Origin of the sequence: Pseudomonas sp. ML2-2023-3, assembly GCF_037055275.1 — a bacterium.
In the GTDB taxonomy this organism is placed as follows: Bacteria; Pseudomonadota; Gammaproteobacteria; order Pseudomonadales; family Pseudomonadaceae; genus Aquipseudomonas.
In genome coordinates this window covers 10,001-125,343 of record NZ_CP146343.1, presented here as the reverse complement: position 1 = coordinate 125,343, position 115,343 = coordinate 10,001, and the positions used below count along the sequence as shown (strand labels likewise).

Genomic DNA, 115,343 nt, shown 5'->3' with positions numbered 1-115,343 from the left:
AGCGGCTGTATTGAAAGGTGACGCATCTTAACGCCAAAAGCAGCTTTTCAATACAACCGCCAATCCCCTGCAAACGCAGGGCATCAGAACAGAAAGTAGCGCTGTGCCATCGGCAACACATCAGCCGGTTCACACCACAGCAACACACCGTCGGCCTTGACCTGATAGGTCTGGGGGTCGACTTCGATCCTGGGCAAATAACCGTTGTGAATCAGGTCGGTTTTTTGCACATCACGGCAGCCCTTGACCACCGCGATTTGCTTTTGCAAACCCAGCGCTGCGGGTACGCCTGCGTCGAAAGCGGCCTGGCTGATAAAGGTCAGGCAGGTGGCATGGCGCGAGCCACCGTAGCTGGCGAACATCGGGCGGTAATGCACGGGTTGCGGGGTGGGGATGGAGGCGTTGGGATCACCCATCAGGCTTGCGGCAATGGCGCCACCCTTGAGGATCAGCGTGGGCTTGACCCCAAAAAACGCCGGGCGCCACAGCACCAGATCGGCCCACTTGCCCACCTCGATCGACCCCACTTCATGGCTCACGCCGTGGGTGATGGCCGGGTTGATGGTGTACTTGGCGATGTAGCGTTTGGCGCGGAAGTTATCGTTGCCCACGGCATCTTCGGGCAATGGGCCGCGCTGCTTCTTCATTTTGTCGGCGGTCTGCCAGGTGCGGGTGATCACTTCGCCCACCCGGCCCATGGCCTGGCTGTCGGAGCTGATCATCGAGAACGCGCCCAGGTCATGGAGGATGTCTTCGGCGGCAATGGTTTCACGGCGGATACGGCTTTCGGCGAAGGCCACGTCCTCGGCGATGCTCGGGTCGAGGTGATGGCACACCATCAACATGTCGAGGTGTTCGTCGATGGTGTTGCGGGTAAAAGGCCGGGTCGGGTTGGTGGAGCTGGGCAGCACATTGACCAGGCCGCAGGCCTTGATGATGTCCGGCGCATGGCCTCCACCGGCCCCTTCGGTGTGATAGGTGTGGATGGTGCGGCCCTTGAAGGCGGCGAGGGTGGTTTCGACAAAGCCCGACTCGTTCAGGGTGTCGCTGTGAATCGCCACTTGCACGTCATACAGGTCGGCGACATTCAGGCAGTTGTCGATGGACGCGGGGGTGGTGCCCCAGTCTTCGTGCAGCTTGAGGCCGATGGCCCCGGCCTCGACCTGTTCGATCAGCGGTTGCGGCAGGCTGGCGTTGCCCTTGCCGGTAAAGCCCATGTTCATCGGGAACGAATCGGCGGCCTGGAGCATGCGCGCCATATGCCAGGGGCCTGGGGTGCAGGTGGTGGCATTGGTGCCGGTGGCCGGGCCGGTGCCGCCGCCGATCATGGTGGTGACGCCGCTGTTGAGCGCTTCTTCGATCTGCTGCGGGCAGATGAAGTGGATATGGGTGTCGATACCGCCTGCGGTGAGGATCATGCCTTCGCCCGCGATCACTTCGGTGCTGGCGCCGATGGCAATGGTCACATTGGGCTGGATATCCGGGTTGCCGGCTTTGCCGATGGCGTGGATGCGACCGTTCTTGAGGCCCACATCGGCCTTGACGATGCCCCAGTGATCGATGATCAGTGCGTTGGTGATCAGGGTGTCGACCACCTCGCTGGCGAGCAACTGGCTTTGGCCCATACCGTCGCGAATCACTTTGCCGCCGCCAAACTTCACTTCTTCTCCGTAGGTGGTGAAGTCCTGCTCGACCTCGACCCACAGCTCGGTATCGGCCAAACGAACCTTGTCACCTACGGTGGGGCCGAACATGTCGGCGTAGGCCTGACGGGATATTTTCATGGTCGGTTCCTGTGTGTGATTCACTTTGTAGTCGCTGCCGAAGGCTGCGAGCAGATGTGTAAGGGGTAGGGGAAACGGGTTGCGGTGCAACCCTTCGCAGCCTGCGGCAGCGACTACAGCGTGGCGTTGTCCAGATTGCCCATCACCCGCCCGGCAAAGCCGAACACCCGGCGCAACCCGGCCAGTTCCACCAGTTCCACTTCACGGGTTTGCCCCGGCTCGAATCGCACCGCCGTGCCCGCCGGGATGTTCAGGCGCATGCCGCGGCTGTCACCCCGGTCAAAGATCAGGGCGTCGTTGGTTTCGAAAAAGTGATAGTGCGAGCCCACCTGGATCGGCCGGTCTCCACGGTTTGACACGCTCAGGCTCAGGGTGCGCCGGCCCACGTTCAGTTCGATCTCGCCCGCCTCGATGTGGTATTGGCCCGGAATCATTGCGGCTCACTCAAGGTTTTGAAGTAGATGGCCGTCGGGCTGTAATGGCCGCTGGGGCTTTGGCAGTAGTTGGGCAGTTCGCCGACGCGGGTGTAACCCAGGGCACTGTAGAAGTTTTCGGCCGGTGAGCCCGCTTCGGTGTCCAGGTGCAGCAAGCCACGCTTGAGTTCCCGTGCACCTTGTTCCAGCGCGTGGATCAGCACCTGGCCCAGCCCGCGGCGCCGCACTTCGTTGAGCACCAGCAACTTTTGGACTTCGGCGCGGTTCAGGCCGTTGGCCTTTTGGCACAGGATCAGTTGCACGCTGGCCAGCACGCGCTGGTCTTCAACCAGTACCCACAACAGCAGATTGCCTTGCTCCAGTTGGGCGTGAACTTCATTGAAGTAGCGGCTGGCCTGGGGCAGGTCGAGGTCGTTCATGAACCCCACCGATGCGCCGTGTTTGACGGCGTCGAGCAGCAGCACAATCAAGTCTTCGCGGTAGTGGGCAAAATTCTGCGCCGTGACGCGCACCAGTTGTTCGGTCTTCATTGTGCGGGTTCCTTGGGGGGCAGTGCGCCGGGGTTGAGCATCAGTTGCATAAACGTCAGGTCGAGCCAGCGGCCGAACTTTATCCCCACCTGCGGCATGCGCCCGCTGGTGACAAAACCCAGTTGTTTGTGCACGTGGATCGAAGCCGCATTGGCGCTTTCGATGGCCGCCACCATGACGTGCTTGTCGCAGGCCCGGGCACGTTTGATCAATTCGGCCAGCAATTGCGGGCCCAGGCGTTTGCCCCGTTGCTCGGGATGGACATACACCGAATGCTCCACCGTGTGGCGGAACCCTTCAAACGGACGCCAGTCGCCAAACGAGGCATAGCCCAGGGCGATGTTGGCGTCGTCGACAATCACCAGAACCGGATAGCCCTGGGCCTGGCGAGCGTTGAACCATTGCTGGCGGTTGTCCAGATCGACCGTCTGCTCATTCCAGATGGCGAGCGTGTTGAGCACCGCATCGTTGTAGATCTCGCGAATCGCCGGCAGGTCTGCCGCGACAGCATCACGAATGACGTAAGACATGGCGCGGCCTCAGGCGATGGGTTGATGGACAGTGACCAGTTTTGTGCCGTCCGGGAAGGTGGCCTCGACCTGGATGTCGGGGATCATTTCCGGGATGCCTTCCATCACCTGATCGCGGGTCAGCAGGGTGGTGCCGTAGTGCATCAGTTCGGCCACGGTGCGGCCATCGCGGGCGCCTTCGAGCAGGGCGGCCGAGATATAGGCGATGGTTTCCGGGTAATTGAGCATCACGCCGCGGGCCAGTCGACGTTCCGCCAGCAGGCCGGCGGTGAAGATCAGCATCTTGTCTTTTTCGCGAGGGGTCAGGTCCATGATCGGGTCCGTGTTCGGCAGTTTAAAAATGTTGAGTGTGGGAGCGGGCGGCTCAAGTACTCCAGATCCTGGGGGCCAGCGCTTCTCGCCCCAGCAGCGCCGGACGCAACAGACGCCATAAATCAATCAGCCAGGCCCGTGCCTGCAAGGCTTCACCCGCCAGGCAGCGGGCTACCAGCAAACCCGGTAACTGGGTCAAGTCGCCGCGCACCGGATTGGGCAGCGAGCGACAGGTTTCCAGTAATTGGGCGCTGATCTCGCCCGTCACCAGCAACGTGGCAAACACCGGGTTGCCGTCCAGGCCAATGGGCGAATCCAGCAGCCCGTCGCCGCCCACAATGCGCTGGCGCTCATGCCAGAGCAGTTGGCCGTCGCGGCGCAGATCCAGCCGCGACTGGAAGTGCCCGTGCTCGAAACGCTCGCCACTGGCCAGTCGACCCAGCGCCACCATGTCCCAGTAAAACAACCGGGCATCGCCCTCAAGTTCGATACGGGTCGCGAGTTCGGCCTGGGCCGCGCTGAAGACGATGGTTTCTTGTGGCAGCCATTCCAGAGTCGCGCCGGGTGCGACCTTCAATGTCAGGTTCTGACAGGCTGGCCCGGCAGCGCGATACCATTTGGCCGCACCGGGGCTGGTCAGTTGTGCCCAGGCATCCGGGCCGACGCTGGCACTGATGTTGAGTTGATCGCCACCGGCAATCCCGCCCGGTGGATGGACGATGATGTGCTGGCAAACCTGCGGCCCTTCGGCGTACAGGTGCTTTTGCACCCGCAACGGGCCGACATGACGACGCAGGGTAGGGCGCGTGCTGTCGCCAAAACGGCCATAGCCCAGCTCCAGCTCGGCGTGCCAGCTGGGGGTGAACAATGGAGCGTTGGCAGGCAGGTTCATATGTAGGACTTTTCACTAAATAGAGACGCAGATTAAATCGTTACCAGCCCGCGTACACCTTCTGTTTGCATATTTTCGCCACGGCCTTGCTGCACGATTTCGCCCCGTGACATCACCAGATACTGGTCAGCCAGTTCCTCGGCAAAATCATAAAACTGCTCCACCAGCAAAATCGCCATATCCCCCCGTGCGGCGAGCATTTTGATCACGGCCCCGATCTCCTTGATCACCGAAGGCTGGATGCCTTCAGTCGGCTCATCGAGGATCAGCAAGCGCGGACGGCTGGCCAGCGCGCGGCCAATGGCCAATTGTTGCTGCTGGCCACCGGACAAATCGCCGCCGCGTCGATGCTTCATTTGCAGCAATACCGGGAACAGCTCGTAGATAAACGCCGGAACTTCCCTGGCCTCGGAACCGGGGAAACGCGAGAGGCCCATGAGCAGGTTTTCCTCCACCGTCAGGCGCCCGAAAATCTCCCGGCCCTGGGGCACGTAAGCGATACCGGAGTGGACCCGCTGGTGGGGTTTGAGCGTGGTGATGGTTTTACCTTCCCACTGCACATCGCCTTCCTTGACCGGCAGCAAGCCCATCAGGCATTTGAGCAATGTGGTTTTGCCCACGCCATTGCGGCCCAGCAGGCAAGTGACCTCGCCGACTTTCACTTCAAACGACAGACCGCGCAGGATGTGGCTGCCGCCGTAGTACTGATGCAGTTTCTGGACGTTTAGCATGTTGATTTCCTTTTTGAACTGCGCCGCTTCTGTAGCCGCTGCCGGAGGCTGCGATCGAGCGCGTAGCGGTCGCGCTCTTGAAATGGTTGAAGCCCCTTCGGGCCTTATCGCAGCCTTCGGCAGCGACTACAGGTAATCATTCAGCGGCCCAGATACACCTCGATGACCCGCTCATTCGCCTGAACCTGTTCCAGCGAGCCCTCGGCCAACACGCTGCCTTGGTGCAGCACGGTCACATGGTCGGCAATCGAGCCGACAAACCCCATGTCGTGTTCCACCACCATCAGCGAATGCTTGCCCGCCAGGCTCTTGAACAGTTCGGCGGTGAACTCGGTTTCGGCGTCGGTCATGCCCGCCACCGGTTCGTCGAGCAGCAACAGTTGCGGGTCTTGCATCAACAGCATGCCGATTTCCAGAAACTGCTTCTGGCCGTGGGACAACAACCCGGCAGGTCGATGGGCCGAGCCGCTCAGGCGGATGGTGTGCAGCACTTCGCCGATGCGGTCCTTTTGCTCGCCGCTCAGCGTTGCCCGCAGGCTGGCCCACACCGACTTGTCGGTCTTTTGCGCCAGCTCCAGGTTTTCAAACACGCTCAAGGCTTCGAACACCGTGGGCTTCTGGAACTTGCGCCCGATCCCGGCCTGGGCAATCTGCACTTCACTCATCTGGCGCAGGTCCAGGGTTTCGCCGAACCAGGCCTGCCCTTCGCTGGGCCGGGTCTTGCCGGTGATCACGTCCATCATGGTGGTCTTGCCCGCGCCATTGGGGCCGATGATGCAGCGCAATTCGCCAACGCCGATGTACAGGTTGAGGTTGTTCAGCGCTTTGAAGCCATCGAAGCTGACGCTGATGTCTTCCAGGGTCAGGATGGTGCCGTGGCGGGTGTTCAGGCCCGGTTCAACGCGCTGGCCAAAGCTGATGGCGTCACGGCTGCTGCCCGCGTCTTTGTTGGGGTCGAGGATAGGTTCGAACATGACATTCCTCATTGGTCGGCCTTTTTCTTCAACAGGCCGATCACGCCTTTGGGCAGGTACAGGGTCACGATGATGAACAGCGCCCCCAGGAAGAACAGCCAGTATTCGGGGAAGGCCACGGTGAACCAGCTTTTCATGCCGTTGACCACGCCTGCACCCAGCAGCGGGCCGATCAGGGTGCCGCGTCCACCCAGGGCTACCCACACGGCGGCTTCGATGGAGTTGGTCGGCGACATTTCGCCGGGGTTGATGATGCCGACTTGCGGCACATACAAGGCACCGGCCAGGCCGCACAGCACAGCGCTCAACACCCACACAAACAGCTTGAAGCCACGGGGGTCGTAGCCGCAGAACATCAGGCGGTTTTCCGCATCGCGCAGCGCGGTCAGTACGCGGCCAAACTTGCTGCGCGCCAGCCGCCAGCCGAGAAACAGACTGACCACCAGCAACAGCACCGTGGCGAAGAACAGCGCGGCACGGGTGCCGGGTTCGGTGATGCCAAAGCCCAGGATGCTGCGAAAGTTGGTGAAGCCGTTGTTGCCGCCAAACCCGGTTTCGTTGCGGAAAAACAGCAGCATCCCGGCGAAGGTCAGGGCCTGGGTCATGATCGAGAAATACACGCCCTTGATTCGCGAGCGGAAGGCGAAAAAGCCGAACACCAGTGCCAGCAAGCCGGGAGCCAGTACGACCAGGCACATGGCCCACCAGAAGTGTTCGGTGCCGACCCAGTACCAGGGCAGCTCAGTCCACGACAAAAAGGTCATGAAGGCGGGCAATTCATCGCCCGAGGCCTGGCGCATCAGGTACATGCCCATCGCGTAGCCACCCAGGGCGAAGAACAGGCCGTGCCCCAGGGACAGCAGCCCGGCGTAGCCCCAGACCAGATCCAGCGCCAGCGCGACAATGGCGTAGCAGAGGATCTTGCCCACCAGCGTGAGGGTGTAGGCCGAGACCTGAAACGGGCTGTCGGCAGGCAACAGGGAGAGCAGCGGCAAGGCCAGCAATACCAGCAGGACCAGGCCACCCACCAGGGTTGTAACGGTGGGCCCGGCTTTTTGTGCCGCAGTGACCATCAGAGGCTGATTCATCAGTCGATCACCCGTCCTTTTAGCGCGAAGAGCCCTTGCGGACGCTTCTGGATAAACAGAATGATCAGCCCCAGGATCAGGATTTTGCCGAGTACGGCGCCGATCTGCGGTTCAAGAATCTTGTTGGCGATGCCCAGGCCAAAGGCCGCGTAAACAGTGCCTGCCAGTTGCCCGACACCGCCCAGCACCACCACCAGGAACGAATCGATGATGTAGCCCTGGCCCAGGTCCGGGCCGACGTTGCCGACCTGGCTCAAGGCTACGCCGCCGAGCCCGGCAATCCCCGAGCCGAGGCCGAAGGCGAGCATGTCCACACGCCCGGTGGGTACGCCGCAGCAGGCGGCCATGTTGCGGTTCTGGGTGACGGCGCGAACATTGAGGCCCAGGCGGGTCTTGTTCAGCAGCAGCCAGGTCAGTACCACCACGGCCAATGCGAAGACGATGATCACCAGGCGGTTGTACGGCAGTACAAGGTTGGGCAGCACTTGCAGCCCGCCCGACAGCCATGCCGGGTTGGCCACTTCAACGTTTTGTGCACCGAACATGACGCGTACCAGCTGGATCAGGATCAGGCTGATGCCCCAGGTGGCGAGCAGGGTTTCCAGTGGACGGCCGTAGAGGTGACGAATGATCGTGCGCTCCAGCACCATGCCCACGGCAGCGGTGACAAAGAATGCGACCGGCAATGCCAGCAAGGGGTAGAACTCGATGGCGCCAGGAGCAAAGCGCTGGAACAGCAACTGCACGCAGTACGTGGAATAGGCGCCGAGCATCAGCATCTCGCCGTGGGCCATATTGATCACGCCCAGCAGGCCGAAGGTAATGGCCAGCCCGAGTGCCGCCAGCAGCAGAATCGACCCCAGGGACAAACCACTGAACGCCTGCCCCAGCAGGTCGCCGATCAGCAGTTTGCGCTTGACCTGGGACAGGCTGGTTTCGGCTGCGGTGTGTACCGTGGCATCGGTTTCGACGCCAGGTTGCAGCAGGGTTTCAAGACGGGTGCGGGCCAGCGGTTCGCCGGTTTCTCCGAGCAGGCGCACGGCGGCCAGACGCACGGCAGGGTCGGGGTCGACCAGTTGCAGATTGGCCAGCGCCAGGCTCAGGGCGGTGTGTACATCGCTGTCGGTTTCGCCAGCCAGTTGCCGGTCGAGGAATGAGAGTTGTGCAGGGCTTGCGGATTTTTGCAGGTGTTGCGCCGCACTCAGGCGCAGCTTGGGATCGCTGGCAAGCAACTGATGGCTGGCCAATGCCGTGTCGATCAGCCCGCGCAGACGGTTGTTCAGGCGCAGGGTTTTGGACTGGCCGTCTACCGTGAGCTGACCTTGTTGCAGGCTGTTGATCAGTTCGACGCGGGCAGGGACGGGGTGCGCGGCCCAGCGTTCGAGCAGTTGGGCCTGCTGTGAATTGTTGGCAGCGGCGAAGTCGCTGGCGTCATCGGCCTGTGCGGCCAGGGGCAGCAACAGCAGTAGCGCGACGATAACGCGGTAAAGGGCAGTGGGCATAGTTATGGCCTTGCACAGATAGAAGCAATTCAACACACCTGTGGGAGCGGGCTTGCTCGCGATTCAGGCAACGCGGTCTTTCAGTGAAACCGTGTTGATTGCATCGCGAGCAAGCCCGCTCCCACAAAAGCACAACGATGAGGCTGGCCTCAGTTACCCTTCACCGCGTAATCCGGCTTTTTGTCGTTGCCCGAGATGTAAGGGCTCCACGGCTGGGCGCGGATCGGGCCTTCGGTCTGCCACACCACGCTGAACTGACCGTCAGGCTGGATCTCGCCGATCATCACCGGCTTGTGCAGGTGGTGGTTGGTCTTGTCCATCGTCAGGGTGTAGCCCGACGGCGCGGCAAACGTCTGGCCGGCCAGGGCTTCGCGCACTTTATCCACGTCGGTGGACTTGGCTTTTTCGGCGGCCTGGGCCCACATGTGAATGCCCACGTAGGTGGCTTCCATCGGGTCGTTGGTCACGGCTTTGTCGGCGCCCGGCAGGTTGTGTTTCTTGGCGTAGGCTTTCCAGTCGGCGACGAACTTATCGTTGGCCGGGTTCTCTACCGACTGGAAGTAGTTCCAGGCGGCCAGGTTGCCCACCAGCGGTTTGGTGTCGATGCCGCGCAGTTCCTCTTCACCCACCGAGAACGCGATCACCGGAACGTCGGTGGCTTTCAGGCCCTGGTTGGCCAGCTCTTTATAGAACGGTACGTTGGAGTCGCCGTTGACCGTGGAGATCACCGCCGTTTTGCCGCCTGCCGAGAACTTTTTGATGTTGGACACAATGGTCTGGTAATCGCTGTGGCCAAACGGGGTGTAGACCTCTTCGATGTCCTTGTCGGCCACGCCTTTGGAGTGCAGGAACGCGCGCAGGATCTTGTTGGTGGTGCGCGGGTACACGTAGTCGGTGCCCAGCAACACAAAGCGCTTGGCACTGCCGCCGTCTTCGCTCATCAGGTATTCAACGGCCGGAATGGCCTGCTGGTTAGGGGCTGCACCGGTGTAGAACACGTTGGGCGACATCTCTTCGCCTTCGTATTGCACCGGGTAAAACAGCAGGCCGTTGAGTTCTTCAAACACCGGCAATACCGATTTGCGCGACACCGACGTCCAGCAACCGAATACCACGGCCACTTTGTCCTGGGTCAGCAACTGGCGGCCCTTTTCGGCAAACAGAGGCCAGTTGGAGGCCGGGTCCACCACCACCGCTTCGAGCATCTTGCCGTTGACGCCGCCCTTGGCATTGATCTCGTCAATGGTCATCAGCGCCATGTCTTTGAGCGAGGTTTCGGAGATCGCCATGGTTCCGGACAGGGAATGCAAAATCCCCACCTTGATGGTCTCGGCGGCTTGCACCGTCCAGGTCAGGCCCATTGCCGCGATGGAGGCGGTCAGGGTGAAAGCCTTGATCAAGCTGCGACGCTTCATGGTGCGATCTCCAGGTATCTGATTTTTAGAGGATTGATCTGAACACTGAGAAGGTCTTAGCAAGGGCTGTGCCGGAGTTGAAATAAGGCTCTGCAACGGGGCTTTGCGCGAAAATCGGGCGTCATGGCGCACCAGTTGGGGGCTTGAGTGCGCTGCCTTGGTGCCAGGCAGGCATAAATCGCCTGCCTGGGGCCGTTCGCCCCAGGAGGGGGCGGTTTCGCAGGGCAACTTAACTATTTACCGCCCGCTCAGCCCACCGCTCTTGATGATGAAAGGAGATCTGGCCTTGGCCGATCTCCCTTCTTTGATCAAGGATGCCATTGCTATGGACTACACCGAGAACCGTGAAAAGCGCAACGCACATCCCAATGTGCAAACCGTATTGCCGACGCTAAGCCCGGCCTTTATCAATGCCGATGATGCCGCCCGCTTTGCCCACCAACTGATCGCGGACTACCGCACCGTCGAGTACGGTGGCGCTATCCTTCAAGACACCCAGGGACGCTATTTCGCAACGCGCCCGGTAAGAGGAAGACAAAGCTCGTTTGATCCGACATTGGTCATTTCAACCGATGCCAAAGGTATGTTTATCACCCCCCCCGGTTATACCTGCGTGGCCTTGTACCATTCGCACCCGGCGAACTACGACAAGCTGCAAGGTGTTTTAAAATCATGGCCACCCCAGGACATTCAAACCGCCATCAACAGCTTTTCTACTGCGGACATGGTGCTCAATCGGCTCAATGCCTATTTTGCTGTCGCCCATTATTTGTCGGGGGTCAATGGCTCGCTGCTCAAATACATCGCCAGCGGATCGCCTCTGGAAGAAGCGCTCACAGAACGAATTGCCCTCGATACCAGCGAGGGGAAACTGACATTTCCCACCATCGCCCAATACATCCAGGCGGCAGCCAGGGTCGGGACGTTACGGGTGATTCAGTCCACTGAAATATGGGGCGCAAAGCCGGGGCTGTTGCGGGGGGACTTCAAGGTGTTCACACCGTCAGAGTCTCTGGATATTGCCCCGGTGATCGTGCAGCAGCCCGCGTTTGGGCCTATCAGTGAGAGCATCGAGCAGGCCGTCAAAGAGATGCGGGCGCGGGTCAATCAAACCAGTGACAGCGTGTACGGGATCATCCTCGAACACAAAGGCCAGCCCGTGTTTGTCGCTTCGGAACCGGTTTCGGGGGAGCTGGATTTCTCGCTGTCGAAGATTTTCCCCTCGACGGCCTCCACTCCGGGTCTCATACCCCCTTATTACGAGGTGGCAGGCTTGTATTGCCGCGACGGTTTTTACCGCGATCCGAGCCTGGTGCCTGTGCAAGAGCCTTCGGTATTCAAGAATTTCCTGTTTCCCCAGGCCCTGGCCAATGGGGTCAAGGCTGCCCAGGCATTGGCCGGGCCATCGGCCGCGCGCGCAGTGCCGCTGTTTATCTGCACCACCGATGGCGCTGTCCTGAAATACGTCTCGACGTTGACCCCGGCCGAGCACACCTTGCTGGCGCCGCTCACCCAGGGTGAAGGGTTGGCGATTACGCGGGAGCTGCTCAGCGGCGTGACGCTCACCAGCGCGTTTATTCGCGAGCTTTCCCGCGTGGGCGAGTTAAGCGTGCTGCACACCAGTGACTTGTGGAGCAGGGAGGGGCGGGTGACACCCGCCTGGCAACCCTATGATGGCTTTTACCGGCGGGCCATGAGCCCGTCTTTCATCTCGGCTGATGATGCCGCGCGTTACGCCCACGAACAGATTGCCGGGCGAGATGACAAGGTCTACGGCGGCCTGATCTATCAGCGGCTGGACAATCGTTTTGTCGCCACTGAGCCCCTGGCCTGCCATAACGAGAGCTTCGATCCCGCCTGCGTGCTGCCACCAGAACTCATCGCCCTCACCCCCCACGGGTGTGCCGTGGTGGCGGTTTATCACACCCACCGTGTGCATCCGTTGTGGCTGTGGCGTTCAGCCTCGCAGGAACAGGTGTGGCGCAACATGCTTGAACCCCACGAGCTCAATGCGGCCATCCGGGATCGTGAGTGGGCCAGCATCCGCTATTTTTCGGCGCGCAACGGCACCTTGCTCAAATACACCCCCAGCGACTCTCCCCTTGAACGGGCGCTGCGCACGCAGATCGCGCCGCCTGTGGAGCATCCCGAAAATGTTCGGCGCAACGCGATGCACATGACCCTGCGGGCCAACTCGATCAAACCCGTGGACTACGTTCGTCAGGTCGCTCAGGCGGGGGATTTGCAGGTTGTGGTGGGCAGTGCGTTGTGGGGGCAGCCCGGCAAGGTAGCGGCGGACTTCAAGCCGGGTGCCGTGCCAGCTGCGACAGAGGCGCTACGGCCTCTGGCTTGCAGCCCGGTATTTACTCAATTGGAGGATGCCGTGCGCTATGTGCACAACGGTCTGACGTTTGCGCAAACGTCTCAATACGGGGTGATACTCGCCAGTCTTCACGGGGACGAATACGTAGCGACCCTGCCACTGGAAGGCGGGGAATTTACCCTGGACCGATTGTTTGCCCGGGATGCAGTGACCGACCAGCACCGACTGCCGCCGGGTTTCAAGCTCCAGGCCGTCTATGTGGCAGCCCCCAGGGTGGCGGCAGGCGTGGAAGGGTTGGACACCAGGCGCATTTACGAGGCATTTGTGTCGCCGGTGGATTTCGCCCGGGCACTGGCGCTCAGTGACAGTATCAAGGCGCAAATTGGTTTGGTGCCTGCGGCTGCGGTGCTTTACCTGTCCAGCAGCGACGGTGCGCTGTTGCGCTATATCGACAGGTCATCGCAGGTGCAGTTGGCCAGCGGCGTATTCAGGGAGGGCGGTCAGGCCACGCTTGATCAACTGACAGCCCTGCGGCTCACGCCGCTGGACTATGTGCGCAAGGTGGCGATGGCGGGTGATTTACAGGTGATCAAAACCAACCCGGTCTGGACCCGTGCGGGGCGTGTCAGCGCGGGCTGGCAACCTTATGGTCTGGAATTGCCCGCTGCGACGGCCAGCAACATCCGGTTCTTTGCCTTGGGCCCCGTGTTCAGTCACCCCGACGATGCGGCGCGGTATGAGCATCAACACCTCAAGCATCCGTGCGTGGCCAATATGATGGGGGGCGTGTTGCGTCACCCCGATTACGACACTTACGTGGCCCTGCAATTGATGGAAAACGATGAGCCGGTGAATGTGGCGCAGATGATTCTGGGTACGCACTTGTCGCTGCCGAACGTGCCGGCTGCCAGAACGGTGTTGCCCGGTGGCTATGCCATCAAATCCCTGCATTTCGCCCGTGAGGTCAGCGGGCAGGTGGCGGGCACTGCGATTGAAACCAATCTGCTGAAAAACATGTTTTGGCCGGTCGACATTTGCTACGCCACCCGAACACTTCACCGGGAGTTGAGCGACGTCAGTGTTGATTTTCTGTACCTCTCGACCGATGACGGTGGGCTGTTGAGGTACTGGCGCGGTGACAAAGAGGCCAATGACCGGCTGTGTGAATATGTGAGCGGCGCCAGTGTCACCTACGAGCGCTACTTCATTGAAAACAGCAGCCCGACCCGAACCCCGGCCCTGCCCAGCGATACCCTGACCCGTGTGCTCAACTCAGGCGGTCTGCGGGTATTGGAACCGAGCAGCACCTGGCCGCGAGCCGGGGCGGTCAACACCCGCCTTACCGTGTCGACGCAACCTGTGGCGTTTGACTATGAAGGCACGACCCCCGGTATGCCGGTGGTGCAGTTGAAAGTGGGGCCGGTGCGCGATGAGCTTTAGCGTTTACGCATCAAGCCAATAAAGAACAGCCCGCCTATCGCTGCCGTGGCCACGCCGATGGGCAGGTCCTCGGGAGCGATCAGGGTGCGGGCCGCCACATCGACCCACACCAGAAACACGCTGCCCAGCAGCGCCGACACCGGCAATAAACGCCGGTGTTCGGCGCCCACCAAACGCCGCGCAATGTGCGGGATCATCAGGCCGACAAAGCCGATCGAACCGCTGATAGCCACCAGTACGCCGGTCATCAGCGAGGCGATCAAAAACACCCGCAAGCGTACGTTGCGCGCATTCAGGCCCAGGGTCACGGCGGTCTGCTCGCCAGCCATCAGGGCGTTCAACGGGCGGGCCATGCCCAGCAGCAACACCAGCCCCAGCAGCACGCTGGCGCTGGGGATGGCCAGCAGTTCCCAGCGCGCCAGGCCCAGCCCGCCGAGCATCCAGAACAGCACGGCGGAGCTGGCGCGATGGTCGCCCAAAAACAGCAGCGTGTTGGCCACAGCCATCATCACAAATGACACCGCGACCCCGCATAACAGCAGGCGGTCACTGTCCAGGCGGCCATGACGGCTGGCGATCGCCAGTACCAGCAGCATGCTCAACAAGGCCCCGATAAACGCGGCGATGGGCAGGGTCAGCAGGCCGACGATTTCGCCCACATGCAGCACCACAATCACAGCACCCAGGGTGGCGCCACTGGTGACGCCGAGCAGGTGCGGGTCAGCCAGCGGGTTGCGGGTGACCGCTTGCAGCACGGCACCGATCAATGCCAGCCCGGCGCCCACCAGCGCTCCCAGGAGCATGCGCGGCACCCGGATCAGCCACACGATGTGCTCCTGGCCCGGGCTCCAGCTCACGTCGCCAAGGCCGAACAGCTTGTTCAGCAAAATGTGCCACACCACGTCCACCGGCACCCGCGCCGGGCCAAAACCCAGCGACACCACGCACGACACCAGCAGCAGTGCGCCGAGGCCGATCAGCAACAGGGCGTAGCGACGAGCCATCATTGTGGGTGAAAGCCTTTGGCCAGAGTTTCGATGGCGAGCACGTTGTCGATACCCGGCGTGGCTTGCACATAAGGGATGACGATAAAGCGCTTGTTACGGATGGCGTCCACCGATTGCAGGGCCGGGTTGGTTTCCAGGAAACGTTGTTTCTGCTCGGCCGTGACTTCGCTGTAGTCGACAATCACGATCACCTCGGGGTTGCGCTCGACCACGGTTTCCCAGTTGATGCGGGTCCAGCTGGCGTCGATGTCGCTGAGGATGTCATTGCCGCCTGCCGCTTCGATCAGGGCGTGGGGGATGCCCAGCTTGCCCGAGGTCATGGCACGGTCTTCGCCGCTGTCATACAGAAACACCCGGGGTTTTGTGGCGGGCAAGGAGGCTTGCACCTCGGCGATTTTTTGCTGCATGTGCACGACCACCTCATGGGCGCGGTCTTGCACGTTGAAGATCCTGCCCAGGTTGAGCAAGTCGTCGTAGGTGTCTTGCAGGCTGGCAGGCGGGCGCTTCATCACGAAAGCGCAGGACTCGGTCAGCTCATACACATTGATGCCCAGCGGAGTCAGGGTTTGCGGGGTCAGGTCGCCGCCTACGCGCATGCCGTAATCCCAGCCCGCGAAGAAGAAGTCGACGTTGGCATTGAGCAGGGTTTCCACCGACGGGTATTTGCTGGCCAGTTCCGGCAGGCCGTCGAGGATCACGTTCATCTCGGGCGTCACCGCCTTCCAGCCACTGATGCCGCTGTAGCCGGCCATATGCGGCTTGAGGCCCAGGGCGAGCATCATCCGGGTCATGTTGATGTCGTGGCTGACCGCGTGCTTCGGGGCCTGGGTAAAGGTCACGTCGCGGTTGCAGCTCTTGATCGTCAGCGGGTACTGCGTGGTCTGGGCCTGGGCCAGTTGGGCACCCAATACGGCGCAAAGGCCGAGTGCGAGGCGGATCAGCTTCATGGTTGGGTTATCCAGGTAATGCGCGGGTAGCCGGACAGCGGGTGGTCGTCGATCAATGCCGCTACGCCAAAGACATCGCGCAACAGTTCGACGGTCAGCACTTCGCGCGGGGTGCCGCTGGCGATGATCTTGCCGTGGTTGATCACGTACAGCCGGTCGCAAAACGCGGCGGCCAGGTTGAGGTCATGAATGCTGGCCATGGTGCCGATCTTCAGGCGCTTGACCAGTTGCAGCAGCTCCAGCTGATAGCGCGGGTCGAGGTGATTGGTCGGCTCGTCGAGGATCAACAGTTCGGGTTGCTGGGTCAGGGCCCGGGCGAGGATCACACGCTGTTTTTCACCCCCCGAGAGGGTGGCGAAGGCGTGGTCTTCAAAGCCGTTGAGGCCGACTGACTGGAGAGCGTTTTTGGCCAGTTCACGGTCGGCTTCGGTGTCGCCGTCGAACAGGCCCTTGTGCGGGGTACGGCCCATGGCGACGACTTCATCGACGGTCAGGCCAAAGGCATCGGGAAATTCCTGCAACACCACCGCAATGCGCCGGGCGCACCAGCGGGGCGATTGCTGCCAGAGGTTGTGCGGGCCCAGATGGACCTCGCCCGACTCGGGTTTGCTGAAGCGATAAGCGCAGCGCAACAGGCTGGTCTTGCCGCTGCCGTTCGGGCCGATCAACCCCACGAACTCACCTGCCGCGACGTGCAGGTTGGCATCACGCAGCTTGAACTGGTGATGACAATGGCCGTGGCCCAAAGGGGTCCAGGCGAGTTGGGTGAGGGTGAGGCGGGTCATAAAAATCCGGGTTGGCCAATATTGAGAAAGATCCCTGTAGTCGCTGACGAGGTACGAGGCTGCGATCGAGTGCGAAGCGCTCGTAAAACCTGAGGTCTCAATGCAACTGATACCCCGAGGCGCCTGGTTTGCGACTGCTTCGCACTCGATCGCAGCCTCGTACCTCGTCAGCGACTACAGATTCGGTCAGAAGGCGTAGTCTGCGGTCACGAAGAGCGAGCGCGGCTCGCCCATGATCCATTGCTGGCCGTTATTGTATTGGGTTACGGCGTACTGGCGGTTGAACAAATTGTTCAGGCGCAGCCCCAGGGTGGTTCCCGGCAACGCTTTCCAGCTGACGGTGGCGTCTACCACGGTGTAGCTCGGCAGCTCGACGTTGTTGGCCATGTCGGCATAACGCGAGTCGACATAGCGCACGCCAGCCCCTGCGTTCACGTCATCGGTAACGGCCTTGCTCAACCACAGGTTGGCAGTGCGACGGGGTACGTCGGTGGGGCGATTGCCCTTGCGCGATACCCCTTCGTCATCGAATGTGTCGTATTGCGCCCGCGCCACCGAGGCATTGGCCTGCAACTGCCAGCGCTGCGGCAGTTGCAGGTCGAGGCTGGCTTCCAGGCCGCTGGAGGACTGCTCGCCGACTTGCTGTGATTTGCCCGGATTGTTCGGGTCGGACGTGATCAGGTCTTTCTTGACGATGTGATACGCCGCCACAGTCCATTCGCCGCGCTGGTCCCAGAACATCTGCTTGAAGCCGATTTCGGTCTGGCGGGCGCGGGCCAGGTCGAAGACCTGCTCGTCCGGGTACAGGCTGATCAGCCCGGCCACCCCATCAACGCTGGTGGCCTGCTGTGCATAGATCGACATGTCCGGCGTCAACTCATACACCAGTCCGACTTTCCAGCTGTTGGCCGACAGGCTGCGGTCGCTGCGTGTGTCTTTGACCAGATCATTGTTGTCCAGGTGCACGATGTCGCGCCTCACTCCCGTCACCAACGACAACTGATCCGTCAGTTCGGTGCGGTTTTCGGCAAACAGCGAGACCTGCTGCGTGGTGGTCTTGAACTGGTCGAGGTACGGCGAGCGGCTTTCGAACTGGCCACGATCCGGGTGGTACAGGTCGATCGGCTGGCCGTTGTTCACATCGGTGTACGGCGAGTTGCTGTGCAGGTTGAAGTGGATACGGTTGTAGTCCGCCCCCACCAGGGTTCTGCTTTTGAGGCCGAACAGGTCGTGGTTGAGGGTAAAGGTCTGGCGGTCGCCGACCTGTTCCTGCTCATGTTTGATGCTGAAGTAACCGCTGCGCAGCAAGGTCTGGCGGTCTTCATTCCAGGCATGGCGCTCGGCGTTCTGCCAGCGGCGCTGGGCCTTGAGGTAATAAAGCTCGTTGCTGGCGCTGAGGTCGTCGCTGATCTGCCATTCGGTGTTCAGGCGCGTCCACTGGTCGTTGTAATGCAGCTTGGCATCGCGCACGTTGTAGTTCTTGTCGCGCAGGCTCTTGTGATAACGGCCATTGATCAGCGGCACACCAAAGTCGTTCTGCGGCTCCTGGTCGCCGTAGTCGTGGCTCAGGGTGAATGCCAGGTCGTCGTTGGCCTGCCAGCGCAGGGCGGCACTGATAAAGGTGTTTTCGGAGTCGCCGTGGTCGATCCAGCCATTGCTCTGCGTGTGGTTGATGTTCAACCGGTAGCTCAGGGTGTCGGTGAGCGAGCCTCCACTGTCCAGCGCCTGTTGGCGGGCATCGTAGGAGCCGTAGCCCAGGCGGACATGGTTCTCGATTTCACCGCTGAAGGGTTTTTTCGGGATCACGTTGATCACCGCGCCGGTGGCACCTTCGCCATACAACACTGAGGCCGGGCCGCGGAGCACGTCGATGCGTTCCACCGACCAGTCGTCCACCGGGAACGTTACGGTGCCTGCGCCGCTGTACATGCGAATCCCGTCATACAACTGCATCACCGAACCCTGGCCCACAAAGCCCCGGGCCGAGTACGACGAGCCGCCGTTGCCCGGTGTGCCGGTGTTGCTGATGCCGGTGGTACGGGTCACGGCGTCCTGCACACTGCGGTCACCACGGGCACGGATTTGCGCACCGGTCAGGCTTTCGACGCTGGCCGGTGTCTGGAGGCTGTTGAGGTTCAGGCGCGAACCGGCGCTGGTAGCGGTCTTGAGGTCGATGCTTTCACGATCGACTTCAGGGGCGGTAATACTCGCGGCTGGCAATATCAGGGAAGGGGCACTGTCATCGGCCTGGGCGCTGTTCATCGCCAGCAGGCAGAGGCTGGAAAAAAGGTACGTGTTCATCGGGGCAGTGAGTCGCTTATTTCAAGAGGTGTCCCCGCTGCCTCCTGGCGGCGGGTAATGGAGCTTAAATTACTTTGTTATACAGTAACACTTATTTCGGGTGTGATACTGGCGTTCCATTATAGCAATGGCTCTGGAATGCGCCTCTCGGATGCCTCATGCGCATTATGAGAGGTGCTCACGTGGGCGTTTTTTGCGCATCAACAGCAGCAAACGATCAAGCACCCACACCGCAACCAGGGAAGCGGCTACCAGCGGGAACACAATTGCCAGGGCGAGCATGATGACCACGCCGGTTTTCCAGGTCGGCAAATCATGACGCAACGGCGGTACGCCCAGGCGACCCTGGGGCCTGCGCTTCCACCAGATCACCAGACCGCTGACCGAGCTGAGCAGGATCATCAGGCACACCACCAGGATTGCGATCTGGTTCAGCGAGCCGAAGAGTTTGCCCTCGTGCAGCATCACCCCCATTTCAGTGGCGCGGGCGACAGGGCCGTAGTGCTGCCAGCGCACATCCGCCAGCACCTGGCCGGTGTATTGATCAACATGCAGGGTGGCATCGTTGCGCGGGTCGTCGGCGAAGACGGCCACGGTAAAGACGCCGGTGGCGGTGGTTGGCAGCGTGATGCTGTAGCCGGGTTCGACCTTGCGTTCGATGGCAGTGTTGACCACGTCCTGCAACGTGATGCCCGGTGCCGCCGGGCCGCTTGGCATGGCGCCGTGGCCCATGTGTTCGGCATGGGCCCCGGAGACCGGCATCGGCGTATTTTCCAGCGCCCAGGGCACGGTTTGGCGAGTGACGGTGTTGAGGCTGCGGGCCTCAATATCCGACGTGGGTACGTTGTTCCACATCGCTGCCGGGAACTGGTTCCACACGTCAGCGTATTGCTTGCCCCAGAAGCCGGTCCAGGTCATGCCGCTGATCAGCATGAACAGCAGCAGGGCAGCGCCCCAGAAACCGGTCACGGCGTGAAAGTCACGCCACAGCACGCGTCCGCGACGGCTCAGGCGTGGCCACAGTATCCCGGCGGCCGATTGCCCCCTTGGCCACCACAGGTACAGGCCGGAAACCACCAGCACCACGCCCCAGCCTGCAGCCAGCTCCACCAGCCGGTCGCCGAGGGTGCCGATCATCAGCTCGCCATGCAGCGCCCGGGCCACGGCTTGCAGGTTGAGCTTGGCGTCTTGCTCGCCCCGTATGGCGCCGCTGTACGGGTTGATAAACACGTTGAGCTCACGCCCGTCGTTGTGGAGCACGAACTGAGCACTGCGTTCAGGATTGATCGGCGGCAGGTACTGGCTGATGTGGCCTTGTGGATAAGCGGCTTTCACGCGGCTGAGCTGCTCATCGGCGCTGAGGCTGTGATGGGCCGGGGTGACGTTGAGCAGATGGTCGTACATCAGGGAGTCAAGCTGGGGCTTGAACAGGTAGATAATCCCGGTCAGCGCCAGCAGGATCATGAAGGGGGCGACAAACAGGCCGGCATAGAAATGCCAGCGCCAGGCCAGGTTGTAGAAAGACGGTGTTGGTTGGCTCATGTGAGCGGCTCCGCAAGGTTGCATTGTTTATTTTTTAGTGTGGGAGCGGGCTTGCGCGCGATGCCGGCAGCGCGGTCTGTCTGGCTGACCGCGATGATGCAATCGCGAGCAAGCCCGCTCCCACAGGGGGTGGCGACTTGCGTCAGAAACTCACATCCACCTTGGTCCACAAGGTGCGGCCCGGTTCATTGATCGCCCTCGGGTCATTGGCCGGGTAGCCGTAACCGGCGTTGCCCGCCATGTTCAGGTGCTCGCTGTAGTTTTTATCCAGCAGGTTGTCGACGCCGGCGCTGACCTTGAGGTTTTTGTTGATGCGGTAGGCGCCATTGAGCGAGAACACGCCAAAACCTGCACTTTTGTCGAAATCCTTGCCCACTACGTTGCCCGCATTGCGGTCGATACGGCCCTGGGGTGCCACCACCCGCCACAAGGCGCCTGCACTCCAGTCAGCTTCGCTGTAGGTCAGGCCCAGACGGGTGTCCAGCGGCGGCATTTGAGGCAATGCCTTGCCATCGCTGGTGTTCTTGCCCCAAGCGTAGGCCAGGGTGGCGTCGGCTTTCCAGTTGGAGGTCAGCTGATAAGCCGCACCCACTTCACCGCCCATGATCCGGGCGTTGATGTTCTGCGCCTGAGAGTAGCCCTGGGCGTAGTCGAACAAGATGTAGTCCTGGACTATGCCCGCGTAGGCCGATGCCCAAGCTTCCAGATTCTGGGTTTTGTATTGCAGGCCCACGTCCAGCTGGGTGGTTTTTTCGGGCTTGATGGCATCGAACGCGTTCACCGAGCCGGCCGGGCCCGAGCTTGGGGAAAACAGTTCCCAGTAATCCGGGAAGCGTTGGGTGTGACCCAGACCTGCGTACAGCGTGGTCGGGCTGTCGGCCAGGTCGTGCTCATAGCGTACAAAGCCGCTGGGCAGGGTGTCGGCTCGGGTTTTGTCCAGGGTCGGGTTGGGTTTGCTCATCATTCCCGAGCCCAGGCGCGCGCGGTAATCCTTGGCAGAAGCTCGATCCAGGCGGGCGCCGCCGATTACCCGGTCACGCTCGGCGGCGTACCAGGTCAGTTCGCCAAATGCACCATAGTTGTGGAAGTCGGCGTCTTTGCTCCAGTTCTTATCCTTGTAGGTGTCGATGCCCATGCCAGAACGTTTGCGGTGTTCGTTGGTTTGCGCATCGATGCCGCTGATCAACTGGTAGTCAGCCCAGCGCCAGGTGGCTTTGACCCGTGCGCCAAGGGTTCGGCGGTCGACGTTGGACGCCATCGGCCCCGCCATCATGCCGGTGCCCGACGGGGTGCGCAGGGTGTAGTTGTCCATCACATGGTCGGCGTAGTTGTAGTAGACCTGAGCTTCGATCTTGTCGAGAACGTCGCCGATATTGGACTTCTCAAAGCGCAGCCCCAGGCTTTCTCGCTTGTACTGGCTGCCATCCATGCCGCGGCCTGCAGAGCGGGCTTCGCCATCGCCCTTGCCAGCGGTCAGTTCCAGCAGGGTGTCGGCGTCCGGGGTCCAGCCGAGGGCGATATCGCCGTTCCACTTGTCGTAGCGCGAGGGCACGGTGTCGCCATTGCCGTCTTTGTAGTCGTCGGCATGAGCGGTGTTGCCGATCACCCGTACATAACCCAGCGGACCACCGGCGGCGGCATCGATGGTTTTGTCGAAGCGGCCGTTGGAGCCGGCCAGCAGGCTGGCGTTGACCCGTGTGCCGAGTTCGCCGAAGTGCTCGGGCTCACGTTCGAACAGGATGGTGCCCGCGGATGCGCCAGGCCCCCAAAGCACTGTTTGCGGGCCTTTGATCACGGTGAGCTTGTCGTAGGTTTCGGGGGAGATATAGGACGTTGGCGCATCCATGCGGCCGGGGCAGGCACCGAGCATCATGCCGCCGTTGGTGAGGATGTTCAGGCGCGAACCGAACATGCCGCGCAACACCGGGTCGCCATTGGTGCCGCCGTTGCGGATCAGGGCGAAGCCGGGGATGGTTTTCAGGTAATCACCGCCATCGCTGGCGGGCACTGGCTGGCGCGGATCTTTGGGGTTGGTGACGACGGTCAGGGGCGAGCTGGGCGCGACGGCGGTGATCACCAGCGGGCTCAATTCATGGGTGTGCCCGGCCTGTTCGTCGGCCACGGCGGTGGACGCCAGAATTGCGCAGCTCAGGGTGCCAAGGGCAAAAGGTAAACGGGAGGCAGCAGTAAAACGGGACATAAGCATTCCAATATTCAAGCGAATACAACACGGCCACGCACCTGCGGCTGTCTAAGCAGCGCCTGCAGGTTGGCCGGATGAAGAGTTGTGTCGGTGCTTAAAGGAATACAGGCGGTGCGCGGGAGCGGGCGCCGGGGAAGACCGGTTGCCGGGCATGGCCCAGGCGGGGGTTGGCAGCCAGATAGCTGTTGAGTGTTGGCGCGCTGTGAAGGGCCAGGTCGGGCGTGCCGGGTAGTGCCGGGCAACTGAACAGCAACGTGCAGTAGCCGCACTTTGCCCAGATGGCATGGTGGTCGGTGGAGGGTTGTTTATGTTCGGCGTGCGCAGACATGTCCATGCCCATATCCATCGACATGGGCATTGGCATGGAGTCGTGATGATCCATCGGCATCGACTGGGAAATCAGCGGGCCGATAAAGATCATCAACATGGCAAACAGGCTCAGCCAGCTGCCGCGAATGGGCGACATGGTGTGCCTGGCGCGAGGTTCGCGCACGGGGGTCAGAAACCTTGGCCGTTAGTGGGCGTGCATGTGTTCCATGCTGTCGGCCGGGGCCTGTTTCTGCACATTGACCTCAACCGGTACGGCGCCTGCCTTTTCAAAATGCAGGGTCAGCGGGAAGTGCTTGCCGTCCTGCAGCAGGCTGCGGTCCTTGAGGCCGAACATCATCACGTGGTACGCCATGGGCGCAAACGTGACGGTGCCACCGGGCGGCACGTCGACGCTGGCGACGGGCAGCATTTTCATCAAGTCGCCCTCCATCACGTGCTGATGCAGTTCGGCTTTATCGGCAATGGGCGTGTCGACGCTGACCAGGCGGTCGGCGCTGCTGCCGGTGTTGTGAATGACGAAATAGGCAGCCACGGTCGGGGCGTTGGGCGGCAGCTCTTGCGACCAGGGGTGGGCGATTTCAAGGTCGCCGCTTTTGTATTCATGGGCGTTGGCAAAACAGGCAGGCAGCAACACAGCCGCCGCGATCACGACGTGCTTGAACAGGGAAAGGTTCAACATGGCAATTCTCCGGAACGATTCAAAACGCAAAGGGGTTGCGAGGATGAAGATCAGACCAGGGGTGAGGCGCGGGGGTTGAGGCTCGGCCATTGCTGGCGCGGGGTGGGGCGTTTGAGGTGATCGGGGACCAGGCTGTGGCCGTGCTCGATGGCTGCAAAATACAGCGAGGGAACATGCGCGGGCAACGCCACCAGCGGGGCTGCGCCTGAACAGCACCAGCAATGCTGCATGGTGGAGTGTTCGTCTTTCTGGCTGTCGCCGGCGTCAAGCTTGCCCAGGGAAACGGCGACCATCTTGGTGCCGGTGGAGGTGCAAAAGCTGCTCCACATGAATTGCTCGGTTACAGCGTTTTTGGCGTCACCCATCGCGCCGGCCGTCGACATGGCGAGCATGTTGAACAGCACTGCAAAGCAGGCGATCCAGGCAAATGCAAACCGTTGTCGGGACATGAGCAATTCCATGAGTGAAGCGATCAGGCGGCTATTTAGCCTGAATGATCGGCGTAAGTAAAAAGAGCAGGTGTGGCGAAGTGTCGCGCAAGTATAGCGGATGCGGGTTTTGTACTCCTCATCGGGCCAATCTGTGGGAGCGGGCTTGCTCGCGATGGCATCTGCTGGTTTTACCAAGCAGACCGCGTCGTTTGCATCGCAGGCAAGCCAGCTTGTGTCTTCAAGGTATCTTAAACTCAGAAGGGTGAGAGCAGTGGATGGCAGACTGAAAGCCAGCGGTGCTTAAAGCACGAGTGGGAGCCAAGTCGCCATCCACCTCTCACTCTGACAAGAAGCCCGAACAGTTGGATGAGCGGCAAACTCGAAATCACAAGCTAGGGATAGGTCAGAGTGCTCTCACTTCTTGAGTGTAAGAGGACTTGGCGATGATTTCCTACTACGTTGGTCTCGATGTTTCGAAAGCGACTGTGGATGTGGGGTTTCTTCCTGCAAATTACCCGCAGTTTCAGGTCAGTAATGACCTTGAGGGCTTCACTCGGCTGATCACATGCCTGAACGAGCTTGAGGTGGGGCGGATCTTGCTTGAAGCCACCGGCGGCTATGAAAGGGCATTGCTCAGAGCCTTGCGGTTGGAGGGTTTGAATGTCTTTCGCGTCAATCCCAAACGCGCTCGCGACTATGCGAGAGCTATGGGCAAGATAGCTAAAACCGATAAGATCGATGCTCAGATGCTGGCGAAGTTTGCGAGAGATTTCGAGGACTTGCCGCATGTTGAACCGAATAAGGATCGGGATGAGCTGGGCGAATTGCTCAAGCTGCGAGGCAGCTTGGTCAAGAGCCGGGACAGCGACAAGCGCCGGATGAAGCAAACCACATGCGCTAAAGCCATATCCACTTACACCGATCACATCGCTTACCTGGAGGGCCAGATCAAGTCATTGGGTAAGGAGATTGAAGATGCCTCGACCGTGCTGGATCAGGAGAAAGCCAGACGACTGAGGTCGGTGAAAGGGATCGGAGCCATCACCTGCGCAACGCTCTTGGCATTTCTTCCTGAGCTCGGAACCGTGTCGGGACGCAAGATTGCGGCTTTGGCAGGGTTAGCGCCCTACAACAACGATAGTGGCAAGAAGAGCGGCCCCAGATCAATCGAGGGCGGGCGCTATACAGTGCGTGGCGCAACCTATATGTCGACCTGGTCAATGGTCCAGCACGATCCGCAAGTCAAAGCCGAATATGAGGCTCTGCGAGCGCGAGGCAAGCTTGCGAAGGTCGCTGTTGTGGCATGCATGCGCAAGCTATTGATTCGTCTTAACGCAATGCTGCGAGATGGCACGGGTTGGAGGGAGAAGAAATCTCAGGCCCCGCATTTTGATAACAAATGAGGGGCACTTTACTGAAGCGAGGGCTTCGCCAGTAATACCGCTACGCGGTATCGCTGGCGAAGCCATGTCCGAAAGGATTATTTGAAAATAAATCCTCAATGACAGTTGCTCCCACAGGTTGGGGGCTGTTCACAACAGACAACGTTCCTGCGCCAACGCCTCCAGCACGTCCTTGGTCGTCAAAAACTCCCGATCCACCTGTGCCAACACCGGCCGCTTGAGGATCAACACGGGCACCCCGCGTTCACGGGCCACTTCCAGCTTGGGCTCGGTGGCGCTGCTGCCGCTGTTCTTGCTGATCAACACATCGATCCGGCGCTGCTCGAACAAGGCGCGCTCTTCGTCGATCAGGAACGGGCCCCGTGCGCCGATCACTTCGCAACGCTCATTGCCCGGATAGACGTCGAGGGCGCGCAAGGTCCAGAACTGCTGTTCGGGGATCTCATGCACATGCTCCAGCGGCTCGCGGCCCAAGGTGAACAGCGGGCGCTTGAAAGGCTTGAGGGCTTGGACCAGTTCGCTCCAGTGCGCCACTTCGCGCCAGTCATCATCCGGTTGCGCAACCCACGCGGGGCGGCGCAGGGCCCAGCACGGGATAGTGCTGGCGGCCGCGGCGAGGGCCGCGTTCTGGCTGATTTGCGCGGCGTAGGGGTGAGTGGCGTCCAGCAGCAAATCGATACCCTCGTCGCGAATGTACCGGGCCAGACCTTCAGCGCCGCCATAACCGCCCACCCGTACCTCGCAGGTCAGGTCCGTCGGCACCCGGCCTACACCGGCCAGGCTGTAGACATGTTGCGGGCCCAGGGTGCGGGCGATGGCCAGCGCTTCGGTGACGCCACCGAGCAACAGTATCCGCTTCATGCAAAGGCTCCTGCGTGGCCAACGATCCCGCCCTGACGGTCGATGGCAAATACTTCAACCTGCACCTGGGCAGGCACCACGCTGCGGGCAAAATCCAGTGCGTGCTGGCACACCGCATCGCCCAGCGCGATACCTGCCGCGCTGGCCATCGCCAAGGCTTGCTGGCTGGTGTTGGCCTGACGAATCGCCTCTTGCAGCGCCTGGTCTGCACCCATGTCGGCGGCCCACCGGGCCAGTTGTGGCAGGTCGATGCTGGAGTGACGGCTGTGCAGGTCCATATGCCCGGCAGCCAGCTTGCTGATTTTTCCGAAGCCGCCGCAAATGCTCAACTTATCCACAGGGACTTTGCGCAGGTGCTTGAGTACCGCGCCGACGAAGTCACCCATTTCGATCAGGGCGATTTCAGGCAGGTTGTACACCCGGCGCATGGTGTCTTCGCTGGCATTGCCGGTGCAGGCGGCGATATGCAGGTAGCCATTGGTTTTGGCCACGTCGATGCCTTGATGGATCGAGGCGATATAGGCTGCGCAGGAAAACGGGCGGACAATGCCGCTGGTGCCCAGGATCGACAACCCGCCGAGAATGCCCAGGCGCGGATTCATGGTTTTCAGGGCCAGGGCTTCGCCGTCCTGCACGTTGACGGTCACTTCAAAGCCGCCGTTGTAATTCAGCTCGCTGGCCAGTTGCTGCAAATGGTCGGTGATCATCTTGCGCGGCACTGGATTGATCGCCGGCTCGCCCACGTTCAGCACCAGCCCCGGACGGGTCACGGTGCCGACGCCGCGTCCGGCGACAAAACCGATACCCGGTTCCGGGCGCAGACGCACCCGCGAGTACAGCAGTGCGCCGTGGGTGACGTCCGGGTCGTCGCCCGCATCCTTGATGGTGCCCGCTTCGGCGCCGTCTTCGCTCAGGCGGCAGAACTCCAGGCGCATCTGCACCTTTTTACCCTTGGGCAAGGTGATTTCCACCGCGTCGTGGCTGGCGCCGCCCAGCAGCAAGCGGGCAGCGGCCAGGCTGGTGGCGGTGGCGCAGCTGCCGGTGGTCAGGCCACTGCGCAGCGGAGCGGGTTGTTCGCCGGTTTCGTCACGCATCGAGGGGTTTGGTCACGTCTAGAAGAGTAATGGGCAACGCCTGGCGCCAGGTGTCGAACTCGCCCAAGGGTTGTGCCTGGGCGATGTGGACCCGTGTCAGCTCACCGCCATGGCGCTCACGCCAGCTCATCAAGAGCATTTCACTTTGCAGGGTGACGGCATTGGCCACCAGTCGCCCGCCGGGCTTGAGCTGCTGCCAGCACGTGTCGAGCACACCTTCGCGGGTCACGCCGCCGCCAATAAAGATCGCGTCCGGGCGCTCCAGCCCTTCAAGGGCTTGCGGGGCCTTGCCACGAATCAGTTGCAAGCCGGGTACGCCCAGGGCATCGCGGTTGTGTTCAATCAATTGCTGGCGCCCGGTATCCGCTTCAATCGCCAGGGTGCGGCAGCTGGGCCAGGTGCGCATCCACTCGATGCCAATCGAGCCGCTGCCCGCGCCCACGTCCCAGAGCAATTGGCCGGGCAAGGGGGCTAGGCGGGCAAGGGTGATGGCGCGCACATCGCGCTTGGTCAGCTGGCCATCATGGGCAAAGGCGCTGTCCGGGAGCCCGCCGGTGCGTGACAGCGGCTGGGCGCTGTCGTCGGCCAGGCAGTCGATGGCAATCAAGTTAAGGGCGGCGATGGGCGGGTCGCTCCAGTCATTGGCACTGGCTTCTACCCGTCGTTCCGCCGGGCCGCCCACGTGTTCCAGCACATGCAGGCGGCTGGGGCCAAAGCCACGTTCGCGCAGCAGGGCGGCGATGGCGGCCGGGCTTTTACCGTCATTGCTCAAGACCAGCAGGCGTACGCCGCTGTGCAGGTGCGCGTTAAGGGCCGCCACCGGGCGGGCCACCACAGACAGCGTGACCACGTCCTGCAGTGGCCAACCCAGGCGAGCGGCCGCCAGAGAGAAGGATGACGGTGACGACAGCACTTGCATCTCATCGCTGGCAATCACTCGCGCCAGGCTGGCGCCGACCCCAAACAGCATCGGGTCGCCGCTGGCCAGAACGCAGACCGGCTGGCCGCGCAATGCCAGCACTGGCGCCAGGGAAAAGGGACTTGGCCACGCTTGGCGTTCGGCGCGAATACAGGCGGGCAGCAGGTTGAGCTGACGCTGGGCGCCGAACACCGTGGCTGCGCCGAGCAAGGTGCGACGCGCATTTTTGCCCAGCCCGCTAAAGCCGTCTTCACCGATTCCCACAATTGTTAGCCAGGGCGACATGCCAATCCTCTTGTTCAACGCCAAATGTTCCATCCGCCAGCGGGTCTGCATGGCCCGTGGAATCAGGCCGCATGATAGCGCAGCCTCGGGCTGCAGATGCCTTGTGCATTCATTCCGTCCGGCAGGCTTTTCATGAGGCTGTCCAAAGCAGGCATAATGCGCCACCTGCAATAGCGAATTGCCTGCTCTGGATAACCCTTTGATTTTGCCACCTGAACCTTCTGTCACGACGCCTGTGCGCCCTTCGGCGTGCCCGGGGCTACTGCGCATTGTCCAGGCGATGGATGGCGGTATCTGTCGGGTCAAGCTGGACGGCGGCTCTATTACGGCCGCACAGGCGCTCGCGGTGGCCGATGTTAGCCAGCGCTATGCCAGTGGTGTGATCGAGGCGACTAACCGGGGCAACCTGCAAATTCGAGGGGTTGGTCCGCAGCATGCCGCGTTGATCGGTCCCTTGCTGGACGCAGGGCTGGGGCCCGCCACGGCTGCCAGTGATGATGTGCGCAACCTGATGCTCAGCCCCACGGCAGGTATTGACCGGGATCTGTTGATCGATACCTGGCCTCTGGCCCATCAAGTCCTCGACAGCCTGCAAAACACGGCGCGTTTTGCCGAGTTGTCCGCCAAGTTCGCCGTGCAACTGGACGGCGGTGAAGCGCTGGCGATGCTTGAACATCATCACGACCTTTGGTTGTCTACCGTTGACCTAAATGGCCAGACGCTACTGGCCTTTGGTCTGGCAGGCTGCCCGGCACACGATCCTGCCCTGGCTGGCGTGCCCGTCGAGCACGGGCATGCAGTGGTGCTGGCGGTACTTACGCTGTTCCTCGACCTGGCCCGCCTCGAGCACATTCGCATGCGCCACCTGCTCAAAGAGCTGCCGGTCGAGACGTTTATGGCGCAGTTGGCACAGCGCCTGCCGGTACCGCTCATTGCGCTTTCGAGCTGGCGACGGGAGCCCGGCGCGGCGTCCTTGCACATCGGAACGTACCCACAACGCGACACGGAACGGGTCTATATCGGCGCCGCTCCGCCGCTGGGACGGCTGAGTGCGATCATGCTTGAGGGGTTGGCGCATCTGGCCCGGGAGTATGGTGATGGCACGTTGCGGTTTACCCCGTGGCAAAGTGTGCTGCTGCCCAACCTGCGGGCTGCAGATGCGCCAACCGTCACGCGCCAGTTACACGGGCTGGGGTTGAGCTGTGATGCGGCCCTGCCGCTGGCGCACCTGATCGCCTGCACCGGCTCCAGCGCCTGTGCCAAAGGCCTGGCCGACACCAAGCAGGATGCCCGCCAGTTGGCCGCGTTGTTGACTGCGCCCAAGACGATCCATTTGACCGGCTGCCTGCGTTCTTGCGCGGCAGCCCATGTTGCGCCGGTCACATTGCTGGCCGTGGCGCCCGGTCATTACGACCTTTATTTACGTGCCCCAGAGCAGCCGGGATTCGGTGTTCTGCGTGAGCGCAACCTTACTATTGAAGCGGCAGGCGCCTGGCTTGAGGCCCGCCAACGGAGCAACACCGATGATTGATTACATCCGCGATGGTCAAGAGATCTATCGCAACTCGTTCGCCATTATTCGTGCCGAGGCCAACCTGGACAGCATCCCGGCGGATCTGGAAAAACTCGCGGTGCGGGTGATTCATGCCTGCGGCATGGTCGACGCCATTGAAGACCTGCGCTTTTCTCCGGGTGCAGGCAAGGCCGGGCGCGATGCCCTGGCCGCTGGCGCTGCAATTTTGTGCGATGCGCGCATGGTCTCCGAAGGCGTCACCCGTACCCGCTTGCCGGCCAACAACCCGGTGATTTGTACCCTGCGTGAAGAAGGCGTGCCCGAACTGGCGCTGGAAAAGGGCAACACCCGCTCGGCCGTGGCCCTTGAGCTGTGGCGCCCGTATCTGGAAGGCAGTGTGGTGGTGATCGGCAACGCGCCCACCGCGCTGTTTTACCTGCTGGAAATGATCGACGCAGGCGCGCCCAAACCAGCGCTGATCCTGGGCTTCCCGGTGGGGTTTGTTGGCGCGGCTGAGTCCAAGGCCATGCTGGCGGCAGACAGTCGCGGCGTGCCGTTTGTGATCATGCAGGGCCGCCGTGGCGGCAGCGCGATGGCCGCCGCCGCGGTCAATGCACTGGCAACGGAGATCGAATAATGACGCAGCCAGGACGTTTGATCGGTCTGGGCGTTGGCCCCGGGGACCCGGAGCTGATTACCGTTAAAGCCTTGCGCCTGCTGCGTGAGTCGCCGGTGGTGGCGTACTTCGTCGCCAAGGGCAAAAAGGGCAATGCCTTCGGCATCATCGAAGCTCATCTGCAAGACGCGCAAACCCAGATGCCGCTGGTGTATCCGGTGACCACTGAAGTGTTGCCCGAGCCATTGTCGTACGAGCAGGTGATCAGCGATTTTTACGATCAGGCTGCCGTCGAAGTGGCCGTGCATCTGGACGCCGGTCGCGATGTGGCGGTGATCTGCGAAGGCGACCCGTTCTTCTATGGTTCCTACATGTACCTGCACGACCGTCTGGCCCAGCGTTTTGAAGCGCAGGTAGTGCCGGGCGTGTGCTCGATGCTGGGTGGCGCCTCGGTGCTGGGCGTGCCGCTGGTGTATCGCAATCAGAGCCTGTCGGTGCTCTCGGGCGTGCTGCCCCATGACGAACTCAAGTCGCGCCTGGCGGTTGCCGATGCGGCGGTGATCATGAAACTGGGCCGCAACTTTCATAAAGTGCGTGAAGTGCTGGGTGAACTGGGGCTGGCCGAGCGTGCGCTGTATGTCGAGCGCGCCACCATGAGCAATCAGAAAATCGTCCCGCTCAACGAAGTGGAACCGATGTCTTCGCCGTACTTCTCGCTGATCATCGTGCCCGGCGAACGGTGGCAGGGATGAGTCGTCCAGCGCCAGCCATTGTCATTCTGGGCAATGGCAGCCTGAATACCGCGCAGCGTATTCAACAGTGCTATCCCGAGGCGCTGATTTACGGTCTTGCAGGGCGGGTTGAGGACGTTGATCGCGGTTACAGCGATTTTGGCGCCACCCTGCGTGAGCTGTATCAACAGGGCACACCGATTATTGCGCTGTGCGCGGCGGGGATTGTGATCCGCACGCTGGCACCGTTGTTGCTGGAGAAGGGCGCCGAGCCGCCGGTACTGGCCGTGGCCGAAGACGCCAGCGCGGTGGTGCCGCTGCTGGGCGGGCTGGGTGGCGTGAATGATATGGCCCGCAATATCGCTGCAGGCCTGGGTATTGCCCCGGCAATTACCACCAGTGGTGAGCTGCGTTTTGGCACCTGCCTGCTCAATCCGCCAGCGGGTTATGCGCTGGGTGATCTTGAGCTGGGCAAGCGCTTTGTCTCGGACCTGCTGGCGGGCGAGTCGGTGCGGATCGAAGGGGATGCGCCATGGCTGGCCAGCGCTCAACTGCCTGAAAGTCAGCAGGCACGGCTGGCCATTCATATTGGCAGTGCCGAACGTGAACCGGCCGCCGACGAACTGCTGATCTATCCCCGTAATGTGTTGGTGAAAGTGGCTGCTGAAGTGTTGCCACAGGCCATTCGCCAGGCCTTGCATAACGCGAAGCTGGCGTGGCAATCACTGGCGTGCATCGTCGCCGACGATACCTTGATGGCCAGCGCGCAATTGCGTGAAACAGCCCTTGAACTGGCGGTGCCCCTGCGCTTTGTCAGCGCGGGTGAGCCGGTAGTGCCTGCTGTCTGGCGCGAGGTGGGCAATGACATGTCCCTGGGCGTTGCCCCCGCGCCATTGGACCCGTTGCAGCTGGGTCGGGCCCGTGGCCGTCTGGCCGTGATCGGCCTGGGCCCTGGCGCCGCCGAGTTGATGGTGCCTGCGGTCAAGGCCGAGCTGGCGCGGGCCAATGATGTGTTGGGCTATGAGACGTATGTGCGCATGGCCGGCCCGTTTCGCGACGATCAGGTGATGCATTGCACCGACAACCGCGAAGAAATGCAGCGCGCCCGCCACGCCTTCGAGCTGGCGGCTCAAGGTCGTTCGGTGGTGGTGGTGTCTTCGGGGGATCCGGGGGTGTTTGCCATGGCGGCGGCCGTGCTTGAGGCCCTGCACGAGTCCACGGACCCGCAGTGGCACAGCGTTGACCTGGAGATGTTGCCGGGGGTGTCGGCCTCGCTGGCCACGGCGGCGCAGGCGGGAGCGCCGTTGGGGCATGACTTCTGCGTGATGTCGCTGTCGGACAACCTCAAGCCGTGGAGCATCATTGAAAAGCGCCTGGACCTGGCCGCTGAGGCGGATCTGGCGCTGGCGTTCTACAACCCGATTTCCCGTTCGCGCCCGTGGCAGCTGGGTGTGGCGCTGGATATCGTCAGGCGCCATCGCACGGCGCAAACACCGGTGGTACTGGGACGCGATATCGGTCGTCCGGGGCAGACCCTGCGGGTGACTACCTTGGGCGAACTGACGCCGGATCAGGTGGATATGCGCACGATGGTGCTGGTGGGGTCGTCGACCACCTGCACATTCCCGCGGGTCGATGGCACGCAGTGGGTGTACACGCCGCGCTGGTATGGCGAGAAACCCTGACAAAAGCCTGTAGTCGCTGAGGAGCGGAGCGAGGCTGCGAGGGGTTGCGCAGCGACCCTGCTTGAAGGTCCTTCGGCCCTTATCGCAGCCTGCGGCAGCGACTACACGTGTTGTTCAGGCCTTGGAAATCAGTCATTTCGTACGACGTTTCGCTTTCATTCTCGTGAAACATCCGAGAAGATTCCGCTCGCTTGCGCCTGTCCATTTCGGGGAATAGTCTCGGCCAATCGCTGCAAAATCAGCGATCGGGTTTAGTAGCCCGGCTTTAGTGTTTGGCGCAAGGCGCCACCTTTTCGAGGCGCTTTTTTACGGCCTGCGTTTTATGGTGGCCGTGCGCAGGGTGCCCTCGGGCACGCCGGTTCCCAAACACGCCGGTCTACTAACCTGTGCACGGCTGCCACCCATTTGTTTAGTAGCGAAAAGTGGCAGCTCCCTTAACGTGTTTGGAGTTAAGCCATGAAAAAAATCACCCCCGATCCCCCTGCTTTACCCCTCGATGCTGCTGACAGTCACGACCCGTTGCTGGATCGTGCCGCCGTCGAACGTGCGCTCAATTATTACCTGCAAAACCATAAGCCTCAACGCCCCATGGGCACGGCCATGCTGGCCATCCCGCACAGTGTCAATTCAGAAGCGGCTTTGGCCCAGGCGTCAGACTTGTTGCGCTGTGCGGCTGCCTGCGCGAATGAGGCGGGGAATGGCTTGAGCGGGCCTGCGCGCGATTTGGTGTTGTCGGTCATGCACCTGGTGGAGCTGGCCAAGGGGTATGTCGACACGTCGCTGGACACGCTGGCAACGCACTAAGGCAGCACGCGCCTGATTGGCGACAGGCGCGTCATTGTCAGGGAACCATGTAGCCCCGGATCCCGGTGAAGATGATCTGGGCCGCCAGGGCGCAGACAAACAGGCCCATCAGGCGACTGACGATCTGCAGCCCCTGTTCGCCCAGTATCCGTTCGATTCGGTTGGAGAGGTAAAGCACCACGCCAACCGTCAGGCTCGCCAGCGCAATACTGGTGATCGCCATCAGCTTGTCGTCCCAATGGGGCTGACTGACCCCCATGACCAGCAACGCACCAATGGTGCCGGGGCCGACGGTCAGCGGAATGGTCAGCGGAACTATGGTCACGTCTTGCTGCACGTTGTCGGTCTGGACGGCCGATTTACCCTGGGCCATGCCCAGTGCCGAAATAAACAGCACGCTGCCGGCACCGATGCGGAAGGCGTCGACGGTAATGCCAAACACATTGAAGATCGCGCGCCCAAACAGGTACAGCAGTACGCTGGAGATCAGCGTTGCCAGCGCCACCTTCCAGGCCAGGCGACGGCGTTCCTTGTTCGAGTAACCCCGGGTCAGGCTGATAAAGCACGACAGCACGAAAAACGGGCTGTAGAGCACCAGCATCTTCAAATACACACTGAACAGCATATGAAGCATGGTCTTGGCTCATATCGAAGGGGGGGCGCCCGAAAGTCTATCAGGGGATCGGCTGTCTGTTAGGACAGTTGTGCCGTGGATTGACGCAACTCACGTTGTTCAACCCAAAACTCCACCAGTTCTCGCAGTTGCGACAGTTCTACGGGTTTGGACATGTGGCCGTCCATGCCGGCCTGACGGGCGCGCTCCTTGTGTTCGGTGAGGATGTGCGCGGTCAATGCGACCACCGGGGTGCGTATGCGCTGATGGCTGACTTCCCAGGCGCGCAATTGCTCCGTGGCTGAGAAACCGTCCAGCACGGGCATTTCACAGTCCATCAGCACCAGATCGTATTGCCGGGCTTTCATGGCTTTGAGTGCTTCTTCACCGTTGCAGGCGGTGTCCGGGTTCAGGTTGAGCTTGCCCAGCATGCCGCGAATGACCTTGGTGGAGATGTTGTTGTCTTCGGCCACCAGGATGCGAAAGTCATTGGGCACTGAAACAGGCACGGCGGCGGGGCCGTTGGCGGTGGTGTGCGCGGTGGCATGGCCCTTGTTGCGTTGGGTCAGCTCATCGGCCAGGGTGGTTTTGAGGGTGTAGCCGGCCACCGGTTTGGCGAGGATGCGTTTGATCCCGCAGTTGCGTGCAATGATCTTGCTCGGTGCGTTGCTGATCCCCGTGAGCATGACCAGCAGGATGTCGTGGTTCAGGCTCGGGTCTTCCTTGATTTTGGCGGCCAGTTGCATGCCGGTCATGCCGGGCATGTTCTGGTCCAGCAGCACGATGTCGAAGTAATCACGCAAGTGAGCCTTGGTGCGCAGCAAGGCCAGGGCTTCCTTGCCCGATGCCGCAGCACTGACATTCAAACCCCAGGCGCAACATTGCTGTACCAGCACTTTGCGGCAGGTGTCATTGTCGTCCACCACCAGCACCCGTGCGCCCTTGAGCGGGCTGTCCAGGTCGGAAGTCGGGTGCTCAAGGTGTTGCGGGTCCAGGGGCAGTGTCAGCCACAGGTTGCTGCCGGTGGTTTGTCCGGGCTTTATGCCGAATTCACCGCCCATCAACATGATCAGCTGGCGAGCGATTACCAGACCCAGATGGCCCCCCAGGCGGGTCGCGGCGAGGAAGTTCTTGCTGTGCAATTCGGCGTGCAACAGGGCATCACGCTCCTGTTCATCCATCGGTTGGCCAGAGTCCTGAATGGCAATGCGCAGTCGCGGCGGGCCACTGCGTTCCTCCAGTGCGACAACGATGAGGATCTCGCCCTCGTCAGTCTTTTTCAGGGAACTTTCGAGCAGGCTCAGCAGTGTTTGGCGCAAACGCGTAGGGTCACCGCTGATGACCCGTGGCACTTGTGGCTGGATAAAACTGATGAGTTCGACGTTCTGCTGTTCGGCCTTGGTGCGAAAAATACTCAGGCAGTCTTCGATCAGGGCATTGAGATCGAATTGCACGTCATCAAGCTCGATTTGCCCCGATTCGAGCTTGGAAATATCGAGGATTTCGTTAATCAGTGTCAGCAGTTCGTTGCCCGCGCTGTGGATGGTCTGGACGTAGTCACGTTGCTTGACCGACAGCGGCGTGCCCAACAGTAGCTCGGTCATGCCCAGCACCCCGTTCATGGGGGTGCGGATTTCATGGCTGATCTTGGCCAGAAACTCGGCCTTGGCATTCACTTCGGCATTACTGGCGGCCAGCTCGCGGCTAATACTGAATTGGGCCTGAGTAATGCTGCGGTTGCGCTCGCTCAGGGCGATGCTCATCAGCAACCCGCTGATGCAGATGATCACCATCAGGGCCAGGACCAGCTCCTGCGGCGCGATGAGGGTCAAGCCCAGCAACGCGGGGAGAATCACCAGGGTGCCGATGTTGAAAATCACCATCGCCATGACAAACATGCGCGCGGGCCGATAGCCCTTTTGCCAGTGGTAGACCGAGACGGCCAGGATGCTGACGCTTGCCAGTCCGACCAGGGCGTAGGTCATCACGTTCAGCGGCAGATTATCGATAAACAGGAGCAACAGGCCGCCGAGGCCGATGATCAGGATATCCAGCAGCAGCAGCTTGTGCAGCCGGTGCGCACCACGGGTCGAGAAAAAGCTGTAGGTAAACATCAGCCCGCAAGGGGCTGTCAGCAGCAGCGTCAGGTACGCGCCGGGGGTCTGGATGGCGTGCCAGTCAGGGAGCCAGGGGTCCAGCAGGTTCAGGAACAGCGCCGAACTGGCCATCAGCAGGATTTCACAGATGGCCAGCCACAGGCTGCTGGGCGAACGGCTGAAGGCGAAGCGAATAAGGTTGTGCAGCAACAGCATCGACATGCAGCCCAGCAGCAAGCCATAGAGCAAGGGCTTGGTCTGGTTGGCAGCCAGCATGACGGCAGTGTCGAGGGTAATGTGGGGGCGCAACTGATGGTCCGAGACCATGCGCAGGTAGACATCCAGAGGTTGTGAGCTTTGGGGCAGGGGCAGCAGGTAGTCGCTGCTGGGCACGGGCTTGCTGTTGATGGGTAATGCCGTGCCGGTGTTGGTCTGGCTGATCAGTTTTTGATCATCGAAGACATACATGTCGAGGTTTGCCAGATCGGGGGCGAATATCCGCAGGATCTGTTCATGCTTGTCGGGTTGCAGGTGTACCCGCAGCCACAGGGCTTCGCCGGGTTCTGCAGCGGCTATTCGGTCGAGTTCGACAGGGCTGAACTGGCTGGATAGCCGGGGTGAGCGCACATCACTCAGTTGCAGGGTAGCCTGAGGGTCTGGCAATACAGACCAGCTGGTACCTGATGCAGCCTGCACAGGCATCATGCCGAGCACAGAGCCCAGCAACGTGATGGTAAAAGCTATGGCGATCCTGAGCCAGCGCACGGCGAAATCCCTTCGTAAAGTGAAGCCAGATGATAACTATGCGCGGGCCTGGAATAGTTAGGCAAGGGCAGGCAGCCCCCGCCTATCTATGTGGATTGCTTATTCCTGGTCGTCACCGCGTTCGCGTGCAATGGCTCGGTAGCCAATATCGTTACGGTAGAAGCAACCTTCCCACTCGATGGCCTTGGCCAGTTCGTAGGCCTTGTGTTGTGCCGCTTCAACGGTGTCACCCATTGCGGTTGCGCACAGTACTCGGCCACCCGAGGTTACGACTTCACCGGCTTGATTAAGTGCCGTACCTGCATGGAAAACCTTGCCTTCCAGCTTGGCTGCGGCATCCAGACCGTGGATGACCGTGCCCTTGGCGTAATCGCCAGGGTAGCCACCGGCAGCCAGGACGATGCCCAGGCTTGGGCGCGGATCCCATTGCGCTTCAACCTTGTCCAGCGCCTGGGCCAGTGCGGCCTCAACCAGCAGAACCAGGCTCGATTGCAGACGCAGCATCACCGGTTGGGTTTCAGGGTCGCCGAAGCGGCAGTTGAACTCGATGACTTTCGGGTTGCCGGCTTTGTCGATCATCAGGCCTGCGTACAGGAAACCGGTGTAGACGTTGCCTTCGTCAGCCATGCCGCGCACGGTAGGCCAGATCACCAGATCCATCACGCGCTGGTGAACGTCGGCGGTCACGACCGGGGCAGGGGAGTAAGCGCCCATGCCGCCGGTGTTCGGGCCGGTGTCGCCATCGCCAACACGTTTGTGGTCCTGGCTGGTGGCCATTGGCAGAACGTTCTTGCCGTCGACCATCACGATGAAGCTGGCTTCTTCGCCGTCGAGGAACTCTTCGATCACGACCCGTGAACCGGCTTCGCCAAAGGCGTTGCCTGCGAGCATGTCGCGTACGGCGTCTTTGGCTTCGGTCAGGGTCATGGCGACGATTACGCCTTTACCTGCGGCCAGGCCGTCGGCCTTGATCACGATCGGCGCGCCGACTTTCTGCAGATAAGCCAGAGCCGGTTCGATTTCAGTGAAATTCTGGTAGTCGGCGGTCGGGATCTTGTGGCGTGCCAGGAAGTCCTTGGTGAACGCCTTGGAGCCTTCCAGCTGAGCAGCGCCGGCGGTAGGGCCGAAGCAGTCCAGGCCACGGGCGCGGAACAGATCTACCACACCGGCTACCAGAGGTACTTCCGGACCCACGATGGTCAGGGAGACATTCTTCTCGGCGAAATCTGCCAGCTGCTCAAGGGCCAGCACGTCGATGGCGACGTTCTCGCATTTGGCTTCAATGGCGGTGCCGGCGTTGCCCGGGGCAACGAATACTTTAGCGACACGTGGGTCCTGAGCTACTTTCCAGGCCAGTGCGTGTTCGCGGCCACCGCTGCCAATGATCAAAACATTCATTTCAAAAACCTCGGATGACGCTGAATTCTGGTGAGCACCGCAACCTGAGCCTGTAGTCGCTGCCGAAGGCTGCGAAGGGTTGCGAAGCAACCCGTTATCTCAGGCTCCCTGCAAATCCCATCGCAGCCTTCGGCAGCGACTACAGGGTTGCGGTGCGCTCAAAAGTGATTAGTGACGGAAGTGGCGCATGCCGGTGAACACCATGGCAATACCGGCTTCGTCTGCAGCTGCAATCACTTCGCTGTCACGCATCGAGCCGCCCGGCTGGATCACCGCAGTGATACCGGCCTTGGCCGCGTTGTCGATGCCGTCACGGAACGGGAAGAAGGCGTCCGATGCCATGACGGCACCCTGTACTTGCAGACCGGCGTGCTCGGCCTTGATCGCGGCAATACGGGCCGAGTTTACGCGGCTCATCTGGCCCGCGCCGACACCGATGGTCTGACGGCCCTTGGCGTAGACGATGGCGTTGGACTTCACGTACTTGGCTACTTTCCAGGCGAAGATCAGGTCGTTGATCTCTTGCTCGGTCGGTGCGCGCTTGGTCACGACTTTCAGGTCTTCGCTGCCGATCATCTCGATGTCACGGCTTTGAACCAGCAGGCCGCCGTTGACGCGCTTGAAGTCCCAGGCCGGGGCGCGATCTTCGCTCCACTGGCCGCAGGCCAGCAGGCGCACGTTGGCTTTGGCCGCGACGATGGCGCGGGCTTCCTCGCTCACGGACGGGGCGATGATCACTTCAACGAACTGACGCTCAACAATGGCCTTGGCCGTTTCGGCGTCCAGTTCACGGTTGAAGGCGATGATGCCGCCGAACGCCGATTCGGTATCCGTGGCGTAAGCCAGTTCGTACGCCTGGCGGATGCCGCCTTCAGCGTCCGGGCTCACGGCTACGCCGCACGGGTTGGCGTGCTTGACGATCACGCAAGCCGGTTTGACGAAGCTTTTTACGCATTCCAGCGCGGCGTCGGTGTCGGCCACGTTGTTGAACGACAGTTCCTTGCCTTGCAGCTGGGTTGCCGTCGCGATGCTGACTTCGGTCGGCTTGGCTTCAACGTAGAACGCCGCTTTCTGGTGCGGGTTCTCGCCGTAGCGCATTTCCTGGGCCTTGATGAACTGGCTGTTGAAGGTGCGCGGGAACAGGCCGCGGTCTTCGGTGCTCAGTACTTCAGCGGCCTGGTTCACGGTGCCCAGGTAGTTGGCGATCATGCCGTCGTAGGCCGCGGTGTGTTCAAACGCCTTGAGCATCAGGTCGAAACGCTGTGCGTAGGTCAGGCCACCGGCCTTGAGGTTTTCCAGAACGTTGGCGTAATCGCTGGCATTCACCACGATGGCCACGTCTTTGTGGTTTTTTGCAGCCGAACGGACCATGGTCGGGCCGCCGATGTCGATGTTCTCGATGGCGGTCGGCAGGTCGCAGCCTGGCTTGGAGATGGTGGCTTCGAACGGGTAGAGGTTAACGGCTACCAGGTCGATCGGCTTGATGCCGTGCTCGCTCATGATGTCGTCGTCGATGCCGCGACGGCCCAGAATGCCACCGTGGATTTTCGGGTGCAGGGTTTTCACCCGACCGTCCATCATTTCTGCAAAGCCGGTGTAGTCCGCCACTTCAACGGCGGCTACGCCGTTGTCTTGCAGCAGCTTGAACGTACCGCCAGTGGACAGGATCTCGACGCCGAGGGCTTCCAGTTCACGGGCGAAATCAAGGATTCCGGTTTTGTCGGAAACGCTGATTAGAGCGCGGCGGATCGGCAGGCGGGTAGTCTGATCGGTCATCTCGATTTCCATCAAAAGCAAAGGAGTCAGCAAAAAAGGCGGCCTGTTTTATCAGGACGCCTTTCAGGTTTGATTGAATGCTTACAGCAGATCGTACTGTTTGAGCTTTTTGCGCAAGGTGCCGCGATTGAGGCCCAGCAGCTCGGAGGCCTTGGTCTGGTTGCCCTTGACGTAGTTCATGACGCACTCGAGAAGGGGAGCCTCGACTTCGGAAAGTACCAGGTTGTAGACGTCCGTGACTTCAGCGCCCTCCAGGTGGGCGAAATAATTGTGCAGCGCCTTTTCGACACTCCCGCGAAGGGTCTGGCCTTCTTCGCTCGGTGTATTGAGGTGCTGTTTCAAGTTGACGTTGTCGCTCACGGGCGTTGTTCCACTCACTAATGTCTCGGTCATCATCGTCATGCGGCCACCCATCCTTCGTCCCCTGTTACCAGGCTCTTGTGTCGTTCGGCGAAAAACGCCTGAACGTTGGCGCATTGTGCTTCCGTATCTTCTAAACGATTGAAGTGGGCGCGAAACTCCTTGGCGCCCGGCAAGGTTGCCAGATACCAGCCGACATGCTTGCGGGCAATGCGTACGCCCAGCACCTCCCCATAGAAGGTATGCAATGCAGTCAGGTGCTCCAGCAGAATACGTTCCACTTCACTCAACTGCGGTGCCGGCATCAGTTGCCCGGTGCGCAGAAAGTGATCAATTTCGCGGAAAATCCAGGGCCGCCCTTGAGCCGCCCTGCCTATCAATAGTCCGTCAGCCCCGGTCGCGTTCAACACGTGCAGGGCCTTGTGGGGTGAATCAATGTCGCCGTTGGCAAAGACCGGTATCGACACCGCCTGCTTGATCGCGGCAATGGTGTCGTACTCGGCTTCGCCGGTGTACAGGTCGGCACGGGTTCTGCCGTGCACCGCCAGAGCGGTAATGCCGGCCTGTTCGGCGATCTTTGCCACCGTAATGCCGTTCTTGTTGTCCCGGTCCCAGCCGGTACGGATCTTCAGGGTAACCGGCACATCAACCGCAGCCACGACGGCCTGCAGGATCTCGTTTACCAGTGCTTCATCTTTTAGCAACGCGGAGCCGGCGGCCTTGTTGCAGACCTTTTTTGCCGGGCAACCCATGTTGATGTCAATTATCTGTGCGCCCAGTTCCACATTGGCCCTGGCGGCGTCTGCCAGCATTTGCGCGTCACCGCCGGCGATCTGTACCGAGCGTGGCTCGGGATCACCGTCGTGAATCATGCGCAGGCGCGATTTGCGGCTGTTCCAGAGACTCATGTCACTGGTGACCATTTCCGAAACAACCAGGCCTGCACCCATCCGTCGACAAAGCTGACGAAAGGGCTGGTCGGTGACACCCGCCATAGGGGCGAGAATCAAACCGTTGTGCAATGTATATGGGCCGATGCGTACCGCCGACATAGGACTTCCCTGTTGTGGGGCCGGATCTTGGGAGTTCGAAAAAGGGTTGGCATGATACCCGCTCTCGATGACTGGTTAAAGACGCAATTGGATGAATTTTGAACAATTAGCCGCAAGACACAAACCGCAAGCGGCAAGTGGGGGGCTAAGAGCCCGGCACTTGCCGCTTGCGGTTTGTCACTCAAAGCGTAGCGCGGTTATTCGGGCGAGTGAAAGCTCAGGCTGTAGTTCACGGCCTTGGGACCCGGGTCGAGGATGTCCAGCGCAATATGGATGGGGGTTTGCGGGGGCATTTCGGCTTTTGACAAATCCCCGGTCAGGTATTCGCCGGGTTTAAACCGACGACTGGCAATCATTTTGCCGTTGAGGTCGGCAAAACGCAGTTCCAGTAACGGGAAGGGCTGGGAGAACGGTGCGCGGTTGTAGAGGATGGCATCCACCACCAGCGCTCCGGTGAACTCGGGATGGCTGCGCACCACCAGATTGCTGCTTTTGATGCGGTCGATATCGACTTTGGACGGCACCGTGCAGCCGATCTGCGGACACAGTTGCTGGAAGATCGGACGGTATTGATCCTGGCGTGCCAGCTCGTCGAAGTGGTTGGCAATGTACTGCCCGGCCAATGCCGCCGCGGCCAGCAATACCAGCAAGGTCCAGAGCAGGCGCTTGCCCCAGGGGGTACGGCGCTTCTGCCAGTCCAGGTGCAGCGGATCGTCGACCAGATCCATCAACGGATCTTCGCGCATGGCTGGCTCGCTGCGCTTGCGCTTGTCTTTGCTGACCGGCGCAGGTTCAGGGAGCTCGTCGTCATCGTCATCGGTCGCCGACAGGCGCTCGCCCGGCAGCGGCGGCTCAAGGTCGTCGTCCAGCGAAAGCTGGAGCGGCGGTGTGTCGTCCGGTTCGTCGAGATCCAATGACACTGACGGTTCGGTACGCCCTGTCTTGGAGAGCTCTACGGCTTTTTCGGCATCCTTGGCCGTCTCGGCGCGGTCGGCTGCAGATTCACTGAACAGGCTGTCAGACCATTCGTTTTCTTCAGCGTCATTGCTTTCGCGACGAGCACTCAGTGAGCTGCTTTTGGGCGTGTGGGGCTGGCCGAAGCTTTTGCTGGGCTGTATTTCACGCTCTTCGAGCTTGGCCAGCTCTTCGTCCAGATCCAGATGGTCGAGGTCCATCGCGTTGGCCTGCCACGGTGCCGGGCTGGCCGGCACAGGTGTGGCAGGGGCCTGGACGGGTGTCGGCTCGATTACTTCGGGCGCGGCAACGGCAGGTGTCACCACGGCGGGCGGCTGCTCTGTTTCAGTGCTCTGGTTCAGCAGTTGCTGTGCGGCATTGAACACTTGCAGGCAGGCGCCGCAGCGCACCACTCCGCGAGCCATGCCCAATTGGGCGTGGCGCACGCGAAAGCTGGTTTGGCAATGTGGGCACTGGGTAACGAAGCTATCGTTCATGCGGCCATCCGGATTGAGCAGGCGTGCATTCTAGCGCCGACGGCCACTGATGCGCACCCAGCCATCGCGATTGGCAATCGGATCCAGATCGAAGTCCTTGGCGTACGCCGCAGCCACTTCTTCGCCCTGTTCGGCGAGGATGCCCGACAGTGCCAGGCGGCCACCCGGCTTGACCAGGCTCGACAATTGCGGTGCGAGGGATACCAGCGGGCCTGCCAGGATGTTGGCAACCACCACGTCGGCCTGAACCTGTGGCAGGTCTTCAGGCAGGTACAACGGGAACAGTGCTTCGGCGACATTGTTGCGCCCGGCGTTATCGCGGGAGGCTTCCAGCGCCTGCACGTCGATATCGGTGCCGATGGCTTCCCTGGCGCCCAGCAGCAGGGCGGCAATGGCCAGAATCCCCGAGCCGCAGCCGAAGTCCAGCACGTTGCAGTCTTTCAAATCCTGGCCGTCGAGCCATTCCAGGCACAGTGCGGTGGTCGGGTGGGTGCCGGTGCCGAACGCCAGGCCCGGATCGAGCAGCAGGTTGACCGCATCAGGTTCCGGGGCTGCGTGCCAGCTTGGCACGATCCACAGGCGCTGGCCGAAGCGCATCGGATGGAAGTTGTCCATCCAGCTGCGCTCCCAGTCCTGGTCTTCGATGACTTCGGCGTGGTGCTCAGGCAGTGGCGAGCCGGTGAGCAGTTCCAGATGGGACAGCACGAGGTCGGCTTCGGTGCCGCCTTCGAACAATGCCAGCAAATGGGTGTGCGACCACAGGGGGGTGGTGTTGAGTTCAGGTTCGAAAATCGGTTGATCTTCGGCGTCCATGAACGTCACAGAAACGGCACCGACTTCGAGGAACGCGTCTTCGTAGGTTTCGGCTTGTTCCGGGCTGATGGCGAGGCGTACTTGCAGCCAAGGCATGGCGGGCACCTTTGAAAAATAGGAGTGTGCAGCCGGTCGGGCTGCGAGAAGCGCGCAAGTTTACGCGAGCGGGCAGGCAGGGGGGTAATCAAAAACGATGAAAAGCGATCACGGCTGCGCAGCCCATCGCAGCCTCGTACCTCGTCAGCGACTACAGGTATTGCAAGCTCAGAAACAACAAAGCCGCTCGAAAGCGGCTTTGTTGATCGGATGACAAACTTACTGGTTAGCCAGTTTGTGTTCCAGGTAGTGAATGTTGACGCCGCCTTTGCAGAAGCCTTCGTCATTCACCAGGTCGCGGTGCAGCGGGATGTTGGTCTTGATACCGTCGACCACGATTTCGTCCAGGGCATTGCGCATGCGCGCCATGGCTTCGTCACGGGTCGAACCCCAGGTGATCAGCTTGCCGATCAGGGAGTCGTAGTTGGACGGAACCTTGTAGCCGCTGTACAGGTGCGAATCGACGCGAACGCCGTTGCCGCCCGGAGCGTGGAAGTGCTTGACCATGCCAGGGCTCGGCATGAACGTCGCAGGGTCTTCAGCGTTGATCCGGCACTCCAGCGAGTGACCGTGAATGTTCACGTCAGCCTGGGTGAAGGACAGCTTGTTACCGGCTGCGATGCTCAACATCTCTTTCAAGATGTCGATGCCAGTAACCATTTCAGACACCGGGTGCTCTACTTGCACACGAGTGTTCATCTCGATGAAGTAGAAGCGACCGTTTTCGTACAGGAACTCGAAAGTACCCGCGCCACGGTAGTTGATGTCGACACAGGCTTTTACGCAGCGAGCCAGAACTTCAGCGCGTGCGGTTTCGTCGATGCCCGGTGCCGGTGCTTCTTCCAGCACTTTCTGGTGACGACGTTGCAGCGAGCAATCGCGGTCGCCCAGGTGGATCGCGTTACCCTGGCCATCGGAAATGACCTGAACTTCCACGTGACGTGGGTTGGTCAGGTATTTTTCGAGGTAGACCATCGGGTTGCTGAACCAGGCGCCGGCTTCTTCGCGGGTCTGCTTGGCAGCTTCGATCAGGTCTTCTTCACGGTGTACAACGCGCATGCCACGGCCACCGCCGCCGCCTGCTGCCTTGATGATCACCGGGTAGCCGACTTCACGGCCGATGCGCAGTGCGGTTTCTTCGTCTTCAGGCAGCGGGCCGTCAGAACCTGGAACCGTAGGTACGCCTGCAGCGATCATGGCGTGCTTGGCCGAAACCTTGTCGCCCATCAGGCGAATGGTGTCGGCTTTCGGGCCGATGAAGGCAAAGCCGGATTTCTCGACTTGCTCGGCGAAATCGGCGTTTTCAGCCAAAAAGCCGTAGCCCGGGTGAATCGCCGTGGCGCCGGTCACTTCAGCGGCCGCGATGATGGCCGGAATGTGCAGGTAAGACAGGTTGGCCGGTGCCGGGCCGATGCAGACGGTTTCGTCTGCCAGACCCAGGTGCATCAGCTCTTTGTCGGCAGTGGAGTACACCGCGACGGTCTTGATCCCCATTTCCTTGCACGCCCGCAGGATGCGCAAAGCAATCTCGCCACGGTTGGCGATCAGGACTTTTTCCAGCTTCTGAGGCTTCAGCATCGTTGGCTCCCCGCGGTTCAAACGATGGTGAACAGCGGTTGGTCGAACTCAACCGGCTGACCGTTTTCGACCAGGATGGATTCGATAACGCCGGCTTTTTCAGCCGTGATGTGGTTCATCATTTTCATCGCTTCAACGATGCAAATGGTGTCGCCAACCTTGACGGTCTGGCCAACTTCAACGAAGGCAGGCGAGGTTGGAGCCGGGGTGCGGTAGAACGTACCGACCATTGGCGACTTGACCACAAAACCGTTCAGTTTTGGTGCAGCAGGCGCTTCGGTCACGGTGGCAACCGGAGCAACAGCAACGGGAGCCGCGGCTGGAGCTTGTTGCATTGGTGCCGGTGCGTAGAACTGCTGAGCTGGAGTCTTGCTGTGACGGCTGATGCGTACGGACTCTTCGCCTTCTTTAATTTCCAGCTCGTCGATGCCGGACTCTTCCAGCAGTTCGATCAGCTTCTTAACTTTACGGATATCCATGAATCGTCAACTCCCAATGGGTCTGTCAGGGGCGTTTAGCTTGTAGTTCAAGCTGTTCCAGGGCGGCCTCCAAGGCCAGTCGATAACCGCTGGCGCCAAGGCCGCAGATCACACCTACCGCAACGTCGGAGAAGTAGGAGTGATGGCGGAAAGGTTCGCGTTTGTGCACGTTAGACAAATGCACTTCGATGAATGGGATGCTCACCGCCAGCAGCGCGTCACGTAATGCCACGCTGGTGTGGGTAAAAGCCGCCGGGTTGATCAGAATAAAGTCCACGCCTTCGTTGCGGGCAGCGTGTACGCGGTCGATCAATTCATACTCGGCATTGCTTTGCAGGTAGAGCAAATGGTGGCCGGCATCACGGGCTCTCTGTTCCAGATCCTGATTGATTTGCGCCAGGGTAGTTGCGCCGTAGACGCCCGGCTCGCGGGTGCCAAGCAGGTTCAGGTTGGGGCCGTGCAGTACCAGAAAAGTCGCCATCTGCTGTTCCTTATTATCTATGTGCAGTTGTCAGTGCCGGGCGACTATGCCGAAAAGCGGATTCGCTGTCCAGTTAACTGCAATAGCCAGCACGATGACCGATGTTCGCGAAAAGTTTGTGACCGGTGCTCTAGATCTGGTCATTCGCGATAGCGACACGTTCGGCGAAGTCTGCGGCATTGATCTCGCCGATGACCCGCTGGTCACTTTTTTCGGCGCCGTTTTTTCCGAAGAACATCAGCGCTGGCGGGCCGAACAATGAGTAGTGATCGAGCAGGGCACGTTGCTCGGCATTGCTGGCAGTGATATCGAAACGCACCAGCCGATAACCTTTGAGCAGATCGACCACGCGGGGGTTGTTCAACACTTCGTGCTCGATCACTTTGCAACTGATGCACCAGTCGGCGTACCAGTCCAGCAACAGTGGCTGACCAGCGGCCTTGGCCTGAGCCAGTGCGCTGTCCAGCTCGGCCGGGGTGCTGACGGTCAGCCACTGGTCGGCCGGTTGGGCGCTGGCGGTCACTGCCGTGTTTGCGGGTTGCGACTGGCCGATGGGGTTGAACGGATCACTTTGACCGCTCAGTGCGCCGTACCAGCAGGCCAGTCCATAGACCAGCAAAAACAGCCCGAGTAACTGGGCCAGACGCTGGCGCGGGGCTTTAGCGGTAAATTCCAGGGTGCCGAGAAACACGCTCACGCCCGCCGCCAGCGCACCGATCAGAAGCAAGGTCACGGGCCCCGGCAATACGCGGCTGAGCAAGCCAATGGCCAGGCCGAGCAGCAGCACGCCAATGGCGTTTTTCACATTGACCAGCCAAGGCCCGCTTTTCGGCAGCCAGGCCGCGCCACCGGTGGCGACCAGCAGCAGCGGCGCACCCATGCCCAGACCGAGGGCGAACAGCTTCAAGCCACCCCCCAGCGCATCGCCACTGGCACTGATATAGAGCAAGGCCCCGGCCAGCGGAGCCGACACGCAAGGTGACACCAGCAGGCTGGAGACCACGCCCAGCACGGCGGCTCCCCACAGCGAACCACCCTGAGTGCGATTGGCCACGCGATCGAGGCGATTGCTGATGGCTTGCGGCAATTTCAGCTCAAACACGCCAAACATCGCGAGGGCAAAAACCCCGAAAAACAGGGCAAATGGCACCAGTACCCACACCGATTGCAGGCGTGCCTGCAGATTGAGCTGAGCCCCGAACAGGCCCATCAGGGCGCCCAGCAAGGCAAAGCACGCAGCCATCGGCAGCACGTAGGCCAGTGACAGGCTGAAACCGCGCAAGCCGCCGACCTGGCCCCGCAATACCACGCCGGACAGAATCGGCAGCATCGGCAAGACGCAGGGGGTGAACGTCAGGCCAATACCTGCGAGGAAAAACAGAGCCAGTTCGCGCCAGTTCCACGATTTTTCGGGTTGGCCGGTGGCAGGGGGGGCGGTGCCCTCGATGGTCAGTCGCTCGGTTTCAGGCGGGTAGCACAGGCCCTTGTCGGCGCAGCCCTGGTAGGTAACCACGAGGGTGAAAGGGCGCGAATCGTTGGCCGGGCGTGGGATATCCACATCGAGAATGCCGTGATAGACCTCGACGTTGCCAAAGTATTCGTCGTGTTTTGCTTCGCCGGGAGGCAGTTGCGCGGCGCCCAGGGCGATGTCGGCGGGTTCGGTCTTGAAGGCGAACTTGTGCCGATACAGGTAGTAGCCTTCGGTGGGGACAAAGCGCAGCTTTATCGACTCGGGTGTACTGCTGATCAGGTTGAGCTTGAACGCTTCGCGAACCGGCAAGAAGTCGCTGCTGTTATTGATTGCACCCAGGGTCGCACTGGGTCGGTTATCCAGTAACCCCGCGCCCAGGGCGGGCACGGCAAACAGCAAACACAGAAGCAGAAACAGGCGGCGCATAGGAATCTCGCAAGTCGAACGTGCGGGCATGATAGCGCGGTGCATGGGTATGTGTGTGGGAGCGGGTTACACCCGAAACGCCTGCACCGCGGTGTTGAGTTCTGACCCCAGCGTCAGTAGCTGCTGGCTCTGGTCGCGGGCAATGCCGATGCGTTGCAGGTTTTCGTCCCCCAGCACGTGAATGCGCTCGCTGTGATCGCGAATCTCGCTGACGGCGCCCGTTTGTTGTGCCGTGACGTCGGCAATGCGCACGGCGGTGTCTGAGATGGTTGCAATCGCCCCGACAATCTCATCCAGGGCACCGTCCGCGTCCTGGGCTTGCTGGGCGGTGGCCTGGGCGTGGGTCACTTGCGCACGGATGCCCTCGACCGATTGGCGGGCGGCCAGTTGCAGCCCACCAATGAGTACCTGTATTTCGTTGGTCGCACCCGCAGTACGTTGCGCCAGGGAACGCACCTCTTCGGCGACCACCGCAAAGCCACGGCCCATTTCACCGGCGCGGGCAGCCTCGATGGCGGCATTGAGCGCCAGCAGATTGGTCTGGTCCGCAATGGAGCGAATCACGGTCAGGACCCCGCCGATGGTGGCCGATTCTTCTGCAAGACGTTCGATGGTCTGCGCATTGCCTTGCACTTCTCCCACCAGGGCGTGCAGCCCGGTCAGGCTCTGGCCGATCACCCGTTGCCCTTGTGCCACGGCCAGCCCGGCGCTGCGACTGGCGTCGGCGGCCTGGCTGGCATCGCCAGCCACCTGAGAAATGGTGGCCTCCAGCTCACCCAGTGCGTCGCGGATTTGCGCGGTATCACCTGCCTGGCGTTGTGCGCCGCTGTGCAGTCCCGTGCTCAGTTCGGCCAGGGTCTGGCTGCTGCCGGCAACCTGCTCGGCATTCAGGCGCAGGGTGCCCACCAGATTCACCAGATAGCTGCGCAGCCGGTTGAGTGATGATTCGATGTCGCGCAATTCCCGGTTGGTTTTGCCCAGCTGAATGTCGCGGCTGAAGTCACCCTCGGCCCATGTCGAAAGCAGTGGTGCCAAATACGTCAGCACCCGCGCCAGTTTGCGTTGCAGGGTGTCGATCAGCAGCGCAATCAGCAGGATCAGGCCAATCATCAGTCCCTGAATCAACCGCACTTCGTTCTGGATCTGCCCGTGTTCGGCGCGTACCACCGGCTCCAGCCCGGCGATGGCCTGCTGCACTGCATCGAGTTTCAGGTGGGTGGCGGCGCTGAGTTGAGCGCGTTGTTCTATCTGGTTCCGGGTGCGCTTGAGCTCCGCCGGGTAACGGCTCAGCAGGCTGTTGAGTTCGCGCTTGAGGCCAATTCCGGCGTCTTCGGCCTGGGCTGTGGCGGTGGATTCCAGGCCCATCATCGCGGCAAAGTCGTCGGTGTCCGAAGCGCTTTTGCTGCTCACCCCCAGCAGGGGCAAGGCGTCGATTTGCCGGACCTGGCGCTCAATGCCGTCCAGCTCACGCGCCACGTCGCCCGCCAGCTCACTGCGCCCGCTACTGACCAGCTTGTCGCGAGCAAGAGACAGCTTGGCCAAGTGTTGCGAGGCGCCAAGCAACCAGGGCAGGTAGGCGCGGGCCTCGGGTGAGGCGGCATCGCTGGCGTACTGGCTGAGTTGTTCGAGGCTGGCGCCCAGCTCGCGTTCGGCTTGCAGCAGCAAGGCCTGGGGATCACCGGCCAATTTGCCGGCAGCCAGCAACTGGGTATTGCTGTAGGTGCTCAGGTCTTCAAGGCTGGGGCGCAGCGCATCGGCCAGCGCCACAGGTAATGGCTTGAGTTCGTCCTTGAGCGTGTCGAGGGCGCTGTTGGCATCGCTCAGGCGCAGGGCATCGCCGCTGGCCAGGTAGTCCTCGATATTGCGTGCCACCTTATTCTGGAACTGCTGCGAGAGGCTCAGGTAGCGCTCCATCAACAGGAAGGGCCGTTCCAGTGCCTGTTGTGACCACCACAAGGTTGCGCCCAGGGCGAGGCACACGGCGACCAGCAACAGTGTGTTGAGATTGGTTAGCAGCTTCAGGCGCATGTGGGATTTTGCCTACAACACAGTCAGAAGCGGCAGAAGTTATTGCACTTAAGTTACAGCGGTATGACGGGAAACAGGGGTTACGAGCAAATAGTGGCAATTGGCCTTGTCTGGGTGAAGCGCTGCACCTGATTGCGGCCGCTGTTCTTGGCTCGGTAAAGGGCTTCGTCTGCCTGTGAGGCCATCAGCAGGCTGTCAGCCTCGTCCTGCATTTGCACCACGCCGGCGCTGAACGAGCACGACAGATCGGTCGGCTGGGCGGGGTAGTGAATCTCCGAAAAACGTTGGCGAATCTGATTGAGCACCTTGTAAGCCGACTCTTGGTCCGTATCGGGCATCACAATCGCAAACTCTTCGCCGCCGTATCGGCCAATAAAGTCGGTTTTACGCAGGCGTTGCTTGAGAAACAGCGCCAGGCTTTTGATCACCCGATCGCCCATTGGGTGGCCGTAGCCATCGTTGACGTGTTTGAAGTGGTCCAGGTCGAGCATCGCAAAGCTCAATGGACGATTTTCACGGCGCGCGCGAAAGGTGCAGTCTTCGAGCAGTTGCAGGATATGGGTGTGGTTATACAGACCGGTCAGGCTGTCCCGCACCATGCGCGCCTTGAGGTGGCGGGCACGGGCGGCCCGATTGCGTACGGTGGTGATCAGATGGCGCGGCTGGATGGGTTTGGTCAGGAAGTCATCGCCGCCTTCGCTCATGGCGTCGAGTTGCTTGTCCATGTCGTCTTCGGCTGACAGATAAATGATCGGCACACTCACATAGCGATCGTTGTGGCGGATGACCTTGGCCAGCTCGGTGCCCGTACAGCTGGGCATGTACATGTCGAGGATGATCAGGTCCGGCTGGAAGTCTGCAAGCTGGGCCATGGTCTGGATCGGATCGGTCAGGGTGCGGGTGACAATTCCCGCGCTGTTGAGCAGGCGCTCGGTAAGCAACGTCTGGGCCCGGGAGTCGTCAATGATCAGCACTTTGTAAGGTTCGTACTGAGCGACACAGGTCAGCACTTCGACCTTTTCCATCAGGCTGGACGCTTCGAGGGTGCCGGTCATGAACGCTTGCCCTCCTGCGCGCACGGCGGCCAGGCGCGTCGGGGTGTCGGTTTCATGCAGGCTGAAAAACAGCAGCGGCAGTTTCTGCTCAAGGCCGACCTGGGCTTCGGCGGCCAGTTCCAGGCCAAGGCCCGGACCGCCGAAATCGACGTCCATCACAATCGCGGCCGGATGGCGCTCGGCCATGGCGTGGCGAAAGTTCATCGGGTTGTTGAAGGCCTGGACGCTGAGTTCAAAAAACTCCAGTTGCCTGGCCAGGCGGTCCGCCCGCTCCAGATCCTGCAGCAAGATATACACAGGCTTGCGCAGCGGCGGCAGGCGGATGTTGGCGTCCACGTCGCCCTGGCGCAGGCCGGTGCGCGACAGGCGCTGCATCAAACGGTTGAGCTCGGTGATGAGCTGGCTGCTCAGGCGACTTTGATTGGCTGCCATGTCTTGCAGCGCAACGTTGATCGCCCGAGCCAGCTCGGTGTGCTCCGGCTGTTCAAAACGCTTGGCAAAACGCAGCAGGCGCAGGTTGGCGTCGTCGAGTTCGGCCAGGCTTGCGGGTGACCATTCATTAGCTTGTAAACGCTGCCAGAGCTCAAGGATCTGGCGTGCCTGGTGGGTGACACGCTGGGCAAAGTGGTGTTTCAGGCGTTCGCGACTGGGGTCTTCTAGCTCTGTCATATCCTGGCTGCTGGTAAGTGAGCATGCTGAAATGAAATAGTGGCTCTATGCTAGCAGCTCGTTTCAAATGTACGAGTTTCTACTTGAAATTAACGGGTGGGTAGCCATTTTGCCCATCGCCCGCGTGCTTGTTCTATAGTGCCGGGCGTAAATGGCCCCTGCGATACGGCAGGAAGCCCGGCCCCGATTTAAAAGCGTGCACCCAAGGCACGATGGGTTAGGGTTATGGTCGAACCGTTGAATCAAGCAGATGAAAGGACATAGCCATGCTGGACTGGAAAAAACGTGAGGGCAGTGCCCGCGAGTCGGTAAAAGAGACCAAAACACAGTCGCGTGGCTATTTCAAAAGCATTCTGCTGAGCCGCTCCATCGCCGTGCTGGTGGCGATTTTCGTGGTGGTGAACCTGGGGCTTGGCTGGTACTGGAGCCAGGAACCGGACCTGTTCCCTGTGCAGCAAAACGCCCAGCTGGCGGCCGAGAAAGAAGGCAAGCAGATGGTGCCGGGCTTCACCACCGTCGAAACCCTCAAGACCGTGGCCGGTACGTTGCTCAACAAGCCGGGCGGGTATCTGTCCAATGACCGTCTTCCACCGGGCATCTTTTTGGACAATATCCCGAGCTGGGAATACGGCGTTCTGGTGCAGGTACGGGACCTGACCCGCGCCCTGCGCAAAGACTTCGCACGCTCGCAATCGCAATCGGCCGAAGATGCAGATCTGGCCAAGGCCGAGCCGCGCTTCAACTTTGACAACAAGAGCTGGATGCTGCCGTCCAGCGAATCCGAATACCAGGAAGGCATCAACTCCCTGAGCCGCTATCAGGCGCGTCTGTCTGATCCGAATCAGAAAAATGCACTGTTCTATGCACGCGCCGATAACCTCAACAACTGGCTGGGTGATGTAGGGACCCGTCTGGGTTCGCTGTCGCAACGCCTGTCGGCCAGTGTCGGGCGGGTAAAGCTCAATAGCGCACTGAAGACAGAATCTCTGCAGCCGGGCCAGGTGCCGGTGGTTGACGAAGAAGTGGTCGAAACGCCGTGGATGCAGATCGACAACGTGTTCTACGAAGCGCGTGGTCAAGCCTGGGCCTTGTCGCACTTGCTGCGTGCCATCGAAGTTGACTTCGCCGACGTGCTGGCCAAAAAGAACGCCACGGTGAGCGTGCGCCAGATCATTCGCGAGCTGGAAGCGGCTCAAGAACCGGTCTGGAGCCCCATGATCCTCAATGGCAGCGGCTATGGCGTCCTGGCAAACCACTCGCTGGTCATGGCCAACTATATTTCCCGCGCCAACGCGGCGGTCATGGACCTTCGTCAATTGCTGTCCCAAGGCTAAGCGATGGCTATTTCAGCTTTGGAGGCCGCACACCGTGCGGCCTCTGATGTCGAGCAAGTTGCCTGGGTCGATCGTGATGATCGCTTGCTGGGCGCCCTGGCGCGCCATGAGTTGCGCGAGCGCGGCCTGATCGGGCGCGGTACGTTCATCCTTTTATTCAATTCTGCCGGGGAACTGTGCGTGCATCAGCGCACCCTCAGCAAAGCGCTGTACCCGGGTTTTTGGGATGTGGCGGCAGGTGGAATGGTGGGTGTGGACGAAACCTACGCCGAGTCGGCTGCCCGGGAACTGGCCGAGGAGCTTGGGGTCAGTGGCGTGGCGCTGACGGCCCATGAGCGGTTTTACTTCGAAGGCCCGCAGAACCACCTGTGGTGCGCGGTGTTTTCGGCGGTGTGGGATGGCCCCTTGCAGGTGCAGCCCGAAGAAGTTCAGCAGGCCTGCTTCATGCCGGTGGACGAGGCACTGCGCTTGAGTACGCACCTGGACTACTGCCCTGACTCACTGGATGCGCTCAAGCGTTATCTGGCGCAAGTCAAAACCCTGTAGTCGCTGCCGCAGGCTGCGAAGGGTTGCGTAGCAACCCGTTTTCTCAAGGTCCCCACAACCCTCAACGCAGCCTGCGGCAGCGACTACAGGGTTCACCAAGATTTTTGCGCCGATTGGCTATTGGGCAGCAGCGATTTTGTCGTTACACTGCGCGACCTTTTTCAGGCTCAGGCGGTTTTCCCGCCTGAGTTGCGCTGCCCCTGCCAGAGTGGGGCTTCGCGGTCGGTATCCCTTGGCGCAACAGCGTCATGCACCGGCCAATTATTTGTCCTCCGAATGAGGATTGCCGGTGGCCAAAAAAGCCGCATCCTTCGCCGCCCTTGGTGGCCTGGTATTTTCCACCGACGCAGGTCGTCACTGTCCGGACTGTCGCCAGCCGGTGGACGCCTGTACCTGCAAACAAACCCTGATCCCCGAAGGTGATGGCATTGCCCGCGTGCGTCGCGAAAGCAAAGGCCGTGGCGGCAAGACGGTGACCACCATCACCGGCGTGCCGCTGGCTGAAGACGCGCTCAAGGAACTGGCCACGACGTTGAAAAAACGCTGTGGCACGGGTGGTGCGTTGAAAGACGGCATCATCGAAATCCAGGGCGATCACGTCGAGCTGTTGCTTGGCGAGTTGATCAAGCACGGGTTCAAAGCCAAGAAATCCGGCGGCTAGCAGCCTCTGTGAAAACCACCGCACAGCCGATCTGGCGCCTCTGAAGGGCTGGCCAGATCGTGCTTGCCATGGTTTTCACAGAGCCTGTTATCACGGGTTTCTAAACTCGGCGCTGTTGTCAGGGTCTGACTAATCGTCACGTTCACACTTTAGACTGCGCCAGCCTGCTTTCAGGCTGGGCTATTTGACTTATTTATAGGGGACTTCGATGTCCGTACGACGCACACGCAAAGACGATGGCAGCCAATGGACAGTTGCGGACAGCCGCAGCGTTTATGGGATTCGCCATTGGGGGGCCGGGTATTTCGCGATCAATGAAGCCGGTCGCGTAGAAGTCCGTCCGAACGGCCCGAACAGCTCGCCCATCGATCTGTACGAGCAGGTCGACGAATTGCGCAAAAACAGTGGCTTGTCCTTGCCGTTGCTGGTGCGGTTCCCGGATATCCTGCAAGACCGTGTACGCCAGTTGACCGGCGCTTTCGATGCCAATATCGAGCGCCTGGAATACCAGAGCAAGTACACCGCGCTGTACCCGATCAAGGTAAACCAGCAAGAAGCGGTGATCGAAAACATCATCGCCACCAAAGACGTGTCCATTGGCCTTGAAGCCGGCTCCAAGCCTGAGCTGCTGGCCGTGCTGGCGCTGGCCCCCAAGGGCGGCACCATCGTCTGCAACGGTTACAAGGACCGCGAGTTCATCCGTCTGGCACTGATGGGCCAGAAGCTGGGTCACAACGTCTTTATCGTGATCGAGAAAGAATCCGAAGTAGACCTGGTGATCGAAGAAGCGGCCTCGCTGAAGGTCAAGCCTCAGGTGGGTCTGCGCGTACGTCTGTCGTCCCTGGCATCGAGCAAGTGGGCTGACACGGGCGGCGAGAAATCCAAGTTTGGTTTGTCTGCCGCGCAATTGCTGTCGGTGGTTGAGCGTTTCCGTGTGGCCGGTCTGGATCAGGGCATCCGCCTGTTGCACTTCCATATGGGCTCGCAGATCGCCAACCTGGCGGACTACCAGCACGGCTTCAAGGAAGCGATTCGTTACTACGGCGAACTGCGCAACCTGGGCCTGCCGGTTGACCACATCGACGTGGGCGGTGGTCTGGGCGTGGACTACGACGGTACGCACTCGCGCAACGCCAGCTCGATCAACTACGACATGGACGATTACGCCGGTGTGGTAGTGGGCATGCTCAAAGAGTTCTGCGACGCGCAGAGCCTGCCGCATCCGCACATCTTCTCCGAGAGCGGCCGTTCCCTGACCGCGCACCACGCCATGCTGGTGGTGCAAGTGACCGACGTCGAGAAACACAACGACGACGTGCCGGTGATCGAGAACAAGGAAAGCCTGCCCGAGACCGTGCAATGGCTGGTTGACCTGCTGGGCCCGACCGACATTGAAATGGTCACCGAAACCTACTGGCGTGCCACGCACTACATGAGCGACATCGCTGCCCAGTACGCCGACGGCAAAATCAACCTGGCTGAAAAAGCCCTGGCCGAGCAGTGCTACTTCGCCGTATGCCGTCGCCTGCACAACTCGCTCAAAGCGCGTCAGCGTTCCCACCGTCAGGTGCTGGACGAACTCAACGACAAGCTGGCCGACAAGTACATCTGCAACTTCTCGGTGTTCCAGAGCCTGCCGGACACCTGGGCGATTGGCCAGGTCCTGCCGATCCTGCCGCTGCACCGTCTCAACGAAGAGCCGCTGCGTCGCGCCGTGCTGCAAGACCTGACCTGCGACTCCGACGGCAAGATCAAGCAATACGTCGACGAGCAGAGCATCGAAACCAGCCTGCCGGTTCACGGGCTGAACGAAGGCGAAGACTACCTGCTGGGTATCTTCCTGGTGGGCGCTTACCAGGAAATCCTGGGTGACATGCACAACCTGTTTGGTGACACCGATTCGGTGAACATCTACCAGAACGAAGACGGCAGCGTTTATCACGCCGGTATCGAGACCCACGACACCATCGAAGACATGCTGCGCTACGTGCACTTGTCCCCCGAAGAGCTGATGAACCACTACCGCGACAAAGTGGCCAGCGCCAACATCAGCGTCAAGGAGCGTACCCAGTATCTGGACGCGCTGCGTCTTGGCCTGACCCGTTCGTCGTACCTGTCGAGCCACTGATTGCCCGACATAGTCCTCGTTGACTGAACTACGCTGACCTGTGCATTGCAGGGGTCAGCGTTTTTTTTTGCCCAGAGGTCGCAGGCATGTCCAATACCTTCAAGCGCGTCATCGGGCTGGCCTGTGCGGGACTGATGGGCTGGCTGCTCAGCGCCTGCTCACCGGTGGGGGTCATCAACGGCCTGACGCCCACCGGCAGCTTCGAAAAAACCAGCGACATTGCCTACGGCGCAGACCCACGGCAAACCCTCGATATCTACCGCCCCAGGCAGCCTGTACCCGGCGCGCCGGTGGTGGTGTTCTTCTATGGCGGCAGCTGGAACAGCGGCTCGCGCAGTGACTATCTGTTTGTGGGCGAAGCCCTGGCTTCCCGGGGGATCACCACGGTGATTGCCGATTACCGGCTTTATCCACAGGTGCGATATCCGGAGTTTCTGGTGGACGGTGCGCAGGCGGTGGGCTGGACGTATCGGCACATTGGCGAGTACGGCGGCAATCCCCAGCGTCTGTACTTGATGGGCCACAGCGCCGGGGCCTACAACGTCGCGATGCTGGCCCTCGATGCGCAATGGTTGAAGGCCGTAGGCCTGAGCCCGGCCAATGTCCGCGGCTGGATTGGTCTGGCTGGGCCATACGACTTTCTGCCGATCAAGGATGAGGCCGTCAGGCCGGTATTTTTCTACCCGGATTCACCGCCCGAGTCGCAGCCGATTCGTCATGTCAGCCACGCGTCGCCGCCGACGTTATTGATGGCGGCCGCGACGGATACGCTGGTCAACCCGACCCGAAACACAGGCGGCCTGGCCAATGCACTGCGCGGGGCGCAGGTGCCGGTGCAGGAGCTGTACTTTTCGCGCACCAGTCACGTGACGCTGGTGGCGGCGCTTTCACGGCCGCTGCGCTGGCTGGCACCGGTGCTGGACAACGTCAGCGAGTTTGTCACCGCAACCCCGTAGGCGCAGGTTGCGGGGTCAGGTTGCAGCCTTGGGCGTAAACCACTCGTCCCGGCGCTGCATGCGCCACGCATAAACCGCCAGGGTCAGGCTGCGCAGCACCATAAACAGCAGAAAACTTATCCACAGCCCGTGGTTGCCATAACCGTGCAGTGCCCAGGCGACAGGGAGCGCGATAATCACGCTGATGACCATTGCATCACGCATTTCCCGGGCGCGGGTGGCGCCAATGAACAGCCCGTCGAGCAAATAGCTCCACACCGCAATCAGCGGCAGCACGGCCAGATAAGGCAGGTACTGGAAGGCGGTTTCGCGCACCGCAGGGATGTCGGTCTGCATTTGCACAAACAGATGGCCGCCGAACATGAACAACAGCGCAAACCCCACGCTGGCCAGCAACGACCAGCCACAGGCCACCACCATCGAACGGCGTAACGCATTGCGATCCCGTGCACCGATAGCATGCCCGCACAGTGCCTCGACAGCATGGGCCAGGCCGTCCAGGGCGTGGGCCGCGAGCAGCAGGCCATTGAGCAGCAGCGCATTGGCCGCCACGGTGGCGTCACCCAGGCGGGCGCCTTGCAGGGTGATGGAGAAAAACACCAGTTGCAGCATCAGGCTGCGGATAAAAATATCGCGATTGACCCCCAGCAACGGCTTCCAGTTGTTCCAGATGCGCAACCCGGCCCATGCCAGGGTGCCTGGAAACGTGCGCAGGGCGCCGCGGGTCAGCCATAAACCGAGGAGGGCGCCGCTCCACTCGGCAATCACCGAAGCCCGCGCCGAACCGACCACGCCCCAGTCCAGGCCGAGTACAAACCACAGGTTAAGGGCGATATTGACCAGATTGGTGGTCAGCAGGATCGCCAGTGGCGCGCGGGCGTTCTGCGTCCCCAGGAACCAGCCCACCAAGGCATAACTGGCCAGGGCAGCGGGCAAGCCAAACAGGCGGATATGGAAAAAATCCAGGGTCAGGGCGTGCAGCTCGGACGACGGTTGCATCACGCTCAAGGCTACCCCGCTGAACGGAATCGCAATGGCCCCCAGCAGCATCGACAGCAACGCACTGAGCAGCAAGCCCTGCACCAGAATTTGTCGCAGTGCGGTGCCATCGCCACGCCCTGCGGCCTGCGCGGAGAACCCGGTGGTGCCCATGCGCAAAAAGCCCATCATCCAGGCCAGGAAGATGTACATGCTGGCGCCCACCGCCACTGCGCCCAGCTGATGGGCGTGAGGCAAATGGCCAATGACCGTGCTGTCGACCAGCGCCACCAGGGGCACGGAAATATTCGACAGAATCATGGGCGCCGCCAGCGCCCATACCCGGCGATGGGTTGGGCGATCGCGCCAGTCGGCTGATAGAGAAGATGACATGCAGGCTCCTTTGGGGGGCGCGATTGTAACCTGTGGGAGCGGGCTTGCTCGCGCTGCAGGCAGCGCGGTTTGTCAGGCCAGCCGCAGTGATGCCATCGCGAGCAAGCCCGCTCCCACAATCAGACCAGTGCGGCTGTGGTTCCCCAGCGGCTGTTATATAGTCGCCCTTTATCTGCCCAGTTAACGAGAACACCATGCTTAACAAAGGATTGTTCCTGGCCTGCACGCTGGCGCTGTTGAGCGCTTGCGATTCTTCGAGCGTCGACAAGCCTGCAGCGCCGACCGTTGCCGCGAGCCAGCCCGCCAAACCGGTGCAGGACGTCAAGGCCCTGGCCCAGCGTTACGCCGGGCGTGAGTTAAGTGTGGTGGATGTGTCCGAGGTGCAACTGGACGGAGCCAGCACCTTGTCCGTGAGCTTTTCGGTGCCGCTCCATCCTGAGCAGAATTTTGCAGACAAGCTGCACCTGGTCGATGCCAAAACCGGCAAGGTCGATGGCGCCTGGGAGTTGTCGGATAACCTGATGGAACTGCGCCTGCGCCATCTTGAGCCACAGCGCAAACTGATCCTCACCGTTGACCCCGGCCTGCGTGCCGTCAACGACGCCACGTTGGCCGCCGAGTACATCAGCCGCCTTGAAACCCGTGACCTGCAACCCACGGTCGGCTTTGCCAGCCGTGGCAACTTGCTGCCCACCCGCCTGGCCGAAGGCTTGCCGGTGATCGCGCTGAACGTCGACAAGGTGGATGTTGAGTTCTTTCGGGTCAAACCCGAGTCCCTGCCAGCGTTTCTCAGTCAATGGGGTCGCAACAGCAGCCTGCAAAGCTACGAAGCCAAGGATCTGCTGAGCATGGCCGAGCTGGTGTACGGCGGCCGTTTTGACTTGAACCCGGCGCGCAATACCCGTGAAACCCTGATCTTGCCGACGTCCGGAATCAAGCCTTTGCAGCAGCCGGGCGTGTATCTGGCGGTGATGACGGCGACGGGCAGCTACAACTATTCGACCCCTGCCACCTTGTTCACCCTCAGCGATATCGGCCTTTCGGTACACCGCTACCAGAAGCGACTGGATGTGTTCACCCAGGCCCTTGAAGGCGGCAGCGCCCTGGCGGGTGTCGAGCTGGAATTGCTCGACGGCAAAGGCCAGATGCTGGGCCAGGGTAAAACCGGTAAAGACGGTCACGCCGAACTGGCGTTGCCACCCAAGGCCGAAGTGCTGGTTGCGCGCCAAGGCGATCAAACCAGCTTGCTGCGCCTGAACACGGCGGCGCTGGACCTGGCCGAATTCGATATTGGCGGCCCCCAGGGGCATCCGCTGCAGTTCTTTGTGTTTGGCCCCCGTGACCTGTATCGCCCCGGCGAAACCGTATTGCTCAATGCCTTGTTGCGCGACCGCGATGGCAACCCGGTCAAGCCGCAGCCGGTCAGCGTTGAAGTCCGTCGTCCGGACGAGCAGGTCAGCCGCAAGTTTGTGTGGTCGCCGGACGCTTCTGGGTTGTATCAGTACCCGTTGCAACTGGCCGCTGAAGCCCCGACCGGGCGCTGGCAGCTGGTGTTCGACTTCGGTGACGGCAAGCCGCAGCTGTACGAGTTTTTGGTCGAGGACTTCCTGCCCGAGCGTTTGGCGCTGGAGCTAAAGGGCAGCGATACGCCGCTGAGCCCTGAGCAAACCGCTGAAATCCAGGTCAATGGCCGCTACTTGTATGGCGCTCCGGCGGCGGGTAATCGCTTGAGTGGTCAAGTCTATGTGCGGCCATTGCGCGAGGCCGTCAGCACCTTGCCGGGCTATGAGTTCGGATCGGTGACAGAACCCGAGCTGACTCAGGACCTGGAACTGGACGAAAGCGTTCTGGATGCCGAAGGCAAGGAAACCATCAGCCTCGAAAGCCAGTGGAGCGATGCCAAATCCCCGTTGCAACTGATTGTGCAGGCCAGTCTGCAAGAGTCGGGCGGGCGGCCGATTACCCGGCGTCTGGTGCAGGCGGTGTGGCCAGCGGATCGTCTGCCGGGCATTCGCGGCCTGTTTGACGGCACTGAAACCGACGGTGATGGCCCGGTTGAATTCGAGCTGCTGGTTGCCGACAGCCAGGGCAACAAGCTGGCCGCCGACGACCTCAAGGTGCGCTTGGTGCGCGAGCGCCGTGACTATTACTGGAACTACTCGGACAGCGACGGCTGGAGCTACCACTACAACGAGAAGTTTCTGAACCTCAACGAAGAAACCCTCAGCCTCAAGGCCGGCGAAACCGCCAAGGTCAGCTTCCCGGTCGAGTGGGGGCCGTATCGCGTTGAAGTTGAAGACCCGAAAACCGGCTTGATCAGCAGCCTGCGCTTCTGGGCCGGTTATCGCGCCCAGGACAACGCCGAAGGCGGCGCCGTGCGCCCCGATCAGGTCAAGCTGGCGCTGGACAAGGCTGCCTATGCCGATGGCGACACGGCCAGGGTAACGGTCACGCCGCCAGCGGCAGGCAAAGGCTATTTGCTGGTTGAAGGCAGCGACGGCCCGTTGTGGTGGGAAGAAATCGAGGTGCCTGCCGAGGGCAAGGTCTTCGACGTCAAGCTTGACCCACGCTGGGCGCGGCACGACTTGTACATCAGCGCCCTGGTGATTCGACCGGGTGAGCGCAAGACCAATATCACTCCCAAGCGTGCCGTGGGCGTGCTGCATTTGCCGATCGATCGCAGCCAGCGCAAGTTGGCACTCACTCTCGATGCCCCTGAAAAAATGCGCCCCAAGCAGCCATTGACGGTGAAAATCCACGCTAAGAACGCCGATGGCAGCATCCCCAAGCAAGCCCATGTTCTGCTGGCCGCCGTGGATGTGGGCGTGCTCAACATCACCGACTACCCGACTCCGGATCCATTTGCCAGTCTGTTTGGGCGCAAGGCCTATGGCGCGGATCAACTGGACATCTACGGGCAATTGATCGAAATCGGGCAAGGCCGTTTGGCCAGCCTGGCGTTCGGTGGCGATGCAGCGCTGGCCAAAGGCGGCAAGCGGCCTGCCACCAGCGTGACGATCGTGGCACTGCAAAGCGCACCCGTGACCCTGAACGAGCAGGGCGAAGGTGAAGTCAGTGTGGATATCCCTGACTTCAACGGCGAGCTGCGCCTGATGGCTCAAGCCTGGACCGATGATCGCTACGGCATGGCCGAGGCCAAAACCGTGGTCGCCGCGCCCTTGGTGGCCGAACTGGCGGCACCGCGCTTTTTGGCCGGTGGCGACGAGACACGGCTGGCGCTGGACGTGTCCAACCTCACCGACACGCCGCAAACGCTGCACGTGAAGCTCAACACCGAGGGGCAACTGAGCCTGCCGGGTGACGCGACACAGAACCTGACACTCAGCCCCGGCCAGCGCAGTACCTTGCAGGTTCCGGTCAAGGCACTGGGCGGGTATGGCACCGGTGTGGTCAAGGTGACGGTCAATGGCCTGGACCTGCCGGGTGAAACCCTGGCGCCGTTCACCCGCGAATGGACGCTGGGCGTGCGCCCGGCGTATCCGGCATTGCTCAAGCATTACCGTGCCGTGCTCAATGACCAGCCCTGGAGTCTGCCCGAGGGCGAGCTGCAAGCCTTTGAACCGGCCGGGCGTGAAGCCTTGCTCAGCCTGTCGAGCCGCCCGCCGCTGAACCTGGGCGAGCAGATCCGTGCGCTCAAAGCCTACCCCTACGGCTGCTCCGAGCAGACCACCAGCGGCCTTTACCCGGCGCTGTATGCCGATGCGGCCCTGCTCAAACGCCTGGGCCTGGAAGGCGAACCGGACACCGAGCGCAAACGCAAAATCGAGTTGGGTATCGAGCGCCTGCTGGGCATGCAGCGTTACAACGGCAGCTTCGGCTTGTGGGGCGCGGACGGTCAGGAGGAGTATTGGCTCACCGCCTATGTCACCGATTTCTTGCTGCGTGCCCGGGATCAAGGCTATGCCGTGCCGCCTGAAGCGCTTAAAAAGGCCAGCGAGCGTTTGCTGCGCTATGTGCAGGAACGCAACCTGATCGAGGCCGATTACAGCGAAAACCTCGAACACACCCGCTTTGCCGTGCAGGCCTATGCGGCGATGGTCCTGGCCCGCAGTCAGCAAGCACCGCTGGGTGCATTGCGCAGCATTTTCGAGCGACGCAGCGATGCCCGTTCCGGCCTGCCGTTGGTGCAGTTGTCGATTGCCTTGCAGAAGATGGGCGACCAACCACGGGCTGATCAGGCGCTGGTGGCGGGCCTGGCAGTGACCCGTAAAGCCGATCAATGGCTGGGCGATTACGGCAGCCCGTTGCGGGATCAGGCTCTGATTCTGGCCTTGCTGGAAGAAAACAACTTGATGGCCGGCCAGCGCGAGCAACGGGTGTTCGACCTGTCCGATCAACTGGCGGCGAGCCAGTGGCTGTCGACCCAGGAGCGCAACGCGCTGTTCCTTGCCGGTCGCGATCTGTTGAGCCAGCCTGAAGCCAAGTGGTCGGTGCAGTTTGCCAGTGGCGACCAGACCCGCGAGCTGAACAATGCCCAGTCGGGCCTCAAGCTCGACGGGCCGCTGCTGGCCTCGCCACTGACCTTGCGCAACGAAGGCAGTGCGCCGGTTTATCAACAACTGACGATTTCAGGTTATCCACAACAAGCCCCGGCGGCGGGCGGCGAGAACATGAGCATTCGCCGTGACTACCTGGGCATGAACGGGGAGCCGTTGAACCTCAAGGCCCTGAAAAGTGGTGATCTGGTGCTGGTGCACCTGGCCGTGACGGCCAAGCAGCAGGTGCCGGATGCGCTGGTGGTCGATTTGCTGCCAGCGGGCCTGGAACTTGAAAACCAGAATCTGGGCCAAAGCGCCGCCAGCCTTGAAAACGCCAGTACCCAGGTCAAGCAATGGCGCGAGTCGATGCAGAACGCCAGCGTGCAGCACCAGGAATATCGGGATGATCGGTATGTGGCAGCGTTGAAACTGGATGGCTACGGCACCACGCACCTGCTGTACCTGGCCCGTGCCGTGACCCCTGGCACCTACCGCGTCCCGCCGCCGCAAGTGGAGTCGATGTACCGCCCCAACTGGCAGGCCGTGGGCGACACACCGGGGGACATGGTGATCAAGGGCCGCTGACCGGAGTGGGAGCGGGCTTGCTCAGTTGATGATCCAGCTCAGCACCCACAGGCCCAGCAGCAGCCAGATCACGCCACCGATGACCGAGGCGCGCATGAAGGCGCGCACGGCGTTGTACAGAAACAGCAAGCCGATGATCAGTACCGCAATGCTGATGATCGAGGTGTCCATACCCAACGCGCGCGCCATGCCTTCGACAAAGCTGCTGCCTGCCTCTGTGATGGCGCCAAACAGGCCGTTCAGGCTCTCCACGATAAAACGAACCAGTGTGCCCAGCCAGAGGCCAAGATTTCCGATAAAACTTTCGACGTGCATGGTCATGTTCCGATGAGTAAGGTGGCCACTGTGCCAGATTAGGCATCCATCCATGCCGCAAGTTGCGTAGAGAGTGAGAGTCAGTGGGGGCAAGGATCAAAAAAATAGTCGGCTGGACGCTCGCCGGTCTGCTGCTGGCGTGCGCATTGCTGTGGTTGGCCGACAGGATCTGGCCGTTGCCCTTGCCCCGGGATGATCTGGCCCGTGTGGTATTGGCCGAAGACGGCACGCCCCTGTGGCGGTTTGCCGATGCCAATGGCGTGTGGCGCTATCCGGTGCAAACCGGTGAAGTATCGCCGTTGTACCTGGACGCTTTGCTGACCTACGAAGACCGCTGGTTTTTTCAGCACCCCGGGATCAATCCCTTGGCGTTGGGCCGTGCGGCCTGGCAAAACCTGACGGGCGGACGGGTGTTGTCAGGCGGCAGCACGTTGTCGATGCAGGTGGCGCGTTTGCTCGATCCCCATGAGCGCACGCTGCCCGGCAAGCTGCGCCAGTTGTGGCGTACGGCGCAGCTGGAATGGCACTTGTCCAAGGACCAGATTCTTGCGCTGTACCTCAACCGGGCTCCGTTCGGCGGCACGTTACAGGGGGTCGCGGCGGCCAGTTGGGCTTATCTGGGCAAGTCTCCGCTCCAGCTCACCCATTCCGAGGCGGCGCTGCTCGCCGTGTTGCCCCAGGCGCCGAGCCGCTTGCGTCCCGACCGTCATCCGGGGCGGGCACAAGTGGCGCGGGACAAGGTGTTGCGCCGCTTGGCCGAATACCGGGTGTGGCCGCAATCGGCGGTTGACGAGGCGCAGGAAGAACCGCTGTTACTGGCGCCGCGCCTGGAACCGAGCCTGGCGCCGTTGTTGGCACGACGGCTCAACCGCCCGGACAGCCCGCCGCTGATCCGTACCCTGATCGACGCCAGCCTGCAGCGCCGTCTCGAAGACTTGCTGCTGGGCTGGCGCGCCCGTTTACCCGATCACACCTCGGCCGCCATCGTGGTGGTCGAGACCGAGAGCATGGCGGTACGCGCCTATCTGGGGTCGGTGGATATCAACGATGCGCGCCGTTTTGGCCATGTCGACATGATCACCGCCATGCGCTCGCCGGGCTCCACCCTCAAGCCGTTTTTGTATGGCATGGCAATGGATGCGGGGCTGATCCACTCCGAGTCGTTGCTGCAGGATGTGCCCCGGCGCTATGGCGACTATCGACCGGGTAATTTCTCCACGGGGTTTAGCGGGCCGGTATCGGCCAGTGCGGCGCTGGTGACGTCCCTTAACTTGCCCGCCGTGCAGTTGCTGGAGGCTTATGGCCCCAAGCGTTTTGCCGCCGATATGCGCAATGGCGGCGTGCCGTTGAGCCTGCCGGCACTCGCGCAACCCAATCTGGCGCTGATTCTGGGCGGCGCCGGCACTCGCCTGGAGGATCTGGTCAGCGGCTACAGCGCACTGGCGCGAGAAGGGCGCAGCGCCAATTTACGTCTGCAGCCGAGTGACGAATTACACGATCGCCCCATGCTGTCCCCAGGAGCGGCGTGGATTATCCGGCGCATTCTCAGCGGTCAGGCGCGCCCGGATCGTGACCCCCATGCCGATCTGGTGCAGCGCCCGCAATTGGCCTGGAAGACCGGTACCAGCTATGGCTTTCGCGATGCGCTGGCGATCGGCGTTGGACCGCGTTATCTGATCGGTGTGTGGATCGGTCGCCCGGATGGCACGCCCGTGCCGGGGCAGTTTGGCCTGGCGTCGGCGGCCCCTTTGATGCTGCAAGTCCACGATGTGCTGAGTAACCGCGACAGCCAGCGCGGCATTGTGGCGCCGGTGCAGGCCGTACCTGACAGCGTCGGGGTGGCTGCGATCTGCTGGCCATTGGGCCAACCCATGAACAAGAGTGACCCCAATTGCCGTCGTCAACGCTTTGCCTGGACGTTGGATCACATCACTCCCCCGACCTTGCTTGCGGCGGACCAGCCGTTGGGGGTGGGGCTCAAGGAAACCATCCGGGTCAACTCCCGGGGCCTGCGCGTGGGGGCGCAATGCCCGGATGCGCAAGTGCGTGAGGTGGCGTTGTGGCCTGCTCCGCTTGAACCGTGGCTACCCCGTGTTGAACGGCGTGAGGTGCGACTGCCAGACGCCTCACGCCAATGCCCGCCACCGCCCTTGAGTGCAGTGACACCGCTGTCGATTTCGGGCGTGCGCGAAGGCGACCGCCTGCGCCGCCCGGCTGCGAGCCAGTCGGTGTTGCGGCTGGCATTGACGACCCTGGGCGGAGAGGGGCGGCGGTGGTGGTTTATCAACGGCGCCCCTTTGGGGGACAGCCTGCCACTGGAGGTATTCAGCACCACCCTGGAACACGTGGGGCGTTATGAGCTCAGCGTGCTTGACGAAAGCGGGCAAACCGCCCGTGTCGAGTTCAGTGTGGTGGAGTGAGGTAATCAAAGCGTTTTTGCGGGATAAAGCGCTTATAAAACGCTGTTAATTGTATATATACCTAAAGTTTGGTGGTGGGTTTTTTACTTTGGTGGGCAGTCCCTGACCTTGATAAATAGCTTTTTTAATAAGTTCTTAACGCTAAAGTATTAGTTCTCAAGCAGGGTATCGGCCTCTTTATATAAGGGGTTAATACCAAGTTGTGAATTGTTTGATATGACCCTTGAGGTTGTTATGTACCCAACGGATGAATGTATCCCTGACGCAGAGCAGGGAACTTCGAACTCAGGCGTAACAGGTGCAAGGGAATTAATCATGAACACTCAACTGTGGTTTAAAACCAGTACAGCATTATTGTTGGTCATGACTGTCAGCCTGGCGGGCTGCAGCAGTGGCGGTGGCGGCTCCAAAAGCTATGTGACCACAACCAATACCGGTTCGGGCAGCGGTGCAAACGGCGGCACGGGTGGTACAGGTGGTACAGGTGGCACAGGCGGTACCGGCGGCACGGGTGGTACAGGCGGTACCGGTGGCACTGGCGGTACAGATGGTGGCGGGACTGGCGGCAGTGTGACTACGCCTCTGGTTACAGGCCAGGTGGTAGGTCAAGTCGGTACCGCCCTGGGTGGCGTAGGCACCACTGTCAGTGGTCTGGGCACTGCCCTGACCCCGGTGCCGGTAGTCGGCACCCTGGGTGGCGGCCTGGTGGTCAAAACCGGCGATGCCGTGAGCTCCGTCACCACTGGCCTGACGAATGGCCTGGGTACGTTGGGCACAGACAAGAATTCCCTGGGCATCACCGTAGCGGGTGCGACCAATGCGGTCAGCGAGCTGGGTAAAGGCGTTTCGTCCGTTGGTACTGGCTTGAGCACAGTGCTCGATAACACGCCAATCAGCCAGATCCCGCTGGCCGGTGGCCTGGTGGGCAAAGTGACTGACACCACAGGTGGGCTAGTCAACAAAGTCGGTACAACCGTGACCATGCTCGGTGACACATTGACCACCAATGTGAACAGTGGCCAATTGGGCAAGGTGACCGGGGGCGTGAATGACAAGGTCCTGGTACCGGTCATTTCCCTGGCAGAAAACGTCACGGGCAAAGTGGGTACCACCACAGGCCTTGGAGCCCCGGTGGATGGGCTGCTGACCAAGGTCGGTGGCACCGTGAGCGGTCTTGGCACCAAGGTGTCTACAACCGGCGACAAAAATCCGGTGACCTCGCTGGTAGGTGGCGTGCTGGTGGGCGTGGGCGGTGCGGTCGACAAGGCGGGCGGCCTGCTGAATCCGGCTGCAAACACGGGCACCGGCTCGGGTCTGGGTGGTGGTCTTGGCGGCCTGCTGGGTGTGGGTGCAAGCACGGGTAATGGTTCAGGTGCCGGTGCAGGCATTGGTGGCGGTCTTGGCGGCCTGTTGGGTGCAGGTGCAAGCACAGGTGGCGGTACAAGTGCCGGTTTGGGTCTTGGCGGTCTGTTGGGAGTGGGCGCAAGCACGGGTGGCAGTACCGGCGCAGGCGCAGGTCTGAGCGGCGCTCTCGGCGGCTTGTTGGGTGCAGGCACCGGCACAGGTAGTAACACGGGCGCCAATACAGGTCTGGGTGGTGCTCTTGGGGGAGTGCTGGGTGGGCTGGGCAATCTGGGCAAGAAAAACTGACGATTAATTGCACCTGGCCGGTTCGACGGCCTTACCTACAGCGCCTACGCTTGGTTGGGACGAGAGATTCAGATGAGTCTCTCGTCTTTTTTCATGTGCAGGATGTAGGCGTGATGCTCGGGCAGCTTCGCGAATCATTCAAAGATGAAGCCCCCCTCGTTATGCCGCTGTAGTTGAACATGGAGTGTCATATGCGTAATTGCGTTCCCTTTTTGTTATTGGCCCTGGCCCCGTATGCGGGGGCCGAGTCCCTTCCGCGCTTTCTCAATAGCAACGACAGCATGCAAACCTTGCCCACACCCAACTTGCCGGTGGATGCCTATCGCCCGCCGGCGCCTGCGCTGGAATTGCCCAAGCCGGCAGCCGGGGAGGCTCAGCCACTGGTCATGGGCACGCGCCTGACCATTCGCAAGTTGCAGATCGAAGGTGGCACGATTTACCCGCTGCCCGAGTTGGGTGCGGTGTTCAAGCCGCTGCTGGGCCATGAAATCACCCTGGGTGAATTAATCGAGGCCACGCGCGGCATCACCAAGCGTTACCAGGACGATGGCTATTTATTGTCGTATGCGTTTTTGCCTCAACAGGACTTCGATCAAGGCCTGGTGCGTGTTGTGCTGGTCGAAGGCTATGTCAGCAATTACGAGATCGACGGGGATATAGGGCGGGTCAAGGGGTATATCGATGAGCTGGTAGACAAGCTCAAGGGCGAGCGCCCGCTGACCCGTAAAACATTTGATCGCTACAGCACCCTGATGAGCCGGATTCCTGGTGTGACCTTGCAGGCGCAAGTGCCGCCACCGGGTACCACCGACGGTGCTTCGACACTGCGCGTCAGTGCCAGTCGCAAACCGTTCACCACCAGCATGAGCCTTGTCGAGGGCAGCCGTAACAGTACCCAGGCACTGTTCGGGGCCAGCAGTAACTCGCAAACGGCCATGGCGGAGCAGTTGACCCTGAGCGGGTTGTTTCCGCCGGGTCGCGACAAGGAGCACTACTACCGTCTCGATTACAGCCAGTACCTGAATGCCGAAGGCACGCAACTGAGCCTGTATGGCTCCAGTTATCGCAGTGATCCGAGCACGAGCATTGCTACCGATGATGGTTTTGAACTCAAGCCTCACCGCGAGAATGACCGCTTCTCGATTGGCGTCAGCCACCCGCTGATTGCTGCACCGGATCAATGGCTCAGCGCTGGTGCCCGGTTGTATGGCGTCAACGACAATACCGACTATGAGGTGGCAGGCTTCGGCCAGACCATCAGCGAAAAAACCAACGTGCGCGCACTGGCGTTTGAAGGTGACTGGCGCAAGTCCGATGCCAGGCAGTTGCGTATTGTCAGTGCCGGTATGTATCAGGGCATAGACGCGATGGGTGCCAAGAGCGAAACCACCCTGACTGGCAGCCGTTATGACCTGGACTTCTTCCGCTTGCGTTTGTCGGGCGTGCAGAGTGACGGCTATTTCGATAACTGGCAGGGCGTGGTGTCGGGGGCGTTGTACTGGAGTGATGACACGTTGCCTGACAGCGAGCGGGCAGTGTTTGGCGGGCAGAACTTCGGTCGTGGTTATCCGGATGACCAGGCGTCGGGGGACAAGGGCTGGGGCGTGGCCTATGAGCTCAACTACAGCTTTAACCGCGACGGTGACTGGGTCAAGTTGCTGCAGCCTTATGCGATCGTGGACAGGGCCAAGGCCTGGTACAACGAACTGCCATTAAAAGGCTCGGACATGTCCTCCGCAGCACTGGGGTTGCGTTTTGGTGACAAGCGTTACTACAACATTGCCATGGAAGTTGCCAAGCCCATGTCTGATATCGCGCTGGACAGTTTTAATCGCAGGCCGCGCTATACACTAAGTTTTAGTTATCAGTTGTAAGCTTTATATGTAAAAAACCCCCGCAGTGCTAACTAAGACTGCGGGGTTTTTATGGGGCGGGTTTTATGTTCTGGCCAGTTGTAGCTGTGCGGGTTTTGGAAAGAGATTGTCGAGGGTGTCGAGCAGGCGCACGTGGTAGATGGGTTTGCGAAACAGGTCCAGTACCTGCAACCGCAGCAAGTCGCTGACATCGCTCATATCGGCGTGCCCCGAGATGACAATCACCGGTAAATGCTGGCGCGATGTGTGCTCACGCAGGCGCCTGATCAGCGCAATTCCGCTTTCCTCCGGCATGCGCAGGTCAGTGATGACCAGCGCAATATCCGGATGCTGGGTCAACTGCGAAAGGGCGAGTGTGACTGATGTTGCCGTAAAGCAACAAAAGCCCTCGCCCTCCAACAGCTCGGCCAACTCCAGCAGTGCGTCCTCTTCGTCATCCACCAGAAGCAGTTGTTGCCGTGATGGGGAGAGGGGCATTTTAAAAGCTCGGGGTAATTAAAGGGTTACTCTTTGGTCTTAGGTAAAGCGCTAACAATTTCAGCAAACAAATTCTTTATTGCTGTTCCTACACCGGGTGAAAGACCCGCAATAACTACCGCTACCATCGCCGCAATAATCGCGTATTCAATACCCGAAGCACCCTCTGTTCTTTTTGCAAATAATTTGGCTTGGCGCGCCAGAAGCACCTGTGCAGGTACGTACACTTTCAGAACAGTATCTAACATCATCTGACTTCTCCTTGAGTGCACCGGGTCGGGCACTGCGTAACAATGGTGCAGGTTGATCTCCATCTGCCATCATAGGATTGGCAATAAATCACTTCCATACAACTGTAACAATGGACTGATCACAAAGTATTAGTCCAAATGATCATTTTTAAAAATGTGTGCTAAATCAAACTATTCACAATTAATTAGAGCTTTTTATTGTCGCTAATGGCATTTTGCTTCAACTGAGCTATTTTTAAATAGCGAATGGTTTCAATAGTCTTGATGTTTTATGGCTGCCTGATTGTGAATGGGTTTATTAGTCTGCCGTGCGCAGTGAAAAAGGGAGTTTGTGCATGAACAATCGACGCAGTTTAATACTGGCCGCCATACTGTTTGTAGGGGCAATTGCCGCCGGTTACTGGGGGCTGGTATTAAGTCGACAGCAGCCAGTTGCCGAAGTTCCGGTGACCCAGGTTGTGGAGCAAGGTGTAACGGCAGTTGATGACAAAACCCGTCAATCGGTAGTGGTGCTGGCCCGTGATGTACCTCCGAATGTGGCCTTGACGGCTGACGATGTGACCCTGGAAAAGCTCCGTACCGCGCCTGCAGGCAGCCTCACTGCAATCGATCAGGCGGTAGGTCGTACCCCCTGGCGCAGCCTGAGTGCGGGCACTTGGCTCAATGAACAAAGCTTTGAAATGGGTGGACCACTGGCACGCATGATCCGCCCTGATGAGCGGGCACTGGCAGTGATGATTGACGAAGTTTCTGCCGCTGGAGGGCAGTTAACCCCGGGTGACTACGTCGATATTCTGCTATTTCTGCGCCAGGACGCCGGGAATCCACAGCAGTCGGCTCAAGTGGTGTTGCCTGCCGTGCGTGTGCTGAGTGTCGGTGCCGAGCTGGGTTTGACCCGCGATGGCCAGTTGGCCAGCCAGCCGAAAAATGCCGAAGAAGCACTCAGGCTGGAGCAGAGCCGGATCAATGCGCGCTCCGCAGTGCTGGCGATTCCCGAGCTTCTGCTCAATCAACTGATGCTCGCAACCCAGGCCGGTACGCTGCGTCTGGCTGTGCGCAGTGCCGATGAACAACGGTTGAGTAAATATTGGGCGGGTGAGCAGCAATCTGAGACTAACCTTGAGAATGCCAAACGCAGTCTTTATCAATTCAACCAGTTAGCCATGGCCAGTCCAGCCAGGGCGCCCGTCAGCAGTCCCTCTGGCGCTCCTCGAGTGCGCGGTATTGAAGTTATTCGCGGCAATCAAACGGCTCAGCAGTCGGCCCAATAAAAATCCTGATCTATAAGGACATCGAACATGAGCCAACGTCGCGCTCCGTTTTATAAACGTGCTGCCTGGACATTGATCCTGAGCAGTTTGCCTCTGGAAATGGCCCTGGCCGCTGCTGACAATTGCGCCGCATTCAACGCATTGCCATCGGTACTGGAAGTGCCCCAGGGGGCCCAGAAGGCCATGAGCTTCCCGGTCAACATTTCTCGCATCGCTGTGGGTGATCCCACGGTTGCCGATGTTCGCACCAATGGCCAAAACGCCTTTTTGCTGACCGGCGTTGCGTCGGGCACTACCAGTCTGATGGTCTGGAGCGCCTGTTCGAAAGAGCCACACCAGACCATGCTGTTCGTCAAGGGCAAGGCCACTTCGGGTTTGGCCGGTGCGTCGTTGTCGCCGACCGAAGACCCGACGTTGCCCATTCAGGTGCAAACGGACATTCGGTTTGTAGAAGTCAGCCGTACCAAACTGCAAGAGGCCAGTACCTCGATCTTCGGCATGGGCAGCAACTTTCTGTTTGGCTCGCCGAACTCATTCCTCAGTACGGCTGAAGGGGTGATCACGGGCGGTCCGGTTGCCAACAGCAAGTATTTCAACATCGGTTTTGGCGGCGGCAAGGTCAAAGCGATGATCAATGCCCTGGAAGGCAGCGGTTTTGCCTACACCCTTGCACGACCAAGCCTGGTGGCCATGAGCGGGCAGAGTGCAACCTTCCTCGCGGGTGGTGAAGTGCCGATCCCGGTACCCAGCAGCGGCAGCGACAACGTATCGATCGAGTACAAGGAGTTCGGTATCCGTCTGACCCTGACCCCTACCGTGGTTGGACGTGATCGCATCATGCTGAAAGTGGCACCTGAGGTGAGTGATCTGGATTACACCAATGCGGTGAATATCGCCGGGACTTTGGTACCGGGCCTGACGGTTCGACGCACCGACACCAGTATTTCCCTGGCCGATGGCGAAAGCTTTGTGATCAGTGGCTTGATCAGTTCGCGCAACAGCTCACAGGTCAACAAGTTTCCTGGCTTGGGGGATATCCCGATTCTTGGCGCGTTCTTCCGCGACTCCAATATCAGCCGCGAAGAGAAAGAGTTGCTGATGATCGTGACCCCGCATCTGGTTCAGCCATTGGCTGCCAATGCGCCATTGCCATCGATGCCCGGGGAGAAACTGCGTAACTACGACCCTAACTGGTATCGCCTGTACTTCCTGGAAAACGGCAAATTCAACAGCCGTAGCGGGTTATCCCAATGAGCCAAAGCCTGAGCCAGACATTTCTCGCGCTGACGCGCAACAACACCGATCTTGAATGGCTGCAAGGTGCCTTGGCGCCGTTGGGTCAAGTGGTGGGTGCAGGCACCAGTAGCCTGGATGAACTGCTGGCACTGGTTGACGTGACGTTTGCCGGTTTGATTTTTGTAGGCCTGGACCGGGATAAGGTGGTCAACCAGTGTGCGCTGATTGAAGGCGCGCTGGAAGCCAAGCCCATGCTGGCCATTGTTGCCTTGGGCGACGGCATGGATAACCAGCTGGTGCTCAACGCCATGCGCGCCGGGGCAAGGGATTTTGTTGCCTACGGTTCGCGCTCCAGTGAAGTGGCGGGGCTGGTTCGCCGTCTGAGCAAACGCTTGCCGCCGGTGGCGCCCAACGCCGAACTGGGCGGGTTGAGCGTGTTGTTCAGCGCCCAATGCAATGCCGATGGCGCACTGGTTGCCAGCCACCTTGGGCTGGTCGTGCAAAAACACGATCAAAAAACCCTGTTTCTGGACCTGGGCGTGCCCCGTGGCGATGGTCTGGCCGTGCTGGGGCTTGAGAGTACGTTCTTTTTTGGTGATGCCCTGCGCCATTTACGACGCCTGGACAGCACCTTGATTGACAGTGCCTTTACCAAGACCGCGAGTGGTTTGCGGGTATTGGCCCACAGCGAAAGTGATGAGCCGCTGGAGCATACCAGTGCCGCCGAGCTGTATATGTTGCTCAGCGCCTTGCGCCAGCATTTCCAGCACATTGTGGTCAACCTCACGGGGCAGCCAGACAGTGAAGCGCTGCGCACCTTTGCCACCCATTGCGACAGTTTGCTGTGGTACACCGACCAGAGCGTGCTTGATTGCCGCCGCAACCTGGACGTGCTCGCTCGCTGGCGGGCCAAGGGCATGAAGTTTGAGCATACGGGGTTGTTGATCGATCGTTACATGGGGGGCGTTGCCCCGAATGCCGATGCCCTGGGCAAGAGCTTTGGCCTGCCGGTGATGGCGACACTGGCGCTCAGCCCTGAGCTACGCATCAATGCCAAGAATCAGGCCACCACCCTGTTTGATCTGGCTCCGCGGGAAGCCCTGAGCCTGGCGTTGAAAAAACTGGGTGAGCGATTGACCAAGCGCTCGCAGTCGTCCGAGCAAACGGTTTCCAAGTCTGGCGCGTGGTTAAACCGCCTGTGGGGGGCCAAATGAACAATGAACAGTTGTTTGGCTCCGGCCTTTACAAGGACGGGCGTGCTGACCATGACGGTCTTAAGCTGGTACTGCATCGCTACATCATCGATGCCATTGAAGAGACCGGGGTTAACCTGCTGGAAGGCTCCCGTGTGTCCCTGGCCCAGTTTGTCACCGAGCGGGTGGCTGAATATGTGTCGCGCCTGCACCTGGCCATTTCCCGTTATGAAATGGAGCGTCTGGCTGAAGAAATCGTCGACGAGCTGACGGGGTTCGGCCCGCTTGAAGTCTTGCTGCGAGATCCTGCCGTCACGGAAATTTTGGTCAACGGCCCCCATCGCGTGTTTGTTGAGCGCGAGGGTCTGCTTAGTCAGAGCGATTTGCGTTTTATCGACGATCATCACGTTGAACGGGTCATGCAGCGCATTCTGGCGCCGCTGGGGCGACGCCTGGATGAGTCTTCGCCGATGGTGGATGCACGTCTGCCGGATGGCAGCCGGGTCAACGCAATCATTCCGCCCATTGCGCTGGACGGGCCGTGCCTGTCGATCCGGAAGTTTCGCAAGGACATGCTCAAAAGCAGCGACCTGGTGGCGATGCAAACCATCGACCAGGCGATCTATGAGTTTTTTCAGGAGTCGGTGGGCAAGCGCTGCAATATCTTGATCAGCGGCGGTACCGGTACCGGCAAAACCACGCTGCTCAATATCCTGAGCCAGTTGATCAACCCCCACGAACGTTTGGTCACCATCGAAGACGTGGCCGAGCTGCAGCTGGGGCACCCTCATGTGGTGCGCCTGGAAACACGCCCGCCCAATGCCGAAGGGCATGGTGAAGTGAAGTCCAGCGACCTGATTCGCAACGCCCTGCGGATGCGTCCGGACCGCATCATCCTCGGCGAAATTCGTGGGGTGGAAGTGCTCGACGTATTGACCGCGATGAACACCGGTCACGATGGCTCAATGAGCACTGTCCACGCCAACACGGCACAGGATGCGTTGTTGCGTCTGGAAACCCTGGTGGGCCTGACGGGCCGCACCGTGGCGGAAAAAACCCTGCGCCAGATGATTTGCGCTGCACTGGACGTGATTATCCAGCTCACGCGCATGCCTGATGGTCGCCGTTGCGTCAGTGAAGTCCTGGAAGTGGTCGGGGTGCGTGACGATGTGTACGTGACCAACACCCTGTTCCGCCTGGACAAGCGCACCGGTTTTGGTTTTATGCGCGAAGCCTTGAACCCGGCAGGCGACAAGTTGCGTCGTGACCCCATTCTGAATGCACACGGCTGAGGCGCTGATCATGATCCCGGCCTTACTGCTTTTTACCATCAGTTTTCTTATGTTCGTGCTATCGCTGAGTCTGGTGTATCGGGCTCTGACGGATCCGACAACCAGTCGCGTGCTGGACCGTTTGGGGGAAGTGCAGCCGCAGTCCTCGCAAAAATTAAAGGGCGTAGCTTGGCTTGACCGGGCTTTCTTGCAGGCGGGGTTGGGGCGTCCTTCTGAACGCCTGGGTTTATGGCTGTCGCTGTGGGCGGGAGCAGTGGTGTTGGCTGGCCTGATCGGCGGCTGGGTATTTTTTCTTGCGTTGCTGGTGTTGCCGCCACTGTTGCTCAAGCTGTTTGTCAGTTGGCGTTACCACCGTCGGGTACGTCGCATGGTTGAGCAACTGCCGCTCTTGCTTGATCACAGCGTTCGCAGCTTGAAGGCGGGCCGGACCTTGGCCGATGCGGTTCTGAACGCAATCGAGGCATCCAGTGATCCGCTCAAAACCAGTATCAGCCGGGTCTCACGTAACGTGCAGATGGGGGTAAGTCTGCCGGAAGCTGTAAGCGATTTTGCCGAGCTGTATGAGCGCGACGAGTTTCGCATGTTCGCCCTTGGCCTGAAGGTGAATCATCGCTACGGCGGCAACGCCAGTGAGCTGCTGGAAAACCTGATCGTGCTGATTCGCGAGCGTGAACAGGGGGCTCGCAAGTTGAGGGCCATGACCGGTGAAACCCGTATGACTGCTGTGGTACTTGGTTTGTTGCCGGTTTTTGTGGTGGGCTTTTTTATGGTCACTAATCCAAATTACATGCTCAAAATGTGGGCGGACGGGGGAGGGCAGCACATGCTGCTTACGGCGTTGTCGATGCAAATAATTGGCAGCGTTGCGTTGTGGCGCATGGTTCGGAGCGTATGACATGGCCTATCTGATTTGTGCAGTTTTACTGCTGGGCGCCATGGCGCTGTTGATCAATAACGTGGTTCAGGACCGTTTGGCTCAGCATAGGGTGATGCAGCGCCTGGACGGTGACAAGAGCGGCCCGGGCAAGCTCAGTCTCTGGATGCGGATGGTGGGCAACAGCAAGTTTGGCCAGCGTTCGATCACGATGGACAGCGAAACCCAGACCCTGCTCAACCGCCTTGGCTGGCGTACCGCCAGTCAACGTTCGCTGTTTGCAGCGTTTCAGATTGGCACACCGTTTGCGTTTGCCGGGCTGGTGTTTTTGGGGCATGAATTGTTCTTTCCCAGGTCCGGCAACCTATTGGTTGTTTTGTTGTTCTCACTGGCGCTGGGGTATCTGATCCCCAAGCGAATGCTGGCCTACGCTGCAAAGCGGCGGCAACAAGAAGTAGCGGTAGAGGTGTCTACCTTTATCCCGTTGCTGCGCATCCTGTTTGAGTCCGGCATGGCCGTTGAACAGGCGCTACGGGTGCTGAGCCAGGATGCTCGGGAGCTGCTGCCAGTGCTTACAGGCGAGTTGCGGGTAGTGCTGTCGCGAGTTGATTCGGGGCTGGAGCTGAGTCAGGAACTGAGCAAAACCGCAAGCTTGCTGGACGTGGACGAATTCAATGACACCTGCGTGATTCTTCAACAATTGATTCAGCAGGGCGGTGGCGCGATGAAGTCATTGCAAGCACTCAAAGAGCTGCTGGATGACCGTCGCCTGACTCGCATGGAAGAGTACATCTCCAAGATGTCCGCCAAGATGTCGGTAGTGATGATGGTGTTTCTGTTCCCGGCGCTAATGATTGTCTTGGCCGGGCCGAGCTTTGTCGCTATCTCGCGAGCCTTTCTCTCTTGATCAGGGGTATGAACATGAAAGCTGTCATCGTCTTGTGTGGGCTGCTGATGCTGGGCGGCTGTGCAACAGGAGGCCAGAGCAATCCGCCGTGGATGGCCATGGGCGGCAGTTGTACAAAATTGAGTGCTGATCAGGAGCTGTCGCTGAACCTGGCCGATGACATGGCCAAGGAGGGCAAGCTGCACGCCAGCCTGGCCAACCTGCAAAACCTGCCCGAGCGATCCGCGCAGGTGCAGCTGCGCAAGGCGCGGATCTACCGTCAGTTGGGGCGCAGTGAGGCCGAGCCATTGTTCCAGGGGCTTTTGGGGTCGTGTCTGGCGGCAGAAGGGGAGCATGGCCTCGGGCAGTTGGCCGCCGGGCGTGGCGACAACGCATTGGCGACAGCCCACCTTGAGCGTGCGGCGAAACTGGCTCCGACCGACGCCAAGATCCGCAATGACCTGGGTGTGGTCTATCTCAACCAGCGCCGTGTCGATGATGCCCGGTTCGAGTTTTTGACCGCGCTGGAACTCAAACAGGATGACTCGTTGGCGGCGCTGAACCTGGTGACTTTGCTGATTTATCAGGACCAGTGGACCCAGGCGGCCGAACTGGTCACCCGCGCCGAATTAACGCCCGATCAAGTGAGTGATGCCCAGTCCCGGGCGCAAGCGCTGAAGGCTCAAGCCAAGGCAGCCAGCAACCAGGTGGCTGTCATCAAATAATGCGTTGGAGGTTTGCAATGACTTTTTCTATTCGTGTGGGGGTGTTGCTGGCCCTGATCCCGCTGGGTGCGGTGGCCATCGAGCCCGGTCCCACGCCAAAAAACCAGCAGGAAACCGAAAACTGGCTGCAGCTTCAGGTCAGTGGCAGTGTGCAGTCGCCGATACGCCAAACGGCTACCTCGGCCGAGCGTGAGCTCAGCCTGCAGCGCTGGCTGGACAGCTACAAGCATGAGATCCCTGAGTACTACAAACAGGATGAGGGCGGCAGGGCCAAGCAGAACTGAATGAGCCGGACTTGTCGCGGGCAAGCCTGTTACTCACAGGTGTTGCCAGCGATTAAGGCGAGGCCGGATCAGCGATTAATGCGCACTCTGGCGATGTTGTGCGGGGGCGTTAGGGGACAGCGCGAGGGCCAGTTGAGTGCGGTTGTTCATGTGGGTCAGGCGCAGAACCTGGGACACGTAAAGCTTTACCGTGTTTTCGGTTATGCCCAGATCGCAGGCGATCTGATAGTTGGTCTGGCCTTTGCTCACCAGCTTGGCAACGTCCAGTTGACGGGGCGACAGCTGTTTGAAAATCGTCGGGATCTGCTGCCAGGGGCCCTCGTTTGAGTCCTGCGGGTTTGAAGGTTGAGTGGCCGACTGAGGGGGGCGTCTAGCGGACTCCATGTCCTGATACAGGTCGTCAATGGATTCGGCCAGATACTGAAGTTTTTGGTTCAGGTGGCCCAACTGATCGCTCTTGTGCTTTTCGCGCAAGATGGCTTCCTGGCGCTGGATGCCCTCAAGCAGTTCATTGAGGTCGACCGGTTTTTGATAGTAATCGGCAATGCCGATGCGCAGGGCCTTGATCACATCCTGCTTGTCTGCTCGACCGGTCAACAAAATGCTTTCAAAGGAGCGGTGCTTGCCGGCGATTTTTTGCAAGTGCTGGGTCAGTTCGATGCCGTTCATCTCGGGCATGTGCAGGTCGCACAGCACCAGGCCAATCTCTGGATCGGCGATGAAAGCACTGATGGCTTCGCGTGTTGAATGGCAGGGCACACAACGGTAGCCACTGCTTTCAAGAAATTCGCACAGTTCTTCGACAATCAACGACTGGTCGTCGACTACGAGAATTTTTATCAGGGGGGTAGATGTATGCACGCGGTTCTCCTTCCTGGTAAACCAATCAGGGACTTCTGGGTCCACTTGTTTACTGCGTTTGGGTTAAACGTAGACCTACTTTACGACTATGTACAAGGTGTTAATCCCTCCAAACGATTAGCGAAGGAGCGCCATTGTCAGGGTAAACCCGCCCAACAGGAAGGGTGCAAATGGAAGCTTTTTTGACACTGGGACGTGATGGGCAAGGCAAGGGATCTTAACTCGTTGATTCATTGACGGCAGGATTTTTGACGTAAATAGCCACCAGGCGCCAGTACAAAGGCCTGCACCGATGATAGTGCCAAGAATTGTCGGACGATCGGTTGCCAGTGCCAGGGCCATCAACAGCTTTACGTCGCCGGCTCCAAGCTTGTTCAGTGCATAGCCGGGCAGTGTCAGTACCAGCGCGACCAGCAATGCCCAGCCACCTTCGGCTGCGCTTGCGCCGAGCCAGGTGTGGCCTGTCCATAGCAGATACAGCAATGCCAGCGCCGCCGCGCCAAAGGTCAGGACATTGGAAATATGACGCTGGAGCAGGTCTTGAATGGAACACGCAGCAAACCACACGAACACAACACATAACTGGATCACGTAAAGAACCTCCCTTTTTTACCAATGATTCTATGATGATATTACTGTCGACAGTCAGGGTAGACACCGTCATGAAAACAAGGCTTCCCAAAAAGCAGAAAGGCGCCGCGGCGATTGAGTTCGCGCTGGTGTTTGTGATTTTTTTTGCAGTGCTCTATGGCGTTGTCAGCTACAGCTTGCCGCTTTTGTTGGTGCAATCATTCAATAATGCGACGGCAGAGGCTGCGCGTCGCGGTATGGCGGTCGATCCTGAGACGAAGGCAGACTATGCGGGTACTGTAAAAAAAGTGACCGAGGAGGTGTTGGAGCAAAAGTTGGGTTGGGTGAGAAAGATTGTGAAAACTGGTCTGGATCCTGACGGTGGTTACGACACTTCAACCCGAGAGATTTATGCCACGGTCAATCTTGATACCAATGCGTTGAAAAGCATCATGCCAGTACTCAATCTGGGTGTAATCACGGTGCCTGATTTACCAGAGTACTTGACCGCAGAGTCGAGAATTCAGGTTGAAAACTTTGAAAAGCAGTGAAGGGCTGTTCGGGCGTTTGTTGGGACGGACCGACGAGCGCTTGCCTGAATCCAATGATCCGCAATTGCACAATCATGCGGGCATCCAATTGATGCTCGATCAACACGGGTACGTGACCGACATTCACGGTCTGCAGCGTTATGGCCTGGCGCGCTCAAGCGGCGACGGCGCACCGCGCCTGCTGCTGAGCTACATGGTGCCGGGCAGCACGCTGGCGCTCGAAGGCGTGCCGGCAGACTGGGTGGGCCACAGCCTCGACCTGGACTTTCAATGCGCCGGGCTGCGCGTGGTGCATACCCGAGGTTGGGTTCAGCCCCAGGGTGATGGCTGGCTTTTACAGCTGCTGGATATCAGTGACTTGCGCCTTGGCAGCGAGCAGGCGCGCAACCGTGAGCGCTGCACGCAACTGACCCTTAGCCTGGGCGAGCAATTGCGTCAGTGCAGTGTGCAGCGCCTGCCGGAAGTGATGCACGAAGCGCTGCGCAGCGTGGCCCAGCATGGTCGTGTGCCTTGCATGGCGCTGGCCGTGCGCGATGATGGGCAGTCCTCCTGGTATATGCACAGCACGTATCACTCGTTTGATGCGCCGCAACTCTGGTTGCCAGAGCAAAGCCTGGGCAGCCTGCTCGACCCGTTGGGCGGCAACTCGCCCCAGCGTGTCGAGCGCGACGGCAACCCGCGGCTGAACGATTTATTTGGCAATGCCGACGGTGTACTGGTGCCGTACAGCGACCAACAAGGCTTGTGTGCCTGGTTGATGCTGGGGTTTTATCCCGCGTCCCTGCATGGGCCGCAGATGAGTGAAAGCGACTGGATGCAGGTGTGCGCGGCATTGGCCGCCCCCCTGCTGGATCGCTTGCGCGAGCAACAGCACCTGCAGCAGCGAGAGCGCATGGAAGCCCTTCAAGGCTTGCTGGGCACGGGTTGGTGGGAGTGGTCGATCACTAACGAATTGATGCAACTGGCCCCCCAACTGGCCGCCAACCTGACAGAGGCCATCGAACCGCAGTCAATGACCCGAGATACCTGGCTGGCGCTGTTTCATCCTGCAGATCGGGATGAGCTCTGCGGCCGTTTTAATGAATTGCTGGAGCATGGCAAGGAGTTGTTGCTGTTTGCGCGGGTGCATCAGCCCCAAAGCACCCAACCTGCCCAGTGGTATCGAGTTCAGGGCCAGATGCTGGGGACCGGCACCCGGCGGCGCATCGTGGGTTTTATGCTGGATGTCAGCGACATCAAGAATCAACAGCAGCAAGTTGCAGCCGCCCATGCGCGGCTGGACAACCTTATCGCCAGTTCGCCTGCGGTGATTTACGTGCAGCGTTATGTCGAAGGCGCTCTGTTGCCTGCGTTTTTCAGTGACAGCCTCAAGCCCTTGCTGGGCTGGACGCTGGAGGAGTGCACGAGCGCGACCTTGATCGAGTGGGTCCACCCCGATGATCGGGAGCACTATTTTGAACGCACCCGCCAGTTGCTGCGCGAAGGCAGCACCCGACGTCGCTATCGTCTTCGCGACCGAGGCGGTGATTACCACTGGCTGCTGGATGAAGCCAAGTTGCTACGTGACGACCTGGGCTTGCCGGTTGAAGTCGTCGGGTTGTGGCTGGACATCACCGAGGCCACCGAAGCGGCCGAGCGGGTCAAGAGCAGCGAAGAACGCTATCGAATCCTGGTCGAAGATTCACCCGCCATGATCTGCCGTTACCTGCCCGACCTGACCCTGACCTTTGGCAACCAGCCTCTGGCCAGCTACCTGGAGTGCACGACCGAGCAGTTGCCGGGCATCAACCTGAGCAGTTGGCTGTCCGACGAACAGCGTGAAGCCTTTGTGCAGCGTATTGCGGGTTTGACTCCACAGTCTCCGGTAAGCTCCGCTGAAATCAGCCTGCAACTGCCTGGTCGCGAATATGCCTGGTGGGTGTGGTCGGACCGGGGGATTTTCGACGAACAGGGCAACTTGCTGGAAGTACAAGCCGTTGGCCGCGACAACACCGAGGTGCGTCGCTCACAGCAGCAACTGACCCACAGTGCGAAAATGGCCACCCTTGGTGAAATGGCCACGGGGCTGGCCCACGAAATCAACCAGCCGTTGAACGTCATGCGCATGGCCGTGGCGAACGTCCTCAAGCGTCTGAGCAACGGCGATGCACAGATCGAGTACCTGCAGGAAAAGCTTGCCCGTATCGACGGGCAAGTCCAGCGTGCGGCGCGGGTGGTAGACCACTTGCGGGTGTTTGGTCGTCGCTCGGAAATCGAACAGCAAGTGTTCAACCCTTCACAGGCGATGGAAGGCTCCGTGGCCTTGCTTAGCGAAGGCCTGCGCGGTAAAGGCGTGGAATTGCGCAGTGAAGGCCAGGTGTGTGACGTGCAGGTGCGTGGCCATGTCGACCAGCTTGAGCAAGTGCTGATCAACCTGATGGTCAATGCCCGTGATGCGCTGATGAGCAAGCGAGAAACCGATCGCGACTTTGAGCCCTGGATTGCCCTGAGTATCGAGTCCGATGCACAGCATGTGTGCCTGAGAGTGGACGACAACGCAGGCGGTATTGACCCGCGTCTGCTGGAGCGGATCTTCGAACCTTTCTTCACTACCAAGCCGATTGGCCTTGGCACGGGTCTGGGATTGTCCGTGAGCTACGGCATCATCGACAACATGGGCGGGCGGTTGAGCGTCAGCAACACCGGGCACGGCGCCCGGTTTTGCGTGGAGTTGCCGGTGGTTGAAGTGCAGGAGTGAGGTGCTGCGATATTGACGACACTGCGAGTGCTGCGCACTCGAACGCAGCCTCGTGCTACTCGTCAGCGGCTACTTGCAGTGGGCGTGTAGCCGCTGAGGAGCGAAGCGAGGCTGCGATCGGCTGCGCAGCAGTCGTAAGACCCTGCAGCGCGGTGTATCTGATACACCGCGCTGCAGGGGTTTAGTCGCGTTTCGTAATCGGTCGCAAGGAATTAGAGCACCAGCTGGGCGCGACCGCCTTGGTTGCAGGAGAGGTTGGCGCCGACGTCGACTTGGTTTAAGTCGACCCCTAATCCTAGAAGCAATGTGTCAATGATACGATCAAGTACAGGGCTAAGTACTTTGTTAATAGCCTCGAGCAGAAGCGGTTTGACAGTCGAAAGCAACCCATCCAAACCGCCAATTAGTGTCCAGAGGACATTTCCTTGTAATGGCTGGTAAATATGTACGTTTATCCCGTCTAGAGTGTTACTCAAGCTTTTTACTATTCCATTAGTACTGTATTGATAATAGAGAGGGGGGAGGGAAATGCCTAGTAGCTTGTCCGGGCCAAACGTGTGAGTTTGTTTTAGGTTTGATCCAACGCTAGTGTCTAAACTAATGCCTATGCCTCCTCCCACCAAAGGGACTCGAGGGTCACACTTTTTTTCAGAAAATGCAGGTTTTGAACAGGTTATTAAGCCGATATCAATCACGGAGAGAGGCTTGACAGTGATGGATAAAGGTGCGGTGGTGCTGCTGGGGAAAATTTGATTTTTATCGATGGTGCCAAACTTTATGTCCACGATTGATGTATTGGTTGTGGCTGTTAAGGTTTTGCTTGACTCACTAGAGCAGCTGTAAGCAGTGACATAACTTTCTGCGCTGGGAGCATCTATGTAAATATCAATTTTGTCGCTAAGTAGCAGTAGTGATGGGTTCGTGCATTTTGCACCGAGCGCACAGCCAAGTGCCCCAACAATGTCGAGGTCTAAGAGTTTTTTTAGTGTGTCAACCAGGGAAGATCCTAGTGTTGTGACTGCATCAACTAAGGCTTGTACATTTTTCAATGCAGGTAATTCGACAGATACTAACGTTCGGACTTGTGCTGTTCTTACATAAATTCGATGTTCTCCATCTTTTGTTTCTTTTGCCGCCAGTGCCGGGTTTCCGATGGCTGATAGTTGTGGGGGTTGTATGACTTGTACGGTGGCTGTTATTTTGGTAAGTGACAGGTCAATGGGGAAGCTTGCTACAATTGCCTGGTTTTTACTGGCTAGTTGTACGTATCCGCTTATCAGGTCCAATAGGTTCATGTCTATATTCAATGCTGAGCTTGCGTTGCTGCCTTGGACTTTTAAAAGGTCTCCGAGAATTACTTTTGTTGCGCCGGCATTTGCTTTGATCTCCTTGAGGGTTGTTATTTTTGCGGTTGTGCTGAGGGTGTCGCTTGGATCAAGTATATGTATAGTGCTATCTATGAGTTGTCCAATGCTGATCTTTGAGCTTAGAACTTCATCGTAACCGCCAGCTTTGAGGTCGAGGTCAAGTTTTAGCCTGTCTAAGAATGATAGTAATTTGATGTTGGTGTTTGCAATTCCATCCCATCCGAGAATGCTGATGTCAACACTTCCGCCGAGTAAACCTTTGAATAAAGAACTTAGGATTTTAGATTTGGAGTCGCTTAATGCCAATGTTTTGTTCCGAATAGTCAACTGAGCCAGCGGTGAGCCAGATTTGGCCCCCACCGCAGTCGCCTGTAATTTAGTATTAAACTCAAACGTACCTTTAGACAACGCACTCCAAAATCCCCCGGCCACGCTGGTAGGCACGGTGGTCTTGGCGACAACCTGGATAACATCGCCGGAGTTGTCGATGCTCGGCTGGAAGACACGTATTTTCTTCTCGTTTGTAGTCAGGGTCCCGCACGTTGGAGTTACACTTTGTACCCCGGCGGACGTAAAGCCGTTGCGTTTGGCGCTCTCTTCTGAGTAGTCCTTGGCAGTTCCGAGTTTACAATTGCCTCCCCGACTAACCACCTCCAGCGCAGCCATATCCGCCACCCGCTGCAATTTTCGCTGCTCCAGGTACAAACGCCCGCTGTCGACCACCAGCAGCATAAACAACAGCACCATGCCGAGGGTCACGGCAGCCATCAAGCCGATTGCGCCACGCTGTTGCTGTGGGCCCGTAAAACCAATACCGCGTAGTTGGGGAGACATCGAGCACTCCTGTTGCTGGAACATAGCCCAGCGCTAACTCTCCAAAGTTTGATCGAGTGTAGCCAGAAAGTGATCGTCGCGCTGGCCAGTTGCCAGTTTTATAGGCGTGATGTGAACAGTTAATCAAAAGCCGATGATAAATAGCCGAAAATCGAGTGTGGAAACTAACTTGCTCACGAAAGTATTAATACCAACTTACATATATACAGTGTGAGCAAGTGAGTGTCCTGGAACTTACTTCGGTGGATAGGCGCTCAAGATTTTAGTGACCGCCTCCTGAATTGCCGCGCTGCGTTCAGCCGGAGTAGGGCTGGTGTCGACGACTTTTTCAGCACTGCCGCGCCACACCAGTTTCCCGTCCTTGGCATCGATCAGGTCGATTTGCAGCGTGCCAACCTGATAGACCACGTTGCGTACTTCGTTATACATCGGTGGGCCCCAGTAACCTTCCCACGGGCCACCCCAGTAACCCCCCCACGGTCCGCCCCAAGGGCCGCCGTAGCCGTAGTTGGTCACGACCTGCTCCTGGCGGTTGGCAACGATCAACCAGGCTTGCACGAGCAAGTCCGGCTTGCTGCCTGCCGCAACTGGGCGCAGACCCCGTTGGTCCAGCTGGCCACTGATGGCCTGAACGATCCGTTGCTCGGTCAGGCTGCTTCGCAGCATCGGGTTATTGGGGTGATATTGCACAGCAGGGTCTTTCCAGGCCCAGGACTGGAACTTGGCGAAATCGACCGCAGGGTTGTAATCGCTGCTGACCTGCATGGTTTCGCAAGCGCTGAGCAGCAGGGCGATGCCCAGTAATGCCAGGCGACGTAGCATGATGATTTCTCCGCTTCAACAATAAGTCTTAATGGGGAGGATAAGCCTGTACTGCCTTGTTCAGTGATTCGCGCAGAGCATCACTGCGTTCGCCCAGGCTGCCTTTACTGCTGGTTTCTGCACTGGAACTCCACACCGGTTGACCGGTTTTGCCGTCATACAGATTGAGTCGTACCACCATGACCTCAACTTCGTAGGTACGCACCACGGGCACAGAGTTGTACATCCCGTACTGGCTGCCGTAACGGCCATAGCCGCTGCCGTAGCCCGCTCCGTAACCATAGTCGTCCTGAACCTGACGCAAGCGTTTTTCGGTGTGCAAGTCGGCACTGACCCACAGATCCGCTGGACGGTTGGGCTGCGCCGGGCGCAAGCCCCGCTGGTCCAGTGCATTGTTCACCGCTTCGGCGATCTGGGCAGAGTCGGCCCACGCGGTCCCGACCGGCAGGCGACCATTGAGCCAGGCCCAACTCTGGTAGCGCCCGTAATCGCGAGGCGGTGCCGGATAGGCGCTCAAATCCAGGCTATTGGCCGCTTGTGCCGGGGCTGGCGGCATGGGCAGGGCGCTCGGGGTGTAAGGGTTGGGGCTTTGGCAAGCGCCCAGCCCCAGGCTTAAAACGACTAAGGCAACGCGGCGATACATGATGGTCTCCCCCGCAGGGCGATTCAAACCGGGCGGCACACCCAATGCAGATAACGTCCAAGCCCGGCAAAGGCTGGATGGCGACGATGGGCCAGTTCCATTTCAACCAGCGCCTCAAGCTCGGCTCGTGCCTGGAACTCAACGGGCATGTAGTCGTGAAACACACGCACACCGCTTTGGGTTTGGACCTGCCACAGGCCTTCGAGTGCCGTGGCCAGTTCTCGAGGGTCGAGTGGTTGTTGAGGGGTCAGGCTCTGTTTTTCGCCGGCCATGTCGTTCTTGCGCATTTTGCGGAAGTGGCCCTTGAGCAGGTTGCGATAGATCAACGCGTCGCGGTTGTAGAACGCCAGGGACAACCAGCCGTCCCTGGCGGTCAGCTGATGCAGCACCGGCAGGATCGCGTGGGGTTCCGCCAGCCATTCCAGTACGGCGTGACACAGCACCAGATCGTAGGGCTTGGTGAGTTGCCCCAGCAGCTCTTGCCACGGCGCCTGGATAAAGGTACCGGTCTGGCCTGCTTCGGCAAAACGCTGGCGGGCGCCTTCAAGCATTGGCGCGGCCGGTTCGGCCAGGGTCACATCATGACCTTGCTGGGCCAGCCACAACGACATATGACCCAGGCCTGCACCGATATCCAGTACACGTAACGGGCGTTTTGGCAGTGATTCTTCAAGGTCGGCCTGAAGCACGGCCAGACGAATGGCACCCTTGGCGCCGCCGTAGATTTTCTCGGCGAAACGGGTGGCCAGTTGATCGAAGTGACGGTCACTCATGGGTTGAAACGCCTTTCATTGTCAGCCAATTTGCTGCGCACCACTTCGTTCATGTCCAACCCCAGTTCGGCGCACAGCAACACCAGATACAGCACGATATCGCCTACCTCCTGGCCTGCGTGGGCGAGCTTGTCGGCGGGGAGCTGGCGGGACTGGTCCTCGCTTAGCCACTGAAAGATTTCCACCAGCTCAGCCATTTCGACACTGGCGGCCATGGCCAGGTTTTTCGGGCTGTGGAATTGTTTCCAGTCGTTGTTATCGCGGATGCGGTGCATGCGTTGCGTGAGTTCGTCGAGGTTCATCGAGGGTGTGCTCTCCAGAAGGCGCAAAGCTTGCGACTGAACGGCCTTTGGCGCAAGCGAAAGGCACAGGCGCGTGCTGGTGTGGCGCGCAATTCTTTGTAGTCGCTGACGAGGAACGAAGGCTGCGTTATCGATCGCAGCCTCGCTACGCTCCTCAGCGGCTACAGGGCAAGTGCCGGCTCAACTGATCGGTCGCCAATTACCGGTCATGTGCACCAGATCGCCATGCCCGCTCAGCTGGAAATCACCACTGGAACCCGCTTCGCTGCAGCGCAAAATCACTTCGCTGGGTAGACGTACCGGCTTTTTGAACGCGACAAAGATCTCGACATTGGCGGCTGGCAGGTGCGAATTCAATGCCGCCAGGGCACGGGTTTTTATCCACAGGCCATGGGCGATGGCGCTGGGCAGGCCAAACAGTTTGGCGCTGGCCGCACTGAGGTGAATGGGGTTGTAGTCGCCCGACACCTTGGCGTAGCGGCGGCCAATGTCGGTGGGGGCATACCAGCGCGTCAGCTCGTTCAGCACCACCGGCCCGGGGGCGGCGGTTTCAGGGGGGGCCCCCGGCAGCTCGACGCCTTTGCACAGCAGCGTGCTTTCGGCCTCCCACAGCGGCCCGAGCATGTCGTCCACCTGGGTGATCACCTCAAAGGTCGCCCCCTTGGGGTGCTTTTGCAGGTTGTGCACAAACACACCGATGCGTAGCTGCGTCACGCTGCCCATGGGCCGCAGTAGCCGTACCCGATTGGTCAGATGAATCAGTCCAAGCAGTGGGAAGGGGAAGTCCTTGCTGGTCAGTAATTGCATTTGCAGCCCGAAGGCCAGGATATGGGGGTAGGTGGGCGGGAGTAGTGGGCTTGGCGCCAGGGCGCACACCTCCCTGAAGGCAGCCAGTGACGTGGGCTCAACTTCCACCCAGCAGCGCAAACCCTGTTCCGGCAAGGTGCTGCCGGTGATTTTGCGCCGGGCGGCGGCGTGGGCGTACAGCGCGGGCAAGTGCGGTGGGCTGGCGAGGTCGAGCCACTTCACGGTCATGGTTCATGCTCCCAGAATGCTTTGTCCGCACACCCGCAGCGCTTGACCGCTGACGGCGCCCGACCCCGGCTGCCCGAGCCAGGCCACGGCTTCGGCCACGTCTTGCGGCAGGCCGCCCTGGCCCAGGGAGCTCATGCGTCGACCCGCTTCGCGCAAGGCGAAGGGAATATGCGCAGTCATCTGGGTTTCGATAAACCCGGGGGCCACGGCGTTGATGCTGATGCCGCGTTCGCCCAGCAAGGGGGCCCAGGCTTGAGCCAGGCCAATCAGCCCGGCCTTGCTGGCGGCGTAGTTGGTCTGACCGCGATTACCGGCGATACCGCTGATGGAGGCGAGCAGAATCACCCGGCCGTTATCGCGCAAGGTGCCACTGTCGAGCAGGGCTTTGGTCAGCACCTGCGGGGCGTTGAGGTTGACCGCGAGCACGGAGTCCCAGAACTCGGGCGTCATGTTGGCCAAGGTCTTGTCACGGGTGATGCCTGCGTTGTGCACCACGATGTCGACACCGTCAGCCAGGTGCTCGACCAGTTCTTCAGCGGCATTGGCGGCACAGATATCCAGCGCGATGCTGTGCCCGCCCAGACGGGCGGCCAGCGCATCCAGGTCGGCCTTGGCGGATGGCACGTCGAGCAGGATCAAGTGGGCGCCATCCCGGGCCAGGGTTTCGGCAATCGAGGCGCCAATTCCTCGGGCCGCCCCGGTCACCAATGCCTTGCACCCGGCCAGGGGGCGGGTCCAGTCCTGTACCTGGGAGGCGCAGGTCGTGAGGCGCAGCACTTGCCCACTGATAAATGCACTTTTGGGCGACAGGAAAAACCGCAGTGCGCCTTCAAGTTGATTTTCAGCGCCTTCACCGACATACAGCAGTTGCAGGGTGCTGGCGTTGCGCAGTTCTTTAGCCAGTGACCGGCTGAAACCCTCAAGCGCACGCTGGGCGCTGGCAGCAAATGGGTCACTTAATGTTTCAGGTGCACGGCCCAGAATCACCATATGGGTGCTGTGTTCCAGGCTGCGCAGCAGTGGCTGGAAAAACTCGCGCAGTTGCTTGAGTTGGTCGGTGTGCAGCAGCTCGCTGGCGTCGAACACCGCGGCCTTGAGCTTTGGTCCCTGGCCAGGAATCCAGGGGGTTGCGAGCAACGGTTCGGGGCCGTAGCTGTAGACGGTGTCGGTGAGTTTGCTGGCAAAACGGTTCACCTGTTCGGCCAGTGCCCCGCCGCCAATCAATAGCGGGCCTTCGACGGGGCGCAGGCGCCCGGCTTGCCAGCGTTCCAGTCGTCCCGGTGACGGCAGCCCCAACGCGCCGACCAGACGCTGGCCGAGGGATGAGTTGACGAAGTCGATATAACGGTCTGACATGGAACACTCTCCGACAGGTGGGGTTCAAAGGGTTGACCACAAACAGGTCGTGGTCGTTCGTTATCAGCGATAAGACCTACGCTTGTAACGATTAATGGATTCAAAAGAATAGGGGCAATCGTATGAGTCTGCGTCGTGTAGCAATTATTGGTGGTAACCGAATCCCGTTTGCCCGCTCCAACGGGCCGTATGCGACCGCCAGTAATCAGGACATGTTGACGGCCGCGCTGGAGGGGTTGATCGAGCGTTACAACCTGCACGGGCTGCGCATGGGGGAGGTCGTGGCCGGGGCGGTGCTCAAGGATTCTCGGGATTTCAGCATGACCCGTGAGTGCGTGCTGGGCTCACGGCTGTCCCCGAAAACACCGGCCTATGACCTGCAGCAGGCCTGCGGGACGGGGCTTGAAGCGGTATTGCTGGTGGCCAACAAGATTGCCCTGGGGCAGATCGACTGTGCGATTGCCGGGGGAGTGGACACCACATCCGATGCGCCGATTGGCCTTAATGACGGCCTGCGTAAATGGTTGCTGCAGTTCAATCGCACCAAGGCGCCTCTGGATAAGCTCAAGACCTTGCTGCAATTGCGTCCGGGTTTTCTGAAACCCGAGTTTCCCCGTAATGGCGAGCCCCGCACCGGGCTGTCGATGGGCCAGCACTGCGAACTGATGGCGCAAGCCTGGAGCATCCCAAGGCTTGAACAGGACGAACTGGCGCTGCACAGCCATCAGGCGTTGACGGCGGCCTATCACGCAGGCTGGGAAGATGACTTGCTCACGCCTTTCCGGGGTTTGAGCCGCGATAACAATCTGCGTGCCGACTTGACCCTGGAGAAGCTGGCCGCCCTTAAGCCTGTGTTCGAGCGCAGTGCCAAAGGCACGTTGACGGCGGGCAACTCCACGCCACTGACCGATGGCGCTGCCGTGGTGCTGTTGGGCAGTGAAGAGTGGGCCCGGGAGCGCGGCTTGCCAATTTTGGCGTATTTACGTGATGGCGAAACTGCTGCTGTTGATTTCGTGCATGGAGCGGAAGGTTTGCTCATGGCGCCGGTGTATGCAGTCCCACGGCTGCTGGCGCGCAATGGCCTGACTTTGCAGGATTTTGACTACTACGAAATTCACGAGGCTTTTGCCGCGCAGGTGCTGTGTACGTTGAAGGCCTGGGAGGATGCGGCCTACTGCAAAAGCCGGCTCGACCTGGATGCACCGCTGGGCTCGATTGATCGCAGCAAGCTCAACGTCAAGGGCAGCTCGCTGGCGGTGGGGCATCCGTTTGCGGCGACAGGAGGGCGGATCGTGACCAATATGTCCAAGCTGCTCGCCACTGCCGGGCAGGGACGAGGGCTGATCTCGATCTGCGCGGCAGGTGGGCAGGGCGTTACCGCAATCATTGAGCGGTAGCCGCATGTGGGTGGGAGCGGGCTTGCTCGCGATGGCATCACCGCGGTGTGGCTGTTACACCGCGGCGTCTGCATCGCGAGCAAGCCCGCTCCCACTCATGTTGTATTTGCGAGTGGCGTAGCTTTCGGCCATCACCGAGCACACGATCAACTGCAGCGGGTGGTAGATCATGATCGGCAGCAAAATCAGGCCCAGGCCGGGGTTGGCGCCAAAGATCAGGGCGGCCATCGGCGCGCCGGCAGCCAGGGATTTTTTGCTGGCGCAGAACACGGCGGCAATTTCATCGCTGGTGCTGAACTTCAAGGCACGGGCAGTGCGGGTGGTCATCCACAGGATGACGGCGAGCAGGACGGCACTGCCGATCACGGCGCTGATAATCACCGAGGTGCCTTGTTGTTGCCACATGCCCGAGACCATCGAGTTGCAGAACGCTGCGTAAACCAGCAGCAGAATCACCACTTTGTCGCAGATGTTGGTGTAGCGCTTGTGGCGGGCGAAAAAGCGTCCGAACAGCGGGCGTACCAGTTGGCCAAGGACCAGGGGCAACAGGAGCATGGCGCACAGGTCGAGCAGGGTTGAGCCCAGGTCGATGCCGCCCGCGCCGCTGCCAACCACCAGGCTGACGAGCAATGGGGTGATGAAAATCCCCAATACGCTGGACAGGCTGGCGTTGAGAATCGCCGCCGGTACGTTGCCGCCTGCGCTGCCGGTGAGTGCGACCGAGGAGGAGATGGTCGAAGGCAATGTGCACAGGTAGAAGAAGCCCAGCATCAGCAGCGGCGGAACATGGGTGCCCAGCAGCTTGTCGGCGATGACCCAGATCAGCGGGAAAACGATGAAGGTGAAGCCCTGAACCATGAAGTGCAGGCGGATGTTTTTCAGGCCGTGGCGGATTTGCTCGCTGGACAGGTTGACCCCGTGCAGGAAAAACACCAGGAACACACCGATGTTGATTACCCACTCAGCGTGCATCCCGCCGCCAGTACTGCCGAAATGCGGAAACACATAGGCCAGAAATGTCGCTAGCAGCATGCCGCACAGAAACCAGTCGGTGAACATTCGTTTGAGATGTTTGAGCACAGGCATCGTGGGCACCGGGACATTGTAAGAATTAGTAACTTAGCCTAACGTCGCAGGTATCTGACGTCTTGCGATATAAGGCCAATCAATGCCGCCAAACGGACAACGTGGACTCCAGCGCGCCATTCCAGTGCTTGATGCACTGCCACGGCCGCTGTATGCCCGGGCCGAAAGCCTGGGCGCAGGTTCCTGGACGCCACGTCATCGGCATGATTGGGTGCAGTTTTCATACGCGATCAGTGGCGTGTTGGGGGTGCATACCGACGAGGGCAGCTTTTTTGCACCGCCGCAGTGGGGGATCTGGATTCCCGCCGGGCTGGAGCATGAGGTCATCACCTCGATGCGTGCCGAAATGCGCAGCCTGTATGTACGTCGTGAGGATTGCCTTTGGGCGCCCGGCCAGTGCCGGGTGCTGGAGGTCACGCCGCTGGCACGGGAGCTGATCAAAGGTTTTTGTGCATTGCCCGCCGAATACCCCGAGGGCGGCAGCCCTGAGCAACGGTTGGTGGCGGTGTTGCTGGATCAATTGGCGAGCCTGCCTGAGGTGGGTTTTTCGCTGCCGCTGCCACGCCATGGGCGTTTGCTGGTGCTGTGCAATGAATTGATCGAAACCCCCGATGCCGACGTCAGCCTGAGCCTGTGGTCGGATCGTCTGGGCATGTCTGAAAAAACCCTGATGCGGTTGTTCCTGCGTGAAACGGGCTTGAGTTTTCGCAGTTGGCGTCAGCGGGTACGACTGCTGTCTTCGTTGCAGGTGCTGGAGGAGGGTGGTCATGTCACGCGTGCGGCGTTGTCGTGCGGGTATGAGTCGACGTCGGCATTCATCGCGGCATTTAAAAAGATGTTCGGCTATACGCCCGGCGAGTTATTTCGCCAGGGCTAGGCAGCGGGCCCATTAGTCGGTGCTCTTGACGGATTGCTCGTCTATCATTCAAATCGTTTGCCCTCTCCCCGTGGTGAGTGGATTGCCGTATAACGAGTGACATTCGCGTGTTTGGTAATAAAGGACCCACAATAAAAGCTGATGAAGACTCCAAAACGCTTAGAACCCCTGATCGAGGACGGTCTGATCGACGAGGTGCTGCGCCCACTCATGAGTGGCAAAGAAGCAGCTGTGTACGTAGTCCGCTGCGGCAATGAGCTGCGATGCGCCAAGGTTTATAAGGAGGCTAACAAACGAAGTTTCCGCCAGGCCGCCGAATATCAGGAGGGTCGCAAGGTTCGCAACAGCCGTCAGGCCCGAGCGATGGCCAAGGGCTCCAAGTTCGGTCGTAAAGAAACCGAGGATGCCTGGCAAAACGCCGAAGTGGCTGCGCTGTTTCGTCTGGCGGGCGCCGGTGTTCGGGTTCCAAAACCGTTCGACTTCCTTGAAGGCGTGCTGTTGATGGAACTGGTGGCGGATGAGTACGGCGATGCAGCCCCCCGACTCAATGACGTGGTGCTGGAACCGGACCAGGCTCGCGAGTATCACGCGTTCCTGATTCAGCAGATTGTGCTGATGCTGTGTACCGGTCTGGTCCACGGAGATTTGTCCGAGTTCAACGTACTGCTGACGCCGACCGGCCCGGTGATTATCGATCTGCCACAGGCTGTCGATGCCGCGGGTAACAACCACGCATTCAGCATGCTGGAGCGTGACGTGGGCAACATGGCTTCTTACTTCGGGCGTTTTGCGCCGGAACTTAAAGGAACCAAATACGCCAAGGAAATGTGGGCGCTTTACGAAGCTGCCACCTTGCACCCTGGCAGCGTGTTGACGGGCGAGTTTGACGAGCCGGACGAGCTGGCCGATGTGGGCGGTGTCATGCGCGAGATCGAAGCTGCCCGTCTGGACGAAGCGTTCCGTCAGGCCGTGCGTGCTGCAGATGATGCGCCACCGAGCAAGTCTGAAGAGCCGCCTCCACCGTGGATGCAGTGATTGGCTAAATAAAAAATCCGGCTCAGGCCGGATTTTTTTTACTTCAATGCAGCCCGCTCCCACACACACAATAATTGTGCGGCTAAAAACGGTTCAGCGGCACCTTAAGGCTGCACAGGCCGGTTTCATCGGCGGGCGGCAGATTACCGGCCCGAATGTTGATTTGAATGGCCGGAATCAGCAGTGCCGGAACCCCCAGCGTCGCGTCGCGGGCGGTGCGCATCTCGACGAAGCCCGTCAGGTCGACGCTGTCGTTGACATGAATGTTGTTGGCTCGCTGCTCACCCACCGTGGTTGACCATGTGGCCTCACGCCCTGCTGGCGGATAGTCATGGCACATGAACAGTCGGGTCTGGACCGGAAAGGCCAGCAGACGCTTGATCGATTGGTACAACTGGTGCGGATCGCCTCCCGGGAAGTCGCAGCGGGCCGTGCCAACGTCGGGCATAAACAATGTGTCGCCCACAAACAGACAGTCGCCCTCAACCTGATACGCCATGTCGGCCGGGGTGTGCCCCGGCACGTGCAGTGCGCGTACCTGTAGCCGTCCAATGTGGAATAGCTCGTCCGGTTCCAGCAGCCGGTCGAACTGCGAACCGTCGAGCTTGAACTCGGGCTCAAGGTTGTAGATGTCGCGAAACACCCCTTGTACCTGGGTGATTGCCGCGCCAATACCAATCTGGCCGCCCAGCTTTCGCTTCAGGTAAGCGCTGGCAGACAGGTGATCGGCGTGGGCGTGGGTTTCCAATAGCCATTGCACCTTCAGGCCCTGTGCCTGCACGTAAGCAGCAATGATGTCTGCACCGGTGGTACTGATGCGCCCGGCGGCGGCATCGTAGTCGAGCACCGGATCGATGATTGCGCACTCGCTGGCGCCGGCTTCATGAACCACGTAGCTCACGGTCGACGTTGCAGGGTCGAAAAATCCTTGAATTTCGGGGTGCATGACGGGCCTCGTGTATGTCAAAAAATGCTCAATATATTGAAACATATATTATCGGGTCGTAGACTGTCGACTATCACGTCCCGGAGCTTTTCATGACTGCTCAGTTAACCAGCGAAGAAATCGGACTTCTGCGCGACTCTGCATCCAAAGCCTGCACCCTTCTCAAAGCCCTGGCCAATGAAGACCGACTGCTGTTGCTCTGCCAGTTGACCCAAGGTGAGCGCAATGTCGGCGAACTTGAAGCCCTGACGGGCATCCGGCAGCCCACCCTTTCGCAACAGCTTGGTGTGTTGCGCGATGAGGGCATGGTCAATACCCGAAGGATGGGAAAGTACATTTTCTATTCCCTTGCCAGCTTTGAAGTGGTGTCTGTGATGCAAACCCTGTCAGGCCTGTATTGCGGCCAGGCGCTTAAAAAATAGCGCAACCTCATTCCCCTGGCTGACATCGCCCAACCTATTCCATTCATTTTTGTTGTGCCTGGAGTGCTCAATGGAGCAAAGCATCAAGCGAATCGACACGTCATTTTCTGTGGCCGGTCAAATCGGGCAGTCTGATCTCCAGTCTTTGGCAGCACTGGGTTTTGCCAGTGTGATCTGTAACCGTCCGGATCATGAAGGCGGCCCAGACCAACCCGGGCACGCATCGATACAGCAGGCGGCGCAGGCCCTGGGGCTGAGCTTTGCTTACCTGCCAGTACTCAGCACGGGTGCGACCCCTGAGCAGGCGCAGCAGTTGCGTCAGTTGCTCAATGAGCTGCCAAAACCCGTTCTGGCGTATTGCCGTACAGGCAATCGCTCATCAAAGCTCTATCAGGCGGCGACTCAAGCCTCGCGTGAGGCCAGGCTGTACGATGTTGTCGTGGTGGGTGGTGGCTCGGCCGGTATCTCGGTGTCGGCCAGCTTGCTCAAGCGCAACGCGTCATTGCGCATCGCCGTGATCGAACCCAATACAGAGCACTACTACCAGCCCGCGTGGACGCTGGTTGGCGGCGGTGCCTTTGATGTCAAGGACACGGTTCGCCCGACTGCAGCCGTAATGCCCAAAGGTGTTGTCTGGATCAAGGCGTCGCTGTGCGCCTTCGCCCCGCAACGCAAGGTTGTGCTGCTCAGTGATGGTACTGAACTGGGTTATCAGCAATTGATCGTTTGCCCGGGGTTGCAACTGGCCTGGGAGCATATCGAGGGCCTTGAAGAGACCTTGGGCAAGAACGGCGTGACGTCCAACTATCGCCATGACCTGGCGCCCTATACCTGGGAGCTGGTGCGCACCCTGAAGGGCGGCAAAGCGCTGTTCACCCAGCCGGGAATGCCGATCAAGTGCGCGGGGGCTCCACAAAAAGCCATGTACCTGTCCTGTGATCATTGGCGCAAGCGTGGCGTTCTGGATTCGATGGCCGTTGAGTTCAATCTGGCGGGGGCGGTGCTGTTTGGCGTGCCGACCTTCGTCCCTCCACTGATGAAATACGTTGAGGCCTATAAGGCCCAATTGGCCTTCCAGTCCAATCTGGTCAAGGTCGACGGGCCAGGCAAGACCGCCTGGTTTGATGTGACCAACGCAGACGGTGGCGTGACCCGCGTTGAGAAAACGTTCGACATGTTGCATGTGGTGCCACCCCAGCAAGCGCCTGACGTTATCCGTCGCAGCGAGTTGGCGGACAAGGCGGGCTGGTTCGAGACCGATCCGGCTACACTGCAACACCCACGCTACCCCGACATTTTCGCCCTTGGCGATGTCTGCAACACACCCAATGCCAAAACCGCGGCAGCGACTCGCAAGCAAGTGGTCGTGGTGGCCGAGAACCTGCTCGCCCTGCGCAAGGGGGCGGTTTTGCCCAAGCGCTACGATGGCTATGGCTCATGCCCGCTGACCGTCGAAAACGGCAAGGTGATCCTGGCCGAATTTGGTTATGGCGCAAAACTGCTACCCACCTTTGCCCTGGACCCGACCGTGGCCCGCAAGTCGGCCTGGTGGCTCAAGGCAACGTTTCTGCCCTGGTTCTACTGGCAAGGCATGCTTAAAGGTCGCGAGTGGTTCACTGACTGCAAACCGGACTGAACCTGACCATGTTGATTATTCTGTTAGGCATGTTGGTGGGTGTAGTGCTGGGTTTGACGGGGGCGGGTGGCGGTATTCTGGCCATACCGGCGTTGACCCTGGGCCTGGGGTGGACACTGGCGCAAGCCACGCCGGTGGCATTGCTGGCGGTCGGTACGGCAGCGGCACTGGGCGCGCTGGACGGGCTGCGCAAAGGCCTGGTGCGCTACAAGGCCGCCGCGCTGATGGCGATTGTGGGTTCGATGACTTCGCCGATCGGGCTGCACCTCGCCAGATTGATTCCCGCTAGGGCGCTGGTGTTGATGTTCAGCGGGGTCATGATGTTCGTCTCCGTGCGTATGTTTTTGCAGGCCAGAGCTGATGCGCGCGAGAGTGGCAGCCTGGGGGCAATAGAAAAAAACTGCATGCTCAATCCTGCTACCGGGCGGCTGACCTGGAATGCCCGCTGCAGCATGACGCTGGTATCGATTGGTGCCACCTCGGGTTTGCTGACGGGGTTGTTGAGTGTGGGGGGCGGATTCCTGATCGTACCTGCGTTTCGAAAATTCAGTGACGTGCGCATTCATGCCGTGGTCTCCACCTCGCTGATGGTGGTGGCACTGGTATCGCTGGGCACCTTGGGCAATCTGATGAGCCAGGGTGTGAGCTTGTCGAGCGAAGGCGTGATGTTCATCGGTGCCACCCTGACCGGCATGATTGCCGGTCGGGTGATTGCCCCCAGGGTTTCGGCCCAATGGCTACAGCAAGGCTTCGCGACGTTATGTGCTGTGATAGGCCTGTTGATGCTCGCCAAGGCAGTCCTGTCGTAAGCCCCGAATTTCCGTCGGCAGCGGATGCGGGGCTTTTTGTTCAGCCGACACAACAAGCACTCTCAAGATCCTTGAGAATCGGGCAGTCAGGACGATGGTCGCCCTGACAGCTCTCGACCAGTTCGTGCAACGTATCGCGCAGGCTGGTCAGTTCGGCGATTTTTTGATTCAACTCATCAATGTGCTGACGCGCCAGCGCCTTCACATCGCCGCTGGCGCGCTGGCGGTCTTGCCAGAGTGTCAGCAGCTTGCCGACTTCTTCCAGTGAAAACCCAAGGTCACGGGAGCGTTTGATAAACGCCAGGGTGTGCAGGTCGTCACTGCTGTAGAGGCGGTAGCCGCTGTCGCTGCGGCTGGCGGGTTTGAGCAGGCCGATGGACTCGTAATAACGAATCATCTTGGCGCTCAAGCCGCTTTGTTTGGCAGCTTGGCCAATATTCATGGGGTTGCCTCCTTATTCAAGATCCTTGGGCTTCCAGAATTTAAGCAGCAATGCGTTGCTGACCACACTGACGCTGGAAAATGCCATGGCCGCACCCGCCAGTACCGGGTTCAAAAAGCCGAAGGCGGCCAGTGGAATACCGATCACGTTATAGATAAACGCCCAGAACAGGTTTTGACGAATCTTGGCGTAGGTCTTGCGGCTGATCTCCAGTGCGGCCGGTACCAGTCGCGGGTCGCCGCGCATCAGGGTGATACCCGCTGCATGCATGGCCACGTCGGTGCCTCCACCCATGGCGATGCCAATGTCGGCGGCGGCAAGTGCCGGGGCGTCGTTGATGCCGTCGCCAACCATGGCCACCACGCCGGTTTTTTTCAGTTCAGTTACCGTTGCGGCCTTGTCAGCGGGCAACACTTCGGCGTGAACATCGGTAATTCCCAGCGCCTCGGCAACCACTTTCGCGCTGCCACGGTTGTCGCCTGTCAGCAGATGGCTACTGATGTGGCGTGCACTGAGCTGCTGGATCGCCGAGAAGGCGCCGGTTTTCAGTGTGTCACCAAAGGCAAAGAGGCCCAGCACTTGCGGCTGCGGGCTTTGCTCTATCAGCCAGGACAGCGTGCGGCCTTCGGTTTCCCAGGCCTTGGCGGATGCGGCGAGCGAACCCGGACTGAGGCCGGTTTCTTCCAGCAGGCGGCGGTTGCCCAGCGCCAGGCGACGGCCTTGCAGGGTGCCAGCAATACCTCGCCCGGTAAGCGACTGGCTGTCCATGACATCCGGTACTTTCAGGTTGCGTGCGGCGCAGGCATCCAGAACGGCTTTGGCCAGCGGGTGTTCGCTGCCGCGTTGCAGGGCGCCAGCGGCTTGCAACAACTGCGCTTCATCGCCGTCCAGTGCGCTGAAGTGGGCAATTTGCGGGGCGCCAGAGGTCAGGGTGCCGGTTTTGTCGAAAACCACGGCGCTGACGTCATGGGCGCGTTCGAGGGCTTCGGCATCCTTGATCAAAATCCCGTAACGGGCCGCAACACCAGTGCCGGCCATGATCGCAGTGGGCGTTGCCAGGCCCAGGGCACAAGGACAGGCGATAACCAGCACAGCCACGGCGTTGATCAACGCGGTTTCAATCGGCGCGCCATAAAGCCACCAACCGAGTAGTGTCGCGAGGGCAATCAGCAGGACCACGGGTACGAACACCTGGCTGACTTTATCCACCAGTTTCTGGATCGGGGCTTTCGCGGACTGAGCGTCTTCGACCAGGCGGATAATGCGCGCCAGTACGGTTTCAGTGCCCAGGGCCAGGGTTTTAATGATCAACCGGCCCTCGCCATTAATGGCGCCTCCGGTGACTTTATCCCCAGGCTGTTTGGGGACTGGCAGGCTTTCACCGCTGATCAGGGCTTCGTCGGCATGGCTTTGGCCTTCGACAACTTCGCCATCTACGGGAAAGCGCTCACCAGGTTTGACCAGGATCCGATCATTCAGGCGCAGGTCACTGATGGCGACGTCTTGCTCCTGCCCGTCGACCACACGCAGGGCGCGCTCTGGGCGCAAGGCTTCCAGGGCGCGGATGGCGCTGGCAGTCTGGCGTTTGGCGCGGCTTTCGAGGTATTTACCCAGCAGCACCAGTGCAATCACCACCGCCGAAGCTTCGAAATACAGATGGGGCATGCTGCCGGGCTCGGCAATCGCCCACTCGTAAAGGCTCAGGCCATAACCGGCGCTGGTGCCCAGTGCCACCAGCAGGTCCATATTGCCGGCACCGGCTTTGACGGCTTTCCAGGCGGCCACGTAAAAGCGTGCGCCGAGGATAAATTGTACCGGGGTGGCGAGGACGAACTGGGCCCAGGCGGGCAGCATCCAGTGCACACCCAATGGTGCGAGCAACATCGGTAATACCAGCGGCAACGCCAGCACAATGGCCAGTGTCAGCGCCCAGCGCTCGCGGTGCAGACGTTTTTGCTGATCATCCTCGCTCGCTTTGGCAGTGTGGTGGACGCTGGCGCCATAGCCGGCCTGACTGACAGCGTTTATCAGCAGGGCGGTATCGACCTGGCCGAGCAGCTCGACATGGGCACGTTCGCTGGCGAGGTTAACGCTGACGCTCTTGACTCCCGGCACCCTGACCAGGGCTTTTTCGACGCGGCCTGCGCAAGAGGCGCACGTCATGCCGCTGATGTCCAGTTCCAGGCTGTGGGCAGGTACGCTGTAACCTGCCTGTTTCACGGCCTCGACCAATGCCGGCAAACTGTCCACAGGCGCCTCGATGCGGGCCTGTTCAGTGGCCAGATTGACGCTTACCGAACGCACGCCGGGTACTTTGGTCAGGGCTTTTTCCACACGCCCCGCGCAACTGGCGCAAGTCATACCATCAATAGGCAGATCGAATTGGGTGGGCACGAGCAATCCTCCTCAAGAAGTTATCTATCCATAGAATCGACCTTGACCCCATGGGAAGGTCAAGGGCTCTTGCTGTTCGTCAGGTTTTCCTTAGTGCTGCGCTCAATATTCCAGTTTCGCGGGCTTGAGGTACATGCCTTGCTTGCCAAGGGCGATACGGTATTTGCGCACGTCCCCGGCCTTCAGGGTGAATTGCTGCGCGGGCGGTACCAGCATGCCGGGCAAGCAACCGGGGGCTTGTCCGGGTAGAAGTTTGAGGCGGATATCAACGCTGGCCGCCGGCAAGTTGAAAGCCAGCGCTTGTTCCTGAAACAGTCGACCGGCCAGTTGATCATCGATGTACACACCGACCTCGCAGTTGGTCGGCACTTCAAGGCGCTCGCGGGAAATGATCAATACACCGTAGTCCTGATCGGCATTTACCCACAGCGGCAAACTGGCGAGACCCAAAAGGCTGACTAGGCTCAAAGCGGTCCGGCGCATGACTAAGTATCCTGTTTTATATCCCGAGGCTTGCAGCTTGGCCGAGCAGGGCATGGATTGCCAGTCAGCGCGTGAAACAACGGGCTTTACCTTGCCACGATGGAAAGGTTGAAGCTGTAGCCATATCTCAGACAGGAGGCGTGATCATGCAAACGTTCAAAGTAGAGGGTATGACCTGTGGCGGCTGTGTTGGCGCGGTGACCCGTGCGGTTCAGGCTGTGGATAAAGACGCGAAGGTCGAAGTGGATCTGGCGGGCAAAACCGTAAAGGTAGACAGCAAGGTGTCCCCTTTGCAGATTATTGATGTGATCACCAATGCAGGTTTTGAAGCGCGTACAGCGCATTGATATGCAGGTAATCACTAGATTGCGGGGTAGCGTTATTCCGACAAGGCCAAAGCGGTTTATTAGCTAGCTGGCTATCTTTATGTTCAAGTTCGGTATCCACGGCTAGACTATCGGGCTGCGCTAATTGCAGCCCGATCTGGATACCTGATGAACCTTCGAACAATCTTGATTCTTGGTGCCTTGAGCGCCTTCGGTCCCCTGGCGATCGATTTCTACCTGCCCGGCTTTCCGGCAATGGCACAAGCCTTTGCGACAGATGAAACTCAAATTCAACTCACTCTGGCGGTGTACTTCCTGGGCCTGTCTATCGGGCAACTGGCGTATGGACCTGTGGCAGACCGCTTTGGGCGGCGCGTGCCACTGCTGGTGGGTGTTGGCCTGTTCACGGTTGCATCGCTGGCGTGCGCTTTTGCCCCGACATTGGAGTGGCTGATTGGCGCGCGGTTTGTCCAGGCACTCGGCGGCTGTGCTGGCATGGTGCTCTCGCGGGCAATTGTCAGTGACAAATGCGATGCCGTGCAGTCGGCCAAAGTGTTTTCGCAGTTGATGTTGGTGATGGGCCTGGCGCCGATCCTGGCGCCGATGCTGGGCGGATTGCTGGTCAACCTGTATGGCTGGCAGTCGATTTTCCTGGTGTTGACGGTATTCAGTGCGTTGGCGGCAACAGCCGTAGCGCTGGGCCTGCCTGAAAGCCTGCCTGCCAACGTGCCGCGCCAGCCGCTGTCCGGCGCATTGCGTCAATACGGGCGGCTGCTCAAGGACCGCGAGTTCCTGGGGCATGCGCTGACCGGGGGGATTGCAATGGCCGGGATGTTTGCCTACATCGCAGGTTCGCCTTTCGTCTTTATCAAACTGTATGGCGTACCCGCCGAGCATTACGGATGGCTGTTTGGTACCAACGCAGCCGGTTTTATTCTGGTGGCGCAACTGAACGCCCGCCTGTTGGCCAAGCGTGGCCCGGCCTTTTTGCTGGCGCGCATGGTGTGGGTGTATCTGGCGGCCGGGCTGGTCTTGCTGGGTGTCAGCACCTTGCATACCGCGCAACTGTGGCCGTTACTGATCCCGTTGTTTATCTGTATCGCCAGTTTGGGCTGCATCATTCCCAATGCTTCGGCCTGCGCCATGAGCGGGCAGGGTGCCCGAGCCGGCAGTGCATCGGCGATGCTGGGTTGTCTGCAGTTCAGCGTAGCGGCGGGAGCGGCGTCATTGGTGGGAGTGTTGCACGATGGCAGCGCGATGCCGATGGCGATTGTCATCACCTTGTGCGGAGTGCTGGCGGTCGGGCTGGCGATGGCGACCCGGCGCCTCTACACCGCCCGGATCGCCGCCCAGCAGTCGATCTGATTCAGCCTGCCAAACGTGCAGGCAGGCTATGGGGGGCTTGCAGGCGAGATTGCAACGTGTCCACAAAGGCTCGGGCCTCGGACTCGCTGCGAAAATTGACGGATTGTTGGTCGATTTGAACCTGCCATTGGCAGTTACGGGATCTTGCTAACGCTCGTATCAGGATTTTCATGACTGGCCTCCTTCGGTTCGCAAAGGAGGCCAGTGTATGCCGAAATACTTGGGTAAATATGTCCGGGGTCAAGTCTCTGACTGACGGTTGAAAGTTGGCCGCATCAGTCCCGTGTCGCGTTAATCAGAACCCTTCGAGCACAATTTTGCCTTTGGATTTGCCGCTTTCAAGCAGCGTATGGGCGCGACGCAGGTTGGCGGCGTTGATGGTGCCGAAATGCTCGCCGACGGTGGTGCGCAGGATGCCTGCATCGATCAGGTCGGCGACCCGATTGAGCAAGTGATGCTGCTCGATCATGTCCGCGGTTTCGAACAGTGAGCGGGTGTACATGAACTCCCAGTGCAGTGACAGGCTCTTGCGCTTGAGCTTGGTAACGTCAAGCGCCTTGGGATCGTCAATCAGTGCCAGCTTGCCTTGAGGTGCCAGGGCTTCGACCAACTGATCCAGATGCTGGTCGGTCTGGGTCAGGCTGGCGACGTGGGTGACGGCATTGATGCCGTGGCGCTTGAGTTCCTCGCTCAGTGCCTGGCTATGGTCGACAACGATGTCGGCGCCCAGCTCGCGGACCCAGGCTTGGGTTTCGGGGCGCGATGCGCTGCCAATCACCTTGAGTGCGGTCAGTTTGCTGGCCAGTTGCGTGAGGATCGAGCCTACCCCGCCTGCTGCGCCGACAATCAGCAGGCTCTGCTGCTCATCATTTCCACCTTCGGCCACACCCAGTCGCTCAAACAACAGCTCCCATGCGGTGATGGCGGTCAGCGGCAGCGCGGCAGCCTGGGCAAAGTCGAGGCTTTTTGGCATGTGCCCCACAATTCGCTCATCGACCACATGGCGCTCGCTGTTGGCCCCGGCCCGGGCGATGGATCCGGCGTAAAACACCTTGTCGCCAACCTTGAACAGGCTGGCGTCACTGCCCACCGCCTTGACGACCCCGGCCACGTCCCACCCCAGAACTTTGGCAGCGTCGGCTTCTGGCTGGACGTTCTGGCGGACCTTGGTGTCCACCGGGTTGACGGAGATGGCTTTGACCTCGACCAGCAAGTCCCTTGGGCCGGCGACCGGCTCAGGCAATTCAATGTCTTGCAGGGCCAGCGGGTCTTGAATGGGCAGCGAATTGTAGTAAGCGACAGCTTTCATCGGAGATGTCCTGAAGAGGGGTAAGAATCTGGTAGTGATAATTCGCTATTTCGCAGCACGATAAAACCGGCTAAAAGAGCAGTCTCTTTCAATATTTTTTTGATAATGGCCGAGTGAACCCTGGATGCTGCGTTTTGATGATCTGCAATTGTTCGTTCGCGCGGCTGATTTGGGCAGCCTGTCGGCCGCCGCCCGAGTGATGGACATGTCGCCTGCGGTGGCCAGCGCGGCACTCAAGCGGATAGAGGTGCAACTGGGCGCTCGATTGCTGGCGCGCTCAACTCGCAGTTTGCGTCTGACGGCCGAAGGCGAAGGCTTTCTCGAATATGCCCGTACGGCATTGAGCAGTCTTGACGAAGGGCGGCGCTTGTTGGCGCGTGGGCAAGATCAAGTCAGCGGTGTGTTGCAGTTGTCGGCCCCTTCGGATTTCGGACGTAATCTGCTGCTGCCCTGGCTGGATGAGTTTCAACGTGAGCATCCGCAACTGACCGTGCGCCTGTTATTGGGCGACCGGATTGCCGATCTGTTTCGCCAGCCTGTGGACATCGCTTTGCGTTACGGCGAACCGGAAGACTCCAGCCTGGTGGCACTGCCAGTTGCCCCGGACAATCGGCGGGTCTTGTGTGCATCGCCCGACTACCTGGCGCGCAAGGGGGAACCGCGTCAGCTCGAACAACTGCTGCAACACAATTGCCTGTTGTACATGCTAGGCACGCGGGTCCACGACCATTGGCAATTCAATGATGGCAAGCGTGAACTGGGGCTGACCGTGACCGGCAATCGTTTTAGCGATGATGCTGACGTGGTGCGTTTGTGGGCAGTCGCCGGGGAGGGCATTGCCTGCAAGTCATGGCTGGATGTGGCGGGCGATGTGACTGCGGGCAGGCTCAGGGTGCTATTGCCTGAGTTGGTGTGCGAACGGGCGCCGCTCAATCTGCTGTGTGGTCATCGTGCACAGTTGAGCAAGCCGGTGCGTTTGTTGCGCGACATGCTCAGTGAGCGGTGTGCGGTGTTGAGCAAGTTGTACCCGGGAAAACAGTAAAACTGCTGTGGTACTGACGGTGATGCAGTTTCAGATGTCTGTGGGAGCGGGCAAGCCCGCTCCCACAGGGGGTGTTACGGCTTGACCAACCGTGCATCCAGGCCGTTTTGCGCCAGGCGTTTGGCCTGGTCCTGGGTCATGCCCAGGTCGGTGTACAGCGCGTGGAAGTTCTCGGTCATGTAACCGCCGAAGTAGGCCGGGTCATCGGAGTTGACCGTGACTTTCACGCCGCGCTCAAGCATGTCGAGAATGTTGTGCTGCGACATGTGATCAAACACGCAGAGCTTGGTGTTGGACAGCGGGCACACGGTCAACGGGATTTGCTCGTCGATAATGCGCTGCATCAAGCGTTCGTCTTCAATGGCGCGCACGCCGTGATCGATGCGCTGAATTTTCAGCAGATCGAGGGCTTCCCAGATGTACTCCGGTGGACCTTCTTCACCGGCGTGGGCGACAGTCAGGAAGCCTTCGTGGCGTGCCCGGTCGAATACGCGCTGGAACTTGCTGGGCGGGTGGCCCATTTCTGAACTGTCGAGACCAACGGCGACAAATGCATCGCGAAACGGCAGTGCCTGGTCGAGGGTTTTTTCTGCTTCTTCTTCGCTCAAATGGCGCAGGAAGCTCAGGATCAGGCCGCTGGTGATGCCCAGTTGCTGTTCGCCATCCTTGAGTGCGCTGGCAATGCCATTGAGCACGACTTCGAACGGAACACCACGGTCGGTGTGGGTTTGCGGGTCGAAGAACGGTTCGGTGTGAATGACGTTCTGTGCCTTGCAGCGCAACAGGTAGGCCCAGGTCAGGTCGTAGAAGTCCTGAGAGGTGCGCAGTACGTCGGCGCCTTTGTAGTAAAGGTCGAGGAATTCTTGCAGGTTGTTGAAGGCATACGCCTTGCGCAAGGTTTCAACGTCGTTCCAGGGCAAGGCGATTTTGTTGCGCTCTGCCAGCGAGAACAGCAACTCGGGCTCTAAAGAGCCCTCAAGGTGCATGTGCAGTTCAGCTTTCGGCAGGGCATTGAGCCAGTCATACATAAAAGTTTTTCTCATCAAATCGGGTGCAGATGGCGCCATTCTACAGGCGGGAGGCGACGTAACCCGTAAAAAACCTCCCGCCATTTGTCGCAGGCGGCTTACCAGGGAATCGTCTGGCCCTTGTAATCGATAAAGTGATGACCGCCTTTGCCGGCAAACGCCTTGACCTGATCGACCAGGCCGCGAGTGCTGGTCTGGACGTCAATGTCCGCGCCTTCGCCCCCCATATCGGTTTTCACCCAGCCCGGATGCATGGACAGCACGGTTGGGTTGTTGTCGCCCAGTTCGTAGCGCACAAACGTACTGGTCATAGAGTTGAGTGCAGCTTTGCTGGCCTTGTAGAGGGCCATCTCAGGGGCGTCAGGATGAGTGACGCTGCCGAGCACAGAACTCATAAAGGCCAGTACGCCACTGTCTTTACGGACCTTGCTGACAAACTCGCGGGCCAGATTGATCGGCGCCACGCTGTTGGTGAAAAACAGCTGCCCCACCTCGGCCAGCGTCGCGTTGCCCGACAGTTGATCGTCCGGGCCTTTGACACCGGCGTTCACAAACAGCAGGTCGAAGACCTCGTTGCTCAACGTGTTGCTCAATGCCTTGATGGCTTGCTGGCTGTCCATGTCCAGTCGCTCTATGCGAACTGGACCCAGGGCTTTCAGGGCTTCCGCTTTTTTGGGATCGCGAACAGTCGCAGTGACGGTCCAGCCATCAGCGAGCAACTCTTTGACCAGACCCAGGCCCAGGCCACGTGAAGCTCCGATGATCAGTGCATGTTTTGCCGTCATGAGTAGCGTCCTATAGAAAGGTGATAAGAGTTGGCTAAAAAGCGTACAAGTGCTTGAAACCTATGGTGTGCAAGGGTTGCAGCGCTATGTGCTCAGGTTATCCACAGGCGGGTGCACAGTGAATGTGGGCAACTATGGATGCAGGAAAGTAGCACTTTTACTCGTCAGCTTTGAAGGTGTGACGGTGCAGTAAAATTCTGCCGCGGCTGAGGTCAGCCAGTTGTTGCTGTGCAGGGGCAATCTGTTCCTCGGCCAGTGCCAGTTGCAGGTCAACGCCATTGGCGGTGAATGCTTCATCGATGATCAGGCCGTTCAGTTCGCAGATGCGCAGTTTGACCAGAGCAAGCTCACTGAAACTGCAGGCGCAGGAGAGGGCTACTCGACTGACTAGGGGCAGCTTTTCGGCACTTTGCAGGCATTTGTTAGCGCCACCGCCATAGGCGCGAGCCAGTCCGCCGGTGCCCAACTGAATTCCGCCATACCAGCGGATGACCAGCACCGCGACCTGGTCGCAGTCCTGGGCCTCAATGGCTGAGAGTATCGGGCGACCGGCTGTACCGCCTGGCTCGCCATCATCGCTGCTTCGGTATTGGTCCCCGAGCTTCCAGGCCCAGCAATTGTGCGACGCATCAAGATCGCTGTATTGCTCGATAAAATCGAAGGCTTGCTGGGCACTGGTGATGGGCGCAGCGAAAGTAATAAAGCGGCTTTTACGGATTTCTTCGCGGTATTCGCAAAGTCCCGTGAGGGTCGAAGGCATGTCGGTTCCAGGCTTAGACAGTGGGCGTCAGGCCGCAGCCTTTGAGAATGATACGAATCAGGTTGTCGCTAGCCGCTTGCATGTCCTGTTTGCTCAGGTGGGTGCGGCCTGATACGCGGCAAATCTGTGTCGAAAAATCAGCGTAATGCTGCGTACTGCCCCATAACAGGAAAATCAGGTGCACGGGATCCACCGGGTCCATTTTGCCCGCATCGATCCAGGCTTGAAACACGGCGGCCCGGCCTTGAAACCAGGCTCTGTAGTCTTGAGTGAAGTACTCGGTCAGGCAGGCGCCACCGCTGATGATTTCCATGGCAAATACACGGGAGGCCTGGGGCTGTCGGCGGGAAAACTCCATCTTGGCGCGGATGTACTGTGTCAGGGCTTTAGCGGGGTCGTCTTCAGCGGTCAGGGCATTAAAGGTGCTGTCCCACAACTCGATGATATTGCTGAGAACCGCGATATACAGGCCCAACTTGTTAGTGAAGTAATAGTGCAGGTTGGCCTTTGGCAGCCCGGCGCTGAGTGCGATGGCGTTCATGCTGGTGCCCTTGAAACCGTGGCGGGCAAACTCGTCCTCAGCGGCCTTGAGAATGGCCTCTTCGTTTTTTTGTCGAATGCGGCTGGGAGGCTTGCCATCGTGGGCGGGGACGTCAAAGGTCATAGGTGTTCCAGGCAATCTGTGTGGGAGCATTCTGCACCGTAGCGAGACTTTTCACGTTAACGCGTCGCCTCAAGGCTCTCAAGGAAACTTTCCAGTACAAGATGCGGGCGACGCCCCTTACGCGTGACGGATGCGAGGCTCAGATCGTAGAAGCGTGTTTTTGCCTTCAGCGCCCGTAACCGACCTTGCTGAACCCACAGGCTGGCGTAGTGATCGGGCAGATAACCGATGTAGCGTCCGGTCAAAATCAAAAAGGCCATGCCTTCGCGGTCCGACGCACTGGCGGTGCAGTTGAGCGCTTGGTAGTGAGCCTGAATATCGGAGGGCAGGCGAAAGGTGGGAGCGATGGCATCTTGATCATTAAGCCGCGCATCCGCCAATTGCCGGTCATCGACATAAAACAACGGATGGCCAACGGCGCAGTACAGCAAGGAGCGCTCGCTGTAGAGCGGTTGATATTCCAGCCCGGACAACGTGCTGGCCTGGGGCACGACGCCCACGTGCAGGCGCCCGTCGAGTACTCCCTGTTCCACCTCGTGGGGCGAAATCATGCGGATATGGATTTGCACATCCGGGCCGCGCTCTTTGAGTTGGGCCAGGGCATGGGTGATGCGCATATGGGGCAGGGTGACGAGGTTGTCTGTGAGGCCAATGGTCAGTTCGCCGCGCAAGTGCTGGTGCAGGCCGTTGACCTCTGTGCGAAAACTTTCAAGTGCCCCCAATAACTGTAGAGCCGACTGATAGACCTCTCGTCCTTCTTCTGTCAGCGAGAACCCCGCGCGACCACGCTGGCAAAGGCGCAAACCCAGGCGTTGCTCAAGGTCGCTCATTTGCTGACTGATGGCCGAGCGCCCGATACCCAGCACGGTCTCTGCCGCCGAGAACCCGCCGCACTCAACTACGCTGCGAAAAATGCGCAGCAATCGAATATCAAAGTCGCTGACCTGGGCCAGTGCATCGGGACGACGGCTGCTCATAGTTTAGTGCACGCCTAACTAAAGGTTAGAAGAGTTGGATTTCATCGACTTTATAGGCGTGGCAATTTAGGTGCAACAACGCTTTCAACATCCGACGCCGCTTTCGCCTTGCGAGGTTTTGCTGATGAACATGCCCGAGAATGCCGAATTGAACCTGACCAGCCAGCTCAAACTGGATGCTCACTGGATGCCTTACACCGCCAACCGTAACTTCCATCGCGATCCGCGTTTTATCGTGGCCGCTAAAGGCAGTTATCTGACGGACGATAAGGGTCGGCAAATCTACGATTCGCTGTCAGGTTTGTGGACTTGTGGCGCAGGGCATACCCGCACAGAAATCCAGGAAGCCGTTGCCAAGCAATTGGGCACCCTCGATTACTCCCCGGCGTTCCAGTACGGCCACCCACTGTCCTTCAAGTTGGCAGAAAAGATCACCGAACTGACACCGGGCAATCTCAATCACGTGTTCTTCACTGACTCGGGTTCGGAGTGTGCGGATACAGCGGTCAAAATGGTGCGTGCCTACTGGCGCCTGAAAGGTCAGTCGACCAAGACCAAAATGATTGGCCGTGCGCGTGGCTATCACGGTGTGAACATCGCCGGTACCAGCCTGGGTGGAGTGAACGGCAACCGTAAAATGTTTGGCCAGGCGATGATGGATGTCGATCACTTGCCGCACACACTGCTGGCAAGCAACGCGTTTTCTCGCGGCATGCCGGAGCTGGGCGGGATCGCCTTGGCTGATGAGTTGCTCAAGTTGATCGAACTGCACGATGCCTCGAACATTGCGGCGGTGTTTGTGGAGCCTATGGCCGGTTCGGCCGGTGTGCTGGTTCCGCCTCAGGGGTATCTGAAACGCCTGCGTGAAATCTGCGATCAGCACAACATACTGTTGGTGTTCGATGAGGTGATTACCGGGTTTGGTCGTACAGGTTCGATGTTCGGAGCTGACAGCTTCGGTGTAACGCCTGACTTGATGTGTATTGCCAAGCAAGTGACTAACGGTGCGATCCCTATGGGCGCCGTGATTGCCACCAGCGAGATTTATCACACATTCATGAATCAGCCGACGCCTGAGTATGCGGTTGAATTCCCTCATGGCTATACCTATTCGGCTCACCCTGTGGCCTGTGCTGCAGGCCTTGCAGCGCTCGATCTGCTGCAAAAAGAAAACCTGGTGCAGAGCGTGGCTGAAGTGGCACCGCATTTTGAGAACGCACTGCACGGTTTGAAGGGTGTGAAGAACGTCATTGATATCCGTAACTATGGTCTGGCGGGTGCAATTCAGATTGCACCGCGTGATGGCGATGCGATTGTGCGTCCGTTCGATGCTGCGATGAAGCTGTGGAAAGCCGGCTTCTACGTACGCTTTGGCGGTGACACCCTGCAGTTCGGGCCAACCTTCAACAGCAAGCCGCAAGACCTGGATCGTTTGTTCGATGCGGTCGGCGAAGCACTGAATCAGATCGACTGATCGCTTCTATATAGAAGCGACACTAATTGCACTCACCCAGGCGCGCAGCGCTCGCGCCTGTGGACAACTTTTCTGGAGTATTCATGAGCACCATTCAACACTTGATCAATGGCGAGTTGCTGAACGATTCCGGTCGCACCGCCGATGTGTTTAACCCGTCCACCGGTAAAGTGATTCATCAGGTTCCGTTGGCCAGTCGCGAGACAATTCAGCAAGCCATTGATGCGGCGAAAGCAGCCTTCCCGGCGTGGCGTAACACTCCGCCTGCCAAGCGTGCCCAGGTGATGTTCCGTTTCAAGCAATTGCTGGAGCAGAACGAAGCACGTATCTCCCAGTTGATCAGCGAAGAGCACGGCAAGACGCTGGAAGATGCTGCAGGTGAATTGAAGCGTGGGATCGAAAACGTTGAGTACGCCTGTTCAGCTCCTGAAATCCTGAAGGGTGAGTACAGCCGCAACGTAGGACCTAATATTGATGCCTGGTCGGATTTTCAGCCGCTGGGTGTGGTTGCAGGGATTACGCCTTTCAACTTCCCGGCCATGGTTCCTCTGTGGATGTATCCACTGGCGATCGTGTGCGGTAACTGCTTCATTCTGAAGCCGTCGGAGCGTGATCCAAGCTCGACACTGCTGATCGCCCAGTTGTTGCAGGAAGCTGGTCTGCCTAAAGGCGTCATGAACGTGGTTCACGGAGACAAGTCTGCCGTTGACGCATTGATCGAGGCGCCGGAAGTTAAAGCGTTGAGCTTTGTGGGTTCAACTCCGATTGCCGAGTACATCTATGCGGAAGGCACCAAGCGTGGCAAGCGCGTTCAGGCACTGGGCGGGGCGAAGAACCATGCGGTACTGATGCCGGATGCGGATCTTGATAACGCGGTCAGTGCACTGATGGGTGCCGCTTATGGTTCGTGCGGCGAACGCTGCATGGCTATTTCGGTAGCGGTGTGTGTGGGCGATCAAGTGGCAGATGCCCTGGTAGCCAAGCTGGTTCCACAAATCAAGGCGCTTAAAATCGGTGCGGGTACTTCCTGCGGTCTGGACATGGGGCCATTGGTTACAGGGCAGGCGCGTGACAAAGTGAGCGGTTATGTCGACGATGGCGTGGCGGCGGGTGCCGAGCTGGTGGTTGATGGTCGCGGCCTGAGCATTAAGGGTCACGAAGAAGGCTTCTTCCTGGGAGGTTGCCTGTTTGATCGCGTGACGCCTGAGATGCGTATCTATAAAGAAGAAATCTTCGGTCCGGTGTTGTGCATCGTGCGGGTCAAGAGCCTGGAAGAGGCAATGCAACTGATCAATGATCACGAGTACGGCAACGGCACCTGTATCTTCACTCGCGATGGCGAGGCGGCTCGCTTGTTCTGCGATGAAATTGAAGTCGGCATGGTGGGGGTGAACGTTCCGTTGCCTGTGCCGGTTGCCTATCACAGCTTCGGCGGCTGGAAGCGTTCGCTGTTTGGCGATTTGCATGCTTATGGCCCGGACGGTGTGCGCTTTTACACGCGTCGCAAGGCAATCACCCAGCGCTGGCCGCAGCGGGCCAGCCATGAGGCATCGCAGTTTGCCTTTCCGAGCCTGTAAGGCTGGCGGTAGCTCTATATAGAAGAAGAGAGGCCAGCCGTCAGGCTGGCCTCTGCTTTTAGGGGCTTTAAAGGTTATATGACAGAAATGTGAAACAAGTGCTTGACCCAGAATTGTGACGGCCTATAATGCGCCCACTTCCGGCGCAGTCGAAACGGAAAACTCCTTGAGTTTCAATGAGTTGGATTGGTTTTCGGCAGTGTCAGCTTCAAGTCATCGAAGCAGGAAATGAGGTGTTGACAGCAGCGTGTAACGCTGTAGAATTCGCCTCCCGCTAACGAGAGATCGAAAGCGCAAGTGGTTGATGTTACAGAGGAAACTTTGAAAACATCTTAAAATAACCGCTTGACAGTAACAGAGGCTGCTGTAGAATGCGCGCCTCGGTTCAGCGAAAGCTAAACCAACCGCTCTTTAACAACTGAATCAAGCAATTCGTGTGGGTGCTTGTGGAGTCAGACTGATAGTCAACAAGATTATCAGCATCACAAGTTACTCCGCGAGAAATCAAAGATGTAACCAACGATTGCTGAGCCAAGTTTAGGGTTTCTTAAAAACCCAAAGATGTTTGAACTGAAGAGTTTGATCATGGCTCAGATTGAACGCTGGCGGCAGGCCTAACACATGCAAGTCGAGCGGTAGAGAGAAGCTTGCTTCTCTTGAGAGCGGCGGACGGGTGAGTAATACCTAGGAATCTGCCTGATAGTGGGGGATAACGTTCGGAAACGGACGCTAATACCGCATACGTCCTACGGGAGAAAGCAGGGGACCTTCAGGCCTTGCGCTATCAGATGAGCCTAGGTCGGATTAGCTAGTTGGTGAGGTAATGGCTCACCAAGGCTACGATCCGTAACTGGTCTGAGAGGATGATCAGTCACACTGGAACTGAGACACGGTCCAGACTCCTACGGGAGGCAGCAGTGGGGAATATTGGACAATGGGCGAAAGCCTGATCCAGCCATGCCGCGTGTGTGAAGAAGGTCTTCGGATTGTAAAGCACTTTAAGTTGGGAGGAAGGGCATTAACCTAATACGTTAGTGTTTTGACGTTACCGACAGAATAAGCACCGGCTAACTCTGTGCCAGCAGCCGCGGTAATACAGAGGGTGCAAGCGTTAATCGGAATTACTGGGCGT

99 protein-coding genes and 1 rRNA gene (1 of these 100 cut by a window edge) are annotated in these 115,343 nt (G+C 59.7%); 38 read left to right on the top strand and 62 right to left on the bottom strand.

All coding sequences use genetic code 11. From position 1 onward, the window contains the following. Positions 1-83: 83 nt before the first annotated feature. From ureC to urtA, 11 genes are all read right to left on the bottom strand, one after another. Positions 84-1,784: an urease subunit alpha gene (ureC, locus tag V6P94_RS00525; protein ID WP_133078738.1), complete on the bottom strand. Its 1,701-nt coding sequence runs from the start codon at positions 1,782-1,784 to the stop codon at positions 84-86. A 113-nt stretch (positions 1,785-1,897) separates the two neighbouring features. Beyond that, the gene (locus V6P94_RS00520) at positions 1,898-2,218 is read right to left on the bottom strand and encodes an urease subunit beta (RefSeq protein WP_133078739.1); all 321 of its coding nucleotides are present in this window, start codon (positions 2,216-2,218) and stop codon (positions 1,898-1,900) included. After that, positions 2,215-2,748, bottom strand: a complete 534-nt coding sequence (locus tag V6P94_RS00515; protein WP_133078740.1) for a GNAT family N-acetyltransferase — start codon at positions 2,746-2,748, stop codon at positions 2,215-2,217. Before V6P94_RS00515 ends, V6P94_RS00520 begins: the two co-directional genes overlap by 4 nt. Then, entirely contained in the window at positions 2,745-3,278 is a 534-nt protein-coding gene (locus V6P94_RS00510; protein ID WP_219262785.1) for a GNAT family N-acetyltransferase, read from the bottom strand. Before V6P94_RS00510 ends, V6P94_RS00515 begins: the two co-directional genes overlap by 4 nt. Before the next feature lie 9 nt (positions 3,279-3,287). Beyond that, positions 3,288-3,590, bottom strand: coding sequence for an urease subunit gamma (ureA, locus tag V6P94_RS00505; RefSeq protein ID WP_133078742.1), 303 nt, complete (start codon positions 3,588-3,590; stop codon positions 3,288-3,290). Between the two features lie 52 nt (positions 3,591-3,642). Then, positions 3,643-4,482, bottom strand: a complete 840-nt coding sequence (locus V6P94_RS00500) for an urease accessory protein UreD (protein WP_338648861.1) — start codon at positions 4,480-4,482, stop codon at positions 3,643-3,645. 32 nt (positions 4,483-4,514) lie between these two features. After that, positions 4,515-5,213: an urea ABC transporter ATP-binding subunit UrtE gene (gene urtE / locus V6P94_RS00495; protein ID WP_133078744.1), complete on the bottom strand. Its 699-nt coding sequence runs from the start codon at positions 5,211-5,213 to the stop codon at positions 4,515-4,517. A gap of 140 nt (positions 5,214-5,353) precedes the next feature. Further along, positions 5,354-6,199 carry an urea ABC transporter ATP-binding protein UrtD gene (gene urtD / locus V6P94_RS00490; RefSeq protein ID WP_338648860.1) on the bottom strand — a complete coding sequence of 282 codons (846 nt, stop codon included), beginning with the start codon at positions 6,197-6,199 and terminating at the stop codon, positions 5,354-5,356. Then, complete coding sequence (gene urtC, locus V6P94_RS00485; RefSeq protein ID WP_326427480.1) at positions 6,196-7,275, bottom strand: urea ABC transporter permease subunit UrtC; 1,080 nt, start codon at positions 7,273-7,275, stop codon at positions 6,196-6,198. The genes urtD and urtC overlap by 4 nt, the downstream gene beginning before the upstream one ends. After that, entirely contained in the window at positions 7,275-8,777 is a 1,503-nt protein-coding gene (gene urtB, locus V6P94_RS00480) for an urea ABC transporter permease subunit UrtB (RefSeq protein ID WP_326427479.1), read from the bottom strand. Before urtB ends, urtC begins: the two co-directional genes overlap by 1 nt. Before the next feature lie 149 nt (positions 8,778-8,926). Continuing rightward, positions 8,927-10,192 carry an urea ABC transporter substrate-binding protein gene (gene urtA / locus V6P94_RS00475; RefSeq protein ID WP_338648859.1) on the bottom strand — a complete coding sequence of 422 codons (1,266 nt, stop codon included), beginning with the start codon at positions 10,190-10,192 and terminating at the stop codon, positions 8,927-8,929. Positions 10,193-10,478: 286 nt separating this feature from the next. Here urtA and V6P94_RS00470 point away from each other — a divergent pair, with 286 nt between their 5' ends. Beyond that, positions 10,479-13,955, top strand: a complete 3,477-nt coding sequence (locus V6P94_RS00470; RefSeq protein WP_338648858.1) for a DUF4329 domain-containing protein — start codon at positions 10,479-10,481, stop codon at positions 13,953-13,955. Here V6P94_RS00470 and V6P94_RS00465 read toward each other — a convergent pair. The 9 genes from V6P94_RS00465 to V6P94_RS00425 all read right to left on the bottom strand — a co-directional run bounded on the left by V6P94_RS00465 (position 13,952) and on the right by V6P94_RS00425 (position 24,198). Then, positions 13,952-14,962: an iron ABC transporter permease gene (locus V6P94_RS00465; protein WP_133078749.1), complete on the bottom strand. Its 1,011-nt coding sequence runs from the start codon at positions 14,960-14,962 to the stop codon at positions 13,952-13,954. The two genes, V6P94_RS00470 and V6P94_RS00465, sit on opposite strands and share 4 nt — an antisense overlap. After that, entirely contained in the window at positions 14,959-15,909 is a 951-nt protein-coding gene (locus tag V6P94_RS00460; RefSeq protein WP_133078750.1) for an ABC transporter substrate-binding protein, read from the bottom strand. The genes V6P94_RS00465 and V6P94_RS00460 overlap by 4 nt, the downstream gene beginning before the upstream one ends. Continuing rightward, positions 15,906-16,694, bottom strand: a complete 789-nt coding sequence (locus tag V6P94_RS00455; protein ID WP_338648857.1) for an ABC transporter ATP-binding protein — start codon at positions 16,692-16,694, stop codon at positions 15,906-15,908. Before V6P94_RS00455 ends, V6P94_RS00460 begins: the two co-directional genes overlap by 4 nt. A 186-nt stretch (positions 16,695-16,880) precedes the next feature. Beyond that, positions 16,881-18,995 (bottom strand): TonB-dependent receptor, encoded by a 2,115-nt coding sequence (locus tag V6P94_RS00450; protein ID WP_338648856.1) that lies wholly within the window; start codon positions 18,993-18,995, stop codon positions 16,881-16,883. Positions 18,996-19,160: 165 nt separating this feature from the next. Next, positions 19,161-20,537 carry a PepSY domain-containing protein gene (locus V6P94_RS00445; RefSeq protein ID WP_338648855.1) on the bottom strand — a complete coding sequence of 459 codons (1,377 nt, stop codon included), beginning with the start codon at positions 20,535-20,537 and terminating at the stop codon, positions 19,161-19,163. A 142-nt stretch (positions 20,538-20,679) separates the two neighbouring features. Next, entirely contained in the window at positions 20,680-22,737 is a 2,058-nt protein-coding gene (locus V6P94_RS00440; RefSeq protein ID WP_219262794.1) for a TonB-dependent copper receptor, read from the bottom strand. A 97-nt stretch (positions 22,738-22,834) separates the two neighbouring features. Further along, the gene (locus V6P94_RS00435) at positions 22,835-23,206 is read right to left on the bottom strand and encodes a DUF2946 domain-containing protein (protein WP_133078799.1); all 372 of its coding nucleotides are present in this window, start codon (positions 23,204-23,206) and stop codon (positions 22,835-22,837) included. 48 nt (positions 23,207-23,254) lie between these two features. Continuing rightward, positions 23,255-23,749 (bottom strand): copper chaperone PCu(A)C, encoded by a 495-nt coding sequence (locus tag V6P94_RS00430; RefSeq protein WP_219262795.1) that lies wholly within the window; start codon positions 23,747-23,749, stop codon positions 23,255-23,257. A 50-nt stretch (positions 23,750-23,799) separates the two neighbouring features. Next, positions 23,800-24,198 carry a DUF2946 domain-containing protein gene (locus V6P94_RS00425; protein ID WP_338648854.1) on the bottom strand — a complete coding sequence of 133 codons (399 nt, stop codon included), beginning with the start codon at positions 24,196-24,198 and terminating at the stop codon, positions 23,800-23,802. 425 nt (positions 24,199-24,623) lie between these two features. Here V6P94_RS00425 and V6P94_RS00420 point away from each other — a divergent pair, with 425 nt between their 5' ends. Beyond that, the gene (locus V6P94_RS00420; RefSeq protein WP_338648853.1) at positions 24,624-25,583 is read left to right on the top strand and encodes a transposase; all 960 of its coding nucleotides are present in this window, start codon (positions 24,624-24,626) and stop codon (positions 25,581-25,583) included. 129 nt (positions 25,584-25,712) lie between these two features. Here V6P94_RS00420 and V6P94_RS00415 read toward each other — a convergent pair whose 3' ends face one another. From V6P94_RS00415 to cbiE, 3 genes are read right to left on the bottom strand one after another with little or no spacing between them, the layout of a single operon-like run. Beyond that, positions 25,713-26,444 (bottom strand): cobalt-precorrin-6A reductase, encoded by a 732-nt coding sequence (locus V6P94_RS00415; RefSeq protein WP_338648852.1) that lies wholly within the window; start codon positions 26,442-26,444, stop codon positions 25,713-25,715. Next, on the bottom strand, positions 26,441-27,538 hold the full coding sequence (locus V6P94_RS00410; RefSeq protein WP_219262798.1) for a cobalt-precorrin-5B (C(1))-methyltransferase: 1,098 nt from the start codon (positions 27,536-27,538) through the stop codon (positions 26,441-26,443). The genes V6P94_RS00415 and V6P94_RS00410 overlap by 4 nt, the downstream gene beginning before the upstream one ends. Beyond that, the gene (gene cbiE, locus V6P94_RS00405) at positions 27,531-28,742 is read right to left on the bottom strand and encodes a precorrin-6y C5,15-methyltransferase (decarboxylating) subunit CbiE (RefSeq protein WP_133078760.1); all 1,212 of its coding nucleotides are present in this window, start codon (positions 28,740-28,742) and stop codon (positions 27,531-27,533) included. Before cbiE ends, V6P94_RS00410 begins: the two co-directional genes overlap by 8 nt. Before the next feature lie 199 nt (positions 28,743-28,941). Between cbiE and cobG the strand changes: the two genes are divergently transcribed. From cobG to V6P94_RS00380, 5 genes are all read left to right on the top strand, one after another. After that, positions 28,942-30,273, top strand: coding sequence for a precorrin-3B synthase (gene cobG / locus V6P94_RS00400; protein ID WP_405046725.1), 1,332 nt, complete (start codon positions 28,942-28,944; stop codon positions 30,271-30,273). Continuing rightward, the gene (locus V6P94_RS00395) at positions 30,266-30,892 is read left to right on the top strand and encodes a precorrin-8X methylmutase (protein ID WP_046810051.1); all 627 of its coding nucleotides are present in this window, start codon (positions 30,266-30,268) and stop codon (positions 30,890-30,892) included. Before cobG ends, V6P94_RS00395 begins: the two co-directional genes overlap by 8 nt. After that, a complete protein-coding gene (locus V6P94_RS00390) occupies positions 30,892-31,623 on the top strand; it encodes a precorrin-2 C(20)-methyltransferase (protein ID WP_133078762.1) in 732 nt (243 codons plus the stop codon). The genes V6P94_RS00395 and V6P94_RS00390 overlap by 1 nt, the downstream gene beginning before the upstream one ends. Continuing rightward, positions 31,620-33,287 carry a precorrin-3B C(17)-methyltransferase gene (cobJ, locus tag V6P94_RS00385; RefSeq protein WP_219262802.1) on the top strand — a complete coding sequence of 556 codons (1,668 nt, stop codon included), beginning with the start codon at positions 31,620-31,622 and terminating at the stop codon, positions 33,285-33,287. The genes V6P94_RS00390 and cobJ overlap by 4 nt, the downstream gene beginning before the upstream one ends. A gap of 456 nt (positions 33,288-33,743) precedes the next feature. Continuing rightward, positions 33,744-34,091 carry a DUF6124 family protein gene (locus V6P94_RS00380; RefSeq protein WP_338648851.1) on the top strand — a complete coding sequence of 116 codons (348 nt, stop codon included), beginning with the start codon at positions 33,744-33,746 and terminating at the stop codon, positions 34,089-34,091. A 37-nt stretch (positions 34,092-34,128) separates the two neighbouring features. Here V6P94_RS00380 and V6P94_RS00375 read toward each other — a convergent pair whose 3' ends face one another. The 14 genes from V6P94_RS00375 to V6P94_RS00310 form a co-directional block, all read right to left on the bottom strand. Further along, entirely contained in the window at positions 34,129-34,725 is a 597-nt protein-coding gene (locus V6P94_RS00375; RefSeq protein WP_133078765.1) for a MarC family protein, read from the bottom strand. Between the two features lie 59 nt (positions 34,726-34,784). Next, complete coding sequence (locus V6P94_RS00370; protein ID WP_133078766.1) at positions 34,785-37,565, bottom strand: hybrid sensor histidine kinase/response regulator; 2,781 nt, start codon at positions 37,563-37,565, stop codon at positions 34,785-34,787. A 99-nt stretch (positions 37,566-37,664) separates the two neighbouring features. Then, on the bottom strand, positions 37,665-38,963 hold the full coding sequence (gene purD / locus V6P94_RS00365) for a phosphoribosylamine--glycine ligase (protein WP_338648850.1): 1,299 nt from the start codon (positions 38,961-38,963) through the stop codon (positions 37,665-37,667). A 168-nt stretch (positions 38,964-39,131) separates the two neighbouring features. Then, on the bottom strand, positions 39,132-40,739 hold the full coding sequence (purH, locus tag V6P94_RS00360; protein ID WP_219262804.1) for a bifunctional phosphoribosylaminoimidazolecarboxamide formyltransferase/IMP cyclohydrolase: 1,608 nt from the start codon (positions 40,737-40,739) through the stop codon (positions 39,132-39,134). Between the two features lie 81 nt (positions 40,740-40,820). Further along, entirely contained in the window at positions 40,821-41,141 is a 321-nt protein-coding gene (fis, locus tag V6P94_RS00355; protein WP_003439210.1) for a DNA-binding transcriptional regulator Fis, read from the bottom strand. After that, positions 41,138-42,151 carry a tRNA dihydrouridine synthase DusB gene (gene dusB, locus V6P94_RS00350; protein ID WP_133078769.1) on the bottom strand — a complete coding sequence of 338 codons (1,014 nt, stop codon included), beginning with the start codon at positions 42,149-42,151 and terminating at the stop codon, positions 41,138-41,140. The genes fis and dusB overlap by 4 nt, the downstream gene beginning before the upstream one ends. 197 nt (positions 42,152-42,348) lie before the next feature. Beyond that, positions 42,349-43,602, bottom strand: a complete 1,254-nt coding sequence (locus V6P94_RS00345; protein ID WP_219262805.1) for a DUF3426 domain-containing protein — start codon at positions 43,600-43,602, stop codon at positions 42,349-42,351. A 30-nt stretch (positions 43,603-43,632) separates the two neighbouring features. Next, positions 43,633-44,511, bottom strand: coding sequence for a 50S ribosomal protein L11 methyltransferase (prmA, locus tag V6P94_RS00340; RefSeq protein WP_133078771.1), 879 nt, complete (start codon positions 44,509-44,511; stop codon positions 43,633-43,635). Between the two features lie 219 nt (positions 44,512-44,730). Then, a complete protein-coding gene (accC, locus tag V6P94_RS00335) occupies positions 44,731-46,089 on the bottom strand; it encodes an acetyl-CoA carboxylase biotin carboxylase subunit (RefSeq protein ID WP_133078772.1) in 1,359 nt (452 codons plus the stop codon). A gap of 17 nt (positions 46,090-46,106) precedes the next feature. Next, positions 46,107-46,568, bottom strand: a complete 462-nt coding sequence (gene accB / locus V6P94_RS00330; protein WP_019826877.1) for an acetyl-CoA carboxylase biotin carboxyl carrier protein — start codon at positions 46,566-46,568, stop codon at positions 46,107-46,109. Between the two features lie 25 nt (positions 46,569-46,593). Beyond that, positions 46,594-47,049 carry a type II 3-dehydroquinate dehydratase gene (gene aroQ, locus V6P94_RS00325; protein WP_048360251.1) on the bottom strand — a complete coding sequence of 152 codons (456 nt, stop codon included), beginning with the start codon at positions 47,047-47,049 and terminating at the stop codon, positions 46,594-46,596. Positions 47,050-47,179: 130 nt separating this feature from the next. After that, positions 47,180-48,946 carry a protein-disulfide reductase DsbD gene (locus V6P94_RS00320; RefSeq protein WP_133078773.1) on the bottom strand — a complete coding sequence of 589 codons (1,767 nt, stop codon included), beginning with the start codon at positions 48,944-48,946 and terminating at the stop codon, positions 47,180-47,182. Between the two features lie 66 nt (positions 48,947-49,012). Beyond that, positions 49,013-50,056 (bottom strand): methyl-accepting chemotaxis protein, encoded by a 1,044-nt coding sequence (locus V6P94_RS25035; protein WP_405046744.1) that lies wholly within the window; start codon positions 50,054-50,056, stop codon positions 49,013-49,015. A 998-nt stretch (positions 50,057-51,054) separates the two neighbouring features. Continuing rightward, positions 51,055-52,698 (bottom strand): diguanylate cyclase, encoded by a 1,644-nt coding sequence (locus V6P94_RS00310; RefSeq protein ID WP_133078775.1) that lies wholly within the window; start codon positions 52,696-52,698, stop codon positions 51,055-51,057. Positions 52,699-52,964: 266 nt separating this feature from the next. On the opposite strand from V6P94_RS00310, the gene V6P94_RS00305 reads away from it, so the two are divergent. The 5 genes from V6P94_RS00305 to V6P94_RS00285 all read left to right on the top strand — a co-directional run bounded on the left by V6P94_RS00305 (position 52,965) and on the right by V6P94_RS00285 (position 58,323). Beyond that, positions 52,965-54,032 carry a DUF2333 family protein gene (locus V6P94_RS00305; protein WP_133078776.1) on the top strand — a complete coding sequence of 356 codons (1,068 nt, stop codon included), beginning with the start codon at positions 52,965-52,967 and terminating at the stop codon, positions 54,030-54,032. 3 nt (positions 54,033-54,035) lie between these two features. Further along, entirely contained in the window at positions 54,036-54,578 is a 543-nt protein-coding gene (locus V6P94_RS00300) for an NUDIX hydrolase (RefSeq protein WP_133078777.1), read from the top strand. Between the two features lie 289 nt (positions 54,579-54,867). Further along, complete coding sequence (locus V6P94_RS00295) at positions 54,868-55,239, top strand: translation initiation factor Sui1 (protein WP_019825846.1); 372 nt, start codon at positions 54,868-54,870, stop codon at positions 55,237-55,239. Positions 55,240-55,447: 208 nt separating this feature from the next. Further along, complete coding sequence (gene speA, locus V6P94_RS00290) at positions 55,448-57,367, top strand: arginine decarboxylase (protein ID WP_133078778.1); 1,920 nt, start codon at positions 55,448-55,450, stop codon at positions 57,365-57,367. An 86-nt stretch (positions 57,368-57,453) separates the two neighbouring features. Beyond that, the gene (locus V6P94_RS00285) at positions 57,454-58,323 is read left to right on the top strand and encodes an alpha/beta hydrolase (protein WP_326397280.1); all 870 of its coding nucleotides are present in this window, start codon (positions 57,454-57,456) and stop codon (positions 58,321-58,323) included. 15 nt (positions 58,324-58,338) lie between these two features. Here V6P94_RS00285 and V6P94_RS00280 read toward each other — a convergent pair whose 3' ends face one another. Next, positions 58,339-59,694, bottom strand: a complete 1,356-nt coding sequence (locus tag V6P94_RS00280; protein WP_219262809.1) for an MATE family efflux transporter — start codon at positions 59,692-59,694, stop codon at positions 58,339-58,341. 194 nt (positions 59,695-59,888) lie between these two features. On the opposite strand from V6P94_RS00280, the gene V6P94_RS00275 reads away from it, so the two are divergent. Then, complete coding sequence (locus tag V6P94_RS00275; protein WP_133078781.1) at positions 59,889-64,778, top strand: alpha-2-macroglobulin; 4,890 nt, start codon at positions 59,889-59,891, stop codon at positions 64,776-64,778. Between the two features lie 21 nt (positions 64,779-64,799). Here V6P94_RS00275 and V6P94_RS00270 read toward each other — a convergent pair whose 3' ends face one another. Continuing rightward, on the bottom strand, positions 64,800-65,093 hold the full coding sequence (locus V6P94_RS00270) for a hypothetical protein (protein WP_133078782.1): 294 nt from the start codon (positions 65,091-65,093) through the stop codon (positions 64,800-64,802). An 83-nt stretch (positions 65,094-65,176) separates the two neighbouring features. Between V6P94_RS00270 and pbpC the strand changes: the two genes are divergently transcribed. The 3 genes from pbpC to V6P94_RS00255 all read left to right on the top strand — a co-directional run bounded on the left by pbpC (position 65,177) and on the right by V6P94_RS00255 (position 71,037). Then, entirely contained in the window at positions 65,177-67,513 is a 2,337-nt protein-coding gene (gene pbpC / locus V6P94_RS00265) for a peptidoglycan glycosyltransferase PbpC (RefSeq protein ID WP_405046724.1), read from the top strand. Between the two features lie 315 nt (positions 67,514-67,828). Continuing rightward, a complete protein-coding gene (locus V6P94_RS00260; RefSeq protein WP_326397281.1) occupies positions 67,829-69,163 on the top strand; it encodes a collagen-like triple helix repeat-containing protein in 1,335 nt (444 codons plus the stop codon). A gap of 191 nt (positions 69,164-69,354) precedes the next feature. Further along, a complete protein-coding gene (locus V6P94_RS00255) occupies positions 69,355-71,037 on the top strand; it encodes a POTRA domain-containing protein (RefSeq protein ID WP_326397283.1) in 1,683 nt (560 codons plus the stop codon). Between the two features lie 63 nt (positions 71,038-71,100). Here the strand turns inward: V6P94_RS00255 and V6P94_RS00250 are convergent, their stop codons facing one another. Both V6P94_RS00250 and V6P94_RS00245 read right to left on the bottom strand, forming a co-directional pair. Further along, entirely contained in the window at positions 71,101-71,514 is a 414-nt protein-coding gene (locus tag V6P94_RS00250) for a response regulator (RefSeq protein ID WP_326397284.1), read from the bottom strand. A 26-nt stretch (positions 71,515-71,540) separates the two neighbouring features. Beyond that, positions 71,541-71,765 carry a Flp family type IVb pilin gene (locus V6P94_RS00245; RefSeq protein WP_219262814.1) on the bottom strand — a complete coding sequence of 75 codons (225 nt, stop codon included), beginning with the start codon at positions 71,763-71,765 and terminating at the stop codon, positions 71,541-71,543. 335 nt (positions 71,766-72,100) lie between these two features. Here V6P94_RS00245 and cpaB point away from each other — a divergent pair, with 335 nt between their 5' ends. Genes cpaB through V6P94_RS00205 form a run of 8 tightly spaced genes read left to right on the top strand, consistent with a single transcriptional unit; the run spans position 72,101 to position 79,526 of the window. Then, a complete protein-coding gene (gene cpaB / locus V6P94_RS00240; protein WP_326397285.1) occupies positions 72,101-73,036 on the top strand; it encodes a Flp pilus assembly protein CpaB in 936 nt (311 codons plus the stop codon). 27 nt (positions 73,037-73,063) lie between these two features. Beyond that, a complete protein-coding gene (locus tag V6P94_RS00235; RefSeq protein WP_219262815.1) occupies positions 73,064-74,290 on the top strand; it encodes a type II and III secretion system protein family protein in 1,227 nt (408 codons plus the stop codon). Next, positions 74,287-75,486 (top strand): pilus assembly protein, encoded by a 1,200-nt coding sequence (locus V6P94_RS00230; protein WP_133078789.1) that lies wholly within the window; start codon positions 74,287-74,289, stop codon positions 75,484-75,486. Before V6P94_RS00235 ends, V6P94_RS00230 begins: the two co-directional genes overlap by 4 nt. Further along, on the top strand, positions 75,483-76,757 hold the full coding sequence (locus V6P94_RS00225) for a CpaF family protein (protein ID WP_133078790.1): 1,275 nt from the start codon (positions 75,483-75,485) through the stop codon (positions 76,755-76,757). Before V6P94_RS00230 ends, V6P94_RS00225 begins: the two co-directional genes overlap by 4 nt. Before the next feature lie 10 nt (positions 76,758-76,767). Further along, the gene (locus V6P94_RS00220) at positions 76,768-77,652 is read left to right on the top strand and encodes a type II secretion system F family protein (RefSeq protein ID WP_338648848.1); all 885 of its coding nucleotides are present in this window, start codon (positions 76,768-76,770) and stop codon (positions 77,650-77,652) included. Position 77,653: 1 nt separating this feature from the next. After that, positions 77,654-78,538, top strand: coding sequence for a type II secretion system F family protein (locus V6P94_RS00215; protein WP_326397288.1), 885 nt, complete (start codon positions 77,654-77,656; stop codon positions 78,536-78,538). A 14-nt stretch (positions 78,539-78,552) separates the two neighbouring features. Next, the gene (locus V6P94_RS00210; protein WP_326397290.1) at positions 78,553-79,242 is read left to right on the top strand and encodes a tetratricopeptide repeat protein; all 690 of its coding nucleotides are present in this window, start codon (positions 78,553-78,555) and stop codon (positions 79,240-79,242) included. A 17-nt stretch (positions 79,243-79,259) separates the two neighbouring features. Then, positions 79,260-79,526 (top strand): DUF3613 domain-containing protein, encoded by a 267-nt coding sequence (locus tag V6P94_RS00205; RefSeq protein WP_326397291.1) that lies wholly within the window; start codon positions 79,260-79,262, stop codon positions 79,524-79,526. A 75-nt stretch (positions 79,527-79,601) separates the two neighbouring features. Here V6P94_RS00205 and V6P94_RS00200 read toward each other — a convergent pair whose 3' ends face one another. Beyond that, on the bottom strand, positions 79,602-80,387 hold the full coding sequence (locus V6P94_RS00200) for a response regulator transcription factor (protein WP_326397292.1): 786 nt from the start codon (positions 80,385-80,387) through the stop codon (positions 79,602-79,604). Positions 80,388-80,504: 117 nt separating this feature from the next. Continuing rightward, positions 80,505-80,978, bottom strand: coding sequence for a prepilin peptidase (locus V6P94_RS00195; RefSeq protein ID WP_326397293.1), 474 nt, complete (start codon positions 80,976-80,978; stop codon positions 80,505-80,507). A gap of 71 nt (positions 80,979-81,049) precedes the next feature. Between V6P94_RS00195 and V6P94_RS00190 the strand changes: the two genes are divergently transcribed. Both V6P94_RS00190 and V6P94_RS00185 read left to right on the top strand, forming a co-directional pair. Next, entirely contained in the window at positions 81,050-81,508 is a 459-nt protein-coding gene (locus tag V6P94_RS00190) for a TadE/TadG family type IV pilus assembly protein (RefSeq protein WP_326397294.1), read from the top strand. Beyond that, the gene (locus V6P94_RS00185) at positions 81,495-84,245 is read left to right on the top strand and encodes an ATP-binding protein (RefSeq protein ID WP_326398979.1); all 2,751 of its coding nucleotides are present in this window, start codon (positions 81,495-81,497) and stop codon (positions 84,243-84,245) included. Before V6P94_RS00190 ends, V6P94_RS00185 begins: the two co-directional genes overlap by 14 nt. Positions 84,246-84,457: 212 nt before the next feature. Here the strand turns inward: V6P94_RS00185 and V6P94_RS00180 are convergent, their stop codons facing one another. The 7 genes from V6P94_RS00180 to V6P94_RS00150 form a co-directional block, all read right to left on the bottom strand. Further along, a complete protein-coding gene (locus V6P94_RS00180) occupies positions 84,458-86,446 on the bottom strand; it encodes a pilus assembly protein TadG-related protein (RefSeq protein WP_133079598.1) in 1,989 nt (662 codons plus the stop codon). A 234-nt stretch (positions 86,447-86,680) separates the two neighbouring features. Then, positions 86,681-87,268, bottom strand: coding sequence for a DUF4136 domain-containing protein (locus V6P94_RS00175; protein WP_133079599.1), 588 nt, complete (start codon positions 87,266-87,268; stop codon positions 86,681-86,683). A gap of 28 nt (positions 87,269-87,296) precedes the next feature. Further along, complete coding sequence (locus tag V6P94_RS00170; protein WP_133079600.1) at positions 87,297-87,911, bottom strand: DUF4136 domain-containing protein; 615 nt, start codon at positions 87,909-87,911, stop codon at positions 87,297-87,299. A gap of 23 nt (positions 87,912-87,934) precedes the next feature. Continuing rightward, positions 87,935-88,684 (bottom strand): methyltransferase domain-containing protein, encoded by a 750-nt coding sequence (locus V6P94_RS00165; protein WP_133079601.1) that lies wholly within the window; start codon positions 88,682-88,684, stop codon positions 87,935-87,937. Next, positions 88,681-88,986 (bottom strand): nucleotide pyrophosphohydrolase, encoded by a 306-nt coding sequence (locus V6P94_RS00160; RefSeq protein WP_133079602.1) that lies wholly within the window; start codon positions 88,984-88,986, stop codon positions 88,681-88,683. Before V6P94_RS00160 ends, V6P94_RS00165 begins: the two co-directional genes overlap by 4 nt. Positions 88,987-89,166: 180 nt before the next feature. Continuing rightward, positions 89,167-90,021, bottom strand: coding sequence for a MaoC/PaaZ C-terminal domain-containing protein (locus V6P94_RS00155; protein ID WP_133079603.1), 855 nt, complete (start codon positions 90,019-90,021; stop codon positions 89,167-89,169). A gap of 3 nt (positions 90,022-90,024) precedes the next feature. After that, a complete protein-coding gene (locus V6P94_RS00150; protein WP_338648847.1) occupies positions 90,025-91,377 on the bottom strand; it encodes a 3-oxoacyl-ACP reductase in 1,353 nt (450 codons plus the stop codon). Between the two features lie 122 nt (positions 91,378-91,499). On the opposite strand from V6P94_RS00150, the gene V6P94_RS00145 reads away from it, so the two are divergent. Then, positions 91,500-92,774 carry an acetyl-CoA C-acetyltransferase gene (locus V6P94_RS00145; protein WP_133079605.1) on the top strand — a complete coding sequence of 425 codons (1,275 nt, stop codon included), beginning with the start codon at positions 91,500-91,502 and terminating at the stop codon, positions 92,772-92,774. A gap of 54 nt (positions 92,775-92,828) precedes the next feature. On the opposite strand, the gene V6P94_RS00140 is transcribed toward V6P94_RS00145, so the two are convergent. Next, positions 92,829-93,860: a bile acid:sodium symporter family protein gene (locus V6P94_RS00140; RefSeq protein WP_133079606.1), complete on the bottom strand. Its 1,032-nt coding sequence runs from the start codon at positions 93,858-93,860 to the stop codon at positions 92,829-92,831. 82 nt (positions 93,861-93,942) lie between these two features. Here V6P94_RS00140 and V6P94_RS00135 point away from each other — a divergent pair, with 82 nt between their 5' ends. Together V6P94_RS00135 and V6P94_RS00130 are read left to right on the top strand one after the other, a co-directional pair. Beyond that, positions 93,943-94,737 carry a helix-turn-helix transcriptional regulator gene (locus tag V6P94_RS00135; RefSeq protein WP_219262829.1) on the top strand — a complete coding sequence of 265 codons (795 nt, stop codon included), beginning with the start codon at positions 93,943-93,945 and terminating at the stop codon, positions 94,735-94,737. A 141-nt stretch (positions 94,738-94,878) separates the two neighbouring features. Beyond that, complete coding sequence (locus V6P94_RS00130) at positions 94,879-95,772, top strand: PA4780 family RIO1-like protein kinase (protein WP_133079608.1); 894 nt, start codon at positions 94,879-94,881, stop codon at positions 95,770-95,772. An 82-nt stretch (positions 95,773-95,854) separates the two neighbouring features. Here V6P94_RS00130 and V6P94_RS00125 read toward each other — a convergent pair whose 3' ends face one another. Then, the gene (locus V6P94_RS00125; protein WP_133079609.1) at positions 95,855-96,718 is read right to left on the bottom strand and encodes an MBL fold metallo-hydrolase; all 864 of its coding nucleotides are present in this window, start codon (positions 96,716-96,718) and stop codon (positions 95,855-95,857) included. Positions 96,719-96,810: 92 nt separating this feature from the next. Here V6P94_RS00125 and V6P94_RS00120 point away from each other — a divergent pair, with 92 nt between their 5' ends. From V6P94_RS00120 to V6P94_RS00110, 3 genes are all read left to right on the top strand, one after another. Beyond that, positions 96,811-97,140 carry a metalloregulator ArsR/SmtB family transcription factor gene (locus tag V6P94_RS00120; protein ID WP_133079610.1) on the top strand — a complete coding sequence of 110 codons (330 nt, stop codon included), beginning with the start codon at positions 96,811-96,813 and terminating at the stop codon, positions 97,138-97,140. Between the two features lie 70 nt (positions 97,141-97,210). Then, on the top strand, positions 97,211-98,776 hold the full coding sequence (locus tag V6P94_RS00115) for a TIGR01244 family sulfur transferase (RefSeq protein WP_133079611.1): 1,566 nt from the start codon (positions 97,211-97,213) through the stop codon (positions 98,774-98,776). An 8-nt stretch (positions 98,777-98,784) separates the two neighbouring features. Then, a complete protein-coding gene (locus tag V6P94_RS00110) occupies positions 98,785-99,585 on the top strand; it encodes a sulfite exporter TauE/SafE family protein (RefSeq protein ID WP_133079612.1) in 801 nt (266 codons plus the stop codon). Positions 99,586-99,625: 40 nt separating this feature from the next. On the opposite strand, the gene cueR is transcribed toward V6P94_RS00110, so the two are convergent. The 3 genes from cueR to V6P94_RS00095 all read right to left on the bottom strand — a co-directional run bounded on the left by cueR (position 99,626) and on the right by V6P94_RS00095 (position 102,904). Continuing rightward, positions 99,626-100,027 carry a Cu(I)-responsive transcriptional regulator gene (gene cueR, locus V6P94_RS00105; RefSeq protein ID WP_133079613.1) on the bottom strand — a complete coding sequence of 134 codons (402 nt, stop codon included), beginning with the start codon at positions 100,025-100,027 and terminating at the stop codon, positions 99,626-99,628. A gap of 12 nt (positions 100,028-100,039) precedes the next feature. Beyond that, on the bottom strand, positions 100,040-102,427 hold the full coding sequence (locus V6P94_RS00100; RefSeq protein WP_338648846.1) for a heavy metal translocating P-type ATPase: 2,388 nt from the start codon (positions 102,425-102,427) through the stop codon (positions 100,040-100,042). A gap of 96 nt (positions 102,428-102,523) precedes the next feature. After that, the gene (locus tag V6P94_RS00095; protein WP_133079615.1) at positions 102,524-102,904 is read right to left on the bottom strand and encodes a hypothetical protein; all 381 of its coding nucleotides are present in this window, start codon (positions 102,902-102,904) and stop codon (positions 102,524-102,526) included. A 146-nt stretch (positions 102,905-103,050) separates the two neighbouring features. Here V6P94_RS00095 and V6P94_RS00090 point away from each other — a divergent pair, with 146 nt between their 5' ends. Together V6P94_RS00090 and V6P94_RS00085 are read left to right on the top strand one after the other, a co-directional pair. Beyond that, positions 103,051-103,251, top strand: a complete 201-nt coding sequence (locus tag V6P94_RS00090) for a heavy-metal-associated domain-containing protein (RefSeq protein WP_133079616.1) — start codon at positions 103,051-103,053, stop codon at positions 103,249-103,251. Positions 103,252-103,398: 147 nt separating this feature from the next. After that, on the top strand, positions 103,399-104,595 hold the full coding sequence (locus V6P94_RS00085) for a multidrug effflux MFS transporter (protein ID WP_133079617.1): 1,197 nt from the start codon (positions 103,399-103,401) through the stop codon (positions 104,593-104,595). 1 nt (position 104,596) lies between these two features. Here the strand turns inward: V6P94_RS00085 and V6P94_RS00080 are convergent, their stop codons facing one another. Together V6P94_RS00080 and V6P94_RS00075 are read right to left on the bottom strand one after the other, a co-directional pair. Beyond that, entirely contained in the window at positions 104,597-104,767 is a 171-nt protein-coding gene (locus tag V6P94_RS00080; protein WP_219262833.1) for a hypothetical protein, read from the bottom strand. A 123-nt stretch (positions 104,768-104,890) separates the two neighbouring features. After that, the gene (locus tag V6P94_RS00075) at positions 104,891-105,904 is read right to left on the bottom strand and encodes a zinc-binding alcohol dehydrogenase family protein (RefSeq protein ID WP_133079618.1); all 1,014 of its coding nucleotides are present in this window, start codon (positions 105,902-105,904) and stop codon (positions 104,891-104,893) included. 124 nt (positions 105,905-106,028) lie between these two features. On the opposite strand from V6P94_RS00075, the gene V6P94_RS00070 reads away from it, so the two are divergent. Beyond that, entirely contained in the window at positions 106,029-106,946 is a 918-nt protein-coding gene (locus V6P94_RS00070) for a LysR family transcriptional regulator (protein WP_133079619.1), read from the top strand. A 74-nt stretch (positions 106,947-107,020) separates the two neighbouring features. Here V6P94_RS00070 and V6P94_RS00065 read toward each other — a convergent pair whose 3' ends face one another. The 5 genes from V6P94_RS00065 to V6P94_RS00045 all read right to left on the bottom strand — a co-directional run bounded on the left by V6P94_RS00065 (position 107,021) and on the right by V6P94_RS00045 (position 111,160). After that, positions 107,021-107,974, bottom strand: a complete 954-nt coding sequence (locus V6P94_RS00065; protein WP_133079625.1) for an adenosine deaminase — start codon at positions 107,972-107,974, stop codon at positions 107,021-107,023. Positions 107,975-108,072: 98 nt separating this feature from the next. After that, positions 108,073-108,759 (bottom strand): SDR family oxidoreductase, encoded by a 687-nt coding sequence (locus tag V6P94_RS00060; protein ID WP_133079620.1) that lies wholly within the window; start codon positions 108,757-108,759, stop codon positions 108,073-108,075. Positions 108,760-108,916: 157 nt separating this feature from the next. Beyond that, positions 108,917-109,519, bottom strand: coding sequence for a YigZ family protein (locus V6P94_RS00055; RefSeq protein WP_133079621.1), 603 nt, complete (start codon positions 109,517-109,519; stop codon positions 108,917-108,919). A gap of 13 nt (positions 109,520-109,532) precedes the next feature. Continuing rightward, positions 109,533-110,183 carry a TetR family transcriptional regulator C-terminal domain-containing protein gene (locus V6P94_RS00050; RefSeq protein WP_133079622.1) on the bottom strand — a complete coding sequence of 217 codons (651 nt, stop codon included), beginning with the start codon at positions 110,181-110,183 and terminating at the stop codon, positions 109,533-109,535. 56 nt (positions 110,184-110,239) lie between these two features. Beyond that, positions 110,240-111,160: a LysR family transcriptional regulator gene (locus V6P94_RS00045; protein WP_133079623.1), complete on the bottom strand. Its 921-nt coding sequence runs from the start codon at positions 111,158-111,160 to the stop codon at positions 110,240-110,242. Positions 111,161-111,284: 124 nt separating this feature from the next. On the opposite strand from V6P94_RS00045, the gene V6P94_RS00040 reads away from it, so the two are divergent. From V6P94_RS00040 to V6P94_RS00030, 3 genes are all read left to right on the top strand, one after another. Beyond that, the gene (locus tag V6P94_RS00040) at positions 111,285-112,634 is read left to right on the top strand and encodes an aspartate aminotransferase family protein (protein WP_019825761.1); all 1,350 of its coding nucleotides are present in this window, start codon (positions 111,285-111,287) and stop codon (positions 112,632-112,634) included. 83 nt (positions 112,635-112,717) lie between these two features. After that, the gene (locus tag V6P94_RS00035; RefSeq protein WP_133079624.1) at positions 112,718-114,211 is read left to right on the top strand and encodes a CoA-acylating methylmalonate-semialdehyde dehydrogenase; all 1,494 of its coding nucleotides are present in this window, start codon (positions 112,718-112,720) and stop codon (positions 114,209-114,211) included. Positions 114,212-114,778: 567 nt separating this feature from the next. Continuing rightward, positions 114,779-115,343: ribosomal RNA gene (locus V6P94_RS00030) — 16S ribosomal RNA — on the top strand (it continues 972 nt past the right edge of the window).

Bases quoted from the DNA above. Each gene is read 5' to 3' on its own strand.
- ureC (WP_133078738.1), bottom strand. From the start codon at position 1,784: ATGAAAATATCCCGTCAGGCCTACGCCGACATGTTCGGCCCCACCGTA.
- V6P94_RS00520 (WP_133078739.1), bottom strand. From the start codon at position 2,218: ATGATTCCGGGCCAATACCACATCGAGGCGGGCGAGATCGAACTGAAC.
- V6P94_RS00515 (WP_133078740.1), bottom strand. From the start codon at position 2,748: ATGAAGACCGAACAACTGGTGCGCGTCACGGCGCAGAATTTTGCCCAC.
- V6P94_RS00510 (WP_219262785.1), bottom strand. From the start codon at position 3,278: ATGTCTTACGTCATTCGTGATGCTGTCGCGGCAGACCTGCCGGCGATT.
- ureA (WP_133078742.1), bottom strand. From the start codon at position 3,590: ATGGACCTGACCCCTCGCGAAAAAGACAAGATGCTGATCTTCACCGCC.
- V6P94_RS00500 (WP_338648861.1), bottom strand. From the start codon at position 4,482: ATGAACCTGCCTGCCAACGCTCCATTGTTCACCCCCAGCTGGCACGCC.
- urtE (WP_133078744.1), bottom strand. From the start codon at position 5,213: ATGCTAAACGTCCAGAAACTGCATCAGTACTACGGCGGCAGCCACATC.
- urtD (WP_338648860.1), bottom strand. From the start codon at position 6,199: ATGAGGAATGTCATGTTCGAACCTATCCTCGACCCCAACAAAGACGCG.
- urtC (WP_326427480.1), bottom strand. From the start codon at position 7,275: ATGAATCAGCCTCTGATGGTCACTGCGGCACAAAAAGCCGGGCCCACC.
- urtB (WP_326427479.1), bottom strand. From the start codon at position 8,777: ATGCCCACTGCCCTTTACCGCGTTATCGTCGCGCTACTGCTGTTGCTG.
- urtA (WP_338648859.1), bottom strand. From the start codon at position 10,192: ATGAAGCGTCGCAGCTTGATCAAGGCTTTCACCCTGACCGCCTCCATC.
- V6P94_RS00465 (WP_133078749.1), bottom strand. From the start codon at position 14,962: ATGATGGCTCGTCGCTACGCCCTGTTGCTGATCGGCCTCGGCGCACTG.
- V6P94_RS00460 (WP_133078750.1), bottom strand. From the start codon at position 15,909: ATGAAGCTGATCCGCCTCGCACTCGGCCTTTGCGCCGTATTGGGTGCC.
- V6P94_RS00455 (WP_338648857.1), bottom strand. From the start codon at position 16,694: ATGACCCGCCTCACCCTCACCCAACTCGCCTGGACCCCTTTGGGCCAC.
- V6P94_RS00450 (WP_338648856.1), bottom strand. From the start codon at position 18,995: ATGAACACGTACCTTTTTTCCAGCCTCTGCCTGCTGGCGATGAACAGC.
- V6P94_RS00445 (WP_338648855.1), bottom strand. From the start codon at position 20,537: ATGAGCCAACCAACACCGTCTTTCTACAACCTGGCCTGGCGCTGGCAT.
- V6P94_RS00440 (WP_219262794.1), bottom strand. From the start codon at position 22,737: ATGTCCCGTTTTACTGCTGCCTCCCGTTTACCTTTTGCCCTTGGCACC.
- V6P94_RS00435 (WP_133078799.1), bottom strand. From the start codon at position 23,206: ATGTCGCCCATTCGCGGCAGCTGGCTGAGCCTGTTTGCCATGTTGATG.
- V6P94_RS00430 (WP_219262795.1), bottom strand. From the start codon at position 23,749: ATGTTGAACCTTTCCCTGTTCAAGCACGTCGTGATCGCGGCGGCTGTG.
- V6P94_RS00425 (WP_338648854.1), bottom strand. From the start codon at position 24,198: ATGTCCCGACAACGGTTTGCATTTGCCTGGATCGCCTGCTTTGCAGTG.
- V6P94_RS00420 (WP_338648853.1), top strand. From the start codon at position 24,624: ATGATTTCCTACTACGTTGGTCTCGATGTTTCGAAAGCGACTGTGGAT.
- V6P94_RS00415 (WP_338648852.1), bottom strand. From the start codon at position 26,444: ATGAAGCGGATACTGTTGCTCGGTGGCGTCACCGAAGCGCTGGCCATC.
- V6P94_RS00410 (WP_219262798.1), bottom strand. From the start codon at position 27,538: ATGCGTGACGAAACCGGCGAACAACCCGCTCCGCTGCGCAGTGGCCTG.
- cbiE (WP_133078760.1), bottom strand. From the start codon at position 28,742: ATGTCGCCCTGGCTAACAATTGTGGGAATCGGTGAAGACGGCTTTAGC.
- V6P94_RS00395 (WP_046810051.1), top strand. From the start codon at position 30,266: ATGATTGATTACATCCGCGATGGTCAAGAGATCTATCGCAACTCGTTC.
- V6P94_RS00390 (WP_133078762.1), top strand. From the start codon at position 30,892: ATGACGCAGCCAGGACGTTTGATCGGTCTGGGCGTTGGCCCCGGGGAC.
- cobJ (WP_219262802.1), top strand. From the start codon at position 31,620: ATGAGTCGTCCAGCGCCAGCCATTGTCATTCTGGGCAATGGCAGCCTG.
- V6P94_RS00380 (WP_338648851.1), top strand. From the start codon at position 33,744: ATGAAAAAAATCACCCCCGATCCCCCTGCTTTACCCCTCGATGCTGCT.
- V6P94_RS00375 (WP_133078765.1), bottom strand. From the start codon at position 34,725: ATGCTTCATATGCTGTTCAGTGTGTATTTGAAGATGCTGGTGCTCTAC.
- purD (WP_338648850.1), bottom strand. From the start codon at position 38,963: ATGAATGTTTTGATCATTGGCAGCGGTGGCCGCGAACACGCACTGGCC.
- purH (WP_219262804.1), bottom strand. From the start codon at position 40,739: ATGACCGATCAGACTACCCGCCTGCCGATCCGCCGCGCTCTAATCAGC.
- fis (WP_003439210.1), bottom strand. From the start codon at position 41,141: ATGACGATGATGACCGAGACATTAGTGAGTGGAACAACGCCCGTGAGC.
- dusB (WP_133078769.1), bottom strand. From the start codon at position 42,151: ATGTCGGCGGTACGCATCGGCCCATATACATTGCACAACGGTTTGATT.
- V6P94_RS00345 (WP_219262805.1), bottom strand. From the start codon at position 43,602: ATGAACGATAGCTTCGTTACCCAGTGCCCACATTGCCAAACCAGCTTT.
- prmA (WP_133078771.1), bottom strand. From the start codon at position 44,511: ATGCCTTGGCTGCAAGTACGCCTCGCCATCAGCCCGGAACAAGCCGAA.
- accC (WP_133078772.1), bottom strand. From the start codon at position 46,089: ATGCTGAAGCCTCAGAAGCTGGAAAAAGTCCTGATCGCCAACCGTGGC.
- accB (WP_019826877.1), bottom strand. From the start codon at position 46,568: ATGGATATCCGTAAAGTTAAGAAGCTGATCGAACTGCTGGAAGAGTCC.
- aroQ (WP_048360251.1), bottom strand. From the start codon at position 47,049: ATGGCGACTTTTCTGGTACTGCACGGCCCCAACCTGAACCTGCTTGGC.
- V6P94_RS00320 (WP_133078773.1), bottom strand. From the start codon at position 48,946: ATGCGCCGCCTGTTTCTGCTTCTGTGTTTGCTGTTTGCCGTGCCCGCC.
- V6P94_RS25035 (WP_405046744.1), bottom strand. From the start codon at position 50,056: ATGATTGGCCTGATCCTGCTGATTGCGCTGCTGATCGACACCCTGCAA.
- V6P94_RS00310 (WP_133078775.1), bottom strand. From the start codon at position 52,698: ATGACAGAGCTAGAAGACCCCAGTCGCGAACGCCTGAAACACCACTTT.
- V6P94_RS00305 (WP_133078776.1), top strand. From the start codon at position 52,965: ATGCTGGACTGGAAAAAACGTGAGGGCAGTGCCCGCGAGTCGGTAAAA.
- V6P94_RS00300 (WP_133078777.1), top strand. From the start codon at position 54,036: ATGGCTATTTCAGCTTTGGAGGCCGCACACCGTGCGGCCTCTGATGTC.
- speA (WP_133078778.1), top strand. From the start codon at position 55,448: ATGTCCGTACGACGCACACGCAAAGACGATGGCAGCCAATGGACAGTT.
- V6P94_RS00285 (WP_326397280.1), top strand. From the start codon at position 57,454: ATGTCCAATACCTTCAAGCGCGTCATCGGGCTGGCCTGTGCGGGACTG.
- V6P94_RS00280 (WP_219262809.1), bottom strand. From the start codon at position 59,694: ATGTCATCTTCTCTATCAGCCGACTGGCGCGATCGCCCAACCCATCGC.
- V6P94_RS00275 (WP_133078781.1), top strand. From the start codon at position 59,889: ATGCTTAACAAAGGATTGTTCCTGGCCTGCACGCTGGCGCTGTTGAGC.
- V6P94_RS00270 (WP_133078782.1), bottom strand. From the start codon at position 65,093: ATGCACGTCGAAAGTTTTATCGGAAATCTTGGCCTCTGGCTGGGCACA.
- V6P94_RS00260 (WP_326397281.1), top strand. From the start codon at position 67,829: ATGAACACTCAACTGTGGTTTAAAACCAGTACAGCATTATTGTTGGTC.
- V6P94_RS00255 (WP_326397283.1), top strand. From the start codon at position 69,355: ATGCGTAATTGCGTTCCCTTTTTGTTATTGGCCCTGGCCCCGTATGCG.
- V6P94_RS00250 (WP_326397284.1), bottom strand. From the start codon at position 71,514: ATGCCCCTCTCCCCATCACGGCAACAACTGCTTCTGGTGGATGACGAA.
- V6P94_RS00245 (WP_219262814.1), bottom strand. From the start codon at position 71,765: ATGATGTTAGATACTGTTCTGAAAGTGTACGTACCTGCACAGGTGCTT.
- cpaB (WP_326397285.1), top strand. From the start codon at position 72,101: ATGAACAATCGACGCAGTTTAATACTGGCCGCCATACTGTTTGTAGGG.
- V6P94_RS00235 (WP_219262815.1), top strand. From the start codon at position 73,064: ATGAGCCAACGTCGCGCTCCGTTTTATAAACGTGCTGCCTGGACATTG.
- V6P94_RS00230 (WP_133078789.1), top strand. From the start codon at position 74,287: ATGAGCCAAAGCCTGAGCCAGACATTTCTCGCGCTGACGCGCAACAAC.
- V6P94_RS00225 (WP_133078790.1), top strand. From the start codon at position 75,483: ATGAACAATGAACAGTTGTTTGGCTCCGGCCTTTACAAGGACGGGCGT.
- V6P94_RS00220 (WP_338648848.1), top strand. From the start codon at position 76,768: ATGATCCCGGCCTTACTGCTTTTTACCATCAGTTTTCTTATGTTCGTG.
- V6P94_RS00215 (WP_326397288.1), top strand. From the start codon at position 77,654: ATGGCCTATCTGATTTGTGCAGTTTTACTGCTGGGCGCCATGGCGCTG.
- V6P94_RS00210 (WP_326397290.1), top strand. From the start codon at position 78,553: ATGAAAGCTGTCATCGTCTTGTGTGGGCTGCTGATGCTGGGCGGCTGT.
- V6P94_RS00205 (WP_326397291.1), top strand. From the start codon at position 79,260: ATGACTTTTTCTATTCGTGTGGGGGTGTTGCTGGCCCTGATCCCGCTG.
- V6P94_RS00190 (WP_326397294.1), top strand. From the start codon at position 81,050: ATGAAAACAAGGCTTCCCAAAAAGCAGAAAGGCGCCGCGGCGATTGAG.
- V6P94_RS00180 (WP_133079598.1), bottom strand. From the start codon at position 86,446: ATGTCTCCCCAACTACGCGGTATTGGTTTTACGGGCCCACAGCAACAG.
- V6P94_RS00175 (WP_133079599.1), bottom strand. From the start codon at position 87,268: ATGCTACGTCGCCTGGCATTACTGGGCATCGCCCTGCTGCTCAGCGCT.
- V6P94_RS00170 (WP_133079600.1), bottom strand. From the start codon at position 87,911: ATGTATCGCCGCGTTGCCTTAGTCGTTTTAAGCCTGGGGCTGGGCGCT.
- V6P94_RS00165 (WP_133079601.1), bottom strand. From the start codon at position 88,684: ATGAGTGACCGTCACTTCGATCAACTGGCCACCCGTTTCGCCGAGAAA.
- V6P94_RS00160 (WP_133079602.1), bottom strand. From the start codon at position 88,986: ATGAACCTCGACGAACTCACGCAACGCATGCACCGCATCCGCGATAAC.
- V6P94_RS00155 (WP_133079603.1), bottom strand. From the start codon at position 90,021: ATGACCGTGAAGTGGCTCGACCTCGCCAGCCCACCGCACTTGCCCGCG.
- V6P94_RS00150 (WP_338648847.1), bottom strand. From the start codon at position 91,377: ATGTCAGACCGTTATATCGACTTCGTCAACTCATCCCTCGGCCAGCGT.
- V6P94_RS00145 (WP_133079605.1), top strand. From the start codon at position 91,500: ATGAGTCTGCGTCGTGTAGCAATTATTGGTGGTAACCGAATCCCGTTT.
- V6P94_RS00140 (WP_133079606.1), bottom strand. From the start codon at position 93,860: ATGCCTGTGCTCAAACATCTCAAACGAATGTTCACCGACTGGTTTCTG.
- V6P94_RS00135 (WP_219262829.1), top strand. From the start codon at position 93,943: ATGCCGCCAAACGGACAACGTGGACTCCAGCGCGCCATTCCAGTGCTT.
- V6P94_RS00130 (WP_133079608.1), top strand. From the start codon at position 94,879: ATGAAGACTCCAAAACGCTTAGAACCCCTGATCGAGGACGGTCTGATC.
- V6P94_RS00125 (WP_133079609.1), bottom strand. From the start codon at position 96,718: ATGCACCCCGAAATTCAAGGATTTTTCGACCCTGCAACGTCGACCGTG.
- V6P94_RS00120 (WP_133079610.1), top strand. From the start codon at position 96,811: ATGACTGCTCAGTTAACCAGCGAAGAAATCGGACTTCTGCGCGACTCT.
- V6P94_RS00115 (WP_133079611.1), top strand. From the start codon at position 97,211: ATGGAGCAAAGCATCAAGCGAATCGACACGTCATTTTCTGTGGCCGGT.
- V6P94_RS00110 (WP_133079612.1), top strand. From the start codon at position 98,785: ATGTTGATTATTCTGTTAGGCATGTTGGTGGGTGTAGTGCTGGGTTTG.
- cueR (WP_133079613.1), bottom strand. From the start codon at position 100,027: ATGAATATTGGCCAAGCTGCCAAACAAAGCGGCTTGAGCGCCAAGATG.
- V6P94_RS00095 (WP_133079615.1), bottom strand. From the start codon at position 102,904: ATGCGCCGGACCGCTTTGAGCCTAGTCAGCCTTTTGGGTCTCGCCAGT.
- V6P94_RS00090 (WP_133079616.1), top strand. From the start codon at position 103,051: ATGCAAACGTTCAAAGTAGAGGGTATGACCTGTGGCGGCTGTGTTGGC.
- V6P94_RS00085 (WP_133079617.1), top strand. From the start codon at position 103,399: ATGAACCTTCGAACAATCTTGATTCTTGGTGCCTTGAGCGCCTTCGGT.
- V6P94_RS00080 (WP_219262833.1), bottom strand. From the start codon at position 104,767: ATGAAAATCCTGATACGAGCGTTAGCAAGATCCCGTAACTGCCAATGG.
- V6P94_RS00075 (WP_133079618.1), bottom strand. From the start codon at position 105,904: ATGAAAGCTGTCGCTTACTACAATTCGCTGCCCATTCAAGACCCGCTG.
- V6P94_RS00070 (WP_133079619.1), top strand. From the start codon at position 106,029: ATGCTGCGTTTTGATGATCTGCAATTGTTCGTTCGCGCGGCTGATTTG.
- V6P94_RS00065 (WP_133079625.1), bottom strand. From the start codon at position 107,974: ATGTATGACTGGCTCAATGCCCTGCCGAAAGCTGAACTGCACATGCAC.
- V6P94_RS00060 (WP_133079620.1), bottom strand. From the start codon at position 108,759: ATGACGGCAAAACATGCACTGATCATCGGAGCTTCACGTGGCCTGGGC.
- V6P94_RS00055 (WP_133079621.1), bottom strand. From the start codon at position 109,519: ATGCCTTCGACCCTCACGGGACTTTGCGAATACCGCGAAGAAATCCGT.
- V6P94_RS00050 (WP_133079622.1), bottom strand. From the start codon at position 110,183: ATGACCTTTGACGTCCCCGCCCACGATGGCAAGCCTCCCAGCCGCATT.
- V6P94_RS00045 (WP_133079623.1), bottom strand. From the start codon at position 111,160: ATGAGCAGCCGTCGTCCCGATGCACTGGCCCAGGTCAGCGACTTTGAT.
- V6P94_RS00040 (WP_019825761.1), top strand. From the start codon at position 111,285: ATGAACATGCCCGAGAATGCCGAATTGAACCTGACCAGCCAGCTCAAA.
- V6P94_RS00035 (WP_133079624.1), top strand. From the start codon at position 112,718: ATGAGCACCATTCAACACTTGATCAATGGCGAGTTGCTGAACGATTCC.